This window comes from Lentzea flava, from assembly GCF_014648475.1.
GTDB lineage: Bacteria > Actinomycetota > Actinomycetes > Mycobacteriales > Pseudonocardiaceae > Lentzea > Lentzea flava.
Window position 1 is genome coordinate 335,087 of the sequence record NZ_BMRE01000001.1, and the last position, 115,343, is coordinate 450,429.

Genomic DNA, 115,343 nt, shown 5'->3' on the forward strand with positions numbered 1-115,343 from the left:
GCGCGCCCGGCCGCCCCGCGATGCCCCGCGAGCAGATCGTCGCGGCGGCGCTGGCGATCCTCGATGAAGAAGGCGCTGACGCGTTGTCCCTGCGCGCTCTGGCCCAGCGGCTGGAGTCGAGCACGGCGACGCTGTATCGCCACTTCGACAGCCGCGCCGACCTGCTCGCGCAGGTGGTCGACCGCATCTTCGGCGAGATCGACGTCGACCCGGACAAGGCGGCGACCTGGCAGGACGCGTGCACCGCGCTGGCCACCGCGATGTTCGAGGTGCTGCGCAAGCACCGCAACGCGGCCCCGCTGATCGGCGAGCACGTGCCCGTCGGCCCCAACGCCATGCTGCACCGCGAGCGCGCCCTGGCATTCCTGCTCGCCGCGGGGTTCTCCCCCGCACTGGCGGCACGGGCCTACACGACGCTGGCCCGGCACGTGCTCGGCTTCGCGATGCAGCTGGGCCAGGATGCCGCCGCCCAGCGCCGCGAGGACGCTGACGTGTCCGCCCACCTGCATCGGCTGGACCCGGACCGGTTCCCCGCCACGCTCGCGGTCGCCGACGCGCTCCCGGTGCCCCTGGAGGACGAGTTCGAGTTCGGGTTGCGGCTGATCATCATCGGCCTGGAGGCGGCCCGGACCAGCGAAGCCCGCGACTGACCGGGCGACGTGCCGGCCGGTTCCTTGACCGCGCCGCGCATTACGGATACGGTGTAGCCGAAACACGGTAACGGCGTCACGGAGCGCTTTCGCAGCGACCAATAACGGATACGGAGTAACCGAAATGGAGTTCACGGACGCGACGTCCCAGTTCGTCGAACTGGACGGCATGCGCGTGCACGTCCGGCGAACCGGCACCGGGCCCACGCTCGTGCTGCTGCACGGCAGCGGCTGGTCGCTGCACATCTTCGACGCCGTCACGGACCTGCTCGCCGACCGCTTCCACGTCGTGCGCGTGGACCTGCCCGGCTTCGGTCTCACCGGACCGCGCCCGGACCGCGACTACTCGATCGGCGCGTACGTGTCCTTCCTCGACCGACTGCTCGACACGCCGGAACGGTTCGTGCTTGCCGGACACTCCTTCGGCGGGCAGATCGCCTGGACCTACGCCCTCGCCCACCCGGACCGGCTCAGCGGACTCGTGCTGATGAACGCCACCGGCTACCCGGACAAGGACGTCCCGCTCGCGCTCCGCCTCGCCCGGATCCCGCCGCTGCGCCCGGTCCTGCGCCGCCTCGGCTCCCGCGCCGCGACCGCCCGCAACCTCGCCGGGCTGGTCGGACCGGGTTCGACCGTCGTCGACGACGCGCTGGTCGACCGCGTGCACGCGCTGATGTCCCGGCCAGGCGCACGGGACGCGTTCATCGACTTCGCCAACACCGACCACCCCGACCGCTCGGCCGAGATCGCCACCATCCGGACGCCGACCCTGGTGCTGAGCAGCGAACGCGTGTCGGAACAGCACTTCGGCCGGGACATCCCCGACAGCCACGAGGTCGCGCTGCCCGGAGTCGGACACCTCATGCCCCTCGAAGCACCCGCCGAGGTGAGCCGGGCGATCACCGCCTTCACCGCCGGCCTCTACTGGGAGGAGGCCTGATGCGGTACTTCGTCGCGCGCGGCGAGACCGACCGCCTCGCTCCCGCAACCCGCGCCGGACGGCGTGGCGACTTCGCCGTGCTCTCCGACGGCACTACCCACTACGAACTCGCGGGCCCCGGCGACGGGCCGGTGTTCGTCTTCGTCCCCGGCCTCACGATCCCGCTCGACTTCTGGGACGACGTGACGTCGTTGCTGCACGAACGCGGCCACCGCACGCTGACCTACAGCGCCTACGGGCGCGGGTACTCCGACCGGGTCCGCGGCCGGTACGGGCGTCCGCTGTTCGTCCGGCAACTCGACGACCTGATCCGCCACCTCGGCCTGTCCGACGTCCACGTGGTCGGGTCCTCGATGGGCGCCCTGATCTCCCTTGCCTACGCCGCAAGCCCCGGCTCCCGCGCCGCGTCGCTGACGGTGAGCGGCCCGGCCGGGTTGTCCGCCGAACGCAACCCCATCGCGCTGATGCCAGACTCGCTCACCCCGCTGGCCGGCAAGCACCTGCTGCGCCGCAACCTCCTGGCCCACCTCGACCGCAACGTCGAGTCCACTGTGGACGCCGAGCGGCTGCGAACACTGGTGCTGGACGGTTTCCGGTTCGAGGGCCCGATGTACGCGCTCACCTCCACCCTCAAGCACTTCCCGTTCACCAACCAGGACACGCTCTTCGACACCGCCACCGCCTTCGACCGCGCCGTCGAACTGCTCAAGCCCGTGCGCGCCGAACACATCCCCGACTGCGGGCACATGGCGCCCTTCGAACGCCCACAGCAGTTCGCCGGCCTGCTCACCACTTTCGCAACGGAGCTTCAGACATGACCGACACCACCGACGTGCTCATCGTGGGCGCCGGACCCACCGGCCTCACCCTCGCCTGCGACCTCGCCCGCCGCGGCGTCCCGTTCCGCCTCGTCGACGCCGCCGACGGCGGCTTCCCCGGTTCCCGCGCCAAAGGCGTCCAGCCACGCACGCTGGAGGTCTTCGACGACCTCGGCCTCATCGACGACATCGTGGACCACTCGACCACCTACCCCCTCCTCGGCCTCCACGTCGGCCCGCTCACGCTGCCGTGGCGGATGATGGGCCGTCACAAGGTCACCGAGGACGTGCCCCACCCCGAAACCAGGCTCATCCCCCAGTACGACACCGACGCCTGCCTGCGCCGCCGCCTGGAGCAACTCGGCGGCAAGGTCGAATACGGCACACGCCTGACCTCCCTGGTCGACAAGGGCGACGAGGTCGTCGCGACCGTCACCGGCCAGGACGGCGAGCGGACGATCCGCGCCCGGTTCGTCGTCGGCGCGGACGGCGGCGCGAGCGCCGTACGCGTGCAGGCCGACATCCCCTTCGTCGGCGAGACCGACGAGAGCGACAAGATGATCGTCGCGGACGTCCTGGTGGACGGCCTGGCGCGCAACCGCTGGCACATCTGGCCACGCAACGGCGGCCGGTTCCTCGCGCTGTGCCCGTTGCCCGGTGAGAAGTTCCAGCTCATGCTGCGCCTCAAGCCCGGCGAAACCCCGGACCGCGATCCCGCCGCCATCCGCCGACTGGTCCACGACGCGTCCGGACGAGCCGGCCTGCGGGTCCGGGAGGTCTTCTGGTCCTCGGTCTTCCGGCCCAACGTCAGGCTGGTCGAGCGCTACCGCGCCGGCAACGCGTTCCTCGCCGGCGACGCCGCCCACGTCCACACCCCCGCCGGCGCCCAAGGCCTCAACACCGGCGTCCAGGACGCCTACAACCTCGGCTGGAAACTCGCCCAGGTACTGGCCGGCGCACCGGACGCACTGCTCGACAGCTACGAGGCCGAACGCCGCCCCGTCGCCGCCCGCGTGCTCGGCCTGTCCAGCGACCTCTACCAGAAACTCGGCGACCGCCCCCTCGCCGCCGCCACCCGCGGCGACGAGGAACGCCAACTCAAGCTCAACTACCGCGACAGCCCGCTCACCCACCAGGGCGTCGCCAACGCGCCGGTCCAAGCGGGCGACCGCGCCCCGAACGCGAAGTACCGCGACACCAGCGGACACACCGGCACCCTGTTCGACCGCTTCCGCGGCCCGCACTTCACGTTGCTCGCCGTCGGCGACGCCGCCGTCACCGCCACCACCGCACTCCCCTGGCCCACCACCGGCGCCGAACTGCACGTCGTCAAGATCCCCACCGGAGCCGCACCGAGCCTGACCAAGATCTACGGCCTCACCGGACCCACCCAGATCCTCGTCCGCCCCGACGGCTACATCGCCCACATCGTCACCGCCGACTACACCGCCGCCCTGGCCCGCAGCGCACAAACCCTGGCATCGCCCTCCATCGGCTGACGAGCCGCTCAGATCAACGTCGGTCAAGCCGACGCCGGTGCCGCCATCTGGTGAACCCCCGCGATCACGGAACAGAGCAAGAGGAATCCATGAGCACCTTCCACCCCGAACTCGCGCGGGCCCGCTTCATCCCCCGCATTTCCGCCGGTCCCCGATCAGTGGCCATCATGCGCAGGATCAGGCCGCGTCCGGCCCATCCCGGACCGGACGTGACGGTCAGGGAGCTCGTAGTGCCCGGACCGGCAGGCGCGCCGCCGGTGTCGCTGCGCGTGTTCCAGCCGGCCGGGTTGGCCACACCGGCTCCCGCACTGCTCTGGACACACGGAGGCGGGTTCATCCTCGGCGACCCCGAGCAGGACGACCAGAGGAACATCGCCTTCGTCCGCCAGCTCGGCATCACCGTCGCCGCCGTGCGCTACCGCCTGGCCCCGGACAGTCCCGCACCGGCCGCGGTCGAGGACGCCTACGCCGCGCTGCGCGGCCTGGTCGCCCACGCGGACGAACTGCACATCGACGTCGGACGCATCGCCATCGGCGGAGCCAGCGCCGGCGGGGGAATCACCGCCGCCCTCGCCCTGCTCGCCCACGACCGCGCCGAGATCCGGCCCGTGTTCCAACTGCTCGTCTACCCGATGCTGGACGACCGCACGACGACACGAGCCGACCTCGACACCCGCGACCTGCGCGTGTGGACCGCCAAAAGCAACCGCTACGCCTGGTCGGCCTACCTCGGTCCCGCCGTCGCAGGCCCGGACGTCTCTCCGTACGCCGCCGCGGCCCGCCGCGAGGACCTGTCCGGCCTGCCACCGGCCTGGATCGGCGTCGGGACCCTCGACCTGTTCCACGACGAAGACGTCGACTACGCCCGCCGGCTCAACGACAGTGGCGTTCCCTGCGAACTGCACATCGTTCCCGGCGCCTTTCACCTCTTCGACAAGGTGTTCGACAAGGCCGAAATCTCCCGGGCGTTCTGGCACCGGCAGGTCAAGGCACTGGCCGACGCACTCGCCGGCTCACCGTGAAACCGGCTGTAACCGCACGCCCATCAGCAGCCACCAGGTGACGGACGCCCTCTCCGCTACACCGTTCCCCTCCGCGTGAAATTCCAAGGAAACTCATGACCGTCCTGATCGTCCTGTCCGTCCTCGTGGCGGTCGTCTTCCTCCTCTCCGGCGCGGCCAGCCTGTTCGCGCTCGCGCCCATGCGGGAACGCGCCGCGCATATCGGGTTCTCCGTCGCCGCCTACCGAGGCATCGGTGCACTGCAGATCGCCGGAGCCGCCGGGCTTCTGCTCGGCTTGACCGCACCGGTACTCGGCGCGCTGGCCGGCACCGGCCTGCTCCTCCTGCTCGCCGGCGCCCTCATCGTGCACGCGCGCAACCACGACCGAGGCCGCGAACTCGTCCCAGCGATTGTCTGCGCAGTGCTCGTCGTCGGCTACCTCGTAGCCCTCGGGGGTGAATGAGACGGCTGGGCGGTGAACGCATCGGCATGCCCGACAACTCGCTCACCACATCCCCGGTTCGGGTCATGACCTCTTCGGCTCCTCGCTTGGAGGTTTTCCAAGCGGTACCAAGGAAGTCGCACAGTGCTCGGGTGAGCACCACGGGCGAGAGGAAACCGTGTCCGAACAGCTTGACCACCCACCCGTCCTCCACCGCGACGGCCGAACGGTCGACCTGAGCGAGGCCGATGCACGGTTCCGGCAGTGGATGCACGAAAACCTCAGCCACGCAGCGGACCACTTCGGTCTCACCATCGCCGGGAACGTCCGGCTCGGCTGGCTGGACCGGTCGATCAGCGCACCCGTGCAGGCGTCCGGCCGGTGGCTTTGGCTTCGGGTGGTGTCCGAGGACAGGCAGTGGACCGACGGCGACTTCTGGACGGGCAACCTCGACGCCAACGTGTTCGCCACGCTGTCCAAGCCTCGGGTTCTCGACGTCTACGAGTGGGAGGAATGGCGGCAGCAACGAGCCGAGCTGATGACCCTGGCCCCAGGCTCTCCCTGCTCCCCCACCGAGATCCTGCGCCACGCGATCCGCCTCCCCGACGAGTGGTGGACGGAACTGCGCAGAACGATCGAGGTGATCGCGGCGACCCCTACCGAGCGGGTCAACGCCGATCAGGGTTTGATCAGCGGGAGGATCCAGCAGCACTTCGGCAACTCGGTGAACCCCGTGGTACGCCAATGGGAAACCGTGCACGGCGACCTGCACTGGGCGAACCTGATGGCACCGGACTTCAGCCTGCTGGACTGGGAATCGTGGGGGCGCGGTCCAGCAGGGACAGACGCAGCCACACTGTTCTGCTACAGCCTGCTCGTACCGGAGACCGCGGAACGAGTGCGCGACACCTTCGCCCATGTGCTCGACACCGACGCCGGACAGCTCGCCCAGCTCTACGTCGGTGCCCGGCTGCTGCACCGCATCGGCAAAGGCGACCACCCGGACCTCGCCGCACCGCTGAGGAAGCTGCTCAGAACCCTGTGATTGAGCGCGCCGCACGACGACGATCGGCGGTCGCGGCGCGCGCGGCGGTGATCGTCGGCTCGTCGGCGCCGCACACGCGCAGGCACGCCTCGGCGATGGCGTGGCAGTCGGCGGCGTCCGGCACGCGGGTTCGCCTTTGGTGGATCACTACCTCGACGAGTTGGATCAGCATCTCGCCGCGGCGCGCGCCCGCCGCTGAGGCGGGGTCGTCACCGGCTACGCGGGCGCCCAGGCGGGCGTAGGTTTCCTGGAGTTCTACTCGGTCCTCGCGGAACAGGTCGTACCGTTCCAGCTGTACTTCGGGTAGCAGGTAGAGCATGCCGATGTTGTGCGGTGCTGTTGCGAGTGTGTGGGCGTCGGCCATGGCCAGGGCGTAGAGCGCTGCCGGCGGTGGGAGTTCGGCGTCTTCCAGCGCGCGGGCGGTTTCCAGGCTGGGGCGCACCGAGGTGCGGAGCAGTTCCAGGAGGATGTCGTCCTTGCCCGCGAAGTGGTAGTAGAGGGAGGCCTGCCTGATTCCGACCCGGTCGGCGATGGCGCGGGTCGAGGTTGCGGAGAAGCCCTGGTCCACGAACAGCGCGGCGGCCGCTTCCAGGATCTGGTCGCGTGGCGACAGGCTGCCGCCCTCGTCGGGCGCGTGGCGCGGGCGGCCGGGGCGGGGGCGAGTCACCGCGTCATTGTCTCCTTCGTCCGGGTGGCCGCCAGGTAGGCCCGCCAGCCACCGAACGAGGTGATGTCGTCGGCGCCCTCGAGAGCCCACGGTTCGGCCAGGAAACCTGGGACTGCGGTCCCGTCGGAGAGTTCGACGGTGCCGATGGCCATAGGGGGCGGTACGGCGGCTACGAACGTGCCGAAGCCTGCGGCCGGGAGTCGCCAGAGCTCTCCCTCTACGCAGGCGCCGCCGGAGGACACCCGCATCAGGCCCGGTTTGGGCGGTGTCGTGGCCAAGGCGCGGAGGCGGTACGCCGCGGCGGTCGTCGCCGGGTGGACCAGGCTGCCGCCCGCTTGGACCAGCTGGGAGTTCAACGGTTGGCCGCTGAGGTGCGCGCCGACTACGAAGAGGTCGACCGAGGGTGCGAGCAGGCGGCGGGCCAGGTCGGCCAGGGCTCGGTCGGTGAACGCGGGGCCGGTGAACATCACGCCGAACGGCAGTCCGTCGACGAAGCCGGCGGGCACGGCGAGTGAGGCGAGGTCGAGCAGGTTGGCGAAGTTGGTGAAGCGGCCCAGCCCGCTGTTGACGCCGACGGGGTCGGCGGCCACCTCGTCGAGGGTGGGATGGCAGGTCGTGGTCGGGGTCAGCAGCGCGTCGCAGCCGTCCAGCAGTGCGCGTCCCTGCGCGCCGAGGTGGGCGAGTGTGGCGGTGTCGGTGGCCCACTGCGCAGCTGTCGGTGACGCTCCGGCGAGGATGATCGCGGCCACGGTGGGGTCCAGGCCGGTGCCGATCTGGTCGCGTTGGGCCTCGATGTGGGCGCCGACGGCGGCGTAGCGTTCGGCGACGAAAGCGCCGCCGTACAACATCTTCGCGGCCTCCAGCAGTGGGGTGATGTCGACCTCGACGATCTGCACGCCGGTGGCGGCCAGGCTCGCCGCGGCCGCGGTGAAGGCCTCGCGCCAGCCGGGTGCCAGACCCGCCAGGTGCTCGTCCGCGGGCACGGCGACCCGTGGCCGTGACGGGAGAACCGCGTCCGGGCGGGCCTCGCGGGACAACGGATCTGCGGCGTCGGGGCCGGACATCAGCTCGGCGACCAGCCGCCCCAGGGCGAGGTCGCGGGCGAAAACCGTGACGCAGTCGAGGGAGTAGCAGGCGGGGACGACGCCGGTGACGGGCACGAGGCCCTTTGTCGGCTTGACGCCGACGATGCCGTTGAGCGCCGCGGGGACACGTCCGGAGCCCGCGGTGTCGGTGCCCAGTGCGGCGTCGACGATGCCGAGCGCGACGGCGACGGCGGAGCCCGCGGACGAACCCCCGGAGATCCTGGTGGGATCCCAGGCGTTGCGGACCGCGCCGTACGGGCTTCTGCTGCCCACCAGGCCGGTCGCGAACTGGTCGAGGTTGGTCTTGCCGATCACCACGGCGCCCGCGGCCCGCAGGCGCGCGACCGCCGTGGCGTCCGCGGCCGGCCGGTAGAGGTACGACGGCGCGCCTGCGGTGGTCGGCAGCCCGGCCACGTCGATGTTGTCCTTGACCGCGATCACCCGGCCGGCGAGCGGGAGGTCCTCGCCCGCGGCCACCCGTTCGGCGATGATCTTCGCTTCGGACAGGGCGTCCTCGCGGAAGCGGAGGGTCACCCAGATCTCGTGGCGGCCCTCCGCCTCGATCCGGTCGTAGGCCGCGTCCACGGCGGCGATGGGATCGGGCGTCATGGCAGCACCGCCGCGAGGATCTGACCGGGATCGACCTGGTCACCGGGACTCACGTAGAGCTCCACCAGTCTGCCCGTGACGGGTGTGGTCACGTCGGCCTCCATCTTCATCGCCTCGACCGAGAGGACCGCGTCCCCTTCGGTCACCGGGGAACCTGGTTGCAGTGCGAGTCGCCAGACGGTCGCGGTGAACGGTGCGGTCACGGCGACCGCGCCGGCGGGCAGCGTCACGTCGGGGGCGGTGATCACTTCCGGTTCGTCGTGCCGGTCGAACTCCCCGGCGAGGCGCCAGCGCGCCTTTTCCTCTTCGAAGGCGGCCGTCTGGCGTGCGCGGAAGGCCGCGATGTCGTCGGCGTTGTCGTCGAGGAAACGGAGGTGCTCGGCGATCGAGAACGTGCCGTCGACCGCCTCGAAGTCACCGCGTCCGGCGTCGGTCTCGGCACGCAGTTCGAGCAGCTCCTCCGCTGAGACCGGGTACCACTCGATCCGGTCGAAGAAGCGCAGCGCCCACGGGTGCTCGGCGAACAGCCCGCCGCGGCGGTAGCGGTTCCACACCTGCACCGTGCGGCCGACGAACTGGTACCCGCCAGGCCCTTCCATGCCGTAGATGCACAGGTACGCGCCGCCGATGCCGACGGAGTTCTCGGCCGTCCACGTCCGCGCGGGGTTGTACTTCGTCGTCACGAGCCGGTGCCGGGGGTCGAGCGGGGTCGCCACCGGCGCGCCGAGGTAGACGTCGCCGAGGCCCAGCACCAGGTAGGACGCGTCGAACACGGTCCGGTGGACGTCGTCCACCGACGCCAAACCGTTGATGCGGCGGATGAACTCGATGTTCCACGGTGTCCACGGCGCGTCGGAACGCACTCCGGCCATGTACCGCTCGATCGCCAGCCTGGTGGCGGGGTCGTCCCAGCTGAGCGGCAACCGCACGGTGCGGGACGGCACCACGAGCTCCTGCGTGGCAGGCACTTCGCCTTCCAGTTCCTGGAGCAGCCGCGCCACGTCCGAAGCTTTCAACCGGGCCGGGTCCGTGTGAACCTGCAGCGAGCGGATGCCCGGTGTGACGTCGAGGATGCCGTCCGGGGCATGTGCCGCAAGGGTTTCCTGGAGTGCGTGCACCCGCATGCGCAGGGCGAGGTCGAGGGTCATCGGCCCGTACTCGACGAGCACGTTGCTGTCGCCGTCACGACGATAGGTGACGGACGGGCGGTCCTCGGTCTCCTCCAGGCGGCCCAGCACACCGTCGTCCCCGTCACCGCCCGAACTCACCACATACGGGACCGCTCGCCGGTCGACCGCGGCATCGGTCTCACGCACCCGCACGAAGCGCACGGTGTCGCCGGGACGCAACTGCCCGAGTTTCCACAGATCACCGCTGGCGACCACGGCCGGGCAGACGAACCCGCCCAGCGACGGGCCGTCGGGACCGAGGATGACCGGGGTGTCGCCGGTGAAGTCGATGGCGCCGATGGCGTACGGAGTGTCGTGGATGTTCGACGGGTGCAGCCCGGCTTCCCCACCGTCGGGGCGAGCCCACTCGGGCTTGGGCCCGATCAGCCGGACACCGGTGCGCGCGGAGTTGTGGTGCACCCTGAAGTCGTTGGCGTAGAAGGAATCGAGGTCGGCACGGGTGAAGAACTCCGGTGCCCCGTGCGGTCCTTCGGTGACCGCGATCTGCCAGCTGCCGGTGATCGCGGGACGGCGGTGCGCCGGGGTCGGGCCGCCGATCGTGGTCAGTCCCGGGTTCTCCGCCGCGTCCGGTGAGCGCAGCCGCAGCACGTCGCCCGCCAGCAGCGCGCGGCCGGCGTGGCCGCCGAACCCGCCCAGGGTGAACGTCGCGGCGCTGCCGAGGTAGGCGGGCACGTCGAACCCGCCCCGGACGGCGAGGTAGGTGCGCAGTCCAGGTCCGTCGGCGGTACCGATTCGCAGGGTGCCGCCTGCGGGGACGTCGACCGGCTCCCACTGCGGCACCGGTTCTCCGTCCACATCGGACTCCACAGGTGCGCCGGTGAGGCAGATGACCGACGGAACCGAGAACCGCAGGACCGGCCCGGTCGCGGTGATCTCCAGCCCCGGTGCGGTGGCGGGGTTGCCGACGGCGAGGTTCGCCTCGGTCAGCGAGACCGGGTCGAACGGACCGCTCGGCGGGACACCGACCTGCCAGTACCCGACGCGGCCAGGCAGGTCCTGCACCGTCGTCATCGTCCCCGGCACGAGCACGTCGACGCGGGGATCGGGATCGGTCGTGACGTCGAGGCTGGACGTCGAGTGGACCGCGGCCCGCACGTCGTCGGAGGCGGTGAGTGCGCGCAACAGCCCCAGGTTCGTGACGATGCCGTCGACGCGGGAGCTGTCGAGCGCCTCGCCGAGGAGGTCGAGCGCGGCGTCGCGGTTGGGTCCGGCGGCGATCACCTTGGCCAGCATGGGGTCGTAGTGCGGCGAGACCTCGAGCCCGGTCTCGATCCAGCCGTCGACCCGGACCCCGTCGAGATCTTCCGGAAACACCGCCTGGGTCACCAGGCCCGAGGACGGCAGCGACTCCTTCGCGGGGTCCTCGGCGTAGACGCGGGCTTCGAAGGCGTGCCCGTCCGGGATCCACGGCGAGTCGAAGACGCGGTCGGGCAGGCCGTCCGCGCCGTCTCTGGCCAGCCGCAGCATCAGCTCGACCAGGTCGACGCCGAAGACCATCTCCGTGACGGGGTGCTCGACCTGCAGCCGCGTGTTGACCTCCAGGAACGAGGCCTCCTGGCGGACCGGGTCGTAGATGAACTCGACGGTGCCGGCGCTGCGGTAGCGCACCGACGCCGCCAGCTCCCGCGCCGAGGTGTGCAGCAGCTCGCGGACGTGGCCGGGCAGAGCCGGAGCGGGTGCCTCCTCGACGACCTTCTGGTTGCGGCGCTGCAGCGAGCAGTCCCGGTCGCCGATCACCGCGACCCGGCCGAGCCCGTCGCCGAACAGCTGCACCTCCACGTGCCGGGCCGGGCGCACCAGCCGTTCGAGGAACACCCCCGCGGCGCCGAAGTTCTGCCGTGCCAACGACTCCACCCGCTCGAACGCGTCACGCACCTCGTCGGTGGTGGCACAGGCCTGCATGCCGATGCCACCGCCACCACCGGTCGCCTTGACCATCACGGGCAGCCCGATCCGCTCGGCCGCGGCCACGGCCTCGTCCGCCGACGACAGCAGACCGGTGCCGGCGAGCATCGGCACACCCGCGCCCAGCGCGATCTCGCGCGCGGTGTGCTTCTCACCGAACGCGGCGATCTGCTCGGAAGTCGGGCCGACGAACCGCAGGCCCGCTTCCTCCACGGCACGGGCGAAAGCGACGCTTTCGGACAGGAACCCGTAGCCGGGGTGGATCAGCCCGGCGCCGCTGTCGAAAGCCGCCTCGATGATCGCGTCGGCCCGCAGGTAGGAGTCGCGGGCGGGAGCGGGACCGAGCCGAACGGCGATGTCGGCCTCCCGGACGTGCGGGGCGGCGCGGTCGGCGTCGGAGTGGACCGCGACCGTCTTCATGCCCAGGGCGTGCGCACCGCGGATGATCCGGCGCGCGATCTCGCCCCGGTTGGCGACCAGGACCACGTCGAACGACGTCATGGCCTCACCACGATCATGCGCAGCGGCGTCGGGTTGAAGTCGTTGCAGGGGTTGTTCATCTGGGGGCAGTTCGAGACCAGCACCAGGACGTCCGTCTCGGCCCGCACCGCGACCCGCTTGCCGGGCGCGGACATCCCGTCGACGATGCCGAGCGCGCCGTCCGCCTCGACCGGGACGTTCATGAACCAGTTGAGGTTCGAGACCAGATCGCGCAGGCCGAGTCCGTGCTTCGCCCCCTCGGACAGGAAGTTCTCCCGGCACCCGTGGTGGAACATCACGTGGTGGCCGTACCGCAGCGTGTTGGACTCCTTGGAGCACGCGCCGCCGATGGTGTCCTGCCGGTCGATCTCGTTGCCGACCACGGTCATCAGCGGGTTGCCGAGGTTGCTGCGCAGCACCGTGCCCGTGCGGACGTAGGCGTTTCCCTGCCAGGCCAACGTGTCGGGGACGCTGTAGCGCTCCTCGGTGTCGGCGGCGTTGTAGATCAGGCAGTCGCCCGACTGGTTGCCGCCGACGTCCACGATGGTCAGCACGTCGCCCGCCCGCACCACCGCGGACCAGGAGGCGTTGGGAGCGACCCGGTCGTCGAGCACGACCTCGCCCGGCACGAGCGGCTCCGACCAGTCGAAAGACAGTGTGCTGGTCACAGTCCCCGCGCCTCCGCGTAGTCGATGGTGTTGAGGTAGGCCCGATGCGCTTCGGGCGTGGCTTGGAAACGGTCGTCGTCCGGCCCGGTGGGCGCGGTGCGCCAGGCGTGCACGCGCAGCGGTCCGGCCACGTAGTCCGGGCGCGGGTCCAGCGGGTGCGGCACGTTGGCCACCAGGATCAGCAACGGCAGTTCGGCCAGCAGTTCGACCGACGTGCCCTCTCCCGCCGATCCCCGCCACTCGAAGGCTCCGTCGGCGTCGACCCTGATTCCTTGGAAGAACGACACACTGGGCGGGAGGTCGCGCGGCGAGAGTCCGTGTTTGGCCGCGGCCTTGACGAACAACGAACGACCTGCCGGGGACGGCCCCTCCGGCCTGGCATCGCCGTACTTCCGCTGGTTCCACATCTCGGTGCTGGTGCCGCAGAACGCGTCGTGATGTCCGGACGTGTCCTCCACGATCGTCGCGAGCACGCGGCCGTCACCCGACAGCAACGGGTGCCCGGCACCGAGGTAGGCCTGCCAGGGGATCTTCACCGTGTCGGCGACGTTGAGCCGCTCCACCGGTTCCAGCGCGTTGTAGACGATCACGTGTGCGCAGGCGTCACCGGTGGGGTCGTCGAACCGGATCCGGGTGCCCCTGGCGAGGATCTTGTGCGTGTATCCGCCGGGGGCAACGGTTTCCGCCCACGTGAGCGCCTCCACACCGGCGGGCCGGTACGGGCTCGACGACGCGGGCAGGTAAGGCATCCACTCGCTGGTCTGACCTCCCCGTGCGCGGGCGTCGTCCCTGGCGTTGAGCACGGTGTCGGTCATCACGCCTCCGCCGTGTGGGTGTGCGGGACGTGGCGCAGCTCGATCCGGCCGTGCACCCGGTGTTTGAAGAGGAGGTACGCGGCACCGCCCGCGAGGCTGAGGGCGATCACGAGCAACGCGCTCCAGCGCAGCCACCAGGTCTCACCGGTGAGGTCGTAGATCTCCGGCCGCGGCCACAACAGGTTGACCGCCATGCCGATCTGGTAGACGACGGCGAGCGCGTTCAGCGGGATTCCCCACTTGCCGAGGCTGAACTGCTGCTTGCCGTGCTCGTCGACACCGGTCGGCCAGCCGCCGGTCCCGCGGTGCCGGAGCCGGGTGATCAGCAGCGGCAACGTCACGCCGAGGTACGCGAGGTAGAGCATCGCGATGCACAGGCTCGACAACGCGGTGAAGAGCGCGGACTGACCGATGTTGACCACGAGTGCGATCGCGGCACCGACACCCACGACGATCGAGGCGCCGATCGGGGTGCCGGTGCGCGGGGACACCTTGGCCAGCTGCCGGTGGAACGGGAAGGCCCTGTCCCTGGCCATCGAGTAGATCATCCGCGCCCCCGCGGTCTGGATGGCGAGCGTGCACGCGAACACCGCGACAGCGACGCAGCACAGCAGCAACCGGCCCAGTACGCCGCCCAGCCGTTCGGTGAGCACCCAGGAAAGCCCTGCGGTGGCGAGGTTTCCGTCGGTGAGGCTCGGCGCGGCCATCAACGCGCCGAGGATGAGCAAGGCGCCACCGATCGCGGACGCGATGAGCGCGTGCAGGATCGTGCGCGGCGTGGTTCGTCTCGGCGAGTGCGTTTCCTCGGCCAGTTCACCGGCGGAGTCGAACCCCACCATCACGTACGCGGCCATCAGCGCCGAGGCCAGGAACGCCGGGAGATAGCTGCCGTCCCCGGTCCAGCCGTCGTGCGTGAACACGACCTGAGGACCGCGTTCGGGAAGGACGAACAGAGCCAGGACGAGCACGATCACCGCGACGATCTCGACCGTGACCCCGATGCTCGTGGCCGACGCCATGTGCCGCACTCCAGCGATGTTCACGGCGGTCGTGATCGCGAGGAGGATCACGCCGAGCAGCACCGCGTTCTGCGCACCGGTCGCCGAGGCCACCGAGGAGTCCGCGCCGGGCCCTCCGACGATCTGGAAACCGGACCAGATGCTCGGCAGGACGACCTGGATCGCGATCGCGGCCGCGGCGACGGTGAGGACCTGCCCGATGATCATGATCCAGCCGGCGAACCAGCCCGCCGTCGTGCCCGCCAGACGACTCGACCACTGGAAGATCGCACCGGAGACCGGCCACCGCGCCGCGAGCTCCGCGAAGCACAGCGCGACCAGCAGCTGCCCCGCGAACACCAGTGGCCAGGCCCAGAAGAACGAGGCACCGCCGAGCCCGAAGCCCAGCCCGAAGAGCTGGAACACCGTGGTCAGGATCGAGACGAACGAGAAGCCTGCCGCGAAGGACGCGAACGAACCCACGCCCCTGCGCAGCTCCTGGGCGTAGCCGGCTCCAGCGGAACCGGTGTCACTGAGAGAGGTGCTCATGGGTCCTCCCGGAGCCGGACGGAATATCTGTCGAGCGACAGGTATGACTGTCTGGCTCCGGCATTGCGCGGACCGGTGACGCCTCGTAAATTCCCCGTAAACCACTCAGCCGGCGATGTCCACCGTGACCTCGGACAGCGGGCAGCCCACGCACGTGAGCACGTAGCCGTCGGCCTTCTCCTGCGGTGTCAGGCAGTTCGGCCCGTTCATCGCGACCTCCCCGCCGCGGAGCCGCACCCGGCAGTCCCCGCAGTTGCCGACCGTGCACGAGTACGGCATCGGCAGTCCCGCCGCGAGCCCGGCGTCGAGCAGCGTCTGGCCGGGCTCCACCACCGTGGAGCCGACCGCGTGCGCGCCGTCCTCGACGATCATTCGCTGCGGCGCGGTGGTCGTGCCGGTCGTGTCCGCTCCGCTGGTGTACCGCTCCACGTGCACGCGGTCGTCCGGCACACCGAGCTCGGTCAGGACACCGTGGGCGGTGTCCATCAGTCCTTGTGGGCCACACAGGTAGTAGTGGGTGTCTTCGGACGGATTGAGTTCGGTGAGCCAGCTGTGCACACCCGCGGCATCGAGCCGTCCGCGTTGCCGTGTCAGGACGTGCGTGATGGTCAGCCGCTCCGGGTTCTCCTGCTGCAAACGGCGGAGTTCGTCGCCGAAGATGACGTCCTCCTCGCTGTGGTTGCTGTAGAGCAACGAGATCCGGCTGCTCTTCGGCAGTGTCCGGATGATGCTCATCATCGGGGTGACTCCGCTGCCCGCGGCGATGAGGACGATCTCGTGGGCAGCCCCTGGGTCGGCGTGGAACGCGCCGGACGGGCCGCGTACGGACAACCGGTCTCCCGCGCGGAGGTTCCGGTGGACGTGAGTCGAGAACCGGCCTCCGTCGACCTGTTTGATCGTGACCTCCAGCCGCGGCAGCCCCGGCGCGGACGACGCGGAGTAGGCGCGCCGCACCGGCCGGCCGTCGATGTCCGCGAGCAGGGTGAAGAACTGGCCGGGCCGGAAGTCGAAGGCACCTGGGCGGCCGGTGTCCTCCAGCACGAGCGTGACCGCGCTGGGTGTCTCCCGGCGCACCTCGGCGATCCGCACCTCGCGCCAGGGCTCGGTTGTGGACCGCCGCAGCCGTGCGTTGATCTCGACGTCCTCGTAGCCCTCGTTGCGCAGTCCGGACCGGTAGGCGAGGTTCATCGCCGCTCGCAGCACCCGGCCGATCCCCGGGATGCCGGCCACGAGCTTGAGAACGCGGGCGAACAGGCCCTTCTCGGCCAGGTTCGCGGCGAGGTGGTTCCCGGCCAGTGCGAGCAGATCCGGCACGGGGCCGGGAGGCGCGGTCCACAGCCGCGACCGCGTCACGGCGTCGCAGGCGGTCAGCTCCGCGTGGTCGACCTCGATGAGCAGGGCCGCGTGCGGGGACGTGCCACGCAACGCCATCGTCTCCAGCAATCCGGGATCGTCGGTGATCGAGCCACGGCCGCTGACGTGCAGCACGCCGGTCCGGCCGGGAACGAGTGCGGCGAACGACAGCCGGTCGTCCTGCACGACGTTGCGGAGGCTGTCGGCGCGCTTGTTGCCCTTGCGGTCCGCGATGACGAGCGTCCGGCCGTCCAGAATCCTCGCCACGGGCCGGTCCCCGCGTGGGCTGGTGTCGCTGCCACCCGCGTTGTCCCAAGTGGACAGAGCGAGGAACGGAGCGGCGGCCAGGAACTCGGCGACGCCGGGAGCGCACAGCGGCCCTTCGCCCCGGATCTCCGGCACCGGCCCGGCGGGTGCGGGTGGCTGCCACAGGCGCGAGCGGATGACCGCCTGTGCGCAGTGCACGTACGCCTCGTCGACGTCGACGAACGTCTCGGCGCCTTTCCTCTTGGCGACGGAACCGTTGACGCGCAACGTCTCACCGACGCCCGGCAGGAGGAAGACGAACGACACCGGGCCGTGCGCCTCGCCGTCGGGGAGCGTGAACGAGATCCGCGTGGGAGTGTGCACGCGCACGAAACCCGGTGTGCCGCCGATGAACGTCGTGCGGCTCACGCCCTCGGCATCACGGTGGCCGAAGCCAGCGAGCGGGGAGTGCGCCAGCACGGTCCGGCAGCCCTCGTCGAGAGCGCCGACCTGCTTCAGCATGATCATCGACGGGGGCCGCCCCAGGATCGCCTCGATCTCGTCCACCGTCGTCACGCGATGAGGCATTCGCGACTCCTCCTCTGTTTGCGCGGCTAGGAGTACTATTCTGAGCAATAGCTCAGGTATTGACTACTCGCTTTTGCCGCCATCGAGGAGGGTGTGGATGCCGTCGTCGGATCGACGCTTGGAGCCACGTCGCAAGCCCCGTCAGGTGCGCGCCGAGCTCACGCGCGAGCGCATCCTCACCGCGGCTGCTCACGTTTTCGCCGAGCACGGCTACGCCGCCGGCACCACCAATCGCATCGCCGAGCGCGCCCGCATCTCCATCGGCTCGCTGTACCAGTACTTCCCGAACAAGGACGCGATCCTCGCCGAGCTGCTGGTTCAGCACATCGACCGAGGCGCCTGGACCGGGGCCGCCGATCTCGACCTCTCCCCCGGGACGCTGGAGGCGACGGTCCGGGCGCTCGTGCGCGACGCGATCGACAACCACCGCGACGATCCCCGGCTGCTGCGGGTGATGATCGAGGAGGCTCCGGTCTCCCGGGAGCTGCGCGACACCGTGGAGCGGCACGGAAAACTGCGCACGGCCCAGGTGCGGGACGTCATCGTCCGGCATCCCGACGTCCACGTGGGCGACCCCGCCGTCGCCGCGGAGCTCGTCCTGCTCACCGTGGAGATCAACACGCACAAGTTCATGGCCGCACCGCGCACGACGCCCGTCGAGACGTTCGAGAACGAGCTGGTCGCCATGGTGACCCGTTACCTGCGCGGGGACCAGTAGACGGGCCAGGCATCAGGCGATGCGGAGGAACCGGACGCCGAGGGCCACGAGCACGGCGACGACCCCCACCGCGAGCAGGGCTGCGGACAGGCCACCGAGGGCGCCGGCGAGAGCCAGCACGGCGAGCGGGCAGGCGAACTGGCCGATGAACACGGCCGAGGTCCAGATTCCCGTTGCCCTGCCACGTTGTTCGAAGGTCAGGGATCCCAGCGCCCAGGTGAGCAGCGCGGGGAGCATCAGGCCGTTGCCCAGTCCGGCGATCACGGCGCTGACGGCGGCGACCGGCACGGTGCCGGCGAGTGCGAGGCCGAGAATTCCGAGCCCACAAAGGACGAAAGCGACCGGGACGGTGATCGTCGGACCGAAGCGGGCGACGCGGGCATACACGGCGGCGGCGATCGCGGTGGCGGCCGAACCGATGGCGCTCACCGCGCCGATGGTGGCCGTGGACGTGACGCCGATGCGATCGAGCACATAGGACAGTTCGACGATCAGGACGTAGAACACGAGCCCGCCGACGAGGCTGACGCCGACCGGGACCAGCAGCGTCCGCCACGGCAGCGCGGGCAGCTTCGCCCGCGGCGCGGCAGGCGGCTGCCAGAGGTGGCGGGCGGCCAGGAACGCGAGCGGCAGGCTGACGGCGTAGAGCCAGAACGGAGTGCGCCACCCGTTCGCGCCGAGCAGTCCTCCCACGGCGAAGAACACGGTCGCCGCGACGGTGGTGTACACGACCTGGAGCCCGAAGTAGCGCTGTCGCCGGGGGCCGTGGAAGTAGTCGGCGAGCAGGGTCGTGCAGCAGGTCATGATCGCGGCTTCGGTGACGCCGACCAGCACGCGGCTGGCGACGATGAGCTGCAGGGAGTCGAGCCACAGCGGTGCGGTGCCGACGACGGCGTAGACGACCAGGGCGCCGACGAGCAGCCGCTTCCGTCCGAGGCGGTCGATGATGCGGCCGGCCAGGGGCGCGGTGAGGCCGATGACCAGGGCGGGCACGGTCAGCACGATCGGCGTGAGGGTGGCGACGCCGGGCGTGTCGGCGAAAGCGTTCTGGATGGCGGGGAGAACAGGTGCGAGCAGCACCGCGCCGAGCACCGACAGGCAGCTGGACAGCAGGAGCACCACGGCTTGGGCGGTACCGGCGGGCCTGCCGGTGGCCGGGTTCTGGGCAGACGCGGCGACGGGGTGCGCGGAAAGCGTGTGGTCCGACACGGGCATCTCCGGGGGGTAGGCGCCGGTCCTCGATGACCTGCGTCACGCCGAAGTGTCAGCAGCCGGGAACGGCCAGGGAAATCACTTCTGCCTAAGTGGACTATCAGTGCCGTCGATGTGGATCTCGTCGCCGGTCATCAGCGCGGCCGCGCGCACGAAAAGGTCGCGCAGGTAACGATGTTCGGGGTCGTCGTCGTGCATCGGGTGCCACCACATGGCCTCCACCAGCGGGCTGATCTCGACCGGGCACGGCAGCACCCGCACGCCGAGCTCGGCGGGGACGCGGTCCGCCAGGCGCCGCTGGAGCAACGCGACCCGGCCGGTGTCGCGGACCAGGCCCGGCACGGTCAGGAACGTCTCGGTGACCACCTGAATGCGCGGCTCGATCCCGTACATCCGCATCTGCCGCACGGCCGGCGTGTACGCGGTGGGCCCGTGGTAGGTGACCACCCACGGCATGGTCGCCAGCTGCTCGACGGTGAGCACGTCACCCACCTCGTCGTTGCCGGCTGCGACGACGCACGCCCACTCGTCGCGGTAGAGGTCGTGGTGGGGAAGGTCTTCGACGAACCCGTGCGGGATGATCATGAGATCGGAGTTGACCAGGGTCCTCGCGGCGTCGTCGACCAGGCTGGTCGTGTTGGAGATCATCCGCAGCCGGGCGCCCGGTGCCTCGTCCGCCAGCAGCCTCGCCACCGCCGTACCGAGGATCGCGACGGCGTAGTCGCTGATCAGCACGGAGAACTCACGGGTCGACGACGCGCGGTCGAAGTCCGGCTCGGCGGCGAAGACCCGCTCCGCACCGGAGAGCACCACCCGCACACGTTCCTTGAGCTGGATCGCGAGCGGGGTGAGCCGGTACTGGTTGCCCGCCCGCGTCAGCAGGTCGTCGTGGAAGTGCCGGCGCAGCCGGGCGAGCTGGGCCGACACCGCCGGCTGGCTGAGGCCCATCTGCTCGGCGGCACGGGTGACGCTGCGCTGCTGCAGCAGCGCGTCCAGCGCCACCAGCAGGTTCAGGTCCAGGCGCGCGAGGTTCACGCCCACAACGGTATCAACGGCAGTGATAGCCGACATCAGCGAATTCGGCTTCCCTGATGTGCACGCCGACCGCGATCGTCTGGTCATGGACCGGAACGATCCCGAGGGCGCGATCGCGGCGGCGGCGAAGCGGTGTTCCAACTGGGGCCGCTGGGGCGCCGACGACGTCCTGGGCACCCTGAACTTCCTCACCGACGCCAAGCGCAGGGAAGGCGCGGCGCTCGTCCGCAGGGGCGCGAGTTTCTCGCTGGCCCAACGATTCGACGCGAACGGCCCGCAGCGGGGCTGGCGGCGGCGCACCAACCCGGTGCACACCATGCTCGACACCGGTGTGGACGCCGAGCGCGGCACGCAGGGCTTCCCGCACGGCATCGGCGGCGCCGACGACGTGATCTTCATGCCGTTGCAGGCGTCGACGCAGTGGGACGGCCTCGGCCACATCTTCGACCACGGCCTCGCCTACAACGGCCGCCGCGCCGGTGACGTCGTGACCAGCGAGGGCGATCAGGTCACCGGGATCGAAACCACGGCCGGGCTGATCGCGGGCCGCGGCGTGCTGCTCGACGTCGGACGTGTGTCCGGTGTGGACGGTGAGCTGCCCGACGGCTTCGCCATCACCGCCGAGCACCTGGAAGCCGCGATCGCCGCGCACGGGCCCAGCGCACGGGTCGGCCGGGGTGACCTCGTGCTGGTCCGGACCGGACGGCTGACCAGGGCCAAGCGGGAGGGCTGGGGCGACTACGCGGGCGGCGACTCCCCCGGACTGTCGTTCACCACGCTGGACTGGTTGCACGGCACCGAGATCGCCGGGATCGCGACCGACACGTGGGGCCTCGAGGTGAGGCCGAACGAGTTCGACGGCGCCTTCCAGCCGCTGCACCAGGTGGCGATCCCGCACATCGGCCTGTTCCTGGGCGAGATGTGGGACCTCGACGCGCTCGCCGCGGACTGCGCGGCGGACGGCGTCCACGAGTTCTGGCTGACCGCCGCCCCGCTGCCGGTGACCGGCGCGGTCGGTGCCCCGGTCGCCCCCATCGCAGTCAAGTAGACCGCACGGACAAAGGAGTCCTCATGCCCGCGGTGAACAACGTGCTCGTGATCGGCGGTGGTCTCGCCGGAACGGCCACGGCGATCCAGCTCGCGCGCCACGGCGTGGCCGTCGATCTCATCGAGGCCAAGCCCGACGTCGCGGCCATCGGTTCCGGGATCACCTTGCAGGGCAACGCCTTGCGCGAGCTGCGCCGGCTCGGGATCTGGGACCGGGCCCGCCGGGCGGGGTACGCGTACGACAGCCTCGGTCTGCGCGCCCCGGACGGCACTCTGCTCGTGGAGTTGCCGGACGTGCGCAGCGGTGGCCCCGACCTGCCGGCGACGATGGGCATGCCCCGCCCGCTGCTGGCGCGGATTCTGCTGGACCAGGCAGCCGCGACCGGCGTGAAGACGCGTTTCGGGCTCACCGCGACCAGGCTGGAGCAGGACGGCACCGGGGTCGACGTCACCTTCACCGACGGTGCGACGACCCGCTACGACCTCGTGGTCGGCGCGGACGGCGTCCGTTCGGCGACCCGCCGGATGCTCGGCATCGCCGTGGAGCCGAGACCCACCGGCATGGGGATCTGGCGCGTGTTCGGCCCGCGCCCGGCGAGCGTGACCCGCTCCGATCTGTACTACGGCGGTCCGTGCTACCTCGCCGGGTACACCCCGACTGGCGAGGACTCGCTCTACGCCTACGTCGTCGAGAACGCGGCTGACCACAGTGGACTGTCGCAGGAGCAACGGCTGGCGCGGGTGTGCGAGCTCGCCTCTGCCTATCACGGACCGTGGGACGAGATCCGGTCCACGCTCACCGATCCGAGCCGGGTGAACTACACCCACTTCGAGACCCACCTGCTGCCGGCGCCGTGGCACCGCGGCCGGGTCGTGCTCATCGGCGACGCCGCCCACTCGTGCCCGCCCACCCTCGCGCAGGGCGGCGCTCAGGCACTGGAGGACGCCGGGGTGCTGGCCGAACTGCTGGTCGACGGTGACGCACTGGACGACGGCCTGTGGGACGCGTTCACCGCACGGCGCCACGACCGCGCCGCACAGGTCGTGGCGGCGTCGAACCAGCTCGCCCAGTGGCTCTTCGACCGCGAGCAGGGGGACGCGCCGGGTCTCATCCGCCGCATCACCGAGCTCGTGTCCCACCCCGCATGATCACCCTGGAGAAATCACCGTGACCGACCGCCTGATCACCCACCTGAGGCACGTCGATCTCGCCGTGCCCGACCTCGCCCGCCAGCAGGACTTCTTCACCGGTGCCTGGGGGCTCACCGCCGAGCACGGCGACACCGGCATCTCGTTCCTGGCCGCGGAAGGCTCACCGGAGCAGTACGTGGTCCGCCTGCGCCAGGCCGCCGACAAGCGCATCGACCTGATCGCCTTCGGTGCCGCGAGCCCCGCCGACGTCGACACCCTCGCCGCCCGACTCGCCGTCTCGGGCGTCACGCTCGTCAGCGAACCTGGAGTGCTGCAAACACCCGGCGGCGGCTACGGATTCCGGTTCTTCGACAACGAGGGCCGCACCATCGAGGTCAGCGCCGACGTCGCGATCCGCAAGCACCGCAAGGTCGAGGAGGGCGAGTCCATCCCGGTGCGACTGTCGCATGTGGTCGTCAACTCCGCGGATCCCGAGGGCACCGTCGCGTTCTACGAGCGCCACCTGGGCTTCCGCCTGTCCGACACGCTGATGCATCCGCGCATGGGCGAGATGATGTGGTTCCTGCGGGTGAACTCGTGGCACCACAGCATGGCCATCGCCCGCGGCCCGCACCCGTCGCTGCACCACGCGTCCTTCGAGCTGCGCGGCCTCGACGAGTACATGCGCGGCACCGGACGGCTGCTGCGGGCAGGGGTGGAGAAGATCTGGGGTCCCGGACGGCACCTGGCCGGCAACAACACCTTCAGCTACTTCCTCGACCCGCACGGCAACACCGTCGAGTACACGACCGAGCTCGAAGAGGTCGACGAGGACACCTGGCACCCGCACCTCTACGACTTCAGCCAGCCCGAGGTCTCCGACCAGTGGGGCACGGCCAACGCGATGAACGAGTTCGTCGCGCAGAAGTCGTTCAACGACCCCGACAAGGGCCTGTTCGTCGCCCCGCCCGTGTGAGGAATCCCGATGCGTTTCGCCACCTATGAGCTGGACGGCTCGGTGCACGCGGGCGTGGTCGCGGACAACGCCGTGCACGCCCTGCCCTCCGGCACCACCGTCCTCGACCTCGTCCGCGCCGGACTTCCGGCGGCACTGGCCGCCGGTGCCGCCGCGCTCACCGGTCCGTCCGCACCGCTGGACCGGGTCCGGCTCCTGCCACCGCTGGCACCGCCGACCGTCCGGGACTTCGTGGCGTTCGAGGAGCACGTGGAAGGCGTCGTCGCCAGCGTGTCCGGCGGTTCCGGAGTACCTGCGGAGTGGTACGAGGCGCCGACGTTCTACTTCACCAACCCCTACGCACTGATCGGCGCCCACGACGACGTTCCGATGCCTCCGGGCTCGCGACTGCTCGACTTCGAGCTCGAGGTGGCGGCGGTCGTCGGCCGCGACGGATCCTCGCTGACACCCGCACAGGCCCGTGACGCGATCTTCGGCTACACCGTGTTCAACGACTGGTCGGCCAGGGACCTGCAACGCCGCGAGATGAAGGTCGGCCTCGGCCCGGCCAAGGGCAAGGACTCCGCCACCACGCTCGGACCGTGGCTCGTGACGGCCGACGAACTCGCGCCGTTCCACGACGAGGACGGGTTTCTCGCGCTGGACATGCGGGTCTCGGTCAACGGCGCCGAGATCGGTCACGACCTGCTGTCGAACATGGGATGGCCCTTCGCGGACCTGGTCTCCTACGCCTCCCGCGGCACGTGGGTCCGCGCCGGCGACGTGCTCGGGTCCGGTACCTGCGGCAACGGCGGCTGTCTCGCCGAACTGTGGGGCAGGCGCGGTGAGCAGGACCCGCCGGCGCTGCGGCCGGGTGACGTCGTCGAGATGACCGTCGAGGGCATCGGGACCATCCGCAACCGGGTCGTCGCGGGGATCGACCTGCCGCCGGTCCGCGCCGCCCGTTCCCGGACGCGTGCCCGGTGACGGGCCGGGTGGCCGGGAAGGTCGTGCTCGTCACCGGGGCAGGTCGTGGAATCGGTGCGGCGGTGGCACGTCTGCTCGTCGAGGAGGGCGCCGAGGTGATCGGCGTCGACCTCGGCACCTCCGACGAAGAGTCCGATGTGGACTTTCACCGGCTCGACGTCACCGAGCAGGACGGCTGGTCCGGCTTGGCCGCCCACGTCGCCCGGCGGTACGGGCGGATCGATGGCCTGGTCACCAGTGCGGGCATCACCCTGCGGCCGCGGCTGGGCGACCTCGACCCGGCGGACCTCGCCCGCGTCCACGCGATCAACGTCGGCGGCGTGCTGCTGGCCGTCCAGTCCGTGCTGCCGTTGATGAGCGCCGGCGGCTCGATCGTCACCCTCGGCTCGGCGGCGGCGCTGACCGGGCACTACCCGCTCGCCTACACCACCAGCAAGTGGGCCGTGCGAGGACTGACGAAGAGCGCCTGCCTGGAGCTCGGTGCTCGCGGTATCCGCGTGAACGCCGTGCATCCCGGCTACATCGAGACACCCATGACCGCGTCGGCGTCCCCGGCGTTCCGCGACGCGAACATCGCCGAAACACCGCTCGGCCGCACCGGATCCGCCGACGAGGTCGCGCCGCTGGTGGTGTTCCTGATCAGCGACGACGCCTCCTTCATCACCGGCGCGGAGATCCCCGTCGACGGCGGTCTGACCGCCCACGGCGGTGTGAAGTCGATCAGTGACGCCCTCCGCCCCTGAACCCGCACGAAAGGATCGACCGTGTTCGAGTACTTCCCCGGCAACTACGTGTGGAACCTGAGCGTCGTGGCCACGCTCAACAGCGGCGGCCTGATCGACGAGGTGGATCGCGCCTGCCGGCCGATTCGCGAGGCCGCCGGGCGCGGTGAGGACGCGGGCACCGCCGAGTTCCTCCAGGCGTGGACCCAGCTCGCCGACACCCTCGTCGGCCAGGCGGAGGCAGCCGAGAAAGCAGGCCGGACCCGCAACGCCGGCCGCCTCTACGCACGGGCGACGAACTACCTGGTGCAGGCCGAACGCATGCAGAGCGCCTCCTCCCCCGACCGCATCGCCACCTACGAGCGATGCCTCGACCTCATGCAGAAGTCCTTCGCCCTGGCGGATCCCCGCACCAGCCGGGTCTCCGTTCCCTACGGGGACACGACATTGCCCGCGTACTTCACCAAAGCACCCGCGGCCGACCACGCCCCGGCGCCGGTGATGATCATGTGGAACGGCCTGGACAGCACGAAGGAGCACATCTACCTGTCCGGGATCTCCGACGAGTTCGCCGCGCGCGGCATCTCGACGCTCATGGTCGACACCCCCGGCTCCGGCGAAGCGCTGCGCCTGGGCGGCCTGACGTCACGGATCGAGACGGAGAAGTGGGCCGCCGCGTGCGTCGACCACCTGGAGACCCGCGACGACGTCGACCCGCGGCGCATCGGCCTAGCCGGGTGGTCGCTCGGCGGGTACTACGCCCCACGAGCGGCCGCGTTCGAGAAGCGCCTGGCGCTCGTCGTGGCCTGGGGCGCCAACCACGACTGGGGCGCGGTGCAGCGCCGCCGCGTCGAACGCGAGGGCGAGCGCCCGGTCCCCCACTACTGGGAGCACGTCCTGTGGGTGTGGGGTTTCGACGACCTCGACTCCTTCCTCACCTACGCCGACGACGTGCGCCTCGACGGAGTCGTGGAGAAGATCACCGTGCCGTTCCTGATCTGCCACGGCGAGAACGACCGGCAGATCCCTCTCGCCTACGCGCACCGCTCCTACGACCAGGCGGTCAACAGCCCCAAGCGCGAGCTGCGGATCTTCACCGCCGCCGAGGGCGGCGCGGAGCACATCGGACTGGACCACCTGCCTCACGTCCGGGACTTCGTCGCCGACTGGGTCGAGGAGACCTTCGCGAGTTCGCCTTCGGCCTGAGGGGCGTCGATCGGGTGACGCATGGTCCGCATCGGTGAGAAGTAGATCGGCAACCACACCAGGGCCAGGCCGACGGCGCCGGCCCAGAGTGCTGCCCGAGGACTCGCCAGTTCGCCGAGCAGCCCGGCCAACGCGGCGCCGACCGACAGCGCGCCGGTGAGCAGGAACCGGAACGTGGCGTTCATCCGGCCGAGGAGGTGTGGCGGGGTTGCCGCCTGCCGGAAGCTGACCTTGATGACGTTGTCGATGCCCACCTTGACCGTGGTGATGAACCACGACATCGCGGCGAGCCACAGAAGTGCGCCGTGGCCGACGAACGGCAGGAGGAAGCCGACGGGCGCTACGCAGAGACCGGCCAGCCACAGCGTGGCGCCGTGGCCGAGCCGGGCGGCTGTGCGCTGAGCGGACAGCGACCCGACCAGTGCACCGGCACCGCCGACCGCGAGGAAGAGCCCGAGTGCCGTGGCGGACAGCCCGAGTTCGCCCACGAACACCACCGGGAGCATCGTGGTGATCATGACGATCGAGATGTTGGTGCACGCCCCGGCCACGAGAAAGGCGCGCAGCACCGGGTTGCCGAACACGAACCGGATCCCGTCCGCGATCTCGCGCCGGATCCCGGCTTCGCCGTCGCGTCGTGCCGGCGGTCCGGCGACCCGGACGAAGGCGAGGCAGGCGGCGGACCCGAGGTAGCTCACCGCGTCCACCAGGACGGCCAGCGGTCCGCCGAACAGCCCGACGGCGTAGCCGCCGATGCTCCTGCCGCCGATGTCGTTGACCGCCGCCATGCCGGCCAGGCTGGAATTCGCGCTCATCAGGGCCGGTCGGCCGACCACGTGCGGCAGGAAGCTCATCGTCGCGACGTCGAAGAACACGGTGGCCATACCCGACGCGACCGTGACCACGTACAGCTGCGGGAGTGTCAGCACGCCCAGCCACCAGCTGATCGGCAGGGACAGCAGCAGGACGGCGCGAACGAGATCGGCGCTGATCATCAACCCGCGGTGGGGCAGCCGGTCGACCCACGCACCCGCCGGCAGCCCGACGAGCAGGAAGGACACGGTGCTCAGCACACCGAGCAGACCCACCTCGCCGGGCGAGGCCCCGAGCACGGCGACGGCGGTGAGCGGCACGGCGAGCTGACCGACCGAGGTGCCGAACCTGCTGACCGCGGCGGCACCGAAGAGCAGCAGGAAGGCGCGGTTGCCGCGCAACCCGCCCGGGGACGGCCTGGTGAGGCGCTGGATCGTCATGCCGCAGACCATGCCGACCCGGCACCGCGGACTTCGAGTAATTTAGCGACAGCTAAATCGAGTCCGGGGGCTTGCGCATGATCGAGCTGGAGCTCACCGCCAAGGACCTGGCACACACCAGGTTCGCGTTCTCACCGTTGTGGGAGGTCGTGGCGAGCGTCTGGGTGCTCAACGGTGGCGGAGCACAAGACCTGCACCGGCCGTGGCGGGCCGGCGCCCTGGCCGCACTGGACTCGGCACGGCTCGACTGGCGGCTGCTCTCGGACCTGGTGCCGGTGCCGACCACGGTGATCCCGGGCTTCGTCTGCCCGCCACCGACCACCCCCGTGCCCGACCTGAGCGTGGAACTCGCGGCCGTGCGCGCCACCCCGCCCGAACGGGTGCGCGCCGACCTCGACGCCATGCCCCGGCCGGCCACCGGCCGCGTGACCGAACTGCACCGCGACCCACGAGCCGGTCTCGACCGGCTCGCCGAGATCATCGAGGCGTACTGGGACCTGGCGCTCGCGCCGTACTGGCCACGTGTCCTGCGTCTGCTCGAAGGTGACGTCCTCTACCGCGCGCGACGTCTGACCGAGGGCGGCACGAACCGGCTCTTCGCCGACCTGGACCCCAATGTGAGCTGGGACGCCCCGGCACTGCGACTCGCGCATCGCAGCGTCTCCGGCCGTCGATCACTCGGCGGGCGTGGCCTTCTGCTGGTGCCGTCGGTGTTCGTCTGGCCACGGATCTTCTCGGTGACAACGCCGCACCAGCAGCCCACCCTGCGCTACCCACCACGCGGCATCGCCACCCTGTGGGAGCAGCGCAAGACCAGCGTGCCCTCAGCACTCGGCGCCGTGATGGGACGGTCCCGGGCCCTCCTCCTGGCCGAACTGGCCTCTCCCGCCACGACCACCGACCTCGCCCACCGCACCGGCCTCACGCCGGGAGCCGTCTCCCAGCACCTGACCGCGATGCGCGCGGCCGGCCTCGTGGACGCCCACCGAACCGGCCGCTTCGTGCTCTACGCCAGAACCACGGTCGCCGAGTCCCTGCTCCACGCCGCAGCGAACCGCTGACCGGCCGGTGTTGGTGCAGGGAATCCACTCGAACGTCCAGTGCCGATCACCACCGCTGCCATAAGCTCGGAAAATGACGGAAGTTGTCGAACTTCGGCAGTACACGCTGCACCCCGGCCAGCGGGACGTGCTCATCGAACTCTTCGACCGCGAGTTCGTGGAGAGCCAGGAGGCCGAGGGCATGCGGATCCTCGGACAGTTCCGCGACCTCGACGAGCCGGACCACTTCGTGTGGATGCGCAGTTTTCGCGACATGCCGACGCGGGCCGAGGCGCTCACCGCCTTCTACACCGGGCCCGCGTGGAAGGCGAACAGCGCCGCCGCCAACGCCACCATGATCGCCGTGGACAACGTGTTGCTGCTGCGCCCGACCGGGCCCGGTGCCGCGTTCCACCTCGACGAGGCCGTGCGGGACACGCCCGCCGGCTCGTTGGTAGTGGCCACGATCAGCCACCTGCCCGAGCCCCCGGACGAAGACCGGCTGAGGTTCTTCGACAGCACGGTGCTGCCGCTGGTGGAGAAGGCCGGTGGCACGCCCCTCGCGCTGCTGCAGACGGAGTACGCCGAGAACAACTTCCCCCAGCTGCCGGTGCGCACGGGCGAGCACGTCGTGCTCTACCTCGCTTCCTTCCCCGGCGAGCAGGAACTCTCCCGGCACGTGGAGCTGACCCAGGACGTGCTGCCCGGCACCGTTGAACGGCTGCGGCTGTCGCCGACCGACCGCTCGATGCTGCGGTGAAGTGGTGATCACCTAGCCCTCAGCGGGCGAGTGCGGAGTGCTGACGGCTCTTGCGGGTCGCCGCCGCGCGGAAGTACTTCCCGGCCAGCCGGGTGACCGTCCGGGTCGGCAGCACGCGGTCGAACAGGAACGCCTGGACGGCGTTGACCCGGCCGTCGACGACTGCGGGGGCACGGCCTCGCAGTGCCCTCATGACGGTGTCCGCGACCTGCTCAGGTCTGCGCTTGCCGACACCGCGACCAGGATTCATCGGTGTCTCGACGGCGCCGGGGCTCACCGCCACCACGCGGACCCCGGTGCCCCAGGTCTCAAACCAGAGAGCGCGGGTGAAGGAGAGCACGAACGCCTTCGATGCCGCGTACGCGGCGTTGTAGGGCGCCGGTGCGTACGCGGCGGTGCTGGCGATGTTCACGATCGCGCCTCGGCCGCGGGCCACCATGCCGGGCAGGAAGTACGCGCTCACCTGTGCCACCGACGCGGCGTTCAGATCGATCAGCGCTCGCATCGTCTCCGGGTCGGCTTCGGCCACCGGCCCGACAGCGGCCACGGCGGCGTTGTTGACCAGGATCTCGACCTCGACACCCGCGTCCCTCACGAGCTCGGCCAGCCGGGCCGATGCGTCGGGCAGCGACAGGTCCAGGCGCACGACGAGTACGTCGATGCCGTGTTCGGCCCGCAGCCGTTGCGCCGCGACCTCCAGGCGTTCCGCGTCCCGCGCCACCAGGACCAGGTGCGTCCCCTGTGCGGCCAGCCGTTGCGCGATCGCGGCCCCGATGCCCGTGCCGGCCCCGGTGACCAGCGCGGTGCCCTGGCCGAGAGTGCGCTGCCCACGCGGTCTTGCTTTGTTCGCCGTCATGACCGCCACGCTAAACTTTCACATTGACGTCAATGTCAAGTCCGTCGCGGCAGGGAGAAGAGGCAGCGGCATGCGCATCGGAGAGCTCGCCAAGGCCACCGGGGTCAGCACGCGTTCGCTGCGGTACTACGAGGAGCAGGGCCTGTTGCGGGCTGAACGGCTCGCCAACGGCTACCGCCAATACGACGAGCGGGCGGTGCGCCAGGTCGCGTTCATCCAGGACCTCTACCAGGCCGGGCTTCCCTCCGAGGTCATCCGCGACATCATTCCGTGCACCGGGCAGAAGCCGCCCCAGGACGAGGGTGAGTGCGCCGCGCTCGTCGATCGCGTCCGGCAGGTTCGCGACCAGCTGGCCCACCAGGAGCGGCAGCTCGCCGAGCGACGCGAGATGCTCGAGCGCTATCTTTCCGGCGCCGCGGCCCCGGCCGGCTTCGCCGCTGCGTTACCGGCCACCAGCACCTGTTCCGACACGGCGCGCGCAACGGAAACCGGTGCGCGGCAGAGCTGAAACGGCCTTTGGTTCCTCGTTCGATGGATCGCCCTGCTCGTCCGAGGCGTCTGTACCCTCCTTGACAGAAGCAAAGTCGTACTCATGACGAGGAGTCCCCCGGTGGACGCTGATGCCGCTTACGCACCGCCAGCCTCCTACCGGCCGGGGTACGAGCTGGTGGCGGAGCGGATCCTGCAGCTGATCGCGGAGCTGGAGCTGCGTCCCGGCGATCGCATGCCGACCGAGAACGAGCTCGCCGGGCGGATGGGGACCAGCCGGACCGTGGTGCGGGAGGCGGTGAAGATCCTTTCGGCGCTCGGCAGAGTGCGTGCGCACAAGGGGCGCGGGCTCTACGTCGCCGACGACGACGGCATGCTGGGTTCGTCCCGGTGGGGTGGCTCCTTCATGCCCACCGACCTCGACCACGTCTACATGCTCTTCGAGTTCCGCCGGGTGCAGGAGACCGCGGCCGCCAGGATCGCGGCCACCCGCGCGACGCCCGCCGAGCTGCGCGCCATCGAGGTCGCCGCCGAGCTGTGCCGGGAAGGGCACGTCAGCGGGCAGGCGGCGTTGTTCGACCGCGGCGACGACGACTTCCACCTGGCCGTCGCGGCCGCCTCGCACAACCAGTTCCTCGTCGCTGCGGTGCGCGAGGCCCGCCGGTTGCAGCGGCAGTCCAACGTCATCGGGCTGAACGGCGCGGTCGGCAGTCACACCGCGGAGGCGGTCCAGGAGCACGCCGCGATCTACCGGGCCATCCGCGACGGGGACGAGGACGCCGCTGCCGCGGCCGCCGCCGTGCACGTGGACAGGACCCTCGAGGACTACCGGCGGGAGATCCAGCGCCGCGTGTTCGGGTGACCGTCCACTCAGGACTGTCTCAACCCGGGCGGAGCCACTCCAGCTCGGCGGCGAGCACGCCGAGCTGGAACCGCGACTGAACGCCGAGGAGCGCTTGCAGGCGGGCGATGCGCCGGTGCAGGGTGCGCAGGCTGACGCCGAGTTCGCGGGCGATCGCGCGGTCGGTCGCGCCCGTTCGCATGAGCCTCAGCAGGCGCTGGGTCGCCGCCGTGGGTTCCTTGCCCACGACCACCGAGTAGTCGCAGTTCGGGTGTGCCATGGTGACTTCGGTCATCGGCTGAACTCCTCCGCGGGAATCCCCTGCAGTTCCAGCAGGAGTGTGCGGACGTCGGTCGCGCTGATCCGGCCGGTGCGCTCGACCGACCGCGGTGCCACCGGATCCGAGCACAACAGCACCGGCCCGTCCGCCGCCCGGTCGGGCAGCCTGCCGTGCGTGCCGCGCACGCACGAAGGGTCCAGCGGCACGACGTTCATCGTGTATCTCAGCCCGAGCTTCTTGCGGACGAGGTTCACCCCGGCCTTGGCCTTGACGAGCGGGTCGGCCGGGTCGAAGAACAGTTCCGCGGGGTCGTAGCCGGGTTTGCGGTGGATGTCCACACCACGGGCGAAGTCCGGTGCGCGGTGGTCATCGGTCCAGTAGTAGTAGGTGAACCACGCGTCCGGCTCGGCCACCGCCACCAGTTCACCGGACCGCTCGTGGTCCAGCCCGACGGACGCCTGCGCGTTCCGGTCGTACAGCACGTCGACGCCGGGAAGGTCCGCGAGGACCGCCCTCGTCCTCTGGACGTCGGCCGGGTCGGCGACGTACACGTGCGCGATCTGGTGGTCGGCCACCGCGAACGCCCGCGACGTCCACGGATCCAGGTACTCCATGCCCGCCTGTGTGTAGACCTCCAACAGGCCTGCCGCTCGCAACGCCCGGTTGATGTCGACCGGGCGGCGTGCGTCGGTGATGCCGTACTCCGACAACGCCACGACGGTCGCGTCCGACGCCTCTGCCAGCAGAGGCGCCAGCGCCAGGTCCACGTCTGCCGCCGCCTTGACCGCCTGCGGTGAAGACGGTCCGAACCGCTGCAGGTCGTAGTCCAGGTGTGGCACGTAGACCAGCAACAGGTCGGGCCGCTGCTCGGCGAGGACCTTCCGTGCGGCGCCGATGATCCACTCGCTCGACGCCAGTGCCGCTGTGGGCCCCCAGTACTGGAAGAGCGGGAACTCGCCCAGGGCTCCGGTGAGCTCGTCGTGCAGACCGGGCGGGCGGACGTAGCAGTCCGGCGACTTGCGCCCGTCCGCGTGATAGATCGGCCGCGGGGTCACGGTGATGTCGGTCGAGGCGCCCATCGCGTACCACCAGCAGATGTTGGCCGCGGTGTAGCCCGGATGGGCACGACGTGCGGTCTCCCAGAGCTTCTCCCCGCCGACGAGGCGGTTGTGCTGACGCCACAGGTGGATCTCGCCCAGGTCGCGGAAGTACCAGCCGTTGCCGACGATCCCGTGCTGGGCCGGGGTGAGGCCGGTGAGCAGCGTGGCCTGCGCGCTGCACGTCACGGCGGGCAGCACCGTGCCCAGTTCGGCCTGCCAGCCCAGCCGCGAGAGATTGGGCATGTGTGCCAGGAGCGCCGGGGTCATGCCGACGACGTTGAGGACCACCAACGGTTTCACACCGCCACCCCCGTCCGCAGGTGCTGCGCCGCCCAGCGCAGTTCCGCCGCGATGCCGTCGGCGAGGTCGCCCGCACCGGGCAGCACGGTCCAGGTGTAGGTCTCCACTTCGACGTGGGTGCCGGGGTCCACCGCCGCCACCGCGGCAACGAGCACGTCGGTGGTCGACGTGAGCGGTGCGGGCGGAACGGCGTGCAGCGGCACGTGGAAGTGCACCCGCCACGGGTGCTCGGCGGGCAGGGTCTCCAACGCCTCCGGCAGGTCGTCCGCCGCCAGCACACCGCCGGGGGTGTTCTCCCGGACCTGGTGCAGGTAGCGGGGTTCGCTGTACCCGGCGATCGCCCTCCTGCCCGCCGCGGTGCCGGGTTCCGCCACCTCCAGTGCCGCCGACGCCTGCACCTTGACCACGTCCAGCCCCGCCGCGCGGATCGACGCGACCGTCTCGGCCGGATCGGCGAACGACACCGCGAGGTGACAGGTGTCCAGGCAGATCCCGATGTACTCGGGATCGACCCGGCCGGCCAGCCACCCAACCGTGTCGGCGACGGTGTCCAGCACACAGCCCGGCTCCGGCTCGACGGCCAGTCTGATCGGCCTGCCGTGCCGGCGCAGGGACGGGGTGAGCTCGGCGAGAGCGTCCGCGGCCCGGTCGTCGTCGCGGCCCGTCCACGGCTCCCGCCAGGCCAGCGGCAGGGTCGAGATGCTGCCGTAGGACGCGGAATCGGGCAGCAGGTCGGCCAGCACGTTCGCACAGTCCACTGTGTACTGAAGGCGGCGCGGGTCGGTCCACGTCGGGAAGTACACCGCGTGCTTGACCACCTCGTCGTGGAAGTCGCCGTACGGGAACGCGTTGAGCGTCGAGACCGTCAGCCCTCTGCTCGCGAGCTCGGCGCGGAAGTGCTGCCGTGCGGTGCCGTCCTCCGCGAGTCCTCGTGCGACGGGCGCGGGGAGCCACAGCCCCAACGGGAGCGTGTCCGCCTCCAGCGCCTCGCGCACCCGGACCGCGTACCGGTCGAGCTGGGCGAGGATGCCCGCGAGGTCGGGCGCCGGGTGGACGTTGGTGCAGTAGGCGATCACCGTTCACCCCGCAGCACCGAGCTGCCGGTGGCCGCGTCGACCGCACCCGCCGCCACCGGTTCGAGCTCCAGCCTGCCGCTCTGGCCGTAGAACTCCACCGGGTTGCGCCACAGCACCGTGTCCACATCGGACTCGCCGAACCCGGCGTCCAGCATCGCCAGCCCGGTCTTGCGGGTCTTCAGCGGATCGGACCGGCCCCAGTCGGCGGCGGAGTTGACCAGCATCCGCTCGGTGCCGTACTCGGCGAGCAGCGCCACCATCCGCGTCTCGTCCATCTTGGTGTCCGGGTAGACGGAGAAGCCCATCCAGCACCCCGCGTCCGCCACCATCTTCACGGTGGTCTCGTTGAGGTGGTCGACCAGGACGCGGTGCGGCGCCAGGCCCGACTCGCGGACCACGTCCAGCGTCCGCTTCGTGCCCTCCTGCTTGTCCCGGTGCGGTGTGTGCACGAGGACCGGCAGGTCGTGCCGCAACGCCAGTTCGAGCTGGCGCGCGAACGCGTCGTCCTCCTCCGGCGTCATCGAGTCGTACCCGACCTCGCCGACCGCGACCACGCCGTCCTTGACCAGGTAGCGCGGCAGCACGTCCAGCACCTCGCTGCACCGCGGATCGTTGGCCTCCTTGGGGTTCAGGGCGAGCGCGCAGTGGTGTGCGATCCCGAACTGGGCGGCGCGGAACCGCTCCCACCCGAGCAGGCTGTCGAAGTAGTCGACGAACGACCCGACGTTCGTCCGCGGCTGCCCGAGCCAGAACGCGGGCTCGACCAGCGCTCGCACGCCCGCGTCGCGCATGGCCTCGTAGTCGTCGGTGGTGCGGGACGTCATGTGGATGTGCGGGTCGAAGATGCGCATCACGAAGCCTTTCCGAGCAGGGCGAGAGCGTCGGCGGGCACCGGACGGCCGGCCGCGCGGCGTTCGTCGGCGAACGCGGCCACCATGCGCAGCAGCTCCGCGTCCGAGTGCCGGTCGAGACCGTCGACCGCGGTCAGCGGAATGCCCATGAACAGGCACTTGAGCACGCCGTGCCGCCACGCGTGCCTGCCGAGGTGCCGGGTGGCGAACGGGCCGAGTGCCGCCGCGACCAGGTCGGTCTCGTTGCTGCGCAAGGCGTCCTCGACCAACGCGACCCCGGCGGCCGGAGCCCGGTCGCCCACCTCGGCGAGCCCGCACAGGACACCTCGCCGTTCCGCGGAGGTGCCGTACCGGTAGAGCCTCGTGAGACCGTCGGCCGGATCGTCGGCCACGTCGGCGAACGCGGTGAGCAGGCGGACCCGTGCGGCGTCCTGGCCGGCTCCCACCGCCCGTCCCGCCGCGGGGAAGAGGGTGTCGATCGCGGCGGGATCGGCGCGGACCGCCCGTTCCGCGTCGGCCAGCCACTGCGCCGCGCGCAGCGCTCGCAGTGCCCGCGCCGCCACGTCCGGCGCGGCGTGGCTGTGCCGGGGCAGCTCCACCGCGGCGACGCCGGTGTAGCCGATGCCGGTCAGCGCGGCGAGCGTGGCGGGCAGGTCCAGCTGTCCCTCACCGAACTCCAGGTGCTCGTGCACGCCCGGCAGCATGTCGTCGAGCTGCACGTTGACGAGCAGCTCGCCCGCCTGCCTGATGCACGCCGCCGCGTCCTGCGGCTCGACCGCAACGCAGTGCCCGACGTCGAGGGTGATCCGCAACAGGTCCGGGTTCCCGAGCTCGGTCCGCAGCCGCAGGGCCTGGTCCAGCCGTTCCACGACCATGCCCGGCTCCGGCTCCAGTCCTAGCGGGACGGACGGCCCGGTCTCCAGCACCGCGGCGACGCCCGACTTCAGGTGGTCCCAGGCATCTGGCGACCCCACGCCTGACCAGAACGACACGCAGTCCGCACCGAGGTCCGCCGCGATCTGCTTGGCGCGCACCAGGAAATCGACCCGCACCTCCTGGTCCTCGCTGACCAGCGTCGGGTGGTGCTTGCGGCGCGGGTCGAGCAGGTACCGCGCGCCGGTCTCGACCACGACGCGCAATCCCAGTTCCTGAAGGCGCGTCGCGACCTGCTCGGTCTGTTTGCCGACGTCGTCGGCGAACGGGTCCAGGTGGTGGTGATCGAGGGTGAGCGCGACCGCCGTGTAGCCGAGATCGGCGATCACGGCCAGCGCGTCGTCGAGCCGGTGGTTGGCGAACCCGTTGGTGCCGTAGCCGAGGTGGAACGTCATGTGGGACTCACCTTCCTGCTCAGCGCCTGGGCGAGCGGCAGCACCAGCGGCAGCGCGGCGCCGTGCTCGGCCAGCGCGGACTGGAGCAGCACCATGCCGTGGATGCCTTCCTTCGTGGCGGCGCGGACCGACTCGGCGGACGGCTGCCGGACCACCCGCCACTGGGCCCGTCCCACCGTCACCGCGTAGCTCAGCGCCGCCGCGATCCCGGTGACCCGCCGGGTGGAGACGCCGGCCGCCACCGCCGTCAGCACCGTGCCCGACAGCACCGCTTTGGCCGTGCGAGGGGACGTGCCGTGCACCTCACCCCGCGACAGCACGGTCAGCCCCAGGGTGTGCGCGGCCATCAGCCCGGCGGGCAGCACGGCCCGCCCACCCAGCAGGACGTCGAGCGCCCGGCACGCGGCCATCGCGAACGGTCCGGCGGGCGTGGCCTTCAGCACGGTGTCGTAGGCCCACACCGCCGCGGCGAGCGGCAGTGCGTTGCGACCGGCCGCCGCGGCGAGGCCGACGCCGAGGGCGGTGAGCCCGGCCGCGGTGGCCAGGGCCGCGTCCGGGCTGATCCGGCCGGACGGGATCGGCCGTTCCGGCCGTTCGACCGCGTCCAGGTCGCGGTCGGCCCAGTCGTTGAGCGCCATTCCCGCCCAGTACAGCGACACGGACGCCAGCGGAAGCAACAAACCCTTGCCCCGCAACGGTTTCCCCGCGCCGACCAGCGTGTCCCCCAGCACCGTGAGCGCCGCGGGTGCCCGAACGAGGTCCACGTACGCCTTCATCATCCCGGGCTACTTCCAGGACGCCGGGTAACCGGGCATGCCCTCGCAACCGCACATGGCGTAGTGCAGCGGTGGCATGTCCTGCTTGATGAAGTCCTTCAGGGTGTCCTGGGTGACCTTCGGCTGCGGCAGCACCCATTCGCGCGGCACCTGCTTGCCGCCGAGGACGCGCAGGGCGGCGATGATCGGGGTGCGCCACTGGTAGGTCGGATAGGTCGGGGCGACCGCGGTCATCTTCTCGTCGGCCCACATCCGCAGGAAGTCCTGCTGGTCCTCCCCCACGAACGGCGGAATCGCCGCGCCCGCGTCCTGGAACGCCTCCACGGCCGCGACCGCGGTGGCGCCCGCGTCCATCCAGACGCCGTCGATCTTGCCTTCGCGCTGGATGTACTCGTTGACGATGCTCTTGGTCTTGGCCGCGTCCCCGTTGGTGAACTCGACGCCGACGACCTTCACCTGGCTGCCGGAGAAGATCTGGTCGGCGGCCGCCCAGCGCTGTTCCAGGACGTCCACTCCCGGCAGGATGCGCAGCGCGAGGACCTTGCCGCCCGGCTTCACCTTGTCCTTGAGGAACTCCGCGCCGTCCGCGCCGAACGCGAACCCGCCGATCGGGTGGATGAACGTCACCGGGCAGCTGGTCTTGACGCCGCGGTCGAAGACGATCACGGGCACGCCCGTCGCGCAGGCGGCCTCGACGGCCGGGGTGAGCGTGGCGGTCGTGTTCGGTGAGACGATCAGCACGCTGCAGCCCTGGGAGGCGAGCGACTGGATGTCGCTGATCTGCTTGTCGTCCTTGGCCTCCGCGTCCAGCACGGTGAACTTGGTGATCTCCGGGTGCAGCTTCACCTCCTCCTTCATGGTCTTGAACCCGACCTGCCGCCACGGGTTGTCCACCGAGGCGTTGGAGAAGCAGAGGTGGTAGCCGCCGCCAGCGGGCTTGGCGTACTTGGCCGTGTCGACCAGTTGCGGTTCGAGCGCCTGCTCCCAGGGCTTCGCGGCACCGTCCTGCGAGTCCAGCCCGACCGCCTTCGCGGTGCGGAACCGCAGCTGGCGCTCGAACTCGGTCTGGTCGAAGAACTCCGACTTCGCCTTCGCGGACTCCGACGTGCCGCCGGGGGCCTGGGCGGCGGGAAGGTCGCTGGAACAGCCGGCCAGTGTGAGAGCGCCCGCCAAGGCCGCGGCGGACCATTTCCTGTTCATGAGCTGCTCCTCGGCTTCGTCGACGGGGTACAGGCGGGTTTTCAGGCGGTGTCGGGAACGGGCCGGCGCAGCATCTGCCGGAGACCGGCTCCGTGAGCGGCGTAGGCCACGGCCGCGATGATGATCACGCCCTGCACGGCGGACTCCAGTGCGCCGGAGACACCGAGCAGGTTCAACAGGGAGAAGAGCGCTTCGAGCGACAACGCGCCCGCGGCCGCCGCGACCACCGAACCGCGGCCACCGCCGAGCAGAGCGCCGCCGAGCACCACCGCGGTGATGGCACGGAACTCCAGGCCCTCACCGACCTGCGCCGACACCCCCGCGAACCCGGCGAGCAGGATCGCGGCGACCGACGCGAGCAGCGCCGACAGCACGAACGCGAGCAGGCGCAGCCGATCCACCCGGCCGCCCGCGAGCCGGACCACGTTCTCGTTGTCCCCCACCGCGAGCAGCAGGCGTCCGGTTCCGCTGCGCATGAACCACACCGCCGCGACGACCACGACCAGCAGCACGATCACCGACCACGGCACCTGGCCGAGGACCGGAAGGTCGGCACTGCCCCGGCCGAGGACGCGGAACGACGGGGACAGCGCACCGCGCGGTGCTCCGCCCGACCACAGGAAAACCGCGCCGTCGAGCACCAGCAGCATCCCCAGCGTCACGATGAACGACGGCACCAGCAGTTTCGTCGTGATCAGCCCGTTGACCAGGCCGACGAGGACTCCGCAGCCCAGCAGCAGCGCGATCACCCACCCGGTGTTCGCGTCGTCACCGTCGACCAGCCGGGCGGCGACGACCACCTCGGCCGTGACCAGCGAGCCGACCGAGAGGTCGAAACCACCGGACACGATCACGAAGTACTGCCCGACGGCCAGCACCACGAGCGGTGCCGCACGTTTGAGCAGCGCGAGGTAGCCCGCGGGCTCGGCGTACGCGGGACCGGCGAACGCCAGTGCCACCAACAGGATCAGCAGCACGACCAGCACGGGGCCGGTGCCGTCCGCCAGACGCAGCCGCGCTCTCATGCCGATCTCCCGGCGGTCCTGCGGCGGGCGTACAGCGCCACCGCCACGATGAGCACGACGCCGCGCACGACGTCCTTGAAGAAGGAGTCCAGCCCGAGGTCGTCGAAGATCGTGTCCAATGTGGACAGGATCAGCACGCCACCGATCGTGCCGGCCACACCGCCGCGACCACCCGCCAGCGCCGTGCCGCCGAGCACGACGGCGGCGATCGACTCCAGGTCGTATCCGGCGTCGGTGCCGACGTACGGGGCGCCCGACCCCAGCCGCCCGGCCAGGAACACCCCGGCGAGCCCGGCCATGACCGCGCACAGCACGTGCGCGGTGACGATCGTCCGCCCGGTGCGCACGCCGGAAAGCCTTGCCACGTCGACATCCCCACCCACCGCGTACATGTGGTAGCCGGTGCGGGTGCGCCGCAGGTACCACCACGCCGCCGCCGCGAGCAGCAACATCAGCAGCGCCGCCACCGGAACCGGCCCGATCCGGTCGTAGCCGATGTGCTGGAACGCGCGCGGCACGCTGCCCGCCGGGCCGGTGTAGTTGTGCTCCAGGTAGCCGCGCAGCACCAGCGCGACGCCCAGGGTGGCGATGAACGCGTTGGCCTTCAGCACGGTGATCACCAGTCCGTTGACCAGCCCGACCACCGCCGCGACCACCAGCGCCGCCAGCACACCGGGCACGATCATCGCCGTACTGCCCGCCATCGTCTCGGCGGCCACCAGTGAGCACAGGCCGATCAGGTAGGCCACCGACAGGTCGAGGGAACCGGTGACGATCACCAGGGTCTGCCCGATCGCGACCAGTCCGAGCACCGTGCCGCGCGTGAGGATGTTGAGAATGCCGCCGTGATCGAGGAGCACGCCTCCGTGGACGCCCACCAGCACGCTGCCGACCACCAGCAGCACCGCCAGCGCGAGGTACACGACCAGAACCGGGGTGATCACGAACGTCCTCGTCCGCGGCGGCGCCTCGCTGCGCCGGCGGATCTGTTCGCGCACGGCGCTCACGCCGCTGCCCCGTGCCCGGTGGCCAGTGCCATCACGGTTTCCTCGTCGGCACCGGCCGGAAGTTCGCCCGCCAGCGCGCCTTCGTGCATGACGAGAATCCGGTCGCTCATGCCGATCAGCTCCGGCAGCTCCGAGGAGATCATGAGGATCGCCATGCCGTCGTCCGCCAGCCCGCGCAACAACCGGTACAGGGCCTGCTTCGCGCCGACGTCGACACCACGGGTCGGTTCGTCCACGATCAGCACGCGCGGCCGGACGGCGAGCCACTTGCCCAGCACGACTTTCTGCTGGTTGCCACCGGAGAGGTAGCGCACCTCCTGATGCGGGCCGCGCGCGACGACACCGACCTCGCCGAGCAGTCGCGTCAGATCGGCGGCCTGACGAGCCACCGCGCCCCGGCACGCCGCACGGCGGACCAGCAGGGCGTTGTCCCGCACCGACTGCCGCAGCGCCAGTCCTTCGCCCTTGCGGTCCTCGGTGACGTACCCGATGCCCTTGCGGACGGCCGTGCGCGGACCGGTGACGCGGGTGGGCACGCCGTCGAGTTCCACGGTGCCGGTCGTGAACGGCTCGACGCCCCAGATCGCCCGCGCGATCGCGGAACGACCGGAGCCCTGCAACCCGGCGAGGCCCACGATCTCCCCGGCCCGCACGTCGAACGTCAGGTTCCGCACCCGCTCGTTCCCCGCTCCCCGCAACGCGATCCGCACCGCACCGGGGACGCCGGTGCGTTCGGGATACAGCGTTTCCAGCGGACGGCCGACCATGTGCCGCACGACCTGATCGGTGTCCAGATCGGCGGTCGGCGCACAGGTGACGAACGCACCGTCCTTCAGCACCGTGATCCGTGAGCTGAGGTCGAACACCTCACGCATCCGGTGCGACACGTAGAGAATCGCGATCCCGCGATCCCGAAGCCTGCGCACCAGGCCGTACAGCAGCTCGACCTCGTTGTCCGCCAACGCCGCTGTCGGCTCGTCCATCGCGAGGACCCTGGCGTCCGCCGACAGCGCCTTGACGATCTCCACGACCTGCTTGCGTGCCACGGAAAGCCGGGCCACCTCGGTGCCGGGCTCGATGCCGTCCTCGCCCAGCCAGTCGAGCAGCCGCCGGGTGTCCGCCTCCAGCGCGCGCCGGTCCACCTGACCGCGCCGCACCGGTTCCCGGCCCAGGAAGACGTTCTCGGCCACCGTGCGGTGCTCCAGCAGCGTGAACTCCTGGTGGATGATCGCGATGCCCGCCGCCTGCGCGTCGCGCGGCGAGGCGAACGTGACCTCCTCGTCCCGCACCACGATCCGGCCGGAGTCCGGCCGGTGGACCCCGGCCAGCACCTTCAGCAGCGTCGACTTGCCCGCGCCGTTCTCCCCCACCAGCGCGTGCACCTCACCCGCGTGCAGCGACAGATCGACGCCGCGCAGCACCGGTACGCCGAAGAAGCTCTTCTCGATGCCCTCCAGGCGCACAACCGGGTCGTCTTCCACCCCCGGTGTTCCGTGGGTCACAGCCATGAGGCGAACGTAGGGTGACTATTGGCGACTGTCAATCAAAAGTTGGCGCTTCTCTGCCAAAGTGCACATGTCTTACGGATGAACATCACCATTACTCGGTGTTCCCTGGTTCACTGGGCCCGTGCCGGACGTACCTTGGGCTCCTGCGGCTTCTCCCGGGCAGCTGCTGCGGCTGCTGCTCGACGGAGTGCCGCGCACACGTGCCGAACTGGCGAGCCAGACAGGCCTGACCCGTGCCGCGGTCCGAACCAGGCTGGACGCACTGCAGGACGCGGGGTTCCTCACCGACCGCGGCATCAGGGTGTCGACCGGCGGCAGACCCGCCGGGCGGCTGGCGTTCAACGCGGGCGCCCGTTCCGTCCTCGCCGCCGATGTCGGCGCGACACACGCGACCGTCGCCGTCACGGACCTCGCCGGCGGCCCGTTGGCCATCCGGCGGCTCGACCTGGACATCGCCGACGGGCCGGAACCGGTACTGGCCTGCCTGGCCCAGACCTGGCGGGAACTGGTCAAGGACGCCGGCGTGTCGTCGGTGTCGCTGGCCGGTGTCGGCATCGGCCTGCCCGGCCCGGTCGAACACTCGTCGGGCAGGCCCAACCACCCGCCGATCATGCCCGCCTGGGACGGCTTCGACGTGCCGGCGCACGTCCGCGCCGAGTTCGACGTGCCGGTGCTGGTGGACAACGAGGTCAACCTGATGGCGCTGGGCGAGCACGCGCACTCGTTCCCCGGCACCGACCACATGATCGTCGTGAAGGTGGCGACCGGGATCGGCTCGGGTTTCATCAGCAACGGCGTCCTGCACCGCGGCGCGGTCGGCGCGGCGGGCGACCTCGGCCACATCCGGGCACCGGGCAGCGACGACGCCCCCTGCAGCTGCGGCAACACCGGATGCCTTGAGGCCGTCGCGAGCGGCTCCGCGATCGCGGCCCGGCTGCGCGCCAAGGGGGTGGAGGCCCACACGAGCGCCGACGTCGTCGCCCTGATCCGCGCGGGCAACGTCGAGGCCGGTCAGGCGATCCGGCAGGCGGGCCGCACCATCGGCGAGGTGCTCGCCGCCTGCGTCAGCATGGTCAACCCCTCACTGATCGTCGTCGGCGGCGACCTCGCCGCCGCGGGTGAGATGCTGCTGGCCGGGGTGCGGGAGGCGGTCTACCGCCGTTCGCTGCCGCTCGCCACGGAGAACCTGCGCATCGTGCCGTCCCGTGCGGGCGAGGTGGCTGGTGTGCTCGGGGCGGCGGCCATGGTGGTCCACCACGTCCTGTCGCCCAGCATCGTGGACCAGCAGCTGGGCTAGCTCCCAGCTCGGGATGAAGGGCTCCTTCATCCACCTGAGGTCGATGAAGGAGCCCTTCATCCCGGTTCAGCGGTCCCTGCTCGTGACCAGGCGGGCCAGGCCGCGCAGGTCCAGGGCGGCGGCCGGATGTGGGTCCGCTCGGTCCAGGCAGGCGAACGCCAGGCGCACGCGGCGGTCCGCCTCGGCCTCCGCCCACGACCGGCCGCCCGCTTCCGCGACGAGCTCGGCGATCTCGTCCGCACCGCCGCCGTCGAGGTAGATCCGTGCGAGCTTGCGCCCCGCCGGCGTGTCCGAGGCGAGTGCGGCCACGACCGGCAGGGTTCTCCGGCGGGCCCGGATGTCGGAGTGGGCCGGTTTGCCGGTCCTCGCCGGGTCGCCCCAGATGCCGAGGACGTCGTCGACGAGCTGGAAAGCGATGCCGAGGTGCACCCCGAACCACCGGCAGTGATCAGCGGCTGCGGGGTCGGCTCCGGCCGCGAGCGCGCCGAGGCGGCAGGCCGCCCCCAGCAGGGCACCGGTCTTGCGCGCCGCGGTGGTGAGGCACTGCTCGACGTCCACCGGAGTCTCGGCCGCGACGTCGGCGGACTGGCCTTCGCACAGGTCGACCAGCACGTCGGCGAGCACCCCGGTCAACGACGGCGGAACCCGTCGCATCGCGAGTCCCACCAAGGCATCTCCCGCGAGGATCGCCGCCGTGGTCCCGAACACCGCCCAGGCCGAGGGCCGGTGCCGCCGCGTTTCGTCGCCGTCCATGACGTCGTCGTGCAGGAGCGTGAAGTCGTGGATCAGCTCCACCGCCGTCGCGGCCGCGAGCACGTCCGGCGACGGTGGCCCGTCGGCGAACGCGCGGGCGCAGGCCAGGGTGAGCGCGGGCCGCAGTGCCTTGCCGCCCGGCGGCGACGGTCTGCCTTCCGCGTCCCACCAGCCGATGTGGTAGCCGGCGACGCGACGCAGCGCAGGGCCGAGCTCGTCGACGCTGGCGCGGTGCACGGGCTCGATCAGCGTGCGCGCGCCGACCAGGAGGCGGGCGACGTGATCAGCCATTGCCGTCGGGTGCGATCACGCCGGGGACGCCACCGGTGGAGAGCTGAACGTGCACGTGTCCCCTGTCGGCCTCGATGTTGATCACGTCGAGCTGGACCGCGGCCACCGACCACGTACGCAGGGCCAGCGTGCGCTGCTCACCCGCGAGCGCCACCAGGTTGCTCCTGACCGGCTCTGCCACGCTCAGCGCCGTCTCGAAGCCCTTGACCGCGGCGGCGAGCTGTTGCACGGCCGTGCGCAGGCCGGAACGGGCGACGTTGATGCCGTTGCCCGCGGAAGGCGACTGCTCGTACGACTTTTCCGCCGCGGCGACGACGTCCCGCCACCCGGTCACCGCGTCGGACGTGAGCGGCGACTTCGGTGCCGACCCGTCGACGGGAGCCGCCTGCGCCATCGCCGCGAGCACCGGGGCCAGGCGGTCCCTGGTGTCCTTGGCCTGGTCGGTCAGCGGTCCGAGCTGCGCGGCGTCGCGGGCGGCGTCCTCGCGTTCCAGTTCCGCGATCCGCCGCTGGGTCGCGTCCGGCCCGTTCCCCGAGGTGATCAGGAAGGCGACCGCCAGCCCCAGCAGGAAAGCGGTGAGGAAACCGGCCCACACCCGCCCTTTCGCCTTGGGCGGCGGAGTGGTCCAGGCGGCGGCCTTGGTCGCGCGTGACCGGACGGTCCTGCTCATCGTTCCTCCTCGACCACGATTCCGGGAAAACCGGTCAGCGGCCCCGCAAGGCCGCTGACCGGCTCCTCGGCTACCGGAAGGTCCACCTCTGGTTGGTCCCGCCGTGGCAGGTCCAGATGATGAGCTGGGTTCCGTCCGCCGTGCCGGCGCCGTTGGCGTCCAGGCACTTCGTTCCGTTGCGGATCGTGCCGTCGGACTGCGCGGTCCAGTTCTGCCCGGACGCGCCGTTGCACGACCACAACCGGACGATCGCGCCGTCGGTCTGGCTGTTGCCGGTGACGTCGAGGCACTTGTCGAGCGACCGCAGCGTCGTGCCGTTCTGCGTCCACTTCTGGTTGGCGCCGCCGTTGCAGGTCCACAGCTGCACCTTCGCGCCGTCGGTCGAGCTGGCGCCGTTGACGTCCACGCACTTGCCGCTCGCGCCGACGATCTCCTTCGCGGTGCCGCCGCCGGGCCCTCCCGCGCCCGGTCCGACGTAGGTGATCGAGTCGAGGTCGAAGCTCGTCGACGACGACGTCTTGAACACCGCGAACAGCTCGACGGTGCCGGTCGGCGCGGTCACGTTCACCGCGGGCGTGCTGACGTAGGTGTCCGAGCTGCCGGTGCTGGTGACCGGGGACGACGCGATGAGCTGACCCGTCGGCGATCCGGCGCGCAGCTCGATCGTCCCTCCGCCACCCGACGGCGAGGACACCCGGAACGACACCTGGTTGATGCCGGTGAAGTTGACCGGCTTGAACGAGATCCAGTCGTTGTTGCCGATGTCCCCGACCTTGGCGCCCGACTCGGCACCCGTCTGCGACACGACCGTCACGCCGGACGAGTCGTTGAAGTACTCGGCCTGCTTCTGCTTGGGCTGCAGCACGACCTGGGCGCTGCCGGTCAGCGGCGGCACCCCGTTCGCACCGTTGTCGGTGTACTCGGCCGAGCCGATGACGTGCACGTTGAGCCCCTGGTGCCCCGAGTCGACGGTGGTTTGGAGCGTGCCCGTGCAGCCGGTCATCGGAGAGCCGATCGGGTGCTTGTGCGAGTCGTGGCCCATGTTCGACTGGACGTTCACCTTGCCGCAGTCGATCGTGCCGTCCTCCTGGTCGGTCACGGACACCGTGTACGGCACCGGATCACCAAAGTTGATCATGCCGCCGTCCACGGGGCCGGTGAACCTCACGACCGGCTCGGTGTTGCCCACGCTCACGGTCACGTTCGCGGTACCGATCTTTCCGGCCGAGTTGGTGACGGTGAGCTGGGCGGTGAACTTCCCGCTCGCGGTGTAGGTGTGCGTGGGGTTCGGCTCCGTGGACGTGCCGCCGTCGCCGAACGTCCACCGGTAGGTCAGCGGGAGACCACCGGGATCGCTGGAACCGGCGCTGGAGAAGCGGACCGTCAGCGGCGACGGACCGGTCAGCGGACTGCCGGAGGCCTGCGCCACCGGAAGGCGTTCGCCGGTGGTCGTGTAGTCGATGCGCCACAACCCGGCGCCGGGCAGCGGTTTGTTGTCGTCCCAGCCCGTGCCCCAGGTCAGCAGGTACATCGACCCGTCGGGACCGAACTTCGCGTCCATCGGCGAGGCGAACGACATGTTCGACAGGAAGTTGTTGATTTTCAACAGGTTCCCGGACGAGTCCAGCCGGAACTCCCACATGCGGTTGCGGGACCACTCGCCGAAGAACGGCGTCTGGTCGAAGTAGGCGGGGAACTTCGTCGCCGACGGGTTGCTCGCGTTGTACTGGTACGCGGGGAACGCCATCGGCGCCTCGCCACCGCTGCTCGGACCCATCTCCGGGAACGCGTTGCCGTTCGCGCCGTTGCCGTACCAGACGTCCGCCGCCCGTGCCGCGGGCAGCGTCGTCAGACCGGTGTTGTTGGGCGAGTTGTTCGTCGGCGAGGCGCAGTTGAACTTCGGGCCCGACGTGTTGTTGGCGAAGTTCCAGTCGTTGTAGGCGATGTTGTTGGCCACGCAGTACGGCCAGCCGTAGTTGCCCGGCGACTTGATCACGTTCCACTCCACCAGACCGGCCGGGCCGCGGTTCGGGTTGTCGCCGCCCGCGTCGGGGCCGTAGTCGGCCGCGTAGATCACGCCGGTGGTCGGGTGCACGCTGATCCGGAACGGGTTGCGGAAGCCCATCGCGTAGATCTCGGGCCGCGTCTTGGCCGTGCCGGGCGCGAACATGTTGCCCGCCGGGATGGTGTAGGTGCCGTCGGGCTCCGGGTGGATGCGCAGGATCTTGCCCCGCAGGTCGTTGGTGTTGGCCGCGGTGCCCTGCGCGTCGTACAGCGCGCGACCGGGGCGTTCGTCGATCGGCGCGTAGCCGCCAGAGTCACCGTTGGGGTTGGTGTCGTCGCCGACGCTGATGTAGAGGTTGCCGTTCGGCCCGAAGTTCAGCTGGCCGCCGGTGTGGCCCGGCTCCTCCTTCCGCGACGCGGGCAGGGTCAGCAGGACCTTCTCGCTGGCCATGTCCAGCCTGTCGCCGTTCATGGTGAAGCGGGAGATCCTGGCGATCTCCTGGCTCCCCGCCGGGGAGTAGTTCAGGTAGACCCACTTGTTGGTGGCGAACGCCGGGTCGAGCGCCATGCCGACCAGGCCGTCCTCCGAGTTCTGCCCCTGGCCGTAGACGCTGAGCGTGCCCGCGACGACGGTCGTCCTGGTGTCCGGCTTGTAGATCTTCAGGTTGCCGTTGTACTCGTTGAAGAAGACCCGTCCGTCCGGGGCGACGTCGAGCGTGCTCGGCGCGATGACGGAGTTGTCGAGCTGCACCTTCTGGAAGCTGCCCCACACCGTGGGACCGCAGTCCGCGGACACGATGCCCCCCGCGCTCTCCACGCCACCGGTGATGTGCTGGCGGAACAGGGGTTCCGAGTAGCTCGAGGCGTTGTGCCCCATGCCGGTGGCCCACACCCGGCCGCCCTCGAAGTTGCGGCACCACGAGATCGGGTGGTCGAAGCCCATCTTGGACGGGCCCGCGTCGTAGGTCGACTCGTCCGCCGTGACCAGCACGTGCACGTCGCCGCGCGCGGAGCGGTTGAAGTTGTACCACTCCTCGGTCCGCGTCCAGCGGTCCGGCAGACCCGCGCCCGACGGGTGCTTGCGGTCGGCGACCTTCGCCGTGCCGGAGACGATCGACGAGTGCTGGGTCATGGTCATGCCGAGCATCTGGTCCCACCACGGGAACTGCTGCTCGATGTTCATGTCCGTGGCGTTGTGGATCGCCACCACTCCGCCGCCCCTGCGCACGTAGTTCTGCATCGCGGTGCGCTGCGCGGCGGTGTCCCACACCATGCCCGACGTCTGCAGCATCACGATCACGTTGAACGTCGCGAGCGTGGTGTCGTTGAAGACCGACGCGTCCTCGGTCTTGGTCATCTCCCAGCCGCGCTGGGCGGCCAGCTGCTCCATCATCGTGATGCCCGCCGGGATGGAATCGTGCCGGTAGGCGCCGGAGGCGGTCTTGGTGAACAGCAGGACGTGCAGGCCGTGAGCCTGTGCCGGGGTGGTCGGCAGGACGAGTCCCATCACCACCAGAGCACCGGCCAGCACCGACAGTAATCGCGTGAGTCTGCGTTGCATTGCCACTCCTCCGGGGGTGGTGACGCGGTCGGCTAACGGGTGAGAGCGGCGGCGGCGGCGTGCAGGAAGGCCAGGCCCTCGACGGCGAGGGCGTCCGGCGAGTCGGCCAGCGGCCGCCATATCGAGGCGGCGGTCGCGATGGCGGCGTTGTCCGGGGTGAACGACTCGATGCACAACGGACCGCGGTAGCCGGCATCGGCCAGGGCGCCCAGCAACGCGGGCCAGTCCTGGTGATCGCGACCCGGCGTACCGCGGTCGTTGGCGCACACCTGAACGTGTGCGATGCGCGCGCCGGCGGCGAGAACCGCCTTCACCGGCGCCGCTTCCTCGATGTTGAGGTGGTAGGTGTCGAGCGCCAGCCCACACCCCTCGGGCGGCAGCCCGTCCAGCGCCTCCAGCGCCTGGTCCACGGTGTTCAGCAGGCTCGTCTCGTACCGGTTCAGCGGCTCCACGGCGATGCGGACACCGTGCGCCGCGGCGTACTCGACGACGGGGCGGAGGTTCGCGCGCAGCTCGCGGTACACGCGCGGCCGGTCGTCGATGCGCCAGGTGCGGCCCACCGAGCTGTACGCGGGGCCTGCCGCGACCGGGCTGCCGACGATCGCCGCGACGTCCACGACGTGCCGCAGGTAGTCCTGGGTCTGCGCGACGGTGTTCGCCGCGACCAGCTCGCGGCCCGGTGGCATGACGAGACAGACGGTGGCCCTGAGGTTCAGCTCGGCCAGCAGGTCGGCGGCGCGGCGCGGGTCCCAGTCGCCCGGCTGCTCCACCGGCAGTTCGATGACGTCGAACCCCCACTCGCGGACCTTCGGTGCGAGCGCGGCCAACGCGTCATCGGTGAGCGGTGACGTCCAAACCCATGTGTTGACGCCGATGTCCCACATGCAGGTGAACGTAAGCCCGACCATATGGCGGGGTCAATACAAAAGTCCGGCGCTGTCGGACTAACTTATGGCTTATTCATGCCAAAAGTGGCTCAGGCTCGTCCGGCGGAGATCGAGGAGACGACCGCGCCCAGCCGCGCGTCCAGCACCTCCGGCGACAGCACGTGCTGCACGACCATCGCCGCGGCGCCCAGCACTCCGGCGGTCGCACCCGCCGTCGACGCGACGATCCGCAGGTTCTCCGTGGCCAGTGGCAGGGAGCGCCGGTAGATCGACTCGCGCACCCCCGCCAGCAGCATCTCCCCCGCCTCCGCCACCAGCCCGCCGATGACCACGAGCGCCGGGTTGAACATGCTCACGCAGCCCGCGAGCACCTCGCCGATGTCCCTGCCAGCCTGCCGCACGACCCGGCCGACCTCGAGGTTGCCGGACCGGACGAGGTGCACCACGTCGGCCGTCGAGTGCGCGGGGAGTCCCAGCTCCCTCAGCTTCGCCGCGAGCGCCGGACCACCGGCGACCGCCTCCAGGCACCCGGTGTTGCCGCAGCGGCACAACGCGTCCTCACCGTCGGGCACCCGGATGTGCCCGAGGTCGCCCGCCGCACCGGCCGCGCCGCGGTGCAGCACGCCGTTGCTGATCAGACCCGCGCCGATGCCGGTCGCCGCCTTGACCACGATCATGTGCCGCACGTCCGGGTGCGAGGCGGTGTGCTCGCCCAGGGCCATCAGGTTGACCTCGTTGTCGACCAGCACCGGTGCGTCGAACTCCGCCGCGATCGCCGCGGGCACGTCGAACCCGTCCCAGCCCGGCATGATCGGCGGGTTGTTCGGGCGGCCGGTGGAGTGCTCGACCGGCCCTGGCAGCCCGATGCCCACGCCGGCGATCTCCAGCCCGGTCTTCGGGATCTCCACGTCGCGCAGCAGCTCGCGCCAGGTCGTGACCAGGAGCCCGAGGATCGCCTCCGGTCCGTCCGCGATGTCGAGACCGACCTGTTCGACAGCGATCAACCGGCACCCGAGGTCGGCCACCGCGACCGTGGCGTGGGTGGCGCCGACCTCGGCCGCCAGCACGAGGCGCGCGCCGGGGTTGAACACGAACCGGCTCGCGGGGCGCCCGCCGGTGGACTCCCCGGTGCCGCCCCCGGTCACCAGCCCGGCGGCCAGGAGCAGGTCGAGCCGCGCCCGCACGGTGGACCGGGCGAGACCGGTCGCGGCCACGATCTCCGCTCGGGTGCGGGGCCTGCCGTCCATCAGCATGCGCAGCACGGCGGCCGGCGAACCGGACTCGATGCCCTGGGTGCTCTCCATCGGCCAATTGTCACACCGACGACGAAAGGATCGGCCGCACCATCACGCTTGCGTGTGATCGTCGCCCGAACCCGAGGCGGTGTGCCGCGCGAACAGCGTGGCGTAGTCGCTCTCGAGCCCGGCGAGCGCCGCGCGCAGCGCGGGGAAGATCCAGCCGGGTGAGGACGACTCGTACCGGTCGAGCCTGGTCAGCAGAAGCAGCCTGGCCGCTCCGATGACGACGAGGGTGGTGCCGCTCGCGAGGATGCTGCCGCCGAACGCCACCACCCTCGTGATGCCCTCGTAGCCCCGGCCCCGCAGGGTCAGGTAGCCCGAGCCGTTGCTGACGGTGGCTCTGGTCGTGAAGCGCGTGCCGTCGAGCGCGGTGCCGACGCTCAGCGTGGTGTCGACCGTCCGGCCGGGTGCCGGCAGCAGTTCGTGCGCGATCACCCGGTCGGCTCTGGACGCGAAGGCCCGGCGAGCCCAGGTGCCGTGCCCGTCGGTCCAGGTCGAGGTGACCTCGCCGGTGCGGGAGTCGGTGATCCGGCCGTAGCCGCCGACCGCCGTCATGCCGGGACTGGAGATCCGGAACTCGTACGCGGGGTGACAGGACCGGCCGGCCTCGAAGACCACCCTCTCCATCGCCGGCTCGCCGTACAGCACCGCACCGCATTCGCCGTTGGCGGTGCGGAAGCCGTCCGTCCAGCACGCGGCAGGGCTGGTGTCGTGGACCGTCGGCTCGGGCATGCGCATCACACGACTCCTTTGTCAGTGATGGGAATGGTCGTGAGTGCTTTCGGCCGGCCGGCGACCGAAAGCACTCACGACCGCGGATCAGGTCAAGCTCCACTGCTGGTTGGACTGGCCGTTGCACGTCCACAGCTGGACGAGCGCGCCGTTGGCCGTGGAAGCGCCGGACACGTCAAGACACAGACCGGACTGCACGCCGGTGATCGTGCCGTTGGCATTGACGTTCCACTGCTGGTTGGACTGGCCGTTGCACGTCCAGATCGCCACCCTGGTGCCCGCGGTGGTCCCTTGGCCGTACGCGTCGAGACACCGCTGGGCGGTGCCGTCGAACACCGTGAGCTGACCCGACGCCGACCGGGCCCACTTCTGGCCCGCGCTGCCCGAGCAGTCCCAGATCCGGGTCTGCGTGCCCGCGGTGCCGTTCGGTGTCTCCAGGCACTTGCCAGCGCCCACCGCACGCACAGCGCCGCCGGGCACGGGCGGATTGCCTCCACCGCCGTACCCGGCCGCGATGATGTTGGCCTGCACGGCGTTCTCGGTCGCGTCGGACGGGTAGCCCGCGACCATCGCGCCCTCGTAGAAGGTGCCCGCGCTGAGGTTGGCACCGCCGTCAGGCTTGCAGCAGTCACCACCGCTGCCCAGGATGATGGCGCCCTGTTTCTTCATGGGGCTGTAGCCGTTCGGCAGCGAGCCGTCGTACAACGTGGTCAGGTCGCCCGCCTGGGCGTTGCCGCCCTTGAGCGCGAACCGCGAGGTCCCGTTGTTCTTCAGGATCGCCGTGACGAATCTGTCGGTGAAGGCCCGCTGGTTCGGGTTCCACTGCTGGCTTCCACCGGGGTACAGGCCCCATTCGAGATCAGCCTGGACCCACGGGCCACGGCCCTGGCAGCCGCCGAACCAGCACTGCGTGCTGAAGTTGATCGCGTCCATCGCCCCGGCCGCGTCGGCTTTGCGGGTCGTCTCGCTGTTGCCGTAGTCGAAGCAGCAGCCGCCGTTGACGTGCGTCCCGCTGGTCACCATGTACATGCCCTCCGGCGCACTGCCGGTGGGCACGCCCGTCAGGTGACCGTCGCGCCAGTAGCTGTTGCCGGGGTTGATGTAGAGCGAGTACGCCTTGCTCTTGTCGGCGCCCATCACCAGCGACTCGGAGGTCGCGATCGCGGGCTTGCTCTGCGGCGAGCCCGGGACCACGCTCGAACCCTGGTACCAGAGGTCGTTCCCCCGGCCCGACTGGTCGTAGACCACCGTGATGACACACGTGGTGTTGGCGCAGAACGTGTCCTGCGTCGCCGCGTTGGCGTTACCGCCTGCGGCGAGCAGGCCGATGTCCTTGGTGGTGTTGTCCGACGAACGCCTGACTTGGTAGAGATTTCCGTTGTAGGAACCGTAAAGCGCACGCGTCGTGCTGTGCGCCGCGATGCAGGGTGTACCGCCGGCCGCGTAGATGTCACACGGTCCTGTGGACGCCGCCGCCGCAGGTGCCGGTGTGGACCACGTCAACGTGGCCGCGGCCAGCACGGTCACGGCCGCAGCGATCCGGGTTCGCACCGCCGGCGAGACTGCCGAGGGCCTCATGCCGCACCTCCTGGCAGGGTCCAGCGCTGGTTCGTGCCGCCGTGGCAGGTCCAGAGGATGAGCTGGGTGCCGTCCGCCGAGCTGCCGCCGTTGGCGTCCAGGCACTTGTTCGCCTGCTGGTTGACCAGTGAGCCGTTCGCGCCGGGCGTCCAGTTCTGCGAGCCGCTGCCGTTGCACGTCATCAGCTGCACCTGCGCGCCGTTGGCAGTGCTGCCGCCGGCGACGCCCATGCACTTGTTGAGGGCCCGCAACGTGGTCCCGCTGACCGTCCACTGTTGACCCGCGTTGGTGTTGCAGGTCCACAGCTGGATCTTCGTGCCGTCCGCGCTGCTGCCCCCCGCGACGTCGACGCACTTGCCGGAGCCGCCGGTGATCCGCCCGGTGCGCGGGACCGTGCCGCCGAGCTCCTTGATCCGGACGTTGCGGAACGACACGTCGTCACCGGGACCGTGGTTCTGCAGGGCGATGTGCCCCGAGGTGAGCGATCTCGCCGGGTCGGTGTTGGTGAAGTCGTTGATCTTCACGCCGTTCAGGAACACCTGGAGGCGTTCGCCCTCGACGAGCAGCTCGTAGGTGTTCCACTCGCCGGGCGGGTTCAGCGCGGCGTCCCTGGCGGCGATGTCCGGGGCCTTGACCCCGTAGATCGCCCCCGTGGTCTTGTCCGCGGTGTCGGTCGCGTCGATCTGGACCTCGTACCCGCTGGTGAGAGCCGAGTCCGGGGTGCTCCCCGCCGGGAACCCGAGCACCACACCGGAGTTGTCGTCCCCCGGCATCCGCCAGTCCAGCTTGAGCGAGTAGGACCGGAACTCCTTGGCGCTGTACCACAGCATGCCCATGCCGTCGAACGACGTCAGCGTGGCGTCGCTGTTGGTGAACCCGCCGGGGCCCGCCTGCGTCCACCCGGTCGTCGACCCGTTGTAGAGGGTGGTGTAGCCGGTCTCCGGGCGGCAGTCGGCCTTCGTCCTGTTCGCCGCGTACCGGATGCCGCCGAGGATCATCGTGCGGAAGGCCGGATCGGCGTAGCTCTCCTTCGTGTGACCGAGGCCGGTGTAGAAGGAGCGTCCGCTCGCCATGGGCTTGCACCACGTGATCGGGTGGTCGGCGCCCATCGTGCCGCCCGAGTACGTCGATTCATCCAAAGTGGACAAAACACGGACGTTGGCTCGCGGGTTGGCGCGGTAGTTGTACAGCTCGTCCGTGCGCACCCAGGCCGGGGAGAGGTGCGCGGTGGCGGCGTGCGCACGGTTCTCCGTCCGGACCGTCGCCTGCTGGATCGCCGGGTGCGACGCGAAGTACGCGCCCACCAGCTCGCCGTAGAACGGCCAGTCGTACTCGGTGTCGGCCGCCGAGTGGATCCCCACGTAACCGCCGCCGCCGCGGACGTAGGACTCGAAAGCGCTCTGCTGGGTGGCGTTCAGCACGTCACCCGTGGTGCTGAGGAACACCACGGCCTCGTACTGCGCGAGGTTCGCGGTCGTGAACTGCGCCGCGTCCTCGGTGGCGGTCACCGTGAAGTTGTTGGCGGCGCCCAGGTCGCGGATCATCTGGATGCCGTTGGGGATCGAGTCGTGCCGGAAACCGGCGGTCTTGGAGAACACCAGCACGTCGTACGGCGCGTCCGCGGCCGCCGCCGGTGGTGCGGCAGCGACCCCGCCCACGACGAGCGCCGCGGCGGCGACGCTGAGCGCCCGTCGCCAAGCCTGGTAGGTCATCTGATCCTCCTTGGTGTCGAAGCACGCGGCGGAGTCGTCATGGCAGCGTCCAGCGCTGGTTGGTGCCGCCGTGGCAGGTCCAGATGATCAGCACGGTGCCGTTGGCGGTCCCGGCGCCGTTGGCGTCGAGGCACTTGCCGGACTTCGTGTTGACCACGGAACCGTTGGCGCCGGCAGACCAGTTCTGGCTCGTGGCGCCGTTGCAGGTCCCCAGCTGCACGGCGCCACCGTCGGCAGTGCCGCCGTTCGCGACGTCCATGCACTTGCCCAGCGCACGCAACGTGGTCCCGTTGACCGTCCACTGCTGGTTCGCGCCGCCGTTGCACGTGTAGAGCTGGATCCGGGTGCCGTCGGCACTGCTGCCGCCGGTGACGTCGGCGCACTTGCCGGACGCCGCCCCCGTGATCGGCCCGGTGCGGCCGCCACCGGTGGACGTGTCGAACGTGAAGGCGTCCACGTCGAACAGGTAGCCGGTGCCGCTGCCCGCGAACGTCAGGTACAGCCTGCCGGTGGTGGTCGGCACGTTCGTCAGCGCGGTGGAGACCTCGCGGAACGTGTCCCACCCGCCGGTCACCGGCACGGTCAGCGTGGCCAGGGCCGGACCGGTCTGGGAACCGCTGCGCACCGTGATCGTGCCGCCCGCTCCCGCGGAGGACACGCGCGCGGTGAACCGGTTCGCGCCGGTGAGGTTGTAGTTGTCGAACGCGATCCAGTCGCCGTTGTGGATGTCGCCGACGGTGCGGCCGCCCTCGGCCGGCGTCTTGTCGAACAGGCCGGTGCCCGACTGCGTCGTGTAGTGCTCGGCCTGCCGGTGCCGGGGCTGGAGCACGTTCTGGGTGTGGGTGGTCGCGGGCGGCACGCCGTTCGCGCCCTTGTCGGTGTACTCGGCGTCGAAGACGGCGTAGATGTTCGCCGCCGTGTCGTGCTCGCCGTCGACCGGGATCTCGATGGTGCCCGAACAGCCGTTGCGCGAGGTGATCTTGTGGGAGTGGCTGTCGTGGCCGAGGTGGTAGGACAACGTCACCTGCGCGCAGTCGATCGTCCCGTCCTCCGCGTCGGACACCGTGATCGTGTAGGGGATGCTGTCGCCGAAGCTGAACAGGGTTCCGTTGACCGGGGTGTTCAACGTGACGACAGGTGCGGTGTTGCCGACGGTGATGATCACGTTGGTGCTGCCGGTGAGCCCGGCCGGATCTGTCACCGTGAGCGTGACGGTGTACTGGCCGTTGGCGGTGTAGGTGTGGCTCGGGTTCGCTGCCGTGGACGTGCTGCCGTCGCCGAAGTTCCACGAGTAGGTCAGCGCGCCGTTCTCCGGGTCGGAGGACCCCGCCGACGAGAAGTCCACGGTCAGCGGTGCGGCGCCGGACAGGCGGTTGGCGGAAGCGCGGGCCACCGGGGCGCGGTTGCCCGCCGGGCCGATGTACTCGATGCGGTAGAGCGCGGAGCTCGCGTCACCGTTGCCCCAGCCCGTGCCGTAGTCCAGCACGTAGAGCGCGCCGTCCGGGCCGAAGCTCGCGTCCATGACCTGGGTTCCGCGCCACGGGAAGTCACCGACCTGCCCCGGCGAACCGTCGGAGTTGACGTCGATGGTCTTGATCCAGCGCCGGCCGAACTCGGTCGCGAACACGTGCCCGTCCAGCGAGGCCGGGAACTTCACCGTCGACGGGTTGTTCGCGTCGTAGCGGTACACGGGCGCGCTCATCGGGGACTCCGACCCGCAGCCGAACGCGGCGAAGGAGCAGTTGTCGTACTTGATCCACGCCGGGCGCGCGGCGGGCAGGTTCGTCAGGCCGGTGTTGTTCGGCGAGTTGTTGACCGGCGCGGCGCAGTTGAACCGTGCGCCGGACGGGCCGGACGGGAACGTGAAGTCCACATAGGTCTCATTGGTGGTGTTCGTGCCCGTGCAGTACGGCCAGCCGTAGTTGCCCGCCGAGGTGATCCGGTTGAACTCCACCTGACCGGCAGGGCCGCGGTTGGGGTCGGTCGAGCCTGCGTCCGGTCCGTAGTCACCGAGGTAGATCGTGCCGGTGGCCTTGTCCACGTTGAACCGGAAGGGGTTGCGCAGGCCCATCGCGTAGATCTCCGGCCGCGTCCTGGCCGTGCCGGGAGGGAACAGGTTGCCAGCGGGGATCGAGTAGGACCCGTCGGCGTTCACCTTGATCCGCAGCACCTTGCCGCGCAGGTCGTTGGTGTTGGCCGCGCTGCGTTGCGCGTCGTAGACGGGATTGCGGTTGGCGCGCTCGTCGATCGGGCTGTACCCGCTGGAGTCGAAGGGGTTGCTGTCGTCGCCCGTGGAGAGGTACAGGTTTCCGGCCGCGTCGAAGTCGATGTCCCCGCCGACGTGACAGCACATCCCCCGGTTCGTCTCCACCTCGAGCACGGTCACCTGGCTCGCCATGTTGACCGTGAAGTCGGCGTTGAGGGTGAACCGGGCCAGCCGGTTGACCCCCTTCCACGCGGAGAAGTCGGTGCCGGTGGCCGGTGCGTCACCGCCCGGTGTCGACAACGGCGGCGCGTAGTAGAGGTAGATGTGGCGGTTGGTGGCGAAGCCGGGGTCCGCGGCGACGCCCTGCAGTCCTTCCTCGTCGTGGGTGTAGACGGGGATGTTGGCGATCACGCTCGTGGCACCGGCGGCCGTGGTGCGGCGCAGCGTGCCGTTGCGGGAGGTGTGCAGCACCGAGCGGTCGGGGAGCACGGTCATCGACATCGGCTCGCCCATCTCGGCGACGCCCTTGGCCAGTTCGACCTGCTGGAAGTCGGCGGGGTTGACGGTGTGGGCTGCGGCAGGGGGTGCTGTGGTGGCCGTGAGGGCCACGGCGCCGGCCACGGTCAGGAGCGCGGCGGAGAACACCGCGGTGAGTCGGTTTTTCATGGCTGGTCAAACCTTCGGTCTCGGTGGCGCGCTGGTGCGGGGTTCGCTGCGGACGGTCGCGGAGCCGACACGTCGAGCTGGTCCGGGTCGGAGGTGGATCCGGCGCGTGCGTCACGGCGCCGGCCGAGACGGGCGAGAAGGCCGCGGAACGCGCGAAAACCCGGCGGCGGCGCCGGGGAGTGGAGGTACGAGGCCATGATCGTCCTTCTTCGTTGAAGGTCTACCGTTTCTGGGAGCGCTCCCAGGTTGGTGCCGAAATCGGCCCGCCCTCCCGTTGCCGGAAGTGCGGGCCGAAGTGGTGCTAGGTGGTCTGGCGGCCGGGCAGCCGCCAGATCTGGTTGAGCGGGCTGCCCTGGTTCACGGGGTTGCAGGGCCGCTGGTCGAGCAGGGCACCCGACGCGGTGGAGGCGCCGACGACCGCGACGCACTTGCCGCTGTGCCGGGCGACGAGCTGGAAGTCGGTGGGAGGGCTGCCCGCGTAGGTGACCTTCCGCAGGGTGAACTGCTGGTTGGCTCCACCGTTGCAGGTCCACTGGATGATCGCGGCACCGTCCGCTGTGGACACTCCGTTGACGTCCAGGCACTTGCCGGACTGCTGGTTGGTGACCGTGAAGGTGTCGGCCACCCCGGTCACCGGGCTGAAGTTCCACCGCTGCTCGTCGGCGGTGCCGCAGGTGACCTGCTGCTGCCGGGTGCCGTCGGCGGTGCTGCGGCCGGGGTTGGTCAGGCAGGCTTGGGAGTGCTGGGCGACCGCGGTGGACGCGAAGGCCCCGCCAGGAGTGCCCGAAGGCGGCAGGACCGTGATGGTGAAGGACTCGTCGACGTTGGAGTGCGGCAGGTTCACCGTTGTGCCGTTGTTGTTCAGCGTCACGACCGTGTCGATGGCGGTCACCGGGCCAGAGACCGCTCCGCCGTTGTTGTACGGGATGCGCTCGGCCAGCACGCGCACCTGGTTGTTCCTCATCAGGCCTTCGACGGCGTCCAGGCGCCGCAGATTGACCGCGATGTTGCCCGTCGTGCGTCCGCCGCCGACGAGGATCTTGGCTTCACCCGGCGCTTTCGTCGCGAACCCGTCGTAGTTCTGGCTGGGTGTGACCGTGCTGATCTGACCGGTCTGCGAGCCGTAGAAGCGGTAGACCCACCACTCCCCCTTCGGCTGGTGTTGTCCCGCCGAGTTGTGCACGAGCAGGTTGCCGAGGTCGTTGTGCAGGTTGCCGCCGCTGGCCCAGTTGGCGCGCAGGCCGTCCGCGCCCGCCCGTTCCAGCCGCGAGATGTACCAGGAGCCGTCGCCGGGGTTCTGCTCGTTCGACGCGCCGTACTCGTTGATCTGGTACGGCCGCGGGTGCGGGATGCCGCGTGAGTCGAGGGTCTGGTTCGCCACCTGCACGTTCGACACGGGGTCACCCGGCAGGGAGTGCCAGCTGATGATGTCGGGCACGGTGTTGTTGGAGCGCACGAAGTCCAGGTACTGGGTCCACCAGCCCCCGGTCGACGGGGTGCACGCGCAGCTCGGCCCGACGATCAGGTGGGTCGGGAACTCCGCCCGGATGCGCTGGTAGGTGCGCCGCCACAGCTCGAAGTACTGGGACTGCGGGCGGTTCCAGAAGATCGTGATGTTGGGCTCGTTCCAGAGGTCCCACTGGACGGGAACACCGGTGGCTCGCACGTCGGCGATCAGGCGGGTGAGGAAGTTGTCGTAGTCGGTCCAGTTGCCGTTGTCACCAGGGAAACGCGAGATGGCGTATCCGTCGGCGCCCCACAGGTCGTGGGGCAGCAACACGAACTCCCCGCCCAGTGAACGGGTCCGCAGCAGCTGGGCGCGGGTCGAGTTCCACCGCCGGTCGTACTTCCCGGACACCCAGCCGCCAGGACTGTCGAGCTGGGCGCCGCCCGCGCGCATGTACCGGAACTTCACGTCGCGGTAGAAGTTGTCCGCGGGCCCGGACGCGTTCTCCGTCATGCCGTAGATCCAGCCCGACGCCCGGTAGGTCGGAGCGCCGCCGCCCGTGGAGAAGTCGACGGCGATGGACTCGTCCGCCGCTCGCGCCGGCACGGCGAACGCGACGACGGACAGCAGGGCCGCGAGCAGCGACAGGACCGCTCGCTTCTTCGTGGTGGTGTTCACGCCTGCTCCTTCGCAGGGAAAGGTTGCGCAGCGGAGTCCAACCTGGCGGTGTCAGCGGGTGTTCAGGGTCCGGGCCCACTCGTGCAGTTCGCGGGCCTGTTCCGCGAGCCGGTGCTCGTCGCTGCCCAACGGGTCCTTGAAGAAGAAGCCAAGAGCCCCCTGGACACCCGCTCGGCCGGCGGCGTGGGCGGCGGCAACCAGGCGGGCGAGGTCGAGCACCAGCGGAGCGGCCAGCGACGAGTCCAGGCCGCTCCAGGTCAGTTGCAGTGACATCCGTGCGCCGAGAAACCCTTCGAACGACACGTGATCCCACGCGGTCTTCCGTTCGCCGAGATCGGGCACGTGGTCGATGTGCAGGGGCGCGGTGACGTCCTCACCGAGCAACGCCGCGAGTCCCCTGGCCTTGGACGCGAGCTTGCTGTCCGCGTGCGCCGGGTCCTGCAACGTGGCCCCGTCACCACCGCCGAGCAGGTTCGTGCCGGTCCACGACAGCACGCGCAGCGCCCGTGACGTGAACATCGGCGCGAGCGCCGCCCGCACCAGCGTCTCCCCCGTCTTGCCGTCCCGTCCCGCGTAGGGCAGTCCCTTCGAGCGCGCCAGCTCGTCCAGCGCGGGCAGCGCGACGCCCGTGGACGGCGTGAAGTCCACGAAGGCGCACCCCGCCTGGAAAGCGGCGTAGGCCACGAGAGAACTCGGTGGCAGCACAGCGTTGCCCGGCACGGCGAGCGCTTTCTCCAGCTCCGCCAGCGAGTCGTGCGCGACCTGCATCGGTGGCTCGGTCGACGCCACGTTCACCACCACGACGCGGGCCAGGTCGTGCCGGGCGCGGAACTCCGCGATGTCCCCGGCCAGCCGCCGGGCCGCGTCGGCCTGGCTGCCGGACGACGCCGCCGGGTCGTAACCGGGCCGGATCTCCGCGTCCGCGGCGTCCAGCCCGCTCGCGATGCACCCCGTCACGTCGTACGGCAGCACGCCGTCGCGCACCAGCGACTCGACCCGCTTCGCCAGTGGCGTGGTCACGATGTCGTGCCCGCCGACCACGAACGCGTCCCACGGCGGCAGGTCCGCGTCCAGCAGCTCGGTGACGCAGCCGACGGGCGGCACGAGACCCGCGCGCAACGCGAGCAGCCCGCTCACGGCGGTGGTCGCCACCGATCCCCTGGCACCGTTCAACCACAAGCCGATTCGTTCGGTCACGGCCGTCTCCTCTCGTCAGCCGCCGGAGCTGAACGCGGCGTCGAACGAGGCCGACGGCGCGTCGAAAGCGTTGCGGCGCACGAACTCCAGCGCCTCGGGTGCGCCGACGAGGCGGTCCATCCCGGCGTCCTCCCACTCGACGCTGATCGGACCGGAGTACCCGATGGTGTTGAGCATCCGGAACGACTGCTCCCACGGCACGTCACCGCGGCCGGTGGACACGAAGTCCCAGCCGCGCCGAGGATCGGCCCACGGCAGGTGCGAGCCCATGCGGCCGTTGCGGCCGTTGCCGACCTGGCGCCGGGCGTCCTTGCAGTCGACGTGGTAGATCCGGTCGCGGAAGTCCCACAGGAACCCGACCGGGTCGAGGTCCTGCCAGACGAAGTGCGACGGGTCCCAGTTGAGGCCGAACGCCGGCCGGTGGCCGATCGCCTCCAGCGTCCGGACGGTCGTCCAGTAGTCGTAGGCGATCTCGGACGGGTGGACCTCGTGCGCGAACCGGACTCCCACCTCGTCGAACACGTCCAGGATCGGGTTCCAGCGGTCCGCGAAGTCCTGGTAGCCGGCGTCGATCATGGACGTGGGCACCGGCGGGAACATCGCCACGGTCTTCCAGATCGAGGAGCCGGTGAACCCGACGACGGTGTCCGCGCCGAGCCTGGCCGCGGCCCGCGCGGTCGCCTTCATCTCCTCGGCCGCCCGCTGCCGCACCCCCTCGGAATCACCGTCGCCCCAGTTCCTGGCGGACAGGATGCCCCGGTGCCGCTCGTCGATCGGGTCGTCGCAGACCGCCTGACCGGTGAGGTGGTTGGAGATCGTCCACACCTTGAGGTCGTGCTTGGCGAGGATCGCGAGCCGGTCCGCGACGTAGTCGTCGTCCTCGGCGGCCTGCCACGGGTCGAGGTGGTCGCCCCAGCAGGCGATCTCGAGGCCGTCGTAGCCCCACCCCGCGGCCAGCCGGGCGACCTCCTCGAACGGCAGATCGGCCCACTGGCCGGTGAACAACGTGATCGGGCGTGCCATCTCGGTCTCTCCTCCTCAAACCTGGTGCCAGCTGCGGGACAGCGCGCTCGCCTCGACGGCGGCCAGGACGCGCTGCACCTGCAGCCCGTCGGCGAACGACGGGGCGGGGTCGGTGCCCTCGGCCACGGCGCGGACGAAGTCGACGGCCTGGTGCGTGAACGCGTGTTCGTAGCCCAGGCCGTGCCCGGCGGGCCACCAGGCGGCCACGTACGGGTGGTTCGGTTCGGTGACCACGATCCGGCGGAACCCCGCGACGGCGGAGTCCTCGGTGCCGTCGAAGTAGTGCAGGACGTTCATGTCCTCGAAGTCGAACGCCAGGCTGCCCGCGGAACCGTTGACCTCGATGCGCAACGCGTTCTTGCGGCCGTTGGCGAACCGCGTGGCCTCGAACGAACCCAGCGCGCCACCGTTGAAGCGGGCCAGGAACAGAGCGGCGTCGTCCACTGTGACCGGGCCGGTCTCATCGGACGCCGCGGTGCCGGAGAGTCCGGAGTGCGAGGTGGCGACCGGCCGCTCGGTCACGAACGTCTCCAGCGTTCCGGACACCTCGCTGATCGTGTCGCCGAGGATGAACTGGGTGGCGTCCACGATGTGCGCGCCGATGTCGCCCAGCGCGCCGGAGCCGGCCTTTTCCTTGTCCAGCCGCCAGGACAACGGCGCGGCGGGGTCGACGATCCAGTCCTGGAGGTACACGGCGCGCACGTGGTGGATCCGGCCGAGCCTGCCCTGGGCGACGAGGTCGCGGGCCAGGCTCAGTGCGGGCACCCGGCGGTAGCTGAACCCGACCATCGCCCGCACGCCCCGCAGCGCCGCCTGCTCGGCCGCCTGCGCCATGGCTTCCGCTTCCGCGACGCTGTTGGCCAGCGGCTTCTCGCAGAGCACGTGCTTGCCGGCGGCCAGCGCGGCGACGGCGATCTCTGCGTGCGTGTCACCCGGTGTGCAGATGTCCACCACCTGCACGTCGTCGCGGTCCAGCACGGACTTCCAGTCGCTCACCGCCTCCGCCCAGCCCAGGCGCTCGGCGGCCGCCTGGGCGCGGGCGGGGTCACGGCCGCACAGCACGGCCATCACCGGGCGCACCGGCAGGTCGAAGAAGCGGTGGGCGACCCGCCACGCCTGGGAGTGTGCGGCTCCCATGAACGCGTGGCCGACCATCGCGATACCCAGCATCGGTGGCGTCCCAGAGGTCGTCACAGCGGTTGTGCCCCTTTCTCAGGACTCGAAGGCGGTCGGCAGGTAGCGGTCGACGTTGTCCTTGGTGACGACCGGTGCGTACAGCTCGACCTGGCGGGGAACCTCCACCTCGACCAGGTCGCCGAGGCTCTTGCCCTGCACCGCGAGCCGGGCCAGCCGGATGCCGTCCGCGCCCTGGGTGGACGGGTAGACCACGGTCGCCTTGTGCGGGCCGTTGTCCGCCTTGATCTCACGCATCACGTTCGCCGATCCGGCGCCGCCGACCATGAAGAACTCGCTGCGGCCGGAGTTCTTGATGGCGGCCGTGACGCCGACGCCCTGGTCGTCGTCGTGGTTCCAGATGGCGTCGATCTTGCGTGCGGCCTGCAGCAGGTTCGCGGCGGCCTTCTCGCCGCTCTCCACGGTGAACTCGGCCGCGACGCGGTTGCTCACCTTGAGCCCGCAGGTGGCGAGCGCCTCGGCGAAGCCCTTGCTGCGGTCCTGGGTCAGCGGCAGCGAGTCGATGCCCGCGATCTCCGCGACGACGGCGTCGGTCTTGCCCTTGAGCTTCTCGCAGATGTACGTGCCGGCGGACACGCCCATGCCGTGGTTGTCCCCCAGCACGGTGGAGCGCGCGGCGAACGGGCTGTCGAACTGGCGGTCCACGTTGATCACGGTGATGCCGGCCTTCATGGCCTTGAGCGCCACCGGGGTGAGCGCCGCGCCGTCGAACGGCAGCAGGACGATCGCGTCCACCTTGTCGTTGATGAACGTCTCCACCTGGCTGATCTGGAGGTTCACGTCGTTGGTGCCCTCGACGACGCGCAGCTCCACATCGGAGTACTTGCCCGCCTCGGCCTTGGCGGCGTTGGTGATCGCGGCCATCCAGCCGTGGTCGGCGGCCGGCGCGGAGAAGCCGATGACGACTTTCTTCCCCGGCTCGTCGTTGGCGACCTTCACCCCACCCTGGTTGCCGCCGCCCTGGTTCTGGGGCGTGTTGCCCGTGCACGCGGTGAGGGCGACACCGAGTGTCAGCACGGCGATCAGGCGGGTGGTTCTCTTCTGTGGCATGGGTTGTGGCTCCTCGGAGGGCAGCGGTCGTGGAGGCGGCATCAGGTGCCGCTGCGTCTGGCCAGCCGCTGCTGGAGGAGGACGGCGACCACGATGATCGCGCCCTTCGCGACGGCCTGGGCGGAGATGGAGAGGTTGTTGAGGGTGAAGACGTTCGACAGCGTGGTGAAGATCAGGACGCCGAAGACGGTGCCCGCGATCGTGCCGCGGCCACCGGACAGCAGCGTGCCGCCGATCACGACCGCCGCGATCGCGTCGAGCTCGTACAGCCCGCCGTGGGTCGCGCTGCCGGTCGTGGTGCGGGCGATGAGCATGACGGCGGCCAGTCCGCAGCACAGGCCGAGCAGCGTGTAGAGCAGGGCGGTGTGGCGCCGCACGTCGATGCCCGCCAGCCGCGCTGCTTCCGGGTTGCCGCCCACGGCGAACGTCCGCCGTCCGAACGTGGTGCGGTTGAGCAGGACCCACCCGGCCGCCGCGACCACCGCGAAGATCACGACCAGCACCGGCACGCCGAGCACCGACGCGTCGAAGAACGCCGTGAAGCCCCGCACGTCCAGGATCTGCGTCCGCCGGTTGGAGATGATCTCGGCGAGCCCGCGGGCGGCGGCCAGGCTCGCCAGGGTCGCGATGAACGCCACGACCCGGCCGTAGGCGATGAGCACGCCGTTGACCAGTCCGCACGCCCCGCCCACCGCCAGCGCGGTGAACACGACGACGATCCAGTGCGTGCTGTTGGCGATCCCCTGGGTGGCCAGCGTCGTCGCCCACACCGACGAGAGCGCGACGATCGCGCCCACCGACAGGTCGATGCCACCACCGGTGATCACGAACGTCATGCCGACGCTCACCACGCCGATCACCGCCGCGAGCCGCAGGATGGTGAGCACGTTGTCGAGGTCGGCGAACCGGTCGCCGGCGGTGACGACACCGGCCAGGCACAGCAGCACCAGCGCCACCACGAGACCGGTGTTGCGACCGGCAGCGGACCCGAGCAGCGCGGAGATGCCGCGCCTGGCGTCGTTCTTCTCGGTCGCGGGTCTGTCCGGTGCGGTCACGACGGTGTCCTCGCTCATGCGGCATGTCCTTCCATGACCAGGTCGAGGACCCGGGACTCGTCGATCTCGTCGGCAGGTCCGGAGTGGACGACCTGGCCCTCACGCACCACCAGGACGCGGTCGGCCAGGCCCAGGACCTCCTCGACGTCACTGGACACGACCACCACGGCCACCCCTCTGGCCGCCAGGTCGCGGATCAGCTCATAGATCTCGCTGCGCGCGCCCACGTCCACTCCGCGAGTGGGTTCGTCCAGCAGCAGCACGCGACATTCCCGCAACAGCCACCGTGCGAGCACGACCTTCTGCTGGTTGCCGCCGGACAGGCCGCGCACCACGCGGTCGACACCGGGCGGGCGAACGTCCAGCGCCTCGGTGAGCCGGTTCGACCGGGTCCGTTCGGCGCGGTCGTCCAGGAAGCCGAAGCGGGCGAACGACGACAGCGACGAGACGGTGATGTTGCGGTAGACGGCCTGGTCCAGCAGCAGTCCCTGGCTCTTGCGCTCCTCCGGGCACAGGCCCATCCCCGCACGCACGGCCGCCCCGACGCTCCCCCGCCGCAACCGCCTGCCGTCGACCTCGACGGTGCCGTCGGTCGCTTTGCGCGCGCCGTAGACGGTTTCCAGGATCTCCGAGCGGCCCGACCCGACGAGCCCCGCGAGCCCGACCACCTCGCCCGCGCGGACGGTGAGGTCCACCCCGCTGAAGCCGCCGTCGGCGGCCAGTCCGCGCACCACCAGCACCTCCGCCGCCTCCTGCGCGACCGGTACCCGTTGCGGGAACACGTTCTCCAGCACCCGCCCGGTCATCAGCCCGATCAGCTCGGAGGTCCTGACCTCACGGGCCGGCAGTCCCGCCGCGACGGTCCGGCCGTCCTTGAGCACGGTCACCCGGTCACCGATCTCGCGGATCTCCGCCATCCGGTGCGAGATGTAGACCACGGCCACGCCCTGAGCGGTCAGTTCCCGGATGACGCCGAACAGGACCCGCACCTCGTCCGGGTCCAGCACGGCCGACGGCTCGTCCATGATCAGCAGCTTGCTGTCCAGCGACAGCGCCCTGGCCATGCTGACCACCTGCTGGTGCGCCACGGAAAGCCGGCCGACGTCGCGGTCCGGCGGGATGTCGCGATGGCCAAGCCGGTCCAGCAGCGCACGGGTCCGCCGACGTGCCTCCGCCCGGCGGGTGAAGCCCATTGTGGACAGTTCGTGACCGAGGAACACGTTGTCGGCCACCGACAGACCCGCCACCAGATCCAGTTCCTGGTACATGGCGGCCACACCACTGCGCATCGCGGCGGTCGGATTGCCGAACTCGGCGATCTCACCCTGCCAGCGGATCTCGCCTTCGTCCGGCCGGTGCGCGCCAGACAGCACCTTGATCAGCGTCGACTTGCCCGCCCCGTTCTGCCCGAGCAGGCAGTGCACCTCACCCGCCCGAACGTCGAAGTCGACGCCCTGCAACGCGACCACGCCGGGAAAGCGCTTCACGAGGCCCCTGACCTCCAGCAGCGGCGCCGCGACCGTCATCCGGCCGCTCCCGTCCACCAGCACACGGGCGCGCGACCACGCCCCGGCGAGCTCACCATTGAGTCCTCCATGCGCCAACAACCGTTGTGCCATCAGGGAATTCGTCCGTAGAGCAGCCACGCTAACGAGCCGCTTTTCGCGCGGTCAAGGTTGCCGAGGTGGCACATATCGGCCAATTTGCCCCTTGACCAACTGGCTCTGAAGAGCAACGGCAGCGGGCATCACGAACGATCCACTGTGGACGGTCAGCCGTCGGCCTGCTTCGCCAGCACCCTCAGGAACGCGCGGGACCACTCGGGCAGGTCGGGCCAGCCGCGGCAGGACACCATCGCGCCGTCGACGACGTCCGGGCCGTCGGCGAAGGTGGCGCCGGCGAGCTCGACGTCGGGCTTCAACGGCGGGTACGCGGCCGTGGTGCGGCCGCGCAGGAGTCCCAGTGCGGCCGGGACCTGCGGGCCGTGGCAGATCGTGCCGACCGGAAGGTCGTTCGCGAAGAAGTGGGCCACGATGCGGGCCACGTCCGGGTCTGTGCGGATGTACTCCGGCGCCCGGCCGCCCGGGATCACCAGCGCGTCGTACTCCTCCGGCCGCACGTCCGCGAACGCCAGGTCCACGGGCAGCCGGCGACCGGGCTTCTCCGTGTAGGCGTCGCACCCCGGCTCGAAGTCGTGCACCACCAGCTGCACCGGACGCGTCGTGGGCGCGGCCACGACCACCTCGTGGTCGTCCTCCCGCAGCCGGAACAGCGGGTACATCGAATCGAGCTCCTCCGCGGCGTCCCCCGCCAGCATCAGTACTCGTGCCATGCGCGTTCCTCTTTCCCCGTGCGGTTTCGTTCAGTTCTGCGGCAGGAGCTGCCATCGCTGGTGGCGGAAGAGGAACCGTTGACGTCGAGCACCTTGCCCGTCGCGTCGGAGCGCAGCGTGGCCGGTCGGCACACGGCCGCGAACAGCCCTCGTGCCATGCTTGAGCTCCTTGTCCGCCAGCGGAAAGCCCTAGTGCTGGTCACCACTTCCGAGTTCTGTCCACAACGGACGGACGCTCCGGACATGGCCCCGGGCGGACCGAAGAAGGTGGAAGCGGCCGACTGCACGTCTGGTGGTGATCACAGGCGGCGCCGCCGCGTCGAGCACGAAGGTCTGGACAGAGTACGAGACAGCGTTGTCACAGGTACTCCTCGAATCGAGGGCAGGGTGCGCGCGAACACGCGCGACGTACCTAATTCGTTTGTTGACCAGCGAACCGATTAGTCCGACAGTTTCCACGGTAGGGGCTGGGGTGGAACCGGTCAATAGGTCATACATGTCATCGGGATGAGTCGGGTTACTCCACAAGGCGCAAGCCAACGCCGACCAGCAGAGCAGATCACTCTGCATTAGCGAGGACAGGGCATCCCACCCGTCAGGAGGACCTGCCTACAGGCCCCCGATCGTCCAGACCATTTGTATGACTCATCGCTCCATCTGATCACCTGCTGACTGCACATTGATCAGTCTTATGCAGGCCTCACCAATGGAGCGGACACGATTTCGCCGCGAAAGTCCACAATGGATGGAGAGCGATCCTCGACAAAGGACGCTGTGCCGCAGACAGGTCTGCGGCACAGCACATCCTCCAGCGGTTCAGGTGCGCAGGCTCCACTGCTGGTTGGCTCCGCCACTGCAGGTCCAGAGGATGATCCTGGTTCCGTTCGCGGTACCGGCGCCGTTGGCGTCCAGGCACAACCCCGACTGCACACCCGTGATCGTGCCGTTGGCGTTGACGTTCCACTGCTGGCTGGTCTGGCTGTTGCAGTCCCAGATCACGACGGCGGTTCCGTTGCCAGTGCCTCCGTTGTTCGCGGCCAGGCACTTGTTTCCGTACACCTGCAGCTGCTTGCCCGAGGTGTGGGTGAAGCGCTGGTTGGTGCCGCCGTGGCAGTCCCACAACTGCGCTTGGGCGCCGTTGGCCGTGCTCGCGCCGCTGATGTCGACGCACCGCCCGGACTGGCCGCCCACGATCGTGGCGCCCTGCTGACCACCGCTGCCCTGCCGGCGAACGAGCGACTTCGACTCGGCCGAGCGGTTTCCCTGCGCGTCGAGGACGTAGAGCCGGTAGTCACCGGCGGTGGTCGGGACGTCGATCGTCGTCGCTGTGCCGCTCGCCTTGGTCATCGTCGAGCCGGGGACGAAGTTCGTCGTGCCCAGCGGAGCCAGCCAGACGGTCCTGGTCGCGTCACCGATGCTCCGGATCGGAATCGACGGCACCCCGGCGCCGACGAAGGTGCTGCCGGGCAGCGCGTAATCGGGCCGGGAGAGATTGCTCTGCGGGATGACGTCCCGATAGGCGTCCTCCAGTCCGGAGTTCACGGCGATGCTGTGGGCGGCCGCCGGCCAGACGTAGTCGGAGTAGACGAGGATGTCCTGGACGGTGCTGTTCGGCAGGTTCTTGTTGGAGACCTTGTTGATCGGACCGTACGTCTGGGTGATGCTCAGATCGTGTTTGCGTCCGAAGTCGTCGGAGTTGATGAGCCACGTGACGTTCTTGTCGACGCTCAGGACGTTGTCGCGGAAGGCGATGTACGCCGATCCTTCGTCCGGGTGAAGCCCGTACTTGTGTCCGGACGGGACGCCCTGGAGGTAGTTGTTGCTGATCGTGGTTCCCGGCTGGCTGCCGAGCGTGTAGATGGGCGCCGTGTCGTTGAGGCGCTGGACCGTGTCGATGATGTGGTTGTAGCTGATGTTGTTGTTCCGCGCCGTGGTCGTCGGCCGGTTCGGCGCGATGGAACCCGATGAGCCGTCGAAGTTCCACCAGCCCCAGCCGAGGGTGATGCCGCTCCAGGGTGCCTTTTCGATCCGGTTGTGCTGCACGGTCAGGGTGTCGGCGAAGTACGCCGAGATGGGACTGTGCCCGTTGAACAACACCGCGCTGTCGTACAGGTAGTTGTTCTTGATCTCGATGTTCTTCGGAAGTCCTTCGACCTGGGCGGGATACTTCTCGCGGTTCGTCGGCGTGTGGTCCCCGATGTAGACGTGCTGCGGATGGCCGACGGTGATGGCGGACCCGGCGATGTCGTTCGTGTAGTTCCCGATCAACTGCGTGTTCTGCACGTCGTTGACCATGTTGATCCCGTCGACACCGGTGTGCTGCACCCGGTTGCGGAGCAGCGCTATCCCGTCGGCGTTCTCCAGCTGGATGATGCCCGGCGCGGCGTCGACGTTGCGGTAGTAGTAGACGTGGAAGTTGCCCTTGACGTACACGGTGTTGCCGAGGTTGCCCTGCTGGGCCTGTTTGAACGCGGAGCCGGCCACGGTGAAGAGGTTCCAGTCCGAGTGCTGCACCGTGATGCCGGAGAACGTGATGTTGCGCGCGTGGTTGGTCGTGGACGTGCCGGCGACCCGAAGCAGGGTGGACACGTTGTTCGGCGCGTAGACCGTCGCAGTCGCCATGTTCTCCGAGTCGGCCTTGTAGTAGTAGACCGTTTGGCTCGACCTGTCGAAGTAGAACTCGCCCGGCGCGTCGAGGAACTCGTAGGCGTTCATGAACTTGTGACTGCCGCCGGACTGGAAGTTGCCGTTGAACGCGCCCTGCGCAATGGCCCCACCCGGTTGCTGGAACAGCGCGACCCGGTTGGCGCCGTCACTGCTGGTGGTGATCTGACGCACCCCTGCGATGGCCGTCTGCCAGGTCGTCGCCGTCTCGATCTCGATGTCGTCCGGGTTGCGGGAGATCGCGGGCAGGTCGGCCAGGCCGTACTTGGCGCCATCACACTGCGAGCCCGACTCCAACGCCCACGGAGCCTGACCGGCGTTGACGTTGTACGTGCCGTAGCACCCCTGCGAGTTGATCGTCTTGGTGGCCATGAAGGCACGCTTGTCGTTGACGTAGAGCGCCCGCAGCTTGTTGCCGCGACTGAGCGGAGCCTTCCAGATGTTGCCGCTGTGCTGCGTCCAACCTGTCACCTGCACGCCACCGCTGAGCACCGGCGTCTCGTTCTGGTACGCCGAATAGATGACCCGATGGCCGTTCGTGCCCGAGTCGCTCGGCGTGAACTCGACGGTGCCGGTGATCGGGTAGTTCCCGCCGCGAAGCAGGACGTGGATGTCCCCGGACATGTTCGCGTTCACCGCGCGGACAGCGTCCCGTGCACGCGGTAGCGTCCTGAACGGGGCCGTGATCGTCCCCGGATTGGCATCGTTTCCGTCGGGAGCGACGTAATACGTTTCCTGGACGGCGGCCGAGGCACGCCATTGGCCTGCCGTGACCGGCAGCAGTGCGGCGAACGCCAGCACCGCGAGGGCCAGCAACGACCTTCTGACCATGACGGCTGTTTTCACCCTGCTCTCCCCTTCGCTCGGGTCACCCCACTCGCGAACCAACGTCACCTTCCAGCAAGCTGGACGGCGCTGGGGAGCAGTGGCAGATATCTGCCACAGTTGTTCGACACGAAGGTCCTGCACTTCACGCGCGACGAGCCGGCACAGCGGGAGCCACCGTCGGCCGTGCCGCGCGGGGAGCTGCCGATCCTGACGCGGTGGCCGCCTCGGCCTGAACCGCCACGCCGACCGCGACACCCCACCAGCCCACGCCCACAGCCAGCGGCCACCACACGGATTCGGTGACCGCGAGCAGCACGTTGCCCACCGCGCAGGACAGCAGCACGAGCACCGCCGAGCCGAGCACCGCCCGTGCACCGCAGCCCGTCAGGCCCCGCTCAGCCATGACAACACCTCACATTCCGCCGCTTCGGGTGTATCGCCTGCTGCCATGCCCTGTTACGGAAAGAAGTGAGGGTGCAACTTCCTTCGGTGGCGGGATTCCGTTGCCCGCCAAACGTTGCGTGAAGCGGATCGAGCCTTTGCCGCTGTGGTGGCCGAGGAGAAGACACCGAGGGGCCGGGCGAGGCTTTCCCGGTCATTCCGCGAGATCCACACTGTCCACAAGGGAGTTCTGCACCGCGAGCGAGGCGGCCTGCAGCCGGGAGTGGACGCCGAGTTTGGTCAGCACCGCCTGGACGTGGGTGCGCACCGTGGCCGTCGACACGCCGAGCCGCTGTGCCATCGCGGCCGTGCCGTACCCGTCGGCGAGCAAGGCCAGGCATTGCCGCTCCCGATGGGTCAGGAACGACGCGAGCCGGATGACGTCCATGTCCCGGCCGTGCGGGGCACGTCGGACCGGGGGCGGAGAGAGCAGTTCGACCGCGTCGCCCGCGTAGGCACGGCGGATGGCGGCGACGAGCGCGGCCAGTCCGCAGGACTTGTGCACGTACCCGGCGGCGCCGGACGCCATCGCGAACCCCATCCCCTCCGGGTCGTGGTCGGCCGTCAGCATGATCACCTTGGTCACGCCGCCCCCGGCGCGGCGGACGTCGGCGATCGCCCGCGTGCCCTCTCCGTCGGCGAAATGCCGGTCGAGCAGGCAGAGGTCCGGACGTGTCTGCGCGACCGCGGCGATCGTCGTGGCGAGCGCCGCTTCGATGGCGAGCACGGTGAAACCCTGCTGGATCAGCACGGTGCCCAGCGCGTCGGCGAACAGGCGGTGGTCGTCACCGATGACGAGTGTGGCCATCGACGGCTCCTGGCGCGTTCGGCGATGCGCTGGTGAATTCGAGCCGCACGTCGGTTCCGTGGGGCGAACGCCGCCCGAAGTGCAGCACGGCACCGCCGGCGTCCGCGGCTTCGGACACCACCCGGAGGCCTTGCCCAGCCCAGCCGTGCGGGCCGCTGCCGAAGCCCGGGCCGTTGTCGGCGACGGTGATCGCCACCGGCGGCCCCGGTTCGGCGGCCAGCTCCACCAGACCGTCCTGGCCGGCGGCACGCACCGCGTTGCCGACGAGGTTCGTCAAGATCCTCCACAGCGAAAGCTCGTCGGTGACCAGCCACACCGGTGCGCCCGGCCGGACCGTCACCGTCGTTCCGCTGGTGTGCTGTGCCACTTCGGCCAACGCGTCGAGCAACGTGCGGACGGCCACGGGGCGCGGTTCGGCCGCGTCGCCTGCCGCGTGCTGGACGAGTTCGAGCAGGCGGTCCGTCTCATCGGCGATCAGGCTCAGCCGGTGGTGCACCCACGCGGGGGCTCGGTCCGCGGCCAGCAAGGTCTCGGCGAGGCACGACAACGTGAACAGGCCGTGCCCGAGGTCGTGCAGCAGACCTGCGGAATCACGCCATTCAACAACCCCAGGCGGGCGGAATTGATGAACTTCCGATGTCATGGCAGCCCTCACCCAATGCAAGGTCGGTTTCGAGTTGTCAATCGCTGGTTTGTAGCACTGCGTTACTAGGGTCGTTCGGCCCAATCACACCTGGGCACCTTGACCCCCAGCGGGTCTAAAAATCCTCATCCTCGTGAAGGAACCGCACCGATGTCCCGACTTCTACCGTCGCCCACACACTGGCCGCGGCGCGGCCGCACGAGCCGCACCGGGAGATCGCGTGACCACCTCCGATTCCGGCATGCCACTGGTGTTGATGTACCACTCGGTGGACCGGTACAGCGCCGACCCGTACCGGATCACGGTCCGGCCGGACCGCTTCGACCAGCAGATGCGCTGGTTGTGGCGGCATGGACTGCGTGGCGTGTCGATGCGGCAACTGCTGGCAGCGCACCGCAGGGGCGCCGCGGCGGGTCTGGTGGGGCTGACCTTCGACGACGGTTACGCGGATTTCCTCGACCACGTCACGCGGACGCTGTCGTGGTACGGATTCACCGGAACGGTTTTCGCCGTCGCGGGCCGGCTCGGCGGCGTGAACGAATGGGACCCCGACGGCCCGCGGAAAAAGCTCATGGACGCGAAAGCGCTTCGAACCATTGTCACGCTGGGTAACGAGGTGGGTTCGCACGGAATGCTGCACACCCGTCTCCCGGCAGCCGGAGATTCAAAAGTTCGGGCCGAAATAGAACGCAGCCGGACGATTCTGGAATCGATCACAGAGGCACCGGTGACGGGTTTCTGCTACCCCTACGGCGCGGTTGACGGGCAAACGATCACCGCGGTCCGCGACGCCGGGTACGACTACGCGTGCGCGGTGGCGCACTCCGAGCTGGACGGCCGGTTCGCGATCCCCAGAACCTACGTCGGCGATCGGGACAAGAACCTGCGCTTGACCGCGAAAGTGCTGCGGCACGAACTGGCGACGCGCCGGACCCGGCTCGAGCTCGGCGTACCGGGGTGAGACCGATGGTCGCCGTCCTGCACGTCGTCCAGCCCACCACCGGCGGTGCCGCCGCCTACGTCGCGGCCGCCGCGGCCGAGCAGCGAGCCCGGTCCTGGCGAGTCGCGGTGGCCGCTCCCGGCACCGGGTGGCTCGCGGAAACCCTTGCCCGGCACGGCGTTCCACTCCTGCCCTGGGCCGTGACCCGCGACCTGGGCGCGGCGACCGTGCGGGAGGCCCTCCAGCTGGCGCGCCTGGTTCGCGCCTTCCGGCCCGACGTCGTGCACCTGCACTGCGCCAAGGCGGGTCTCACCGGCCGGATCGCGCTGCGCGGCGCGCTGCCGACGCTGTTCCAGCCGCACGGCTGGTCGTGGCTCGCCGCCACCGGGGCGCAGTCGCACCTGGCGCTCGGCTGGGAGCGGTTCGCCACCCGCTGGACCGGCACGGTCGTCTGCGTGAGCGACGGAGAGGCGCGGCTGGGGCGGCGGTCCGGGATCGGTGGCCGGTTCGCCGTCGTCCGGAACGGAGTGGACCTGACGCGGTTCCGCCTGGACGGGATGTCCAAGGAGCACGCGCGCGCGATGGTCGGAGTCGCGCCCGAGGTGCCGCTGGTGGTCTGCGTCGGGCGCATCTGCCGCCAGAAGGGGCAGGACCTGCTGCTCGCCGAATGGCGCAGGGTGCTCGCACTCCGCCCGGACGCGTGGCTCGTCCTGGCCGGCCCTCTCGACGGCACGCGGCCGCCGGGCGCGCGGGGAGTGCATTTGGTCGGCGAGGTCAGCGACGTGCGTCCGTGGCTCTACGCGGCGGACGTGGTCGTGCAGCCGTCGAGATGGGAAGGCCTGCCGTTCAGCGCCCTCGAAGCGCTGGCCTGTGGCCGGCCCGTGGTCGCCTCGGACGTCGACGGGCTCGCCGAGGTGGTCCGGCCGGGCACCGGCGCGGCGGTCGCCACCGCCGCCATCGGTCACGAGATCCTCCGCCTGCTCGCCGATCCCGCCCGCGCCGAAGCGGAGGGCAGGGCCGGAGCCCGGCTCGTGCGACGGGAGTTCGACGTGCGCGAGACCTTCGCACGCCTCGCCGAAGTGACGGAGAACGCCGCCCGTTCAGCAAACCCATGCGTTGGGCATAGAGAACCTCATCCGCTTGAACGAGGACCTCGTCCGACCGCCGTGTGACGGTCTTCCCACCCCGGATCTCCAGGAGCCGTTCATGCCGCAGCCCTGCCCACCCGAACTGGACCGGGACACGCCCGCGCTCGTGCTCAAGCTCGACGCGAACGTGTTCCACCACGGCGGGCTGGGCGTGATCCGGAGCCTGGGCCGGCTCGGCGTTCCGGTCTACGCGGTGCAGGAGGAGCGGTTCACCCCGGCCGGCGCGTCGCGGTACCTGCGGGGCGGCTGGGTGTGGCGGCCCGGCACCGAGGACGCCGACCGGGTGCGACTCGGCCTGCTGCGGCTCGCGGACCGGATCGGACGCCGGAGCGTGCTGCTGCCCACCGACGACGCGGGTGCGCTGTTCGTCGCCGAGCACGAAGCCGGCCTGCGCGAGGCGTTCCTGTTCCCGAAGCCCGATCCGGGCCTGCCCCGGCAGGTCGCCGACAAGTACGCGCTGTACGAGCTGTGCCGCCGGTTCGGAGTCCCCTGTGCCGCGACGACCCGCGCGTCGTCGCTCGGAGAGGCCGCGGAATTCCTGGACACGGCGGGGTTTCCGGTGATCGTCAAGCTGGTCCGGCCGTGGCACGAGCGCGGCAGGCGGCAGCGGAGCACCACTCTCGTGCGCACGCGCGAAGAGCTGAGCGCGCTGTTCGACCGAGCCCGCGGCACCTCGTTGATGCTCCAGGAGTACCTGCCCGGCGGTGCGGACGCTGACTGGTTCTTCCACGGGTACTGCGACGCGCGCTCGATCTGCCGCCCCGCCTTCACCGGTCGCAAGCGCCGCTCGTACCCGGCGCACGCCGGGCTCACCGCGTTCGGGCGCGCCGAGCAGAACGCCGAACTCGCCGCGGGTGCGCGGGACCTGCTCGCCAGACTCGGCTACCGCGGGATCATGGACCTCGACCTGCGCCGCGACCCGCGCGACGGGCAGTACAAGCTGCTCGACTTCAACCCTCGCCTGGGCGCGCAGTTCCGGCTGTTCACCGACGACACCGGGGTGGACGTGGCGGTCGCCGCGCACCTGGACCTCACCGGCCGCGAGATCCCGCAGGGCCGGCCGGTCGACCGGGGTTTCCTCGTCGAGAACTACGACCCGATCGCGGCCGCCGGGTACTGGCGGCGGGGCGAGCTGGACCTGCGCACCTGGCTGCGCTCGTTGCGCGAGGTGGACGAGCTGGCGTGGTTCGCACGCGACGACCTGCGGCCGTTCGGGCTGATGTGCGCTCGCCTGGGCTGGCGCGTCCTGCGCCGGCCGTTTCCGCCGCGAAACAGATCCCACACGCCGGCGCCGCCGCGATTCCGGCCGGGCCGGGCCACCAGCCACTCCGAAAGGGGAAGCCGATGATCGAGACCGACGTCGCCGTGGTCGGCGCGGGCCCGTACGGCCTGTCGATCGCCGCGCACCTGCAGGGGCTCGGGGTGCGATTCCGCCACTTCGGTGTTCCGATGCAGCTGTGGCGAAGCGCGATGCCCGAGGGGATGTTCCTGAAGTCGCAAGGGTTCGCGTCGAATCTGTCCGACCCGGACGGCAAGCACACGCTGCGCGAGTTCTGCCGCGAAACCGGTCGGGTCTACGCCGACTACGGCGTCCCGGTCGCGCTCGACACCTTCGTCGCCTACGGCGATTGGTTCCGCGACGCGCACGCACCCGACCTCGACGAGCGGCTCGTCGAACGGGTCAGCGCCGCCGGAGACCGCTTCGAACTCGCCGTCGAAGGGGGCGACACCGTCCGGGCCGGCAAGGTGGTCTTCGCCCCGGGCGTGCAGTACTTCGCCCATCTGCCAAGGGAATTCGCCGGACTGCCGGAGAGCGTGTGCTCGCACAGCTCCGCGCACACGGATCTGAGCACCTTCCGCGGCAAGGACGTGATCGTCGTCGGCGCGGGCCAGTCCGCGCTGGAGTCGGCGACGTTGCTGCACGAGCACGGCGCGAGCGTGCGGCTGGTCGCCCGCGCGCACCGGCTGGTCTGGAACGGCCCGCCGCTCGCGCCCGACCGCCCGGTGCTGCAGCGCTGGCGTGAACCGGAAGCAGGTCTCGGCTCTGGCTGGTCCACCTGGTTCTACTCGACGCGCCCGCGGCTGTACCGCCGGCTTCCCTCCGGCCTGCGGGTGAACCGCGCCCGCACCGCGCTCGGACCGGCCGGCGCGTGGTGGCTGCGTGCGCGGACCGAAGGGGAGTTCCCGGTGCTGCTGGGACGTTCGGTGCTCGGATGCCAGCCCATCTTCGGCGGCGTGCGGCTCCGCGTGTCGACACCGGACGGCCTCGCGCAACTCGAGACCCAGCACGTCATCGCGGCCACCGGTTACCGGCCTCGCGCACGGCGGTTGTCGTTCTTGGACCAGAGGTTGCAGGCACGGCTGCGGTTGATCGACGGTGCCCCTTGGGTGGGTCCGGGCTTCCACTCCAACGTGTCCGGCCTGTTCTTCGCCGGCCCCGCGGTGGCCGCCTCGTTCGGGCCTGTCATGCGGTTCGTCTACGGCGCGGACTACGCGGCCCGCACCATCGCGCGGGAACTCGGATGAGCTTCAGGGCGGCCGTCACCCACCCACCGGCCCAAAGCGGACGGCGGGAACCGGTGCGCGCCTTGGGCGGTTTTCGCGCCGCGTCCGCGGTGATCCCGGCGGGAGACACGGTCGCCGTGCTCGTCGCGGCAGGAGTGACCGGGTGGAAGTGGACCGCGATCGCGTACGCGGCCGCGGTGCTCACCGTGCTGCGGTCGTCCGGAACGCAACGGGTGCGGATCTGTCCGCGGTTCGGCGAGGAACTGCCCTGGTTCGCGCTCGCGGTGGCGGTACCCGCCGTGCTGATGCGGCCCTGGGTGGGCGTCGCCCTCGTCGTCGCCACCAGCGTGGCGGCGGTGGTGGTCAGGCCGGCCTGCTACGCGGCGCTTCGCGCCGCTCGACGCCGGCACCGGCTGGCCGAGCCGACGGTCATCATCGGCACCGGCACGCTCGGCATCGAACTCGCGCGAATCCTGGGTGCCCATCCCGAATTCGGGCTCCGCGCGGTCGGTTTCGTCGACCACCTCCCGCCGGGGCCGGCAGCCGGGCTGCCGTTGCTCGGCACTCCCGCCGAACTGTCCGCGGTGGTGGCCCGGCACCAGGTGCGGCACGTGGTCGTCTGCTTTCCCGCGGTGAGCGACGCGCAACTCGTGCCGGTCCTGCGCGCTCGCCGGGCGGTGCGGGTTCACGTGGTGCCGCGGTTGTACGAGCTGGGCACGACGATCCCGGCACGGTACCGGGACGAGATCCACGGGATCCCGCTCGTCACCCTCCGGTCCGTGTGCGGAAACCGGTTCGCGAAACGGGTTTTCGATCTGGTCGCCGCCACCGCGCTGCTCGTCCTGCTCTCGCCGCTGCTGGCGATCCTGATGGCCGCCCTGCGGGTCCGCCACGGCAGCCCGGTGCTGTTCCGCCAGCTGCGGCTGAGCCGGGACGGGGAGTGCGTGCCCGTCCTCAAGCTGCGCACGCTCGACGATCCGGCTCCGGACACGAGCTGGGCCGTGCCGGAACCCGGGAGCCGGCTGCGGTGGTGGCTGCGCGCGACCCATTTCGACGAGCTGCCGCAGCTGTGGTGCGTGCTGCGCGGAGATCTGTCGCTCGTCGGGCCGCGGCCGGAACGGCCGTACTTCGCGGCCCGCTTCGCCACCACCGTCCCCGGCTACGCCGACCGCCACCGGGTGCTCGCCGGGCTGACCGGCTGGGCGCAGGTCCACGGGTTGCACGGCGACACCTCGATCCGGGAGCGCGTCCGCTTCGACAACGCCTACGTCGAGCACTGGTCACTGTGGACGGACCTGGTCGTCCTCGCCCGCACCCTCCGCACACCGCTGGCCGGCCTGCGCCGATCCGAAGGAGAGCGACAGTGAGAGTTCTGCACATCATCACCGGGCTGGACGTGGGCGGCGCCGAGCTGCAGGTCCGGATGCTGCTCCAGCACAGCCGCCACGACGGCGAAGTGCTCACCCTCTACAACCCCGCCACGGTGGCCGCGATGATCACGGCCGACGGCGGCCGCGTGCGGGATCTCGGGATGCGGCGCAACACCCAGCTGTCCGCGGTGCCGCGGCTGGCTCGCCTGCTCTGGTCGGAACGGTTCGACGTCGTGCACGTCCACCTGTATCGCGCGTGCGTCTACGGCAGGACCGCGGCCTGGCTGGCCCGCACCCCGGTCGTGGTGACCAGCGAGCACTCGATCGGTGAGACCCACATCGAGCGCCGCCCCATGACGCTCGGCGTCCGGGCGCTGTACCTGGCGACGGACCTGTTCTCCGACGTGACCGTCGCGGTGTCGGACACGGTCCGGCAACGGCTGGTCCGGTGGGGCGTGCCGGCACGCAAGATCGTCACCATTCCCAACGGGCTGGAGTTCGGCGACCTCGCGTTCGACCCGGCCAAGCGCGCCGAAGCGCGGCAGCGGCTCGGGATCGCGCAGAACGCGTTCGTGGTGGGCGTGATGGGCCGCCTCGACGCCGCGAAGCGGATCGACCTCGCGATCCGGGCCGCCGCCCCGCTGCTGGGCGAAACCCGGAAGATGCTGATCGTCGGTCAAGGCGCCGACCGGGAACGGCTGGAGGGCGTCGCGGCCGCTGCCGGAGTCGCCGGCCACGTGATCTTCGCCGGCTATCAGGCCGACGGCGTGGCGATGCTGTCCGCGCTGGATCTGTACGTGTCCACCTCCGCGCAGGAAACGTTCGGCCTGTCCGTGCTCGAAGCGCTGGCGAACGGGATGCCTGCGCTGTTCACCGCCTGCCCGGCGCTGGACGGGATCGTGACCGACCGGGCTCGGCAGGTGCCGGACGCGGTGCCCGAGTTGCGCGACGAGATCGCGAAGGAGATCGATGCCTGGCCGCGTCCGAGGCAGTCGGTGCCCGAGGTGGTCGACCGGTACGGCATCGCGTCCGTCGCGGCGAGGATCGACGGCCTCTACGAGAGCCTCGCACGACGCAGACAGCTGCTGCGGCGCGAAATCCCCGGAGCGAGGGATCGGGAGCGGGACCATGCGAACGCACAATGACTTCCGCGACGAGTTCGAGGTGGCCGCCCGGCTCCACGCACCGGACCTGGTTCGCATCTTCCTCGTCGACGACCATCAGATGCTTCGCGACGCGCTCGCCGCACGGCTGTCCCTGGCACCGGGTGTGTGCGTCGTGGGCGGGGCGGCGGTGCACGACCCGTTGCTGCTGGAGCGAATCGCCGCACTCCGCCCCGACGTCGTGACCGTCGAGATAGGACACTGCGGTGCGGAACCGGGGCAGCTGCTCGACGAGCTGGCCGGTGCCGTTCCCGGCGGGCACGTCGTCGCACTCACCGAGTGCACGCAGACCGCGCTCGCGGTGGCCGCGGCCAGAGCGGGCGTGATCGCCTGGGTGCCCAAGGAAAGCACGGTCGAGCACCTCATCGGCGTCCTGCGCGCCGCCGGTCTCGGGCAGGCCAGCTACCCGGCGGTCCACCTCGGCGAGGTGCTGCGGGCACTGCGGGCCGACGTCCGCCGTGCGCAGGAGCGCACCGGACCGCTCGACACGCTGAGCCGCCGCGAGCGCGAAGTGCTGGCCAGCATGGTGGAAGGCAAGCGGCGCGCGGAGATCGCGCGCGAACTGAGCGTGTCGACCAACACGGTGCGCACGCACACCCACAAGATCCTGACCAAACTCGGCGTGGGCAGCAGCCTCGACGCGATCCGGATCGCGATGTCGTCGGGAATGCGGCCGTCCTCAGCTTCACGGACGCGCCGTCAGTTGTGACGCAGAGGAAGTGCGAGGCCACCGGCCGGCGAACAACCGGTCCGAAGTCGTAATCGCAGTAGTCCTGCTTGATGAGTTGTCCAGCCGTGGCGCGGCTTAGCGTCGCAGCAACACCGGTTTCGGCCGGCGTGCCCATTCGCCGGGCTTCGACCCACACGTAGAGGGGCTGGCGTGAAACACTCGAGAAGGTGGCGTTCCGCCACCGCCCTGATCATGGCAGCAGCGTGCGTCTGCGGGCTGGGCGTGACGGCGAGCACCGCCGTCGCGGCGGGCCCGCCCCGTGTCGACCTGAACGTTCTCGTGGTCACCGACGGAACGCCCTGGGTGGAGGCGATCCGCCAGCAGATGGCGTCCGAAGGTGTCGCCACGACCGTCGTCGATCTCAACAACGGCGCGCGCCCGGCCATCACGAGCTCCTTCCTGGCCGGCACACTCGCTGATGGCACGCCGCACGCGAAGTTCCAGGGCGTGGTGCTGCCGAGCGACTCCCCGTTGGGGCTGGCACCGGAGGAGCGGGCCGCACTGACCGCGTACGAAACGTCGTATGCGATCCGCGAGGTCGACAGCTTCGTCTACCCGACCCCGAACGTCGGCATGAACACGCCCACCTACGCGGGTTCGCTCGACGGCACGAAGGTCACCGTGACCAGCGCGGCGCGCTCGGACGCGTTCCGCTATCTCGGCGGCACCTTCAAGTTCGACGGCACTCCCGGCGGCCCCACCTCGTACGGCTACCTGGGCCAGCCGCTGCCGAACACCGCGACGTCGTCGTTCACACCGATGCTGACCGCGACGATTCCCGGTACCACCACGACCGCGACGCTCGCCGGTGTGTACACGACCGGAACCCGGCAGCAGCTGGAGATCAGCTTCGGCTACAACTACTACCAGGGCCAGTTCCGCTACCTCGCGCACGGCATCATCGACTGGGTCACCAAGGGCGTCCACTTCGGATACTGGCGCAACTACTTCAGCGTCCACATCGACGACGTGTTCAGCTACGACGCGATCTGGAGCGACATCGGCAAGTGCACACCGGGAGACGGGGTCTGCCCGCCCGGCACGCCGGAGACCACGCCGGTGCGGATGACCGGCTCCGACGTCAACTACGCCGTGCAGTGGCAGCAGCAGAACAACTTCACGCTCGACATGCTGTACAACGGCGGGGCGTCGGCGCAGTACCTCCAGGACAACGGCGGGCTGTTCGACCCGCTGCTGCTCTCGTTCCAGCTCAACGGTCCCAGCCGGTTCCGCTGGGTCAACCACACCTACACGCACCCGTACCTCGGCTGCGTGCAGGACTTCACGGTGATCCCGTGGCGGTGCAGCACCGACGCGGCCGGCAACACCGTCTGGGTCAGCAGCGCCACGATCAACGGCGAGATCAAGAACAACGTCTCGTGGGCGAGGCAGAACGGCATCCCGGTGCGCGGCGGTGAGCTGGTGGCCGGCGAGCACTCCGGCACGTTCATCCTGCCGCAGCAGCCGCTGGACAACCCGAACTTCAACGCCGCGCTCGGTCCCAACGGGATCAGGTGGGTCGGACTGGACGCCTCGCGCGAGCCGAACCTGCGCGCCGTCGGCGCGGCGACCGGGCTGCCCCGGCACCCGATCAACGTGTTCTACAACGTCGCGAAAGAGGTGGACGAGGTCTCGGAGTACAACTGGCTCTACACCTCACAAGCCGACGGCGGCAGCGGGATCTGCGAGAACAACCCGACGACGACGTGCATCGCGCCGTTGGACCGGAACACCGGCTGGGACACCTACATCCTGCCGCAACAGATCCAGATCACGCTCGGCTACGTGCTGCAGAACGACCCGCGGCCGTTCTACATGCACCAGAGCAACCTGGTTCAGGACCGGCTGGCGTACCAGGTGATGAGCGGTGTGCTCAGTGCCTACCGCGGTGTCTTCAACGCGAACACGCCGGTCGTGAACGCGACCATGACCCAGGAAGGGCAGGCGCTGGCAGCGCAGAACGCCTGGGCCGCCACGCGGAACGCCGGCACGGTCTCGGGTTACGTCCAGGGCAACACCGTCGTCGTCACCGGTCCCGCGGGCACGCAGGTGCCGATGACCGTGCCGAACCAGACGAAGCTCGGCACCGCGACCTTCGGCAACGCGTACGCCGGTCAGCGATCCGACTACACGACGCTGGGTACGGCCGGGGCGAGGTTCACGTTGCCGTCCACGCCGTTCCCGACGTCGCCGTAGCGAACCGCGAGACGGGTGAACGATGAAGATCGCGATGATGACCGAGGGCACCTATCCCCACCAGTTCGGCGGGGTCAGCGTGTGGTGCGATCAGCTGATCCGCGGCATGCCGGAACACGACTTCCACGTGGTGGCGCTGGTGGCCACCGGGGTCGAGCGACCCTCGTGGGAGCTCCCGGCGAACGTCGCCTCGGTCGTCAGCGTGCCGTTGTGGGGCAGCGGTCCGGCCGGGCGCAGGCCTGGCCGGGCCGGGCGGCGCCGGTTCACTCCCCTGCTCACCGAACTGGTCGACGCGTTGATGGACGACTCCGCGGCAGCGCCCGCTCGCTTCGGCCTGGTGCTGCGGGAGTTGTTCGAGTACGCGCAGGAGGAAAGTCTCAGCGGCGCGTTCGCGACGGAGGAGGCGTTCGACGAGTTCGCGCGCCGGTGGTGTGAACGCCGGCCGGACGAGGCGCCGAGCCCGCCCAGCCTGCACGACGTGCTGACCGCGCTGCAGCTGCTCGACCACTCGTTGAGGGCGCTGTCGCACCCACCGGCGCCGGCGGACGTGGTGCACGCGGTGACGAACGGCCTCGGCGTGCTGCCCGCGCTGGCCGTCAAGTGGAGGCACGGCCGGCCGCTGATCGTCACCGAGCACGGCATCTACCTGCGCGAGCAGTACCTGCACGCCCGCAAGGGCCCGTACCGGTGGCCGGTGAAGGCGCTGTACCTGCGTTTCCTCCACCACCTGTGCGCGCTGGGCTACCGCGAAGCCGCACTGATCACGCCGGGAAACGTCTACAACACCCGGTGGGAACGGCGGCTCGGCGCGCGCCCGGAATCCGTGAAGACCGTCTACAACGGAGTCAATCCGGCCGACTTCCCGGCTTTCGACTCCGAACCGGAGGCGCCCACGATCTCCTGGGTCGGACGCATCGATCCGATCAAGGACCTGGAAACGCTGATCCGCGCGTTCGCGCTGGTGCACCAGGTCCTCCCAGAAGCCCGGCTGCGCCTGTTCGGCTCGCCGCCCGGCGGCCGCGAGGGTTATCTGCGGCAGTGCGAGGAGCTCGCGGCCGAACTCGGCGTCGGCACGGCCACGACGTTCGAAGGCAGGGTCGAGAACATCCGCGACGCCTACGAAGCAGGCCACGTCGTGGTGCTCTCCAGCCTTTCGGAAGGCTTCCCCTACAGCGTGATCGAGGCGATGACCTGTGGACGGCCCTGTGTCGCGACCGATGTCGGCGGCGTGACCGAGGCGATCGCCGACACCGGGATCGTGGTGCCGCCCCGCAACCCCGAAGCGCTTTCCGACGCGTGCCTGGTCCTGTTGCGTGACGCGGAGCTGCGCAAGCGGCTCGGCGTCGAGGCCCGCAGCAGAGCGCTCCAGTTCTTCACCGTCGACCAGGCGATCGAGACCTTCGACGACCTCTACGTGCGCGTCGCCGCCGGTCTCGTCCCCGGTTTTCCGGACGGAGACGGCAGATGAGCGCCGGAACCCTGTCGGGCCTGCAGCAGCCGGAAGTCACCGGCGCGTTGCTGGACACCCCGCCCGCCGCCCCCGCTCAGGACGGTGTCGACGCACTGTGCGAGCAGCTCGCCGAGGTGTGCCGGTCGGCGACCGATCCACTGGAAATCGCCGCGTCGCTGGAGTTCGACGGGCTCAACGACCAAGCCGTGCAAGCGAAGTACGGCTTCCCGGACGTGTTCGCGCTCGCCGAGGAGATGCACCGGCGCGTGCCCGTGCGGCCGGCCGAACCGGAAAGCCCGCCGGACCCGTGGCGACAGGGCTTCGGCCGCCCCGCACTGCACGGCCTGCTCTACAGCCTGCCCGCGGTGTGCTTCCCCGCGGCGACCGGCCTGCTCAGCGGCCCCGGTGCCATCACCGTGCTGCTCGTGTCGATGCTGGCGTCGTGGTCAGCCAGCCAGGGACTGGCCTACCTCGGCTACCTGCGGCTCGGCCGGGGCGACGACGCCGGCACCCGACACGTGCTGCGCTGGGGGATGTTCGTCCTGCTCGCCGGGGTCACCGGAGCGGTCTGGGTGGCGGGGACGATCACCTCGGCGCGGGTGCCGGCAATGGCTTTCGCCGTCGGCCAGGGGCTGTACCTGCTGAGCGCGACAGTGCTGATGGTGCTGCGGGCCGAACGGCTGCTGCTGGTCGTCCTGGCACCCGGATGCCTGGCAGGCACCGGGTTCCTGGTGCTCGGCAAGCCGTCCGGACTCGCGCTGGCGACGGCGTGCGCGCTGGCCGCGACGCCGCTGCTGGGCGCGGTGCTCGCGGCGTGGCTGACTCGTGGTGGCGAACGGAAGGTGTTGTCCGGCAACGAAGTGCTGGCCGCGTTGCCGAGTGCGGTGTTCGGCCTTCTCGCAGCGCTGCTGATCGCCTTCCCGGTGGTGCCGGGGTGGGGTGCCGGCGGATCGGGCGTCAACCCCGGTGCCCTGCTGGCCGCGATACCGCTGTCGCTGAGCATGGGCGTCGCCGAGTGGACGTTGTACTGGTACCGCCGCCGCTGCGCGAGACTGCTGCGCGGCACCGGCAGGGTCGGCCGGTTCCGCCGCCGGTCCGCGCTGATCCTGCTGGCCGCGCTCGCCCAGTACCTGACCGCCACCGTCGTGCTCGTCGCCGCGGTCGTGACGGGTGCGACGGCGCTCGGCCTCGTCGACCCGCAGTGGACGTCAGCACCTCAGGTCGTGGCCTACCTGGCGCTCGGCGGTGCGATGTTCCTGGCATTGCTGCTGCAGACGATGGGCTGCCGTCTGGTGCCCCTGGTCGCGTGCGGGGCCGCGTTCGCCGCGGAGTTCGCCGCCCGCGGGCTCGGCGTGCCCGCCCAGCTCGCCGCGACCGGCGGACTGCTGCTGTTCCTCACGTTGTACGCCGTGGCCGTCCTGTGCAAGGCGATCCGGCACGGGTAAGGCACTGGACAGAGAAGGGATCGGTTCATGGCGGGTCTTGTCGCAGTCACCGGCGCCGAGGGCTTCATCGGCTCACACCTGGTGGAGGCGCTGGTGCGGCGCGGGCACCGGGTCCGCGCCATGGTTCTCTACAACATGTTCAGCTCACGGGGCTGGCTGGACACGCTCGACGACGACGTGCGGGCACAGGTCGACGTGGTCTTCGGCGACGTGCGGGACCCCGCGTCGGTTCAGCGCGTGGTGGAGGACGCCGAAGTCGTCTACCACCTGGCCGCGCTGGGATCGGTGCCGTACTCCTACGCCGCTCCGAGGTCCTTTGTGGACACCAACACGATCGGCACGCTACACGTGCTCGAAGCGGTGCGCACCTGCCGGACCCCGCGCCTGGTGCACACCTCCACCAGCGAGACCTACGGCACCGCCCGAACGGTCCCGATCAGCGAGCAGCACCCGTTGCAGGCGCAGTCGCCGTACGCCTCGTCGAAGATCGCGGCCGACATGCTGGTCGAGTCCTACCACCTGAGCTTCGAGGTCCCCGCGGTCACGCTCCGGCCGTTCAACACCTTCGGCCCACGGCAGTCGGCGCGTGCGGTCATCCCGACGGTCATCACCCAGCTCGCGGCCGGCGCACATCGGCTCAAGCTCGGCGCGCTGGCTCCGACCAGGGACTTCACCTACGTGACCGACACGGCGGAGGCGTTCATCGCGGTGGGCACCGCGCCGGCGTCGGCGGTGCTCGGTGAGGTCTTCAACGCCGGCACCGGGACGGAGGTGTCGATCGGCACGCTCGCGGGCGACATCGCGCGGGTGATGGGCGCCGACGCCGTCATCGACGAGGACGCGCAACGCGTCCGCCCCAAGGACTCCGAGGTCATGCGACTGGTGTGCGACGCGACGAAGCTGACCGACCGCACCGGCTGGCACCCGCGCCACAGCCGCGAGGAAGGCCTGAGAAAGACCATCGAGTGGATGTCCGATCCCGCCAACCTGGCCCGCTACCGGCCCGGCGAGTACAACCAGTGACCTCTGGAGGCGAACATGCACGCGGTAATCATGGCCGGCGGCAAAGGCATCAGACTCCGCCCGTACACGACCCTGTTGCCGAAGCCGCTGGTGCCGATCGGGGACAGGTTCTCGATCCTCGACATCGTGCTCGGCCAGCTCGCCCACCACGGCTTCGAACGGATCACCCTGGCGATCGGGCACCTGGGCGAGCTCATCCGCTCCTACGTCGGCGACGGTGGACGCTGGGGCCTGGAGATCGACTATCACACCCAGGACTCTGAGCTGGGCACGATGGGCCCGGTGCTGGAGCTGCTGGACCGGCTCCCGGAAGAGTTCCTGGTGATGAACGGCGACGTGCTGACCGACATCTGCTACGGCGACCTCCTCGACCAGCACCTGGAAAGCGGCGCGCCGCTGACCGTCGCGACCTACCAGCGTCAGGTCAAGGTCGACTTCGGCGTCCTGTCCACAAAGGACGGCGTGGTGGTGGACTTCGTGGAGAAGCCGACGGTCGACTACCGGGTCAGCATGGGCGTCTACGGCGTGAGCCGCCGGACCCTGAAGCGTTACACGCCAGGGATTCCGTTCGGCTTCGACGACCTGGTCCTCGACCTCCTCGCCAGGAGCACCCCGCCCCACGAGTACCCGTTCAGCGGCTACTGGCTGGACATCGGCCGCCCCGACGACTACGACCGCGCCAACGCGGAGTTCGAGCTGATCAAGGAGAACCTGTTGAGGGGTGCGCGATGCGCGTCCTGGTGATCGGCGCGGGCGGCTTCCTCGGCGCGCACGTCCGGCGGGCCGCCCTCGACGCGGGGTTCGACGTGGTGACCGCCGGCCGATCACCGCTGGCGTCGTCGCCCCGGCACCTCCTGATCGACCTCGGCACCATCCCCGCGGCCGCCCTCGCCGAGCTCATCGCCCGGCTCGAGCCGGACGCGGTCGTGAACTGCGCGGGTGCGATCGAGGGTGACGGGCGCACCCTGGCGACGACCAATGTGGACGGTGTGACCACGCTCGTGCGAGCACTGGCACTGGCGGGCGGCCGGATTCGGCTGGTCCACCTCGGCTCGGCGGCGGAGTACGGTCCCGGCCAGGAGGGAATCCCGGTGGCCGAATGGATGCCACCGCACCCGATCGGCGACTACGGCGTCACGAAGCTCCTCGGCACGCGGATGATCGAGCGCGCCAGGGCGGACGGCCTCGACGGCGTGGTGCTGCGGGTGTTCAACCCGGTGGGCGCCGGCGCCGGGCGCAGCGGCCTCCCCGGTCGCGCCGCGGCGGCGCTGCGGGTGGCCGTCGCCAACCGCGAAGACCTGCGCCTCGGCCCGCTCGACGCGGTCCGGGACTTCGTCGACGCGCGCGATGTCGCCGACGCCGCACTCGCGGCGGTGACGGCGGAGGAGCTGCCGCCGGTGCTCAACGTCGGCAGCGGACGTGGCCTGTCCTGCCGGGACCTGGTGAAGGAACTGCTCGCCGTCAGCGGTGCGAGCTGCGCCGTCCGGGAGGACGACGGCGGTTCGGCGCGCTCGGCAGGGGTGTCCTGGCAGCAGGCCGACATCACGTTGGCCACGACCGTGCTCGCATGGCGGCCACGCCGGGATCTCGCCGACGCGGTGGCGGACCTGTGGAGGTCGTCGTGACCAGGCTGGTCGTGCCCGCGTATTTCCACCCCGCTGTCCGTCCAGGTGACTGGGCCGAGCTGGCGCGGCATCCGCAGCAGGTCCGGCTGGTCGTGCTGAACCCGGCGAGCGGCCCTGGCACGCTGTGCGACGAGGTGTTCCTGCCGGCGCTCGAGCGGTTGACCGAGGCCGGGATCGCGGTCGCCGGGTACGTCGACACCGGCTACGGGAGCTGTCCCGCCGCGGACGTGCTGGCCCAAATCCAGCGCTACGCCGACTGGTACGGGGTGACCGGCGTCCTCTTCGACCGGGCGTCGGCCCTGTCCACCGACCTGGCCCACTACACCGCGCTCGCCGGGGCGGCGCGCGAGCTGGGCATGGCGACGGTGGCGTTCAACCACGGCGCCCATCCCGCAGAAGGCTATGCCGCCCAGGCCGACCTGCTGGGCACCTTCGAGGGCACCCTTCCGTCCTATTTGGACGCCGTGGTACCGCGCTGGGTGCGCCGGTGGCCCGCGGACCGCTTCTTCCACCTCGTGTACGAGGTGCCGGAGAACTACTTCGGCAAGGTGTGCCGACTCGCCGAGCACCGCCACGCCGGCAGCCTCTTCCTCACCGATCAAGGGGGGCTCAATCCATGGCACCGCGTGCCCGGCGGCCTGCTCGCCACGCTCGTTCCGTGATCGGCCCGGTCCTGGCCACCGCACTGTGCTTCGCGTGCGGTTCCGCGGGGCAGGCGGCCATGCCGACACCCCTGGCCCCGACCCCGGTCCCCAGCGCGACCGCGGCCCAGGACCCGCCCCCGGCTCCGTCCCGGGTTGCGCCTCAGGTGTCGCCGCTGCCAGTACCCCCGGCCACGCGCTGGGTACCGGCACCGGGCACGGCTTGGCAATGGCAGCTGTCCGGCAAGGTCGACACCGGCGTGGACGTGCCGGTGTACGACATCGACGGCGTCGACAACGGCAGCGAAGTCGTCGAGGCCCTGCACCGCGCCGGACGCAAGGTGATCTGCTACGTCAACGTCGGCGCGGCCGAGGACTTCCGGCCGGACGCGGACGCGTTCCCCGCCGCCGTCAAGGGCAAGTCCAACGGCTGGCCGGGCGAGCGCTGGCTGGACATCCGCCGATCCGATGTCCTGCGCCCGATCATGGCGGCGCGTTTCGACACCTGCCGGGACAAGGGTTTCGACGCGGTCGAGCCCGACAACGTCGAGGGCTACACCAACGACACCGGATTCCCGCTGACGGCCGCCGACCAGCTGACCTACAACCGCATGCTCGCCGAGCTGGCGCACGAACGCGGCCTGTCCATCGGGCTGAAGAACGACCTCGGCCAGATACCCGACCTGTTGGCGGACTTCGACTTCGCGGTCAACGAACAGTGCGCCGAGTACGGTGAATGCGGTCGCCTGATCCCGTTCATCAAGGCCGGAAAGGCAGTGTTCCACGTCGAGTACAGCCTCGACACCGCGCAGTTCTGCCCCGAGGTCAAGGCGCTGGGCTTCAGCTCGATGCGCAAGAACCTCGACCTCGGTCCACCGCGCTGGCCCTGCCGCTGAGCAGATCAGCAGGTGACCTTGACGGTCGCGTTCGCCTGGAACGACACGTGCACGTGGTCCATGTGGTTGGCCGTCGGGCTCCCCCGATCCTCCATCGCCGACCAGCCGCTGCCGTCGTTGTAGCGCTGGCGCCAGATCACGTAGGTGACGCCGAACGCCCGGCGGTTGGCCAGCACGTGCTCGGCCAGGGCGTTGCCGGTGGCGGGGTCGACCATGAAGTCCAGCGCCAGGCCGAGCGGATGGTCGCCGGAGCCACCCCGGCCGGCGGCGCCACCGATGTCGTCGACGCCGAACTTGGCCGCGAGGTGGTGACCGACCTGCGCCACATGCGGTTTCACTCCGTCCAGCGTGGTCGGACAGGGCGGCGGAGGAGGCGGCGTGGTGGTCTCGGGCGCTGTCGTGGTCACCGGAGGCGGCGTGGTGGTCGCCGGAGGTAGCGAGGACGGCGGTGCGGTGGTCGACGACGCCGTGACAGACCGCAGGTCCTGGCTGATGGGGGTGGACGAGGCGGCCAGCTGGGCGGCCGCGCCCGTTGGATCGATCGGCTGGTCGGAGTCGCGGACGACCCAGAAGGTCGCGGCCAGGCCCGCGGTGAGGGTGGCGGCGACTGCGATGGGCAGCTTCCGGCTGGGTGTCTGCTTCGTTCTATGTCGGCCCGGCATTCGGGAACACCTTGCGTCGGGGACAGGGCATGGTCACGCGACGCGCAACATTACGAAATGAACACGAGAACGTCACAGGCGAGTGTTGATGCTCACATCTCGGCTGGTGAGCGAGTCGCTACAGCAAGTGACAGGCAGAGGTCGGGACCCCCGCCAGTTCCGGAACTCACCGCGGTTCTGACCGCACCAATTGTGGGCCTCGCTCAGCAATGCCAGCCGGTTCGTCATTGCGAGCAGCCACCGCGACGGCCGGGCCTTCGACCTGAGCGGACCACTTCGGTCGCACCGCCATTCGCGTGCTGTCCGAAGACGAGCAGTGGACCGACGCCGACTTCTGGACCGGCAACCTCGACGTCTACGAGTGGGAGGAATGGCGGCAGCAGCGTGCCGAGCTGATGGCCTTGGCGCCAGGTCACCGGCAGGGTCCACCAGCAGGCAGGGAACTCGGTGAACCCGTGGCGTTCCCGCTCCCCGACCGCCGAGGGCGGCGACCAGCAGGTCGCCGCCCTCTCGTCAGGTCACGCGGCAGGTGTGTACCGCTTGAGCTCGACGATGGCGGTCTTCTCGCTGATCGCCTGGCCGGGGTAGTTCGGGTCCTGCGCGGTGGACCGCGTGAAGACCTCGGCCTTGCCCCGCTGGAACGGCGTGGTGCCGGTCGGGTCGGCCGCCGCGTTCCACGCCACCGGTGCGCCGGCCTTGCACTCGACGCTGGCCGAGAAGTTGCCCCGGATGATCACGTTGTTCTTGACCTGCGTGACGGTGCCGGTCATCTGCACCGCGGCGTTGGTCGTGCACGAGATGGTGCCGTTCACCAGCGCCTTGCCGTTGACCGTGTTCGCCTTGCCCTCAGCCGCGATGGTGGTCTCGAGCTTCAGCTCGGGCGGCGGCGGCTGGTTGTTGATGAAGATGTTGCCGCGTGCGGCTGCGCTCCCGCCCTCGCAGTGCTGCTCGAAGCTCGCGTCGAGCTTGTGCAGGTAGCCCTGCGGCCCCCAGGAGATCTCCCTGATCGTGAACGAGCCGGTCAGCTCGTTGCAGCCCCTGCCGTTGCCGCTCAGGCTCAGACCGGGTCCGGCGCCCTGGAACGGGTAGCGGTGGGCGTTCTCGTAGGTCTTCGCGGACAGAACGTCGTCCTTCGGAGCGGCGAGCGAGATGGTCCACCAGTCGCCGTTCGCACCGTTGACACCCACCGAGAGGAACGTGCGGTTGGCGTTGGTCTGGACGGTCAGATCGTCGCCCGCCGCCTTGGAGTACTTGTAGGAACCGCCGCCGGTGATCCAGTCCCCCGGATCACCCGAGAAGTCGACCGAACCGTCGGTGACCGGCTGCGCCGACGCCTGGCCGACGGTGAACACCGCCAGCACGACGGCCAGCACGGGCACAAAAACGGCGCGCTGAACCAACCTTCTTCGCTTCATGAATCCCCCTGTTCGCGGCACGCCACGGTGCCGAGATCGTTCGTACCGCACGACAGGAGGCACGCCAATCCGCCGAAAGTCCCAACAGACCTGGAGTGCGTTGGCCGCGGCTGTTGCTCGAAGGTGTCGTCGGATCCGTTGAGTTGATCGTCTGGTGAGGACGCGGATCCTAGAGACCGAGGCGCTGCTGCTCGGCCTGCACCACGCGCTGCTCCACCGACACCGCTGAGTCCAGTGCGCTCGCGTGTGAATGCTTCGCGTCGCTTTCACGCGCGTAGTGGTCGAACAGCAGGGTCTTGTGGTCGCGGATCTCCTGCACCCGTGCGTCCACGCTGTCCTTGACCAGCAACCGGTGCACGTGGACCTTGCGGACCTGGCCCATCCGGTGACACCGGGCGATCGCCTGGTCCTCCGTGCTCGGTTTCCACTGCGGCTCGGCGATGATCACGACGGAAGCGGCCTGAATGTTGAGGCCCACGCCGCCCGCCTCGATCTGGGCCACCAGCACCGCGTGGTCCTCGCAGGCCGTGAACGCGTCCACCATCTGCTGACGGTCCAAAGCCGACGTCGCGCCGGTCAGCGGGCCGAACACTTCGACGTGGTCCGCCACCACGTCCAGCACGTCGTGGAAGTAGGAGAACACAACGACCTTCCAGCCGTTCTCCCTCGACTCGTCGATGATCTCCAGCAGGCGCTCCAGCTTCGCCGAGCCGCGGGGCGTGCCCGGCGCGTAGGCGGCGCGGCGCATCGCCATCAGGTTTCCCTCGCGCACCGCGTCGAGGTACGCCCGCCGGTCCTGCTTGCCGAACTCGACCCAGTCCTCCATCTCCAGCAGCTCCGGCAACTCCCCCAGCACGTCTTCCTGGTTGCGCCGCAGGTACACCGGTGCAACGACGCGGCGGAAGGCCTTTGCTCCCACCACGGCGTCGATGGCGCCCGTGCGGGCCGCGACGCCCGGCTGGAGATAGCCGACCAGGTTGCGGAACTCCTCGACGCGGTTCTCCATCGGCGTGCCGGTGAGGAGCACCGCCCGCTCCGCGCGCTGCACGATCGCGTTGACCGCCTGTGAGCGTTGGGTGTCCGGGTTCTTCACGTAGTGCGCCTCGTCGACCACGACCAGCGCGGGGCGGAACCTCTTCGGCAGCACCAGTTTCGGCAGGGTACCGAACGTCGTCACGCCGACGCCGCCCTGCGCCAGCCACGTGCCGACCGCGCCGTCGCGGCCCGCGCCGTGCATCCGGTGCGGCACGAGGTCGCTGTGCCTGGCGATCTCGTTGACCCAGTTGACGACGACGCTCGCCGGGCAGACCACCAGGAACCCGCGCCGCCCACCGGCGGCGAGGCTGGCCATCACCGCGATGGCCTCGATCGTCTTGCCCAGTCCCATCTCGTCGCCGATGATGACGCGTTTGCGGGCCAGCGCGAACTTCGCCCCGAACACCTGGTAGCCGCGCAACGACACCTTCAGCAGGCTCGTGTCCAGCGTGGTCGCGTCGACCTCGTGCTCGATGTCGGCCGGGACGAAACCTTTGGCGGCACTGCGATCCGGCATCGCCTCCGCGCCGGCGAGGTCGGCCAGCAGCGTGTTGTAGGCGGCGGCGTCGAGCTCGTAGTCGCGCCACAGCGCGCGGTGGTCCAGGTCGGGCACGCGCAGCTGCGTGCCCACCGCGCGCAACGCCGCCACGTCGCGGCTGGCCAGCAGGGCCTCGAGCCGGCCGAGCGAATCGATGGCCGCCTGCCGGTTCTTCCGCAACGAGAAGAACATCCGCACCCGGCTCGCGGCACGGGATGCCGCACGCACGTCGGCGTCGACCCTGCCCAGCACGTCTCCGAGCGGCTCGCGCAGCGGACCGACGAGCTGGTTCGCCCTGCGCAGCTTGGACATCAGCTGCAGCAGCTCGGTCTGGGCGCGGCCGGCGCGGTCGGGGTTCAGCCGGACAGTCGTGTCGCGCGCGACGCCGTCGACGACGGCGCGGGCCACCCGCACGATCTGCTCGGCGGACTGCCTGCCGACTCCGGGCACGCCGTCGAGCTCTTCCGGACGCGCCCCGGCGACGTCGGCGACGGTCCGGTACCCGGCGGCCTTCAGCTTGCTCAGCCGCAGGTTCGCCTTCGTCTCCCGCAGCTTCTCCACCGGCATGGCACGGAGCTGGTCGGCCACCAGCGCGTCCAGGACCTCCTGGTACTTCGCGACGGCGAGCGCGAGCAGCCGATCCGGTTCCGCGCGCACCCCTGCCGCCTCGGCGCGGAACGTCTTCGCGGCGGCCAGCACCGCTCGAGCACGCCCACCGACCTTCGACGAGTCGTCCACCCGTGTCCTTCCGTCAGGCGGGCCTGAGGGTACCGAAACCAGCCCCGTCGATGGCGGCGTCAGTTCAGGGCAGCGGGAAGTTGCTGGAGTTGGCGGAGGACCGCCGGGTCCTGCAGCGTCATCCACTGGATGACCTCGGTGTAGGTCGCACACACGGTCTCGGGCTGCCCGCACACCTCACCGAGGTACTGCTCCATCGCGTTCGAGAACGCCGACCCGGACCACTCGTTGAAGTGGTTGCCGATGACCAGCGGCGCACGGTTGCCGTTGAACGCCGCCTGGTACACCGACCGGTACGTGTCTACGACGACCTGGGAGAACTCGGCTGCCCGCGCGGGTTGCTCCCTGGCGCCGTTGAGCACGTACCAGAAGTTGTAGTCCATCATCACGACCCGCCTGCCCAGCGCGGGCACACGCACCTCGGGCATCGGGAACTCCCACAGTCCGTTCTGGACGGACGGCCACTGCACGCCGAGGCTCACATGGCTGGTGTCGTAGACGAGACCGTGCGAGGCCATCGCGGGGAACGCCTTCTGCCAGTCGCCTTCGAGACAAGGGGTGCGGCCACCGCGGATCGCCTCCTCCGGCAGCTTCAGCCCGGCAGCCCGGGCCTTGTCGAGGATCGTCTTGAACGCGTCGAGCTCCGCCCTCCACTGATCGGTGTTCCAGCGGCCGACGGCGGGTTCGTCGCCCGCGCAGAAGTGGCCGTTGTAGTGCGTGCCGAGCTCGTGGCCGGCTTCGATCACCGTGTTCAGGTACCGGATGCGGTCGGCGACTTCCTGCCTGCTGCCGCCGAACCCGATCGACGAGCGTCCCCGCGGGTGCCCAGGCCCGGTGTAGGTTTCCCTGTCCTCGTCGGGGACGAGGTACACGCCCGAAAGCAGGCCGGTGACATGCGCGTTGTTCTTCTGGGCCAACGGAAGCACACGGTCCCAGTGCTTCTTGGACGACGCGCCGTCGAACGAGAAGAGCACGAACTGCGGAGGCTTTTCGCCCACGGCGAGTTTGCGCATCCAGGGCGGCAGCTTCGCCGGCGCGCGCACAGCGGAGGCCGGGTCGCTCGGCGGGGAGGAGGAGGGTTGAGGCTGCGCGGACGACGTCGCCGCCGAATCGGCCACCTCCCGCTCGGCGCCGAAATCCATGACCAGCAGCAGCACGAGGGTCAGCGAGAGCGCCACCCCCGTGGTCAACCATCCCCACCTCTTCACACTGAAGAGACTCGCGATCACCCGATCGGGTTGCACTGGATTGCTGGTTCGACGATCACCAAACAACCGCCTCGTGCCCTCGTTCGCACTCAAGGATCGATGACGACCTCGTACTCCCCCGCGCGCGGCCGAGGACGCACCCCGCGGCGCAGAGCATCGATGAGTTCCGCGGGCTCGCAGTCGAAGCGCACCCGCACTTGCTCATTGGTGAGCACAGCGCGGCACGCACCGAGTTCAAAGTTGATCACGCAGAGCAGATGCGGGCACTCAGGAGCACTGGACGCGATGAACTCCTGGAACTGCTTGGCTTCGTCGTAGGCCCACGCCTCCGGAGGGGTTGCGGCGGTGTACCTCGCGATGAGCTCGTCGGCCTGTTGCACGTCGAAGGTCAACGCGAGCAACCGGTACGACAACGGCAGGGCGGTCACGAGGTTGCCCCGGCGCACGGTGTCGATCAGTTCCCGGTACAGGGGCACGGCGGGGTCGGCTGCCAGCACACCGGTGGGCGCGCTGGAGGCGACCGCGCTCGCCAAGGCGCCCTCCCACTGACCGGAAGTCGTCTCACCCCGACTCGCTCGTCCGGTTCGCCGCGATGCCGGCGACTCGGGCGAGCCGCCGCGGGCGCGCCACACCCGGTGCAGGCCGTGGATCTGCTCGCCGAACACCTCATCGTCTATTCGTTCAGGGCCGACGTAGTCGGGCATCAGCTCGTAGGTGACGGCGCGGAGGGCAGGCAGTCGTCGCGCCACCTCCACGGCGAGGTCGACCAGTTCGGAATCGATGGCTCCGGAATGAGCGTCCAGCATGAAGCCGTGCTTTTCATAGCCGCCGGCGAGATGGATTTCGCACACCCGTTCCAGGGGAAGTGCATCGACGACATCGAGAACCTTCTGCCGCCCGTTGCGTTCGTTGCACCACAGGTTGTGCAGGTCGCACAGAATGAAACAGTCCGCCTCTTCGGCCACTTCGGCGAAGAAGTCTCCATCGGACATCTGCCCGCGCTGTGGACGCAAATAGTTCACGCCCGTTTCGAAGGCAATGGGACGGCCTACTGCCGCCTGGAGCAGTCTGAGGTTGCGCGCGGCGACCGCCACCGCGTCCTCCGTTTGAGCAGGAGGCAGCAGAAAGCCGGTGTGAACGGTTCCGAGTCCGGTTGACGTGAGTTTGTTGATGCTCAAGTGGTCGCTCACCCAAGGGCTGTCCACCACTGCCGCGACCCGCGCCAGCTCGGCCATGTCCTCGGGGCTGGGCGGCACGGTGCCACCTACCGCGCAGGTGACACCGTGCACGACGATCGGCTTTGTGCTGGTGGGAACCCGAGCGGAGACATGACCGCTGCCGATGGAACCCACCGCGGGCTCGAACTCGAGGAAGTCGATGGCGTCGGCGTGGCCGATCAGCCCGTCGAGGCCGGGAAACCACATGACCCCGACACCGAGGTCCGGCAGCTTCGCTGGCACGGACTCAGTAGGTCGTGTCGAGGTTGCGGAGCGTCCCCTTCGCATCCACGATGAACCGGCGTTCGAGGGTGAACCGGATATCCGCTCCCGAGTTGCACGACGGATGCCCGAGCCGCTCGAAAACCTTGCGCTGCACGTCGAAGAGAGCCTCGATGTCGAACGCGACGCTGACCGGAATCACCACCTCGACGGGCGTCGCAGCGGGCCCACGACGAAGGTCGAACTCAGCCATGACTGTCCCCTCCCGTGCCTGGTCCGCTTCATTTTCGGCTGCTCGACGGCCTCCAGCTAGGGTCGTTGGACACCTCTGCGAGGATTCCAGCGCGACTGGACTGTCCCTTGTCAATAGGAAATTCTTATCGATCGAAGGGATTGATGAGGACCCGGACGCAGACCAGTTCTCACGGACGAACGCGGATGATCGTCTTGCCCTTGACCCGCTCGGCCGGGTTGAAGGCGGCGACAGCGTCGTCGAGGGACGCGACGGTTCCGATGAGCGTGCGCAGCCGCCCGTCCCGCACCCGCTGGGCGATCTCGGTCAGCTGGGCGCGGTCGGCCTCGACGACGAAGTCGATCGCCAGGCCTTCCGCGGGCCTGGCCTCCACAGGCCCGGCGATGGTCACCAGCGTTCCCCCTGCCCGGACCAGGGTCGCGGACCGCTTCTGGACCTCTCCGCCGAAGATGTCGAACACCAGATCCACTTCGCCGACGTCGTCCAGCGAGTCGTCCTGGAGGTCGACGAACTCGTGCGCACCGAGGTCGAGCGCGGCCTGCCGGTCGGTGGCACGTCCGGTGCCGATGACGTGAGCGCCGGCTTCGCGGGCGAGTTGCGTCACGACCGAGCCGACTCCGCCTGCCGCGCCGTGCACGAGGACGCTCTGTCCTGCCTGGACGCGGCCGTGCACGAACAGCCCCTGCCACGCGGTCAGGCCCGAGATCGGGAGGCTGGCGCCCACCGTGAAGTCGAGGTCGCCCGGCAGCGGCGCGAGGTTGCGCGCCTCGACGGCCACGTACTCCGCCAGGGTGCCGTCGCGGGTCCAGTCCGTGAGGCCGAACACCCGCTGGCCCACGGTCAGGCCCCTCGTGCCGTAGCCGAGAGCGCGTACCACACCGGCCAGCTCGTGCCCGGGAATCGACGGCGTCCGGTCACGGCCGAGACGATCGGTCCAGGTCGGCTCCCACTCCAGCTCGCCAGGAGTGAACCCCGACGCGTGCACCTCGACCAGCACGTCGTTTCCCGCCGGCTCTGGCCTGGGCCGTTCCGCCAGCGTCATCCCGGCCGTTCCGGCGGCCTGATCCGTCACCACGATCGCCTTCATCCGGCGCCTCCCCGCAAGTTCGATCGGTTGACGCTAACCCGCTTGCGGCTCGGATCCTGGGTCCACTTCGGCTCGCGGAACGGGAACCAGTCCGGCGGTCACCGCAGTGCGCGAACCAGCGCCTCCAGTGCGCCCGACCAGGCGCTGGCGGAGGGTGTGGCGAAGCCGACGGCCACGCCGTCACGGTCCGATGTGGACTCGGGGTGCCGGAAGAAGCCGAGTGGCTCCACCGTCAGCTGTTCGCGGGCGGCGCGGCGCACGAGCTCGGCGCCGGTGCGGCCGGGCTGTTCGACGACGATGTGCAGTCCGGCGGACATCCCGGTCACCCGCGCGGCCGGCGCGTTCCGTTCGATCGTCTCGACGAGCTGCTCACGCCGACGGCGGTACTGCGTGCGCATCGCGCGAATGTGCCGGTCGTACGCCCCCGACTCGACGAAGTCGGTCATCGCCAGCTGGTTGACGAACCCGACGGTCTCCTCCGCCCACCCCTTCTCCGCGACGATCGCGCCGACCAGGTGGTCCGGAACGACGAGCCAGCCCAGGCGCAGCCCCGGCGCCAGGGACTTGCTGGCGGTGCCCAGGTAGATCACGTGGTCGTCATCCAGCCCCTGCAACGCGCCGACAGGAGACCGGTCGTAGCGGAACTCCCCGTCGTAGTCGTCCTCGATGATCAGCGCGCCCCGCCGCCGCGCCCAGTCCACGACCGCGGCACGCCGATCGGAATGCAGCGCCACTCCCAAGGGGAACTGGTGTGACGGTGTGAGCAACACAGCCCCCGGAGTCGGCGTCTCGTCCAATGTGGACACGTCCGCACCGCCGGTGTCCACCGGGATCGGGACGGTGTCCAGGCCGGCCTTCAGCAACGTTTCGCGCTGGGTCTGCAGGCCGAACTCCTCGATCGCGACCGTCGTGACCCCCTGCTTCGCCAGCGCCGCGGCCACGAGCCGCAAACCTTCCGCGGCCCCGCTGCACACCACGACGTTGTCGGCCCGCGCACGCAATCCCCTGGCCCGAGCCAGATACCGGGCGATGGCATCGCGAAGTTCGCTGCGGCCGTGCGGATCGGTGTACCCGAAGGCCTCGAACGGCGCCGTGCTCACCGTCCGCTTCACCGACCGGACCCACTCCTCACGTGGAAACGACGACAGGTCCGGCCGCCCTGGCCGCAGGTCGTACACCAGCCGCGGCGGCGCCGCCGGCGGCCGCGGCGGTTCCCGGTCCGCTGCCGGCTCCGCCGAACGTCGCGCCACCTCCGTGCCGGAACCGTGCTGCCCCGTCAGCCAGCCCTCGTTGATCAGCTCCGAGTAGGCGCGCACCACGGTGTTGCGGCCCAGCCCGAGATCGTTCGCCAGCACACGGCTCGACGGCAGCCGCGTCCCCGGCGCCAGCCTCCCCGTGCGGATCGCCTCGCGGAACGCGTCCATGAGCCCCGCCCGCGCGTTGCGCCCGAGCTGGCCTACGTGGAGGTCCAGGCCGGACTTCCGGGTACCGCGAGCCGCTTGGTCGGTCATGCCGGACAACGATACGGACCAGGCAGGCGTCGGCTGAAGGAGCTCTCCCCCACCCGACCATCCACATCGGACGATCGAAGGCCGGCCGCCCGGCTCAGTTCCGCCGGTTGCCCCGGCCGCGCGGCGTCGTGACGGCCGGCGTGCGGAGGTCGTCGAGGAGCTCCATCTGGCCCGTGATGACGCCGGTGAGGATGAGCCTGGCGACGGCGAGCAGCTCGGCGACGTGCGGGCTGGTGAGCGAGTAGAAGACGTTGGAGCCTTCCTTGCGGGTGGTGACCAGACCGGCGCGGCGCAGCACGGCGAGTTGCTGGGAGAGGTTGGCGGCTTCGATGCCGACCTCGGGCAGCATCTCCGCGACGGAGTGTTCGCGCTCGCTGAGCAGTTCGAGCACCCGGATGCGGGCCGGGTGGCCGAGGGTTTTGAAGAACTCCGCCTTGACCTGGTAGAGGGGCCTGCTCATCGGTGCCCCGTCCCTTCGACCGTCGTCATGGTGCTGATCCTCCCTCGTGAATCCCAGCCGGTGCGACTCGGGATGCATTTCCACGGGGTTCAGCAGTTGCTAATCTTACCAAGTTAGCAACCCTGGTCACCTCGCACGGCCTTGGGAGGCCGGACATGACGGAGCCGAGGACGGGGGACGTGATGTGCCGGCGGGTCGTCACCGCGGTACGGGACACCACGTTCAAGGAGCTCGTCGGGACGATGATCGTCCACGAGGTGAGCACGATCCCGGTGGTGGACGCGGCCGGGCGCCCCGTCGGGATGGTGACCGAGGAAGACCTGGCCACCAAGCTGGAGTTCCGCGGCGGGGCCGAGAACCCGCCGGTACTGGGTGGTGCGCAGATGCGGGCGCGGTGGCACAAGTCGTCCGCGACCGTCGCCGCCGAGCTGATGACGGCGGCGGTCACCGTCGCGGAGAACGCCGCTCTGCGCGCCGCGCTGCGGCTCCTCGCTGGGGTGCGGGCGGGCAGGCTCTGCGTGGTCAACAGTTCTGGCACCCTCGTCGGCGTGCTCGGCAGGCACGACGCGTTGCGGTTGTTCCTGCGCGGGGACGAGGCGATCCGGGACGATCTCGAACAGCGGCTGCTGCCCGCCTCGACGCGCGCGCACCGGGTCGCGGTGCGGGTGATCGACGGGGTGGCCACGCTCCAGGGAACGTTGTGCCTGCGCAGCGCGACCCAGCGAGCCGAGTGGATCGCCCGCGGTGTGCCCGGGGTGATCTCGGTGCGCAACGAGCTGAGCTTCGACGTCGACGACCTGATGATCACCGGCTTGTGAGGGTGCCCTTCAGTCGAGGCGGTGCCTGAGCGCCTCGAGTTCGTCGCGCAGGGCGGTGGGGAGCTTCTCGCCGATGGTCGCGAACCACTGTTCGATCAGCGGGAGTTCGGCGCGCCACTCGTCGTGGTCGACGGTGAGCGCCCGCTGGACGTCGAAGTGCGACGACGGGTCGAGGCCGCGCAGGTCGAGCGCCTTGGCTCCGGGAACCCAGCCGATCGGGGTCTGGAACGCGGTCGCGTGACCTTCGACGCGGTCCACGACCCACTTGAGGACGCGGGCGTTCTCGCCGAAGCCGGGCCACAGGAAGCGGCCGTCGTCGCCGCGGCGGAACCAGTTGACGTAGAAGATCTTCGGCAGTTTCGCGGTGTTGGCGTGTTTGCCGATGTCGATCCAGTGCTGGAAGTAGTCGCCTGCGTGGTAGCCGATGAACGGCAGCATCGCCATGGGGTCGCGGCGCACCACACCGACCTCGCCGGTGGCCGCGGCGGTGGTCTCCGAGGAGAGCGTGGCGCCCAGGAACACGCCGTGCTGCCAGTCGAAGGACTCGGTGACCAGCGGGACGGTGGTGGCGCGGCGACCACCGAAGAAGATCGCCGAGATCGGCACGCCCTCGGGGTCGTCCCACTCGGGCGCGGCGGTCGGGCACTGGGCGATCGGGGTGCAGTAGCGGGAGTTCGGGTGCGAGGACAGGTCCCCGGAGGCGGGTGTCCAGTCCTCGCGGCGCCACGAGGTGAGGTGGTCCGGCGGGGTGTCGGAACAGCCCTCCCACCAGACGTCGCCGTCGTCGGTCAGGGCGACGTTGATGAAGATGGAGTTGCCCTCGGCCAGGGTGCGCATGGCGTTGGGGTTGGTCTTCCAGCCGGTGCCGGGTGCGACGCCGAAGAAGCCGTTCTCCGGGTTGACGGCGTAGAGGCGGCCGTCGTCGCCGAAGCGCAGCCACGCGATGTCGTCACCGAGCGTCTCGACCTTCCAGCCGGGGATCGAGGGTTCCAGCATGGCGAGGTTGGTCTTGCCGCACGCCGAGGGGAACGCGGCCGCGATGTAGTGCACCGTGCCGTGGGGTGAGGTGAGTTTGAGGATGAGCATGTGCTCGGCGAGCCAGCCCTCGTCGCGTGCCATCACGCTCGCGATGCGCAGGGAGTAGCACTTCTTGCCGAGCAGGGCGTTGCCGCCGTAGCCGGAGCCGTAGCTCCAGATCATCCGTTCCTCGGGGAACTGACTGATGTACTTGGTCCGGTCGCACGGCCACGGCACGTCGGCCTGCCCAGGCTTGAGCGGGGCTCCGACGGAGTGCAGGCAGCGCACGAAGTCCGCGTCCTCACCGAACAGCGCCAACGCCGCGCTGCCCGCGCGGGTCATGATGTGCATGGAGATCACCACGTACGGCGAGTCGGTGATCTCCACGCCCAGCACGGGATTCTCCGCGGACAGCGGTCCCATGCAGAACGGGATGACGTACATGGTGCGGCCCGCCATGCTGCCGCGGTAGAGCTCGGTCATGATGATCTTCATGTCGAGCGGGTCCATCCAGTTGTTGGTGGGACCGGCATCGGCTTCGTCGGCCGAGCAGAGGTAGGTGCGGTCCTCGACCCGTGCGACGTCGTCGGGGTCCGAGGCGCACCAGAACGAGTTGGGCTTCTTCTCCAGCCGCACGAACGTGCCCGCCTCGACCAGCTTGTCGGTCAGCCTGCGCCGTTCCAGCGGGGAGCCGTCGCACCACACGACCTGGTCGGGGGTGGTCAGCGCCGCGACCTCGGACACCCACTCCAGCAGACCGCGGTGTGCGGTGGGAGCGGTCATCGGGCGGCTCCTCGGTGCAGCGCGTCGGTGGCGAAGTCGGCGATCTGGCGGGTGAGGGTGTCGTCGGGACGCCGGGGCAGTTGCTCGCCCGGTGGCGTGGCGGCGGACAGCGCGACGGCGCAGGCGTGCTGCACGTCCGGGGTCAGCCGCGCGTGCGGGTGCCGGGTGAGCGCCTGCAGCAGGCCCGGCAGTGCCAGCGCCGGGTCGCGGGCAGGGTCCGGCACGATCACGGCGGGTGCGGCGTGGCGAGGCCAGGCGAAGCGGCCGCCTCCGCCGACCAGGTTGATCACCGCGTCGGCGTCGGCGGCGATGCGGCGCAACGGGAACGCCAGCGCGTCGGAGGGGTTCCAGGTGGTGATGTCCCGGATGCCCGCGGTCAGCAGGACGGGGTTGAGCAACGGCATGGTGTTGGCGCCCGCGATGACGACCCTGCCGGTCTCCGGTGCGCGGCCGGCACGTCCTAATGAGGTGAGCAGCGCGGCGGTCAGCGCGATGGCGGTGGTGTCGTGGTCGGTGAGCACCGGGACGTCCGTGATGAGGTCGCGTGCCTTCTGCGCACGTTCGGGGGTGGCGCGGACGAGCAGCACCGCTCCGATACCGGCGGGGAGGTTGTGCAGCCCGTAGTCCGAGGCGATCACGCGGGTCGGCAGCGCTGCCTGCTCCTCGACCAGCGCGGCGTAGCGGCGCAGGACGGCGGTGGTGGCACCGATTCCGCCCACCACGGCGACGACAGGGCGATCCGCGGTCAACGTCCGGGTCCCGAGTTCTCCAGCAGCGCCGGGCTGATCCAGTGGGTGGTGTCGATGCCGTGCTGGGCGGCCACGTCGAGCAGGTCGCGGATCCGGGCGCTGTGCAGGTGGACCTCGTGGTCGTGGCCGGCTTCCCTGGCCTGCTTCAGCATCTCCCCCGCCTCGGCGATCTTGCGTCCCAGCTCTGTTTCGAACTCGCTCATCGTCCTCGACATCTCTCCCTCGATCCGCAGACTCCATGATCTGCGGACTTAAACAACTATGCAACTGTTTGGGTGTGCGAGGCTGCGCACACTTCTGGCAGGTGCCGCTACAGGTCGTTGCCGGCGTAGGACAGGTTGAAGCTCTTGTTGGTCAACGGGAAGTCGGGAACGATCGTGTCGGTCAGCGCGACCGGCAGCGCGGGCCAGTTGAAGAAGCTGGGGTCCACGACCTTCACCCGGCTCAGCCGTCCGTCGCCGGTCAGCTCGACGCGGTGCACGATCGTGCCGCGCCACCCCTCGACGATGCCGACTCCGGAGCCGCCGGCGCCGGTGACGGCCGGACCGGTCGCGGTGATCCGGCCGTCGAGCATGCCGGTGAGGCTGGTGATCATGGCGATCGACGTCGTGAACTCCTCCGCGCGCACGAGGAAGCGGGACAGCACGTCGCCGTCGGTGCGGGTGTGCACGGTGCGGGGGAACTCCGCGGACAGGAACGGGTGGTCGTGCCGGGCGTCGACGTCCAGGCCGCTGGCACGGGCGACGACACCGAGCGTGCCGAGGTCGGCGGCCTGGTCGCGGCGCAGCGGGGCGGTGCCGGTGAACCGGTCGGACACCACGGTGTTGGACAGGGCCAGCTCGACGATCTCGGCCACGTCGGTGCCGATGGCCGCCAGCTCGTGCGGGTCGGGCAGGGCGGTGACGGTGGCGCCGCCGGGGTGGATGGCGCCGCGCAGCAGGCGGTGTCCGGTGACGGTGTCGTTGAGGCGCAGCAGGCGTTCACGGACGCGCTGCGAGTGGGCGTTCAGCACCCCGTAGGCGACGTCGTTGCACAGGGCGCCGATGTCGGTGATGTGGTTGTAGAGACGTTCGAGCTCCAGCAGGATCGCGCGGATGCGTTGCGCGTCCTCGGGTACCGCCCACCGGTGGGCGTCCTCGACGGCGAGGCAGTAGGCGAGGGTATGCCCGACGGTGGTGTCACCGCTCACCCGTTCCGCCAGTTCGATCCCCTCGTCAGGAGTGCGTCCCCTGAAGAGCTTTTCGAGTCCTCTGTGGACGAACCAGAGCCTGGCCTTGAGGTTGAGGATGGTCTCGCCGACCACGGAGAACCGGAAGTGGCCAGGGCCGATCATGCCGGCGTGCACGGGGCCGACCGGGATCTCGTACACGCCGGGGCCTTCGACCGTCCGGAACGGGTACGGGCCGTCGACGCTGCCGAACTCGGGCGGCTCGCCCGCGTCGGTGAGCATGGGATACCAGCCCCGGGGCCAGTGGAAGTGGCGCACCAGCCGCTGCGGCAGGGGGTGACCGGTGGGCACGATGCCGAACAGGTCGTGCATCTCGCGCTCGAACCGTCCGGCGGCGAACGACAACCCGGCCAGGCTCGGCACTTCCGGTGCCTGCGGGTCGAGCAGGACGTGCAGCTCGACCCTGCGGTCCCCAGGGGCGGCGGTGAACAGGTACACCGCGCGCAACCGGTCGCCGTCGTCGTGACCGGCGGCCAGCGCGAGCCGGAAACCTCGCTCCAGCAGGGAACCGGCCTGGCCCGGCAGCTCGGCCGGAGTGAGGGTTCTCGTGATCATCTTGTCACCGCCGGCGGCTGGGTTGCGAGGTCGAGCAGGTCGGGGAGCGGTCCGGCGACGACACCGAGCACGGCGCACGCGAGCAGCCCGCCGGCCAGGGCGACCGGGATCCGCGACGCGGCCGCGGTGTCCGAGGTGGACGGTGGCCCGAGCAGCATCCGGCTGGTGCCGGCGATCAGGGCGGCGGCGATCACCAGCACCAGCAGCAGTGCGGCCGAGGTGAGCCAGCCGAGGCCGGCGCCGAAGCCGGCGCGGACGATGCCGAGCTCGCTCGCGAACAGGCTGAACGGGGGCAGGCCGAGCAGAGCGAGCACACCGAACCCGAAGGTCGTCGCGACCGCGGGGTGGCTGGCGAGCAGGCCGCGCACGCCGTCGATCCGGCTGGTGCCGGTGATCTGCAGGACGCGGCCCGCGCCGAGGAACAGCACGGCCTTGGCCAGCCCGTGTCCGAGGACGTGCAACAGCGCTGCCGTCAGTGCCAGGGGGCTGCCGATCGCGGCGCCGAAGGCGACCAGGCCGAGGTGTTCGATGCTGGAGTAGGCGAGCATCCGTTTGTAGTCGCGCTGCCCGATCAGCAGTGACGCGGCGAGCGCGAGCGAGGCCAGCGCCATCACGGTGAGCAGGGTGCGGGCGAACCCCGTGCCCAGCGCGCCGTCGCTGATCACCTTGACCCGCAGGATCGCGTAGAACGCCACCGACAGCAGCACCCCGGACATCAGCGCCGACACCGGTGCCGGGGCCTGGGAATGCGCGTCCGGCAACCACGCGTGCAGCGGTGCGAGACCGGCCTTCGTGCCGAAACCGAGCACCAGCAGCACGATCGCGATCCTGGTGACACCGGGATCGAGCCCCGGCGCGTGTGCGGCGAGCGCGGCGAGGTCCAGCCCCGCGGTGCCGGGAGCGTGGGCGGCGGCGAAGTTGAGCACGATCGTGCCCAGCAGTGCGAGGGCGATGCCGGCCGAGCAGATCACCACGTACTTCCACGCCGCCTCGACCGAGGCGCGGGTGCGGCGCTGCCCGACCAGGAAGGCGGTGACGATCGTGGTGGCCTCGACCGCCACCCACACCACGCCGAGGTTCGCCGCGAGCACCGCGAGGGCCATGGTGGCCAGGAACAGCTGCACGAGCAGGCTGTGCCGCGCGGCGGTGCGGTCCGTCGCCCTGCCCGCCTCGATCTCGGCGCGGAAGTACGCGGGTGTCGCCGCGGTGGCGACCAGGCCGACCGCGCCGATCACCAGCACCATGAACGCCGACAACGCGTCCGCGCGCAGCAGCCCGGCCACCGCGGTCACCGGACCGGACCGGCCCACCTGCACCGCCAGCGTGATCCCGGCGGCCAGCACGACGGCCGCAGACCCGGCGCTGACCCAGGCGGTGGCGCGGCGCCATCCGAACACCTGGTGGACGAGCGCACCGAGCACGGGCACTCCTACCGGAACGAGCAGAGTCATCAGTCGCGCAACTCCCGCAGTTCGTCGAGGTCGGTGTCGCCGAAGGTCTCCCGCATCCGGGTGGTGAGGACCTGCAGCACCAGCACGGCCAGCAGGACGTCGAGCGACACCCCGAGCTCCACCACGAGGCCGACGCCCGTGGTGGTGAGGAAGCCGACGGCGGTGATTCCGTTGTCCATCAACAGGAAGCCGACCAGCTGGGACAACGCGCGGCGCCGGGTGACCAGCACGAAGAACCCGATCAGCACCACCGTGACGCCGACCGGAATGGCCTGGGTGGCCGCCGACGGCGCCAACGCCACCAACGGCTGGGACACCGCGTACGCCAGCAGCGTCAGCGCCGCGGCGGCCAGCAGCGACGCGGACACGTTCACCAGCGGCCTGGTCTCGCGCCGCGACTCCCCCGCGCCCGCCAACGCCCGGCGCAGCAGGTACGGCAGCACGCCCGCCCGCAACACCAGCACGCCCACCGCCACAGCCCACAGCTCGACGGAGTTCTCCTGTGCCGCCAGCACCGCCACCAGAACCGCGAGCGCGGCGCCCTGCACCGCGAACACCCGGATGATCACCGAGAGCTCACGGCGCCACAACACCAGCACCGCGGTCAGCAGCAAGGCACCGCAAGCCAGGTACAAGAGCTGCACGGTTCTCCTTTCAGGCCAGGAAGAACGAGGCCGCGACGGCGAGCAGCGCGAGCAGGGACGACCCGGCCAGCAACTCGGGCACCCGGAACAGCCGCAGCTTCGCGACGAACACCTCGCCGGCCGCGAGCAACCCGCCCAGCACACCGACCTTCACCACCAGCGCCAGCACACCGATCAGCACCGCCAGTGGCGTGGCCTCGGTGGCGATTCCCCACGGTGCGAACAGGTTCGCCAGCAGCCCGAGGAACACCGACAGCCGCATGGCGGACGCCAGTTCCACCAGCGCCAGATCAGGACCCGCGTACTCCAGCACCATCGCTTCGTGGACCATCGTCAGCTCAAGGTGCGTCGACGGGTTGTCCACCGGGATGCGCCCGGTCTCGGCCACGATCACCACGATCAGGGCGACCGCGGCCAGCAGGCTGACCGGCGAGATCACCCGCGCCGGATCGTGCAGCGTCGACGAGACGATGGCGCCGAGGTTGGTCGATCCGACCCGCACCGACAGCGCGAAGATCGCCACCAGCAGCGTGGGCTCGACCAGCGCGAGAATCGTCATCTCGCGGCTGGCGCCCATCCCGCCGAACGCCGTGCCGGTGTCCAGCCCCGCCAACGCGAGCGCCACCGCGCCCAGCGCCAGCAACGCCACCACCGCGAACAGGTCCGCGACCGGGTCCACCGCGGACTCCGTCGCGACGAACGGCACCACGACCGCGACCACCAGCGTCGTGGCCACCAGCACCAGAGGTGCGAACCGGAACACCTCGCTCGTGCCGCGCGGCGTGATCCGCTCCTTGCGCAGCAGCTTGCGCAGATCACGCCACGGCTGCGCGACGCCCGCGCCGGCGCGTCCCTCCAGCCGGGCCCGCACCTGCCGCATCAGCCCGACCAGCAGCGGCGATCCGGCGACGATCAGCACCGGCTGCACCACCCCGCCGACCACGCCGAGAGCGCTCATCGCGTCACCGCCAGCAGGATCAGCGCGCCGCACACCACGTAGAAGCCGTACCCGAGGTAGCGGTGCACGCTGCCCGACGCCAGGCGCCGCCCTGCGCCGCCCCACGCCGTGATCGCGTTCAGCACCGGTTCGTAGAGACGCCGCTCGATCCGGTCGGGCACCTTCCGCCGATATTCCACGGCCTGCACGAGATAGCGCGACTCCTGGTGGTGCGACACGTCCACGTCCAGCTCCGGCTGCACCACGTCGTCGAACACGCGCTGCAACGGCTCGGCGAACGACGTCGCCGTGTACTCCATGCGCGCCGACATCGGTCCCCCACCGCAGTCCCACAACCGCGCCTCCCGGCGCGCTCGCCGTGCCACGGCGGCCCGGACGACCCCGGCCACCACGACCACGGCGGCGAGGAGCCCGAGGGTCAGCAGCAGCGGGGACAACGCGCCAGTGGCCTGGCTCAGCCGCAACGTCACGTCACCGGACACCGCGGCCCCACCCGCTGCCGCCTGGACCGCGGGCAGGACTCCGGCCGGCCACAGCGCGAGCACCACGCAGACCACCGCGGCGACGCCCATGCCGGCGAGCATGGTGAACGGGCTCTCGTGCGCGTCCGCCGCGGCCCCGCTGCGAGGCTTGGCCAGGAATCCCACCCCGAACGCCTTCACGAACGTGGCCACCGCGAGCCCCGCGGTCAGCGCGACCGCCGCCACCGCGACCGGCATGGCGATCGCCGCGGCCACCCCGCCAGCGGGCAGGCCGTGGATCAACGCCTGCAGCAACAACCACTCCGACACGAACGCCGTTCCCGGCGGTAACGCCGACGCCGCCAGCGCCCCCAGCCCGAACGCGGCCGTGGTCACCGGCATGACCGGCCGCAACCCGCCGAGCGCGTCGAGGTCGCGGCTTCCGGTCGCGTGCAGCACCGAGCCAGCCGCGAGGAACAGCAACGTCTTGAAAGCCGCGTGCCCGACCACGTGCAGCAGCGCGGCGGTCAGCGCCAGTGCGGCCAGCGTGTGCTCACCGGACGAGGCGAACAGACCGGCCGCGCCGATCCCGACGAGCACCAGCCCCATGTTCTCGGTCGTCGACTGCCCGAGCAGCCGCTTCAGGTCCGAGCTCATCGCGGCCTGCAGAATCCCGTACACCGCCGACACCGCGCCCAGCGCGAGCACCAGCAGCCACCACCACGCCGTGCCGCCGCCGAGCAGGTCGACGCCGACCCGCACCACTCCGTACACACCCAGGTTCACCATCGCCGCCGACATCAACGCCGACACGTGACTGGGAGCCTCCGGATGTGCTCGCGGCAGCCAGGCGTGCAACGGCACGATGCCCGCCTTGGACGTGAAACCTGCCAGCGTCGCCACGAACACCACACCCGCCACCGCCGGTGACAACCGCCCGCCCGCCTCGCGCAAAGCAGCGAACGAGTCGTCCGGGGCGTGTGCGACGAACACCATCAGTCCAATGAGGACGGACACGAACCCCAGGTGCGTCATCACCGCGTACCACCGGCCCGCCGAGGCCACCCGCGGGCCGCGCCGGTGCTCGGCGACCACCAGCACCAGCGACGCCAGTGCCATCAGCTCCCAGCACACCAGCAGCGTGCTCACGTTCGCCGCCGCGGGCACCAGCGCCATCGCCACCACGAACAACGGCAGCGCGACCTGCACCCCGCGGGTGCGCAGATCCAGACTGTCCACATAGGACATCGCGTAGATCCCCGCCGCCACCGCGACGCCGCCGGTCACCGCCACGAACAACCCGCCGAGCGGGTCCAGCGTCAGCGCCACCCCCGACAGCGGTAAGACCTCGGGCAGCACAACGGAGAACGAGCCGCCGGCCAGTGCCGCGGCACCCGCGACCACCGCGGCCGCACCCGTCACCGCCGTTCCCACACCGACCACCGCCGACCGCGCCGGAACCACGGCGGCGAGCAGAGCCGTCACCAGTCCGATGGCCACGACCGCGGCCATCCCCGTCGCAGCGAGGTTCATCGGCCGGTCAGCTTTCGCAGTCCCTCGACGATCGCCTCCGGCCGCGGCGGGCAGCCGTGGATCTCCACGTCGACCGGCACGACGTCACGCACGGCACCGGCCACCCCGTACGCGCCGGCGAACACCCCGCAGTTGCGGGCGCAGTCCCCCACCGCCACCACCAGCTTCGGCGCGGGGACCGCGTCGAAAGTGCGCCGCAACGGCTCGGCCATGTTCCGCGTCACGACGCCGGTCACCAGCAACGCGTCGGCGTGCCGCGGCGACGCCACCAGCCGCGCCCCGTACCGCTCACCGTCGTGGACGGGCCCGAACGCCGACCCGATCTCGATCTCGCACCCGTTGCACGATCCGGCGTCGACGTGCCGGATCTGCACCGACCCGCCCAGCAGCGCGGCCCGCTCGGGCCGCTCACCCTCCGGCAGCGGCGGTGGGGGTTCGGCCACTCGCCCGGTCCGGCGAATCTTGCGCCACAGACTCAGCACGCTCTCGCTCCCGCGGTGGAGTCGGTCAGTTCGGAGAAGCAGGTGCGGTCACCCCGCCGTCGGGGGAGGGACACGGGGTGACCGCGGCTCACCCGGTGCGCGGCACCGGCGGGCTCGTCGCGCGGAGGTCCTCGAGCAGCTCGACCTGCCCGGACAGCACTCCCGACAGGATCCGGCGCGCGCTGACCAGCAGCTCGGCCACGTGCGGGCTGGTCAGCGAGTAGCGGACCGCCCCGCCTTCCTTGCGGGTGGCGACCAGGCCGGCCCGGCGCAGCACCGCCAGCTGCTGGGACAGGTTCGCCGGCTCGACGCCCACCTGCGGCACCAGCTCCGCGACCGCGTGCTCACACAGGCTCAGCAGCTCCAGCACGCGGATCCGCGCCGGATGCCCCAGCGTTTTGAAGAACTCCGCCTTGAGCTGGTACAGCGGCTTGCTCACCCGCGCACCCCTTCCCGCCCTGCGTCGTCCCACATCTGGCCGCAGGCTTCAGCACTTGCTAATCTTAGCAAGTCCGAAACAGTACAGGACGACAGGACCACGCCGTGACCGGAGCACCCGACCGGCTGCGAGTTCTCGTGGCAGACGGATCACCGTTCTTCCGCGACACGCTCCGGGAAGTCCTGCGCGACGTGGCCGACATCGATGTCATCGCCGTCGCGGGCTCAGCGGACGACGCGATCCGCCTGGCCGGACAGCACCGGCCCGAGGTCGCCGTCGTGGACGTTCACCTGCCAGGGGACGGCGTGCACGCCATCCGCCGCATCCATCAGAAGTCGCCCGCGGTGAAGCTCGTCGCGTTGTGCGGCCTGATCGACGCGCCGTCCGAGGCCGAGCTGCGCGAGCTCGGTGTCGTCGAGTACGTGATCAAAGGCGTGCCGAACCGCAGAATCCTGGCGGCGATCCGCCGAGCGGCCGGGGAAGGCGCCACCCTGTGACCCGTCGCCGGCCGGGTCGCGCAGCTCGGGTGATCACCCCGCCGTCGGCAGGGGCGGCTCCGGGCGCACCCGCAGCGGCAGGAGGTTGTCCATCGCGGTCGAGTGCAGCACGCGCGCGACCGTCGCGCTGGCCACCACGCTGATCGGCACTCCCCGTTCCAGCCCGAGGGCGCGGATCCGGTCGAGCGCCGTGATGCCGGACGAGCCGAAGAACACGACCTCCGACAGGTCGAGCACGAGCTCTTCCGCGCCGCCGTCCAACGCCTCCGTGCAGCGCCGTTCGAACTCGTCGCAGTTCGACAGGTCCACCTCGGCGCCCATCCTCACCTCGACGACGCCGCGCGCGGGACGGTCCGCGGCGCCGACGTCGAGCAGGTCGAGCAGGGCGGTCAGGTCGTTGTCGCGGACGAGACGCCGCTGCCGGTCCGCGCCGCAGCCCTCGCGGTCCAGCAGCCGCAGGCCCCGCTCGACCAGTGGCAGATCACCGTTGGCCGCGAGAACCGGTTCCAGCCGGCCCACCAGCCCGTCCAGCTGCTGCCGCAGCGGCAGCAACTGTCCGGACAGCACGTCCAGGGCGCTGCCGGCGAGGCCGTCCCTGGCCGATCGCCAGCAGGCCTGGCGCAGCGTCTCCACGGGAACCGGCACCGGCCGCACACCCCGCTGGACGTCCATCACCGACTTGGTCACGAGAGCGCGCACGAGCGCCGCCAGCAGCACCGCGTCGTCCACATTCGCGGCGACGTCCGCAACGCGCACCTCCACCGTCGGCCAGTGCGCCGACGGCCGGACGTCCCAGTAGACCATCGCCTGGTCCAGCGCCGTGCCCGCTTCGAGCAACGTGTCGCACACGTCCTGGTAGTGCTGCCACGACGTGAAGAACGGCGGCGGGCCGGACACCGGCCACCGCGACCACACCATCGAACGCCAGCTCACGAACCCGGTGTCCACCCCTCGCGAGAACGGCGAGTTGGCGGTGATCGCTCCCAGCACGGGCAGCCACGGCCGCACGTGGTTGCAGACCTGCACGGCGGTCTCCCGGTCCGGCACGGCGACGTGCACGTGGCACCCGCAGATCAACTGCCACGCCGCCAGCGCACCGAACTCGCGGGCGATCCGCCGGTACCGCAGACCGTCGGTGATCACACCGGTCGTGTCGCCCAGCGGCGGAGCGCCGACCGCGATCGCCCGGCAGCCGGTCTCGCGTGCCGCCCGCCCGACCGCCCGCCGCAGTTCGAGCAGCTCGCGCCGCACCTGCTCCGCGTCACCGCACACCGACGTCTTGGTCTCGACCTGCGTGGCGGTCAGCTCGTGTTCCAGTTCGAGCCCGAACAGGTCACGGGCGACCGCGACCACCTCGTCCGCGCGGTTCACGGCGACTCCGGTCACCGGGTCCACCAGGAGGAATTCCTCCTCCACGCCGACGGTCGGATCGCACGCCACAGCCGCTGGTGTCCGCTCCACGTCTCACCGCCCTGCTCGCGACGCCGGGGCGCCGCGGATGTGCCGGGGAGCGGTCGGTTCGCCGACAGCACGCGACTGACCGCCACCCGGAGTGGCGCCGGCGCACTGCTTCACCGGTGGATGCACCGGCCGAATACCCGCCTCCACCGGTGGGAAACATGCCGGCAGAGGTCGGGCGCCGACGTTTCCGGCGGTTTCGGTCCGGGTATCCGCCTCTTCCTCAGCTGGAGTGATCAGATGAAGATCGCGATGGTGTCTGCTCACGCGTGTCCTCTGGACGAGGCATCGCACGTCGCCCGGCTCTCGGCCGCCTTGTGCCGGTACGGGCATCACGTGACGGTGTACACGCGGCGGAACGACCCGGACGTGCCGGGGAGACTGCGCACAGAGCGCGGGTACGAGGTGGTGCACGTGCCCGCCGGGCCGGCGACGCCGCTCACGGACGAGGACGCGTTGCCCCACATGGGAGCGTTCATCTCGTTCCTGCTGCAGGAATGGGCCGCTTCCCCGCCGGACGTGGTGCACGGGCACCGGTGGATGTCCGGCATGGCCGGCGTCCTGGGTGGGCGGCGAGTCCGGGTTCCGGTGGTGCAGACGTTCCACTCGCTGGCGGCGGTCGAACGGCGTCACCGGGTGGGCGACACCGGACCGGAGGAGCGCGACAGGATCGAGACGCTCGTCGGCAGGGAGGCCGCGCACGTCGCGGCGGTCAGCCAGGACGAGATGGCCGAGCTGATCAGGGCAGGAGTGGACCGGGCGAAGATCTCCGTCATTCCCACCGGCGTCGACGTCGACACGTTCACCCCTGAAGGCGCACGGACACAGCGCGGCGGGCTGTACCGAGTGGTCACCACCGCGCCGTTGCTGCCGTACCGGGACATCGAGACGGTCATCACGGCACTGTCCAATGTGGACGGTGCAGAGCTGGTGGTCGCCGGGCTTCCGGAGAGCGGACGGCCGAAGGACGATCCCGAGGTCGCGAAACTGCGGGAACACGCTGAGCACCTCGGTGCCGGCGACAGGGTCGTGTTCGTCGGCGCGGTCGCGCACTCGGCGATGCCCGCGCTGCTGCGATCGGCCGACGCCGCCGTCTGCGCACCGTCGTACGAACCTTCCGGTGCGGTCGCGCTGGAGGCGATGGCGTGCGGCGTGCCGGTCGTCGCCACCGCGGCCGGCGCACTCGCCGATGTGGTCGTGAACGGCGTGACGGGCCTGCTCGTGCCGCCGGTGGAGCCGGAGAGCCTGGCACGGGCGCTGCGCTCGCTCCTGCAGGACGACACGCTGCGCAACCAGTTCGCGGTGGCTGGCCGCGACCGCGTCACCGCGCGGTACTCGTGGAGTCGCGTCGCCGCGGACGCCCTGCGCGTCTACACCCGGCTCGCCGCGACCGCGGGGCCGGCGTTTGAAGCTCAATGAAGTGGGCACAGGCTTCGTATGGGAATGCGAGATCGCCACGGGGACCAGTCGCTGCGGCTCCTGCTCGAGGGCTACGCGTGGATGCCGGGCCTCCGGCGCAGCACCG

General features: G+C 70.3%; 101 protein-coding genes (2 of these 101 running past the window's edge). 38 read left to right on the top strand and 63 right to left on the bottom strand.

What is annotated here, in order from left to right:
- The 7 genes from IEZ09_RS01695 to IEZ09_RS01725 all read left to right on the top strand — a co-directional run.
- Window positions 1–650, top strand: partial view of a TetR/AcrR family transcriptional regulator gene (locus IEZ09_RS01695; RefSeq protein WP_229812164.1) — the 3' portion only. Its footprint begins 46 nt before the window's first position; 650 of the gene's 696 nt are visible here — the last part of the coding sequence; the start codon falls outside the window, past its left edge; the stop codon is at window positions 648–650.
- Window positions 651–774: 124 nt separating this feature from the next.
- A complete protein-coding gene (locus IEZ09_RS01700) occupies window positions 775–1,590 on the top strand; it encodes an alpha/beta fold hydrolase (RefSeq protein WP_189251702.1) in 816 nt (271 codons plus the stop codon).
- Window positions 1,590–2,408, top strand: a complete 819-nt coding sequence (locus IEZ09_RS01705) for an alpha/beta fold hydrolase (RefSeq protein ID WP_189251703.1) — start codon at window positions 1,590–1,592, stop codon at window positions 2,406–2,408. Before IEZ09_RS01700 ends, IEZ09_RS01705 begins: the two co-directional genes overlap by 1 nt.
- The gene (locus IEZ09_RS01710; RefSeq protein ID WP_189251704.1) at window positions 2,405–3,907 is read left to right on the top strand and encodes an FAD-dependent monooxygenase; all 1,503 of its coding nucleotides are present in this window, start codon (window positions 2,405–2,407) and stop codon (window positions 3,905–3,907) included. Before IEZ09_RS01705 ends, IEZ09_RS01710 begins: the two co-directional genes overlap by 4 nt.
- Window positions 3,908–3,996: 89 nt before the next feature.
- Window positions 3,997–4,929: an alpha/beta hydrolase gene (locus tag IEZ09_RS01715; RefSeq protein WP_189251705.1), complete on the top strand. Its 933-nt coding sequence runs from the start codon at window positions 3,997–3,999 to the stop codon at window positions 4,927–4,929.
- 95 nt (window positions 4,930–5,024) lie between these two features.
- The gene (locus IEZ09_RS01720; protein WP_189251706.1) at window positions 5,025–5,372 is read left to right on the top strand and encodes a DoxX family protein; all 348 of its coding nucleotides are present in this window, start codon (window positions 5,025–5,027) and stop codon (window positions 5,370–5,372) included.
- 247 nt (window positions 5,373–5,619) lie between these two features.
- Window positions 5,620–6,396 (top strand): aminoglycoside phosphotransferase, encoded by a 777-nt coding sequence (locus tag IEZ09_RS01725; protein ID WP_189252182.1) that lies wholly within the window; start codon window positions 5,620–5,622, stop codon window positions 6,394–6,396.
- On the opposite strand, the gene IEZ09_RS47650 is transcribed toward IEZ09_RS01725, so the two are convergent.
- The 7 genes from IEZ09_RS47650 to IEZ09_RS01760 form a co-directional block, all read right to left on the bottom strand.
- Window positions 6,383–7,063: a TetR/AcrR family transcriptional regulator gene (locus IEZ09_RS47650; RefSeq protein ID WP_189251707.1), complete on the bottom strand. Its 681-nt coding sequence runs from the start codon at window positions 7,061–7,063 to the stop codon at window positions 6,383–6,385. The two genes, IEZ09_RS01725 and IEZ09_RS47650, sit on opposite strands and share 14 nt — an antisense overlap.
- Window positions 7,060–8,757 (bottom strand): allophanate hydrolase, encoded by a 1,698-nt coding sequence (gene atzF / locus IEZ09_RS01735; RefSeq protein WP_189251708.1) that lies wholly within the window; start codon window positions 8,755–8,757, stop codon window positions 7,060–7,062. Before atzF ends, IEZ09_RS47650 begins: the two co-directional genes overlap by 4 nt.
- Window positions 8,754–12,353 carry an urea carboxylase gene (uca, locus tag IEZ09_RS01740; RefSeq protein WP_189251709.1) on the bottom strand — a complete coding sequence of 1,200 codons (3,600 nt, stop codon included), beginning with the start codon at window positions 12,351–12,353 and terminating at the stop codon, window positions 8,754–8,756. Before uca ends, atzF begins: the two co-directional genes overlap by 4 nt.
- A complete protein-coding gene (locus IEZ09_RS01745; RefSeq protein WP_370467626.1) occupies window positions 12,350–12,961 on the bottom strand; it encodes an urea amidolyase associated protein UAAP2 in 612 nt (203 codons plus the stop codon). The genes uca and IEZ09_RS01745 overlap by 4 nt, the downstream gene beginning before the upstream one ends.
- Before the next feature lie 35 nt (window positions 12,962–12,996).
- Window positions 12,997–13,815, bottom strand: a complete 819-nt coding sequence (locus IEZ09_RS01750) for an urea amidolyase associated protein UAAP1 (protein ID WP_189251711.1) — start codon at window positions 13,813–13,815, stop codon at window positions 12,997–12,999.
- On the bottom strand, window positions 13,815–15,362 hold the full coding sequence (locus IEZ09_RS01755) for an amino acid permease (protein WP_189251712.1): 1,548 nt from the start codon (window positions 15,360–15,362) through the stop codon (window positions 13,815–13,817). Before IEZ09_RS01755 ends, IEZ09_RS01750 begins: the two co-directional genes overlap by 1 nt.
- Before the next feature lie 105 nt (window positions 15,363–15,467).
- Window positions 15,468–17,549: a 2Fe-2S iron-sulfur cluster-binding protein gene (locus IEZ09_RS01760; protein WP_189251713.1), complete on the bottom strand. Its 2,082-nt coding sequence runs from the start codon at window positions 17,547–17,549 to the stop codon at window positions 15,468–15,470.
- Between the two features lie 97 nt (window positions 17,550–17,646).
- Between IEZ09_RS01760 and IEZ09_RS01765 the strand changes: the two genes are divergently transcribed.
- A complete protein-coding gene (locus tag IEZ09_RS01765) occupies window positions 17,647–18,267 on the top strand; it encodes a TetR/AcrR family transcriptional regulator (protein WP_189251714.1) in 621 nt (206 codons plus the stop codon).
- 12 nt (window positions 18,268–18,279) lie between these two features.
- Here IEZ09_RS01765 and IEZ09_RS01770 read toward each other — a convergent pair whose 3' ends face one another.
- Both IEZ09_RS01770 and IEZ09_RS01775 read right to left on the bottom strand, forming a co-directional pair.
- A complete protein-coding gene (locus IEZ09_RS01770) occupies window positions 18,280–19,476 on the bottom strand; it encodes an MFS transporter (RefSeq protein ID WP_189251715.1) in 1,197 nt (398 codons plus the stop codon).
- A gap of 81 nt (window positions 19,477–19,557) precedes the next feature.
- Window positions 19,558–20,514, bottom strand: a complete 957-nt coding sequence (locus IEZ09_RS01775) for a LysR family transcriptional regulator (RefSeq protein WP_189251716.1) — start codon at window positions 20,512–20,514, stop codon at window positions 19,558–19,560.
- A gap of 85 nt (window positions 20,515–20,599) precedes the next feature.
- On the opposite strand from IEZ09_RS01775, the gene IEZ09_RS01780 reads away from it, so the two are divergent.
- From IEZ09_RS01780 to IEZ09_RS01805, 6 genes are read left to right on the top strand one after another with little or no spacing between them, the layout of a single operon-like run.
- Window positions 20,600–21,562: a cyclase family protein gene (locus tag IEZ09_RS01780; protein WP_189251717.1), complete on the top strand. Its 963-nt coding sequence runs from the start codon at window positions 20,600–20,602 to the stop codon at window positions 21,560–21,562.
- A gap of 23 nt (window positions 21,563–21,585) precedes the next feature.
- A complete protein-coding gene (locus IEZ09_RS01785) occupies window positions 21,586–22,710 on the top strand; it encodes an FAD-dependent oxidoreductase (RefSeq protein ID WP_189251718.1) in 1,125 nt (374 codons plus the stop codon).
- Between the two features lie 19 nt (window positions 22,711–22,729).
- Window positions 22,730–23,668, top strand: a complete 939-nt coding sequence (locus tag IEZ09_RS01790; RefSeq protein ID WP_189251719.1) for a VOC family protein — start codon at window positions 22,730–22,732, stop codon at window positions 23,666–23,668.
- Window positions 23,669–23,677: 9 nt separating this feature from the next.
- Window positions 23,678–24,634 carry a fumarylacetoacetate hydrolase family protein gene (locus IEZ09_RS01795; RefSeq protein ID WP_189251720.1) on the top strand — a complete coding sequence of 319 codons (957 nt, stop codon included), beginning with the start codon at window positions 23,678–23,680 and terminating at the stop codon, window positions 24,632–24,634.
- Entirely contained in the window at window positions 24,631–25,377 is a 747-nt protein-coding gene (locus tag IEZ09_RS01800; RefSeq protein ID WP_229812166.1) for an SDR family NAD(P)-dependent oxidoreductase, read from the top strand. The genes IEZ09_RS01795 and IEZ09_RS01800 overlap by 4 nt, the downstream gene beginning before the upstream one ends.
- Window positions 25,378–25,398: 21 nt before the next feature.
- The gene (locus IEZ09_RS01805; RefSeq protein ID WP_189251721.1) at window positions 25,399–26,562 is read left to right on the top strand and encodes an alpha/beta hydrolase family protein; all 1,164 of its coding nucleotides are present in this window, start codon (window positions 25,399–25,401) and stop codon (window positions 26,560–26,562) included.
- Here IEZ09_RS01805 and IEZ09_RS01810 read toward each other — a convergent pair.
- Window positions 26,499–27,815, bottom strand: coding sequence for an MFS transporter (locus IEZ09_RS01810; protein WP_189251722.1), 1,317 nt, complete (start codon window positions 27,813–27,815; stop codon window positions 26,499–26,501). The genes IEZ09_RS01805 and IEZ09_RS01810 overlap by 64 nt on opposite strands.
- Window positions 27,816–27,892: 77 nt before the next feature.
- Here IEZ09_RS01810 and IEZ09_RS01815 point away from each other — a divergent pair, with 77 nt between their 5' ends.
- Together IEZ09_RS01815 and IEZ09_RS01820 are read left to right on the top strand one after the other, a co-directional pair.
- Window positions 27,893–28,876, top strand: coding sequence for an ArsR/SmtB family transcription factor (locus tag IEZ09_RS01815; RefSeq protein ID WP_189251723.1), 984 nt, complete (start codon window positions 27,893–27,895; stop codon window positions 28,874–28,876).
- 73 nt (window positions 28,877–28,949) lie between these two features.
- Window positions 28,950–29,615: an NIPSNAP family protein gene (locus tag IEZ09_RS01820; RefSeq protein ID WP_189251724.1), complete on the top strand. Its 666-nt coding sequence runs from the start codon at window positions 28,950–28,952 to the stop codon at window positions 29,613–29,615.
- Between the two features lie 19 nt (window positions 29,616–29,634).
- Here IEZ09_RS01820 and IEZ09_RS01825 read toward each other — a convergent pair whose 3' ends face one another.
- Entirely contained in the window at window positions 29,635–30,471 is an 837-nt protein-coding gene (locus IEZ09_RS01825; protein ID WP_189251725.1) for an SDR family NAD(P)-dependent oxidoreductase, read from the bottom strand.
- 70 nt (window positions 30,472–30,541) lie between these two features.
- On the opposite strand from IEZ09_RS01825, the gene IEZ09_RS01830 reads away from it, so the two are divergent.
- Window positions 30,542–30,979, top strand: a complete 438-nt coding sequence (locus IEZ09_RS01830) for a MerR family transcriptional regulator (RefSeq protein ID WP_229812167.1) — start codon at window positions 30,542–30,544, stop codon at window positions 30,977–30,979.
- Between the two features lie 84 nt (window positions 30,980–31,063).
- Window positions 31,064–31,822 carry a FadR/GntR family transcriptional regulator gene (locus IEZ09_RS01835; protein ID WP_189251726.1) on the top strand — a complete coding sequence of 253 codons (759 nt, stop codon included), beginning with the start codon at window positions 31,064–31,066 and terminating at the stop codon, window positions 31,820–31,822.
- 19 nt (window positions 31,823–31,841) lie between these two features.
- Here the strand turns inward: IEZ09_RS01835 and IEZ09_RS01840 are convergent, their stop codons facing one another.
- The 10 genes from IEZ09_RS01840 to IEZ09_RS01885 are packed head-to-tail and all read right to left on the bottom strand — an operon-like array spanning window position 31,842 to window position 42,252.
- A complete protein-coding gene (locus tag IEZ09_RS01840; protein ID WP_189251727.1) occupies window positions 31,842–32,096 on the bottom strand; it encodes a helix-turn-helix domain-containing protein in 255 nt (84 codons plus the stop codon).
- A complete protein-coding gene (locus tag IEZ09_RS01845) occupies window positions 32,093–33,481 on the bottom strand; it encodes an alkaline phosphatase family protein (protein ID WP_189251728.1) in 1,389 nt (462 codons plus the stop codon). The genes IEZ09_RS01840 and IEZ09_RS01845 overlap by 4 nt, the downstream gene beginning before the upstream one ends.
- On the bottom strand, window positions 33,478–34,557 hold the full coding sequence (eboE, locus tag IEZ09_RS01850) for a metabolite traffic protein EboE (protein WP_189251729.1): 1,080 nt from the start codon (window positions 34,555–34,557) through the stop codon (window positions 33,478–33,480). Before eboE ends, IEZ09_RS01845 begins: the two co-directional genes overlap by 4 nt.
- Complete coding sequence (locus IEZ09_RS01855; protein WP_189251730.1) at window positions 34,554–35,408, bottom strand: TatD family hydrolase; 855 nt, start codon at window positions 35,406–35,408, stop codon at window positions 34,554–34,556. The genes eboE and IEZ09_RS01855 overlap by 4 nt, the downstream gene beginning before the upstream one ends.
- The gene (locus tag IEZ09_RS01860) at window positions 35,408–36,736 is read right to left on the bottom strand and encodes an EboA domain-containing protein (RefSeq protein ID WP_189251731.1); all 1,329 of its coding nucleotides are present in this window, start codon (window positions 36,734–36,736) and stop codon (window positions 35,408–35,410) included. The genes IEZ09_RS01855 and IEZ09_RS01860 overlap by 1 nt, the downstream gene beginning before the upstream one ends.
- On the bottom strand, window positions 36,733–37,512 hold the full coding sequence (locus tag IEZ09_RS01865; RefSeq protein ID WP_189252184.1) for an SCO3242 family prenyltransferase: 780 nt from the start codon (window positions 37,510–37,512) through the stop codon (window positions 36,733–36,735). The genes IEZ09_RS01860 and IEZ09_RS01865 overlap by 4 nt, the downstream gene beginning before the upstream one ends.
- A 9-nt stretch (window positions 37,513–37,521) precedes the next feature.
- Window positions 37,522–38,712 (bottom strand): substrate-binding domain-containing protein, encoded by a 1,191-nt coding sequence (locus IEZ09_RS01870; protein WP_189251732.1) that lies wholly within the window; start codon window positions 38,710–38,712, stop codon window positions 37,522–37,524.
- A 41-nt stretch (window positions 38,713–38,753) separates the two neighbouring features.
- A complete protein-coding gene (locus IEZ09_RS01875; protein ID WP_189251733.1) occupies window positions 38,754–39,737 on the bottom strand; it encodes an ABC transporter permease in 984 nt (327 codons plus the stop codon).
- Complete coding sequence (locus IEZ09_RS01880) at window positions 39,734–40,723, bottom strand: ABC transporter permease (protein WP_189252185.1); 990 nt, start codon at window positions 40,721–40,723, stop codon at window positions 39,734–39,736. The genes IEZ09_RS01875 and IEZ09_RS01880 overlap by 4 nt, the downstream gene beginning before the upstream one ends.
- A gap of 17 nt (window positions 40,724–40,740) precedes the next feature.
- Window positions 40,741–42,252 (bottom strand): sugar ABC transporter ATP-binding protein, encoded by a 1,512-nt coding sequence (locus IEZ09_RS01885; protein WP_189251734.1) that lies wholly within the window; start codon window positions 42,250–42,252, stop codon window positions 40,741–40,743.
- A gap of 121 nt (window positions 42,253–42,373) precedes the next feature.
- Here IEZ09_RS01885 and IEZ09_RS01890 point away from each other — a divergent pair, with 121 nt between their 5' ends.
- Window positions 42,374–43,549, top strand: coding sequence for an ROK family transcriptional regulator (locus tag IEZ09_RS01890; RefSeq protein WP_189251735.1), 1,176 nt, complete (start codon window positions 42,374–42,376; stop codon window positions 43,547–43,549).
- Window positions 43,550–43,615: 66 nt separating this feature from the next.
- On the opposite strand, the gene IEZ09_RS01895 is transcribed toward IEZ09_RS01890, so the two are convergent.
- From IEZ09_RS01895 to IEZ09_RS02000, 22 genes are all read right to left on the bottom strand, one after another.
- Complete coding sequence (locus tag IEZ09_RS01895) at window positions 43,616–44,593, bottom strand: polyprenyl synthetase family protein (RefSeq protein ID WP_189251736.1); 978 nt, start codon at window positions 44,591–44,593, stop codon at window positions 43,616–43,618.
- A complete protein-coding gene (locus tag IEZ09_RS01900; protein WP_189251737.1) occupies window positions 44,586–45,263 on the bottom strand; it encodes a hypothetical protein in 678 nt (225 codons plus the stop codon). Before IEZ09_RS01900 ends, IEZ09_RS01895 begins: the two co-directional genes overlap by 8 nt.
- A 70-nt stretch (window positions 45,264–45,333) precedes the next feature.
- The gene (locus IEZ09_RS01905; protein WP_189251738.1) at window positions 45,334–48,828 is read right to left on the bottom strand and encodes a ThuA domain-containing protein; all 3,495 of its coding nucleotides are present in this window, start codon (window positions 48,826–48,828) and stop codon (window positions 45,334–45,336) included.
- 32 nt (window positions 48,829–48,860) lie between these two features.
- Complete coding sequence (locus IEZ09_RS01910) at window positions 48,861–49,712, bottom strand: sugar phosphate isomerase/epimerase family protein (RefSeq protein WP_189251739.1); 852 nt, start codon at window positions 49,710–49,712, stop codon at window positions 48,861–48,863.
- A gap of 92 nt (window positions 49,713–49,804) precedes the next feature.
- A complete protein-coding gene (locus IEZ09_RS01915; RefSeq protein WP_189251740.1) occupies window positions 49,805–51,019 on the bottom strand; it encodes an ROK family transcriptional regulator in 1,215 nt (404 codons plus the stop codon).
- 42 nt (window positions 51,020–51,061) lie between these two features.
- Window positions 51,062–51,751, bottom strand: a complete 690-nt coding sequence (locus IEZ09_RS01920; protein ID WP_189251741.1) for a glycoside hydrolase family 95 protein — start codon at window positions 51,749–51,751, stop codon at window positions 51,062–51,064.
- 81 nt (window positions 51,752–51,832) lie between these two features.
- Window positions 51,833–53,323 (bottom strand): arabinofuranosidase catalytic domain-containing protein, encoded by a 1,491-nt coding sequence (locus tag IEZ09_RS01925; protein ID WP_189251742.1) that lies wholly within the window; start codon window positions 53,321–53,323, stop codon window positions 51,833–51,835.
- Window positions 53,320–55,035, bottom strand: a complete 1,716-nt coding sequence (locus IEZ09_RS47655; protein WP_189251743.1) for a ThuA domain-containing protein — start codon at window positions 55,033–55,035, stop codon at window positions 53,320–53,322. The genes IEZ09_RS01925 and IEZ09_RS47655 overlap by 4 nt, the downstream gene beginning before the upstream one ends.
- Window positions 55,036–55,072: 37 nt before the next feature.
- Window positions 55,073–57,907 carry a PQQ-dependent sugar dehydrogenase gene (locus IEZ09_RS01935; RefSeq protein WP_189251744.1) on the bottom strand — a complete coding sequence of 945 codons (2,835 nt, stop codon included), beginning with the start codon at window positions 57,905–57,907 and terminating at the stop codon, window positions 55,073–55,075.
- 301 nt (window positions 57,908–58,208) lie between these two features.
- Window positions 58,209–60,032 carry an RICIN domain-containing protein gene (locus IEZ09_RS01940; RefSeq protein WP_229812168.1) on the bottom strand — a complete coding sequence of 608 codons (1,824 nt, stop codon included), beginning with the start codon at window positions 60,030–60,032 and terminating at the stop codon, window positions 58,209–58,211.
- Between the two features lie 51 nt (window positions 60,033–60,083).
- Complete coding sequence (locus tag IEZ09_RS01945; RefSeq protein ID WP_229812169.1) at window positions 60,084–61,229, bottom strand: inositol-3-phosphate synthase; 1,146 nt, start codon at window positions 61,227–61,229, stop codon at window positions 60,084–60,086.
- 15 nt (window positions 61,230–61,244) lie between these two features.
- Window positions 61,245–62,252 carry a sugar phosphate isomerase/epimerase family protein gene (locus IEZ09_RS01950; protein ID WP_189251745.1) on the bottom strand — a complete coding sequence of 336 codons (1,008 nt, stop codon included), beginning with the start codon at window positions 62,250–62,252 and terminating at the stop codon, window positions 61,245–61,247.
- Window positions 62,253–62,267: 15 nt separating this feature from the next.
- Complete coding sequence (locus IEZ09_RS01955; RefSeq protein ID WP_229812170.1) at window positions 62,268–63,422, bottom strand: Gfo/Idh/MocA family protein; 1,155 nt, start codon at window positions 63,420–63,422, stop codon at window positions 62,268–62,270.
- Between the two features lie 42 nt (window positions 63,423–63,464).
- Window positions 63,465–64,496, bottom strand: a complete 1,032-nt coding sequence (locus tag IEZ09_RS01960; RefSeq protein ID WP_189251746.1) for a substrate-binding domain-containing protein — start codon at window positions 64,494–64,496, stop codon at window positions 63,465–63,467.
- Window positions 64,497–64,537: 41 nt separating this feature from the next.
- Window positions 64,538–65,569 (bottom strand): ABC transporter permease, encoded by a 1,032-nt coding sequence (locus IEZ09_RS01965; protein ID WP_189251747.1) that lies wholly within the window; start codon window positions 65,567–65,569, stop codon window positions 64,538–64,540.
- Window positions 65,566–67,077: a sugar ABC transporter ATP-binding protein gene (locus IEZ09_RS01970; protein ID WP_189251748.1), complete on the bottom strand. Its 1,512-nt coding sequence runs from the start codon at window positions 67,075–67,077 to the stop codon at window positions 65,566–65,568. Before IEZ09_RS01970 ends, IEZ09_RS01965 begins: the two co-directional genes overlap by 4 nt.
- Before the next feature lie 245 nt (window positions 67,078–67,322).
- Entirely contained in the window at window positions 67,323–67,883 is a 561-nt protein-coding gene (locus IEZ09_RS01975; protein WP_189251749.1) for a DJ-1/PfpI family protein, read from the bottom strand.
- Window positions 67,868–68,041 carry a hypothetical protein gene (locus IEZ09_RS01980; RefSeq protein ID WP_189251750.1) on the bottom strand — a complete coding sequence of 58 codons (174 nt, stop codon included), beginning with the start codon at window positions 68,039–68,041 and terminating at the stop codon, window positions 67,868–67,870. Before IEZ09_RS01980 ends, IEZ09_RS01975 begins: the two co-directional genes overlap by 16 nt.
- Window positions 68,042–68,699: 658 nt before the next feature.
- Window positions 68,700–71,393: an RICIN domain-containing protein gene (locus IEZ09_RS01985; protein ID WP_229812171.1), complete on the bottom strand. Its 2,694-nt coding sequence runs from the start codon at window positions 71,391–71,393 to the stop codon at window positions 68,700–68,702.
- Window positions 71,394–71,517: 124 nt separating this feature from the next.
- On the bottom strand, window positions 71,518–71,778 hold the full coding sequence (locus IEZ09_RS01990; protein ID WP_189251751.1) for a hypothetical protein: 261 nt from the start codon (window positions 71,776–71,778) through the stop codon (window positions 71,518–71,520).
- 192 nt (window positions 71,779–71,970) lie between these two features.
- On the bottom strand, window positions 71,971–72,624 hold the full coding sequence (locus IEZ09_RS01995; protein WP_189251752.1) for a LuxR C-terminal-related transcriptional regulator: 654 nt from the start codon (window positions 72,622–72,624) through the stop codon (window positions 71,971–71,973).
- Window positions 72,602–73,267, bottom strand: a complete 666-nt coding sequence (locus IEZ09_RS02000; protein WP_189251753.1) for a sensor histidine kinase — start codon at window positions 73,265–73,267, stop codon at window positions 72,602–72,604. The genes IEZ09_RS01995 and IEZ09_RS02000 overlap by 23 nt, the downstream gene beginning before the upstream one ends.
- Window positions 73,268–73,487: 220 nt before the next feature.
- Here IEZ09_RS02000 and IEZ09_RS02005 point away from each other — a divergent pair, with 220 nt between their 5' ends.
- From IEZ09_RS02005 to IEZ09_RS02075, 15 genes are all read left to right on the top strand, one after another.
- The gene (locus IEZ09_RS02005; protein ID WP_229812172.1) at window positions 73,488–74,228 is read left to right on the top strand and encodes a polysaccharide deacetylase family protein; all 741 of its coding nucleotides are present in this window, start codon (window positions 73,488–73,490) and stop codon (window positions 74,226–74,228) included.
- A gap of 5 nt (window positions 74,229–74,233) precedes the next feature.
- Window positions 74,234–75,379 carry a glycosyltransferase gene (locus tag IEZ09_RS02010; protein WP_189251754.1) on the top strand — a complete coding sequence of 382 codons (1,146 nt, stop codon included), beginning with the start codon at window positions 74,234–74,236 and terminating at the stop codon, window positions 75,377–75,379.
- Window positions 75,380–75,413: 34 nt separating this feature from the next.
- Window positions 75,414–76,703: a carboxylate--amine ligase gene (locus tag IEZ09_RS02015; RefSeq protein WP_189251755.1), complete on the top strand. Its 1,290-nt coding sequence runs from the start codon at window positions 75,414–75,416 to the stop codon at window positions 76,701–76,703.
- Entirely contained in the window at window positions 76,700–77,881 is a 1,182-nt protein-coding gene (locus IEZ09_RS02020) for an NAD(P)-binding domain-containing protein (protein WP_189251756.1), read from the top strand. Before IEZ09_RS02015 ends, IEZ09_RS02020 begins: the two co-directional genes overlap by 4 nt.
- Window positions 77,878–79,227, top strand: coding sequence for a sugar transferase (locus IEZ09_RS02025; protein WP_189251757.1), 1,350 nt, complete (start codon window positions 77,878–77,880; stop codon window positions 79,225–79,227). Before IEZ09_RS02020 ends, IEZ09_RS02025 begins: the two co-directional genes overlap by 4 nt.
- Window positions 79,224–80,375 (top strand): glycosyltransferase, encoded by a 1,152-nt coding sequence (locus IEZ09_RS02030; RefSeq protein ID WP_189251758.1) that lies wholly within the window; start codon window positions 79,224–79,226, stop codon window positions 80,373–80,375. The genes IEZ09_RS02025 and IEZ09_RS02030 overlap by 4 nt, the downstream gene beginning before the upstream one ends.
- Window positions 80,359–81,102 (top strand): response regulator transcription factor, encoded by a 744-nt coding sequence (locus tag IEZ09_RS02035; RefSeq protein ID WP_189251759.1) that lies wholly within the window; start codon window positions 80,359–80,361, stop codon window positions 81,100–81,102. Before IEZ09_RS02030 ends, IEZ09_RS02035 begins: the two co-directional genes overlap by 17 nt.
- 171 nt (window positions 81,103–81,273) lie before the next feature.
- Window positions 81,274–83,319, top strand: a complete 2,046-nt coding sequence (locus IEZ09_RS02040) for a hypothetical protein (protein ID WP_189251760.1) — start codon at window positions 81,274–81,276, stop codon at window positions 83,317–83,319.
- Window positions 83,320–83,341: 22 nt separating this feature from the next.
- Window positions 83,342–84,787, top strand: coding sequence for a GT4 family glycosyltransferase PelF (gene pelF / locus IEZ09_RS02045; RefSeq protein ID WP_229812173.1), 1,446 nt, complete (start codon window positions 83,342–83,344; stop codon window positions 84,785–84,787).
- A complete protein-coding gene (locus tag IEZ09_RS02050) occupies window positions 84,784–86,214 on the top strand; it encodes a hypothetical protein (RefSeq protein WP_189251761.1) in 1,431 nt (476 codons plus the stop codon). Before pelF ends, IEZ09_RS02050 begins: the two co-directional genes overlap by 4 nt.
- Before the next feature lie 27 nt (window positions 86,215–86,241).
- Window positions 86,242–87,237, top strand: coding sequence for a GDP-mannose 4,6-dehydratase (locus IEZ09_RS02055; protein WP_189251762.1), 996 nt, complete (start codon window positions 86,242–86,244; stop codon window positions 87,235–87,237).
- 15 nt (window positions 87,238–87,252) lie between these two features.
- Window positions 87,253–87,981 (top strand): sugar phosphate nucleotidyltransferase, encoded by a 729-nt coding sequence (locus IEZ09_RS02060; RefSeq protein ID WP_189251763.1) that lies wholly within the window; start codon window positions 87,253–87,255, stop codon window positions 87,979–87,981.
- Window positions 87,966–88,862, top strand: a complete 897-nt coding sequence (locus IEZ09_RS02065) for an NAD-dependent epimerase/dehydratase family protein (RefSeq protein ID WP_189251764.1) — start codon at window positions 87,966–87,968, stop codon at window positions 88,860–88,862. The genes IEZ09_RS02060 and IEZ09_RS02065 overlap by 16 nt, the downstream gene beginning before the upstream one ends.
- On the top strand, window positions 88,859–89,524 hold the full coding sequence (locus IEZ09_RS02070; protein WP_189251765.1) for a spherulation-specific family 4 protein: 666 nt from the start codon (window positions 88,859–88,861) through the stop codon (window positions 89,522–89,524). The genes IEZ09_RS02065 and IEZ09_RS02070 overlap by 4 nt, the downstream gene beginning before the upstream one ends.
- Entirely contained in the window at window positions 89,521–90,399 is an 879-nt protein-coding gene (locus tag IEZ09_RS02075; protein ID WP_229812174.1) for an endo alpha-1,4 polygalactosaminidase, read from the top strand. The genes IEZ09_RS02070 and IEZ09_RS02075 overlap by 4 nt, the downstream gene beginning before the upstream one ends.
- A gap of 5 nt (window positions 90,400–90,404) precedes the next feature.
- On the opposite strand, the gene IEZ09_RS02080 is transcribed toward IEZ09_RS02075, so the two are convergent.
- The 9 genes from IEZ09_RS02080 to IEZ09_RS02120 all read right to left on the bottom strand — a co-directional run bounded on the left by IEZ09_RS02080 (window position 90,405) and on the right by IEZ09_RS02120 (window position 100,745).
- The gene (locus tag IEZ09_RS02080) at window positions 90,405–91,061 is read right to left on the bottom strand and encodes a VldE C-terminal domain-containing protein (protein ID WP_189251766.1); all 657 of its coding nucleotides are present in this window, start codon (window positions 91,059–91,061) and stop codon (window positions 90,405–90,407) included.
- 518 nt (window positions 91,062–91,579) lie between these two features.
- On the bottom strand, window positions 91,580–92,476 hold the full coding sequence (locus tag IEZ09_RS02085) for a hypothetical protein (protein WP_189251767.1): 897 nt from the start codon (window positions 92,474–92,476) through the stop codon (window positions 91,580–91,582).
- A gap of 169 nt (window positions 92,477–92,645) precedes the next feature.
- Complete coding sequence (locus IEZ09_RS02090) at window positions 92,646–94,787, bottom strand: DEAD/DEAH box helicase (protein ID WP_189251768.1); 2,142 nt, start codon at window positions 94,785–94,787, stop codon at window positions 92,646–92,648.
- A 59-nt stretch (window positions 94,788–94,846) separates the two neighbouring features.
- Window positions 94,847–95,977, bottom strand: a complete 1,131-nt coding sequence (locus IEZ09_RS02095; RefSeq protein WP_229812175.1) for a polysaccharide deacetylase family protein — start codon at window positions 95,975–95,977, stop codon at window positions 94,847–94,849.
- A 107-nt stretch (window positions 95,978–96,084) separates the two neighbouring features.
- A complete protein-coding gene (locus tag IEZ09_RS02100) occupies window positions 96,085–97,455 on the bottom strand; it encodes an MbnB/TglH/ChrH family RiPP precursor modification enzyme (RefSeq protein WP_189251770.1) in 1,371 nt (456 codons plus the stop codon).
- 4 nt (window positions 97,456–97,459) lie between these two features.
- Window positions 97,460–97,687 (bottom strand): hypothetical protein, encoded by a 228-nt coding sequence (locus IEZ09_RS02105; protein WP_189251771.1) that lies wholly within the window; start codon window positions 97,685–97,687, stop codon window positions 97,460–97,462.
- Window positions 97,688–97,856: 169 nt separating this feature from the next.
- Window positions 97,857–98,774, bottom strand: a complete 918-nt coding sequence (locus tag IEZ09_RS02110) for an NADP-dependent oxidoreductase (protein WP_189251772.1) — start codon at window positions 98,772–98,774, stop codon at window positions 97,857–97,859.
- A 98-nt stretch (window positions 98,775–98,872) separates the two neighbouring features.
- Complete coding sequence (gene pdxR / locus IEZ09_RS02115) at window positions 98,873–100,285, bottom strand: MocR-like pyridoxine biosynthesis transcription factor PdxR (protein ID WP_189251773.1); 1,413 nt, start codon at window positions 100,283–100,285, stop codon at window positions 98,873–98,875.
- A 94-nt stretch (window positions 100,286–100,379) separates the two neighbouring features.
- A complete protein-coding gene (locus IEZ09_RS02120; protein WP_189251774.1) occupies window positions 100,380–100,745 on the bottom strand; it encodes an ArsR/SmtB family transcription factor in 366 nt (121 codons plus the stop codon).
- A 155-nt stretch (window positions 100,746–100,900) separates the two neighbouring features.
- Here IEZ09_RS02120 and IEZ09_RS02125 point away from each other — a divergent pair, with 155 nt between their 5' ends.
- Window positions 100,901–101,563 carry a CBS domain-containing protein gene (locus IEZ09_RS02125; protein WP_189251775.1) on the top strand — a complete coding sequence of 221 codons (663 nt, stop codon included), beginning with the start codon at window positions 100,901–100,903 and terminating at the stop codon, window positions 101,561–101,563.
- 9 nt (window positions 101,564–101,572) lie between these two features.
- Here IEZ09_RS02125 and IEZ09_RS02130 read toward each other — a convergent pair whose 3' ends face one another.
- From IEZ09_RS02130 to IEZ09_RS02175, 10 genes are all read right to left on the bottom strand, one after another.
- Window positions 101,573–103,363: a phosphoenolpyruvate carboxykinase (GTP) gene (locus IEZ09_RS02130; protein ID WP_189251776.1), complete on the bottom strand. Its 1,791-nt coding sequence runs from the start codon at window positions 103,361–103,363 to the stop codon at window positions 101,573–101,575.
- Window positions 103,360–104,112: a hypothetical protein gene (locus IEZ09_RS02135; protein ID WP_189251777.1), complete on the bottom strand. Its 753-nt coding sequence runs from the start codon at window positions 104,110–104,112 to the stop codon at window positions 103,360–103,362. The genes IEZ09_RS02130 and IEZ09_RS02135 overlap by 4 nt, the downstream gene beginning before the upstream one ends.
- Entirely contained in the window at window positions 104,109–104,315 is a 207-nt protein-coding gene (locus tag IEZ09_RS02140) for a hypothetical protein (RefSeq protein ID WP_189251778.1), read from the bottom strand. Before IEZ09_RS02140 ends, IEZ09_RS02135 begins: the two co-directional genes overlap by 4 nt.
- Window positions 104,316–104,422: 107 nt before the next feature.
- The gene (locus tag IEZ09_RS02145) at window positions 104,423–105,895 is read right to left on the bottom strand and encodes a hydrogenase large subunit (protein ID WP_189251779.1); all 1,473 of its coding nucleotides are present in this window, start codon (window positions 105,893–105,895) and stop codon (window positions 104,423–104,425) included.
- Entirely contained in the window at window positions 105,892–107,346 is a 1,455-nt protein-coding gene (locus IEZ09_RS02150) for a proton-conducting transporter transmembrane domain-containing protein (RefSeq protein ID WP_189251780.1), read from the bottom strand. The genes IEZ09_RS02145 and IEZ09_RS02150 overlap by 4 nt, the downstream gene beginning before the upstream one ends.
- Window positions 107,346–107,990 carry a hypothetical protein gene (locus IEZ09_RS02155; RefSeq protein ID WP_189251781.1) on the bottom strand — a complete coding sequence of 215 codons (645 nt, stop codon included), beginning with the start codon at window positions 107,988–107,990 and terminating at the stop codon, window positions 107,346–107,348. The genes IEZ09_RS02150 and IEZ09_RS02155 overlap by 1 nt, the downstream gene beginning before the upstream one ends.
- Window positions 107,991–108,000: 10 nt before the next feature.
- A complete protein-coding gene (locus tag IEZ09_RS02160) occupies window positions 108,001–108,948 on the bottom strand; it encodes a respiratory chain complex I subunit 1 family protein (protein WP_189251782.1) in 948 nt (315 codons plus the stop codon).
- Window positions 108,945–110,942, bottom strand: coding sequence for a proton-conducting transporter transmembrane domain-containing protein (locus IEZ09_RS02165; RefSeq protein ID WP_189251783.1), 1,998 nt, complete (start codon window positions 110,940–110,942; stop codon window positions 108,945–108,947). The genes IEZ09_RS02160 and IEZ09_RS02165 overlap by 4 nt, the downstream gene beginning before the upstream one ends.
- Window positions 110,939–111,424 (bottom strand): NADH-quinone oxidoreductase subunit B family protein, encoded by a 486-nt coding sequence (locus IEZ09_RS02170; RefSeq protein ID WP_229812176.1) that lies wholly within the window; start codon window positions 111,422–111,424, stop codon window positions 110,939–110,941. Before IEZ09_RS02170 ends, IEZ09_RS02165 begins: the two co-directional genes overlap by 4 nt.
- Before the next feature lie 88 nt (window positions 111,425–111,512).
- Window positions 111,513–111,863 (bottom strand): ArsR/SmtB family transcription factor, encoded by a 351-nt coding sequence (locus IEZ09_RS02175; protein WP_189251784.1) that lies wholly within the window; start codon window positions 111,861–111,863, stop codon window positions 111,513–111,515.
- 104 nt (window positions 111,864–111,967) lie between these two features.
- On the opposite strand from IEZ09_RS02175, the gene IEZ09_RS02180 reads away from it, so the two are divergent.
- The gene (locus IEZ09_RS02180) at window positions 111,968–112,360 is read left to right on the top strand and encodes a response regulator (protein WP_229812177.1); all 393 of its coding nucleotides are present in this window, start codon (window positions 111,968–111,970) and stop codon (window positions 112,358–112,360) included.
- A gap of 33 nt (window positions 112,361–112,393) precedes the next feature.
- Here the strand turns inward: IEZ09_RS02180 and IEZ09_RS02185 are convergent, their stop codons facing one another.
- Window positions 112,394–113,821 (bottom strand): glutamate--cysteine ligase, encoded by a 1,428-nt coding sequence (locus IEZ09_RS02185; RefSeq protein ID WP_189251785.1) that lies wholly within the window; start codon window positions 113,819–113,821, stop codon window positions 112,394–112,396.
- A 237-nt stretch (window positions 113,822–114,058) separates the two neighbouring features.
- On the opposite strand from IEZ09_RS02185, the gene IEZ09_RS02190 reads away from it, so the two are divergent.
- The gene (locus tag IEZ09_RS02190) at window positions 114,059–115,237 is read left to right on the top strand and encodes a glycosyltransferase (protein WP_189251786.1); all 1,179 of its coding nucleotides are present in this window, start codon (window positions 114,059–114,061) and stop codon (window positions 115,235–115,237) included.
- A gap of 24 nt (window positions 115,238–115,261) precedes the next feature.
- A protein-coding gene (locus tag IEZ09_RS02195; RefSeq protein ID WP_189251787.1) for a cytochrome P450 crosses the window boundary here: on the top strand, window positions 115,262–115,343 show its 5' end (the start). Its footprint extends 1,148 nt past the window's final position; only the first 82 of its 1,230 coding nucleotides appear in the window; the start codon lies at window positions 115,262–115,264; its stop codon lies beyond the right edge, outside the window.

What these genes read in the sequence shown, in the direction of transcription:
- IEZ09_RS01700 (WP_189251702.1), top strand. Translation starts at nt 775, where the DNA reads ATGGAGTTCACGGACGCGACGTCCCAGTTCGTCGAACTGGACGGCATG.
- IEZ09_RS01705 (WP_189251703.1), top strand. Translation starts at nt 1,590, where the DNA reads ATGCGGTACTTCGTCGCGCGCGGCGAGACCGACCGCCTCGCTCCCGCA.
- IEZ09_RS01710 (WP_189251704.1), top strand. Translation starts at nt 2,405, where the DNA reads ATGACCGACACCACCGACGTGCTCATCGTGGGCGCCGGACCCACCGGC.
- IEZ09_RS01715 (WP_189251705.1), top strand. Translation starts at nt 3,997, where the DNA reads ATGAGCACCTTCCACCCCGAACTCGCGCGGGCCCGCTTCATCCCCCGC.
- IEZ09_RS01720 (WP_189251706.1), top strand. Translation starts at nt 5,025, where the DNA reads ATGACCGTCCTGATCGTCCTGTCCGTCCTCGTGGCGGTCGTCTTCCTC.
- IEZ09_RS01725 (WP_189252182.1), top strand. Translation starts at nt 5,620, where the DNA reads ATGCACGAAAACCTCAGCCACGCAGCGGACCACTTCGGTCTCACCATC.
- atzF (WP_189251708.1), bottom strand. Translation starts at nt 8,757, where the DNA reads ATGACGCCCGATCCCATCGCCGCCGTGGACGCGGCCTACGACCGGATC.
- uca (WP_189251709.1), bottom strand. Translation starts at nt 12,353, where the DNA reads ATGACGTCGTTCGACGTGGTCCTGGTCGCCAACCGGGGCGAGATCGCG.
- IEZ09_RS01750 (WP_189251711.1), bottom strand. Translation starts at nt 13,815, where the DNA reads ATGACCGACACCGTGCTCAACGCCAGGGACGACGCCCGCGCACGGGGA.
- IEZ09_RS01755 (WP_189251712.1), bottom strand. Translation starts at nt 15,362, where the DNA reads ATGAGCACCTCTCTCAGTGACACCGGTTCCGCTGGAGCCGGCTACGCC.
- IEZ09_RS01760 (WP_189251713.1), bottom strand. Translation starts at nt 17,549, where the DNA reads ATGCCTCATCGCGTGACGACGGTGGACGAGATCGAGGCGATCCTGGGG.
- IEZ09_RS01765 (WP_189251714.1), top strand. Translation starts at nt 17,647, where the DNA reads ATGCCGTCGTCGGATCGACGCTTGGAGCCACGTCGCAAGCCCCGTCAG.
- IEZ09_RS01780 (WP_189251717.1), top strand. Translation starts at nt 20,600, where the DNA reads ATGGACCGGAACGATCCCGAGGGCGCGATCGCGGCGGCGGCGAAGCGG.
- IEZ09_RS01785 (WP_189251718.1), top strand. Translation starts at nt 21,586, where the DNA reads ATGCCCGCGGTGAACAACGTGCTCGTGATCGGCGGTGGTCTCGCCGGA.
- IEZ09_RS01795 (WP_189251720.1), top strand. Translation starts at nt 23,678, where the DNA reads ATGCGTTTCGCCACCTATGAGCTGGACGGCTCGGTGCACGCGGGCGTG.
- IEZ09_RS01810 (WP_189251722.1), bottom strand. Translation starts at nt 27,815, where the DNA reads ATGACGATCCAGCGCCTCACCAGGCCGTCCCCGGGCGGGTTGCGCGGC.
- IEZ09_RS01815 (WP_189251723.1), top strand. Translation starts at nt 27,893, where the DNA reads ATGATCGAGCTGGAGCTCACCGCCAAGGACCTGGCACACACCAGGTTC.
- IEZ09_RS01820 (WP_189251724.1), top strand. Translation starts at nt 28,950, where the DNA reads ATGACGGAAGTTGTCGAACTTCGGCAGTACACGCTGCACCCCGGCCAG.
- IEZ09_RS01825 (WP_189251725.1), bottom strand. Translation starts at nt 30,471, where the DNA reads ATGACGGCGAACAAAGCAAGACCGCGTGGGCAGCGCACTCTCGGCCAG.
- IEZ09_RS01830 (WP_229812167.1), top strand. Translation starts at nt 30,542, where the DNA reads ATGCGCATCGGAGAGCTCGCCAAGGCCACCGGGGTCAGCACGCGTTCG.
- IEZ09_RS01835 (WP_189251726.1), top strand. Translation starts at nt 31,064, where the DNA reads ATGACGAGGAGTCCCCCGGTGGACGCTGATGCCGCTTACGCACCGCCA.
- IEZ09_RS01840 (WP_189251727.1), bottom strand. Translation starts at nt 32,096, where the DNA reads ATGACCGAAGTCACCATGGCACACCCGAACTGCGACTACTCGGTGGTC.
- IEZ09_RS01855 (WP_189251730.1), bottom strand. Translation starts at nt 35,408, where the DNA reads ATGCGCATCTTCGACCCGCACATCCACATGACGTCCCGCACCACCGAC.
- IEZ09_RS01860 (WP_189251731.1), bottom strand. Translation starts at nt 36,736, where the DNA reads ATGACGTTCCACCTCGGCTACGGCACCAACGGGTTCGCCAACCACCGG.
- IEZ09_RS01865 (WP_189252184.1), bottom strand. Translation starts at nt 37,512, where the DNA reads ATGAAGGCGTACGTGGACCTCGTTCGGGCACCCGCGGCGCTCACGGTG.
- IEZ09_RS01870 (WP_189251732.1), bottom strand. Translation starts at nt 38,712, where the DNA reads ATGAACAGGAAATGGTCCGCCGCGGCCTTGGCGGGCGCTCTCACACTG.
- IEZ09_RS01875 (WP_189251733.1), bottom strand. Translation starts at nt 39,737, where the DNA reads ATGAGAGCGCGGCTGCGTCTGGCGGACGGCACCGGCCCCGTGCTGGTC.
- IEZ09_RS01885 (WP_189251734.1), bottom strand. Translation starts at nt 42,252, where the DNA reads ATGGCTGTGACCCACGGAACACCGGGGGTGGAAGACGACCCGGTTGTG.
- IEZ09_RS01895 (WP_189251736.1), bottom strand. Translation starts at nt 44,593, where the DNA reads ATGGCTGATCACGTCGCCCGCCTCCTGGTCGGCGCGCGCACGCTGATC.
- IEZ09_RS01900 (WP_189251737.1), bottom strand. Translation starts at nt 45,263, where the DNA reads ATGAGCAGGACCGTCCGGTCACGCGCGACCAAGGCCGCCGCCTGGACC.
- IEZ09_RS01905 (WP_189251738.1), bottom strand. Translation starts at nt 48,828, where the DNA reads ATGCAACGCAGACTCACGCGATTACTGTCGGTGCTGGCCGGTGCTCTG.
- IEZ09_RS01910 (WP_189251739.1), bottom strand. Translation starts at nt 49,712, where the DNA reads ATGTGGGACATCGGCGTCAACACATGGGTTTGGACGTCACCGCTCACC.
- IEZ09_RS01915 (WP_189251740.1), bottom strand. Translation starts at nt 51,019, where the DNA reads ATGGAGAGCACCCAGGGCATCGAGTCCGGTTCGCCGGCCGCCGTGCTG.
- IEZ09_RS01920 (WP_189251741.1), bottom strand. Translation starts at nt 51,751, where the DNA reads ATGCGCATGCCCGAGCCGACGGTCCACGACACCAGCCCTGCCGCGTGC.
- IEZ09_RS01925 (WP_189251742.1), bottom strand. Translation starts at nt 53,323, where the DNA reads ATGAGGCCCTCGGCAGTCTCGCCGGCGGTGCGAACCCGGATCGCTGCG.
- IEZ09_RS47655 (WP_189251743.1), bottom strand. Translation starts at nt 55,035, where the DNA reads ATGACCTACCAGGCTTGGCGACGGGCGCTCAGCGTCGCCGCCGCGGCG.
- IEZ09_RS01935 (WP_189251744.1), bottom strand. Translation starts at nt 57,907, where the DNA reads ATGAAAAACCGACTCACCGCGGTGTTCTCCGCCGCGCTCCTGACCGTG.
- IEZ09_RS01950 (WP_189251745.1), bottom strand. Translation starts at nt 62,252, where the DNA reads ATGGCACGCCCGATCACGTTGTTCACCGGCCAGTGGGCCGATCTGCCG.
- IEZ09_RS01955 (WP_229812170.1), bottom strand. Translation starts at nt 63,422, where the DNA reads ATGCTGGGTATCGCGATGGTCGGCCACGCGTTCATGGGAGCCGCACAC.
- IEZ09_RS01960 (WP_189251746.1), bottom strand. Translation starts at nt 64,496, where the DNA reads ATGCCACAGAAGAGAACCACCCGCCTGATCGCCGTGCTGACACTCGGT.
- IEZ09_RS01965 (WP_189251747.1), bottom strand. Translation starts at nt 65,569, where the DNA reads ATGAGCGAGGACACCGTCGTGACCGCACCGGACAGACCCGCGACCGAG.
- IEZ09_RS01970 (WP_189251748.1), bottom strand. Translation starts at nt 67,077, where the DNA reads ATGACGGTCGCGGCGCCGCTGCTGGAGGTCAGGGGCCTCGTGAAGCGC.
- IEZ09_RS01975 (WP_189251749.1), bottom strand. Translation starts at nt 67,883, where the DNA reads ATGGCACGAGTACTGATGCTGGCGGGGGACGCCGCGGAGGAGCTCGAT.
- IEZ09_RS01980 (WP_189251750.1), bottom strand. Translation starts at nt 68,041, where the DNA reads ATGGCACGAGGGCTGTTCGCGGCCGTGTGCCGACCGGCCACGCTGCGC.
- IEZ09_RS01990 (WP_189251751.1), bottom strand. Translation starts at nt 71,778, where the DNA reads ATGGCTGAGCGGGGCCTGACGGGCTGCGGTGCACGGGCGGTGCTCGGC.
- IEZ09_RS01995 (WP_189251752.1), bottom strand. Translation starts at nt 72,624, where the DNA reads ATGGCCACACTCGTCATCGGTGACGACCACCGCCTGTTCGCCGACGCG.
- IEZ09_RS02000 (WP_189251753.1), bottom strand. Translation starts at nt 73,267, where the DNA reads ATGACATCGGAAGTTCATCAATTCCGCCCGCCTGGGGTTGTTGAATGG.
- IEZ09_RS02010 (WP_189251754.1), top strand. Translation starts at nt 74,234, where the DNA reads ATGGTCGCCGTCCTGCACGTCGTCCAGCCCACCACCGGCGGTGCCGCC.
- IEZ09_RS02015 (WP_189251755.1), top strand. Translation starts at nt 75,414, where the DNA reads ATGCCGCAGCCCTGCCCACCCGAACTGGACCGGGACACGCCCGCGCTC.
- IEZ09_RS02020 (WP_189251756.1), top strand. Translation starts at nt 76,700, where the DNA reads ATGATCGAGACCGACGTCGCCGTGGTCGGCGCGGGCCCGTACGGCCTG.
- IEZ09_RS02025 (WP_189251757.1), top strand. Translation starts at nt 77,878, where the DNA reads ATGAGCTTCAGGGCGGCCGTCACCCACCCACCGGCCCAAAGCGGACGG.
- IEZ09_RS02035 (WP_189251759.1), top strand. Translation starts at nt 80,359, where the DNA reads ATGCGAACGCACAATGACTTCCGCGACGAGTTCGAGGTGGCCGCCCGG.
- pelF (WP_229812173.1), top strand. Translation starts at nt 83,342, where the DNA reads ATGAAGATCGCGATGATGACCGAGGGCACCTATCCCCACCAGTTCGGC.
- IEZ09_RS02050 (WP_189251761.1), top strand. Translation starts at nt 84,784, where the DNA reads ATGAGCGCCGGAACCCTGTCGGGCCTGCAGCAGCCGGAAGTCACCGGC.
- IEZ09_RS02055 (WP_189251762.1), top strand. Translation starts at nt 86,242, where the DNA reads ATGGCGGGTCTTGTCGCAGTCACCGGCGCCGAGGGCTTCATCGGCTCA.
- IEZ09_RS02060 (WP_189251763.1), top strand. Translation starts at nt 87,253, where the DNA reads ATGCACGCGGTAATCATGGCCGGCGGCAAAGGCATCAGACTCCGCCCG.
- IEZ09_RS02065 (WP_189251764.1), top strand. Translation starts at nt 87,966, where the DNA reads ATGCGCGTCCTGGTGATCGGCGCGGGCGGCTTCCTCGGCGCGCACGTC.
- IEZ09_RS02080 (WP_189251766.1), bottom strand. Translation starts at nt 91,061, where the DNA reads ATGCCGGGCCGACATAGAACGAAGCAGACACCCAGCCGGAAGCTGCCC.
- IEZ09_RS02085 (WP_189251767.1), bottom strand. Translation starts at nt 92,476, where the DNA reads ATGAAGCGAAGAAGGTTGGTTCAGCGCGCCGTTTTTGTGCCCGTGCTG.
- IEZ09_RS02105 (WP_189251771.1), bottom strand. Translation starts at nt 97,687, where the DNA reads ATGGCTGAGTTCGACCTTCGTCGTGGGCCCGCTGCGACGCCCGTCGAG.
- IEZ09_RS02110 (WP_189251772.1), bottom strand. Translation starts at nt 98,774, where the DNA reads ATGAAGGCGATCGTGGTGACGGATCAGGCCGCCGGAACGGCCGGGATG.
- pdxR (WP_189251773.1), bottom strand. Translation starts at nt 100,285, where the DNA reads ATGACCGACCAAGCGGCTCGCGGTACCCGGAAGTCCGGCCTGGACCTC.
- IEZ09_RS02120 (WP_189251774.1), bottom strand. Translation starts at nt 100,745, where the DNA reads ATGAGCAGGCCCCTCTACCAGGTCAAGGCGGAGTTCTTCAAAACCCTC.
- IEZ09_RS02125 (WP_189251775.1), top strand. Translation starts at nt 100,901, where the DNA reads ATGACGGAGCCGAGGACGGGGGACGTGATGTGCCGGCGGGTCGTCACC.
- IEZ09_RS02130 (WP_189251776.1), bottom strand. Translation starts at nt 103,363, where the DNA reads ATGACCGCTCCCACCGCACACCGCGGTCTGCTGGAGTGGGTGTCCGAG.
- IEZ09_RS02140 (WP_189251778.1), bottom strand. Translation starts at nt 104,315, where the DNA reads ATGAGCGAGTTCGAAACAGAGCTGGGACGCAAGATCGCCGAGGCGGGG.
- IEZ09_RS02145 (WP_189251779.1), bottom strand. Translation starts at nt 105,895, where the DNA reads ATGATCACGAGAACCCTCACTCCGGCCGAGCTGCCGGGCCAGGCCGGT.
- IEZ09_RS02150 (WP_189251780.1), bottom strand. Translation starts at nt 107,346, where the DNA reads ATGACTCTGCTCGTTCCGGTAGGAGTGCCCGTGCTCGGTGCGCTCGTC.
- IEZ09_RS02160 (WP_189251782.1), bottom strand. Translation starts at nt 108,948, where the DNA reads ATGAGCGCTCTCGGCGTGGTCGGCGGGGTGGTGCAGCCGGTGCTGATC.
- IEZ09_RS02165 (WP_189251783.1), bottom strand. Translation starts at nt 110,942, where the DNA reads ATGAACCTCGCTGCGACGGGGATGGCCGCGGTCGTGGCCATCGGACTG.
- IEZ09_RS02190 (WP_189251786.1), top strand. Translation starts at nt 114,059, where the DNA reads ATGAAGATCGCGATGGTGTCTGCTCACGCGTGTCCTCTGGACGAGGCA.